This window comes from Xanthomonas sontii (assembly GCF_040529055.1).
GTDB classification, from domain to species: domain Bacteria; phylum Pseudomonadota; class Gammaproteobacteria; order Xanthomonadales; family Xanthomonadaceae; genus Xanthomonas_A; species Xanthomonas_A sontii.
The window spans coordinates 3764513-3876792 of the sequence record NZ_CP132342.1 but is presented as its reverse complement, the minus strand read 5'-3'; the positions used below and the strand labels follow the sequence as shown (position 1 = coordinate 3876792).

Annotated in this window: 99 protein-coding genes and 1 tRNA gene (2 of these 100 running past the window's edge); 59 read left to right on the top strand and 41 right to left on the bottom strand. The window is 69.8% G+C overall.

Annotated features, from left to right (window positions below; translation table 11 throughout):
- On the top strand, positions 1-127 hold the 3' portion of the coding sequence (locus RAB70_RS16330) for a YwqG family protein (RefSeq protein ID WP_148830430.1). It extends 839 nt beyond the left edge of the window; the window shows 127 of its 966 coding nt (coding positions 840-966); the start codon falls outside the window, past its left edge; the stop codon is at positions 125-127.
- Positions 128-154: 27 nt separating this feature from the next.
- Here RAB70_RS16330 and RAB70_RS16325 read toward each other — a convergent pair whose 3' ends face one another.
- Positions 155-1012 (bottom strand): 23S rRNA (adenine(2030)-N(6))-methyltransferase RlmJ, encoded by an 858-nt coding sequence (locus tag RAB70_RS16325; protein ID WP_148830431.1) that lies wholly within the window; start codon positions 1010-1012, stop codon positions 155-157.
- A gap of 241 nt (positions 1013-1253) precedes the next feature.
- Between RAB70_RS16325 and RAB70_RS16320 the strand changes: the two genes are divergently transcribed.
- The 12 genes from RAB70_RS16320 to RAB70_RS16265 all read left to right on the top strand — a co-directional run bounded on the left by RAB70_RS16320 (position 1254) and on the right by RAB70_RS16265 (position 14648).
- Positions 1254-3194 carry a diguanylate cyclase gene (locus tag RAB70_RS16320; protein ID WP_265529648.1) on the top strand — a complete coding sequence of 647 codons (1941 nt, stop codon included), beginning with the start codon at positions 1254-1256 and terminating at the stop codon, positions 3192-3194.
- A 91-nt stretch (positions 3195-3285) separates the two neighbouring features.
- Complete coding sequence (gene creB / locus RAB70_RS16315) at positions 3286-3996, top strand: two-component system response regulator CreB (protein ID WP_170268201.1); 711 nt, start codon at positions 3286-3288, stop codon at positions 3994-3996.
- A gap of 1 nt (position 3997) precedes the next feature.
- A complete protein-coding gene (gene creC, locus RAB70_RS16310; protein WP_148830548.1) occupies positions 3998-5446 on the top strand; it encodes a two-component system sensor histidine kinase CreC in 1449 nt (482 codons plus the stop codon).
- Positions 5447-5672: 226 nt separating this feature from the next.
- Entirely contained in the window at positions 5673-6992 is a 1320-nt protein-coding gene (gene creD / locus RAB70_RS16305) for a cell envelope integrity protein CreD (protein ID WP_150410342.1), read from the top strand.
- A gap of 21 nt (positions 6993-7013) precedes the next feature.
- A complete protein-coding gene (locus tag RAB70_RS16300; RefSeq protein WP_148829023.1) occupies positions 7014-7451 on the top strand; it encodes a hypothetical protein in 438 nt (145 codons plus the stop codon).
- Positions 7452-7754: 303 nt separating this feature from the next.
- Positions 7755-8360: a GNAT family N-acetyltransferase gene (locus RAB70_RS16295; RefSeq protein WP_043095668.1), complete on the top strand. Its 606-nt coding sequence runs from the start codon at positions 7755-7757 to the stop codon at positions 8358-8360.
- A complete protein-coding gene (locus RAB70_RS16290; protein ID WP_148829024.1) occupies positions 8357-9241 on the top strand; it encodes a carbon-nitrogen hydrolase family protein in 885 nt (294 codons plus the stop codon). Before RAB70_RS16295 ends, RAB70_RS16290 begins: the two co-directional genes overlap by 4 nt.
- Positions 9242-9399: 158 nt before the next feature.
- A complete protein-coding gene (gltX, locus tag RAB70_RS16285) occupies positions 9400-10806 on the top strand; it encodes a glutamate--tRNA ligase (RefSeq protein ID WP_043095666.1) in 1407 nt (468 codons plus the stop codon).
- Positions 10807-10822: 16 nt separating this feature from the next.
- The gene (locus tag RAB70_RS16280) at positions 10823-11311 is read left to right on the top strand and encodes a transcriptional repressor (RefSeq protein ID WP_017907264.1); all 489 of its coding nucleotides are present in this window, start codon (positions 10823-10825) and stop codon (positions 11309-11311) included.
- Positions 11312-11602: 291 nt separating this feature from the next.
- Positions 11603-12751, top strand: a complete 1149-nt coding sequence (locus tag RAB70_RS16275; RefSeq protein ID WP_148829025.1) for a winged helix-turn-helix domain-containing protein — start codon at positions 11603-11605, stop codon at positions 12749-12751.
- A gap of 317 nt (positions 12752-13068) precedes the next feature.
- Complete coding sequence (locus RAB70_RS16270) at positions 13069-14043, top strand: XdhC/CoxI family protein (protein ID WP_230979393.1); 975 nt, start codon at positions 13069-13071, stop codon at positions 14041-14043.
- Positions 14043-14648, top strand: a complete 606-nt coding sequence (locus RAB70_RS16265) for a nucleotidyltransferase family protein (protein ID WP_148829027.1) — start codon at positions 14043-14045, stop codon at positions 14646-14648. Before RAB70_RS16270 ends, RAB70_RS16265 begins: the two co-directional genes overlap by 1 nt.
- 267 nt (positions 14649-14915) lie before the next feature.
- Here RAB70_RS16265 and RAB70_RS16260 read toward each other — a convergent pair whose 3' ends face one another.
- From RAB70_RS16260 to RAB70_RS16245, 4 genes are all read right to left on the bottom strand, one after another.
- A complete protein-coding gene (locus RAB70_RS16260; RefSeq protein WP_148829028.1) occupies positions 14916-17111 on the bottom strand; it encodes a xanthine dehydrogenase family protein molybdopterin-binding subunit in 2196 nt (731 codons plus the stop codon).
- 22 nt (positions 17112-17133) lie between these two features.
- Entirely contained in the window at positions 17134-18135 is a 1002-nt protein-coding gene (locus RAB70_RS16255; protein ID WP_148829029.1) for a xanthine dehydrogenase family protein subunit M, read from the bottom strand.
- Positions 18122-18955: a 2Fe-2S iron-sulfur cluster-binding protein gene (locus RAB70_RS16250; RefSeq protein ID WP_148829030.1), complete on the bottom strand. Its 834-nt coding sequence runs from the start codon at positions 18953-18955 to the stop codon at positions 18122-18124. Before RAB70_RS16250 ends, RAB70_RS16255 begins: the two co-directional genes overlap by 14 nt.
- Positions 18956-19296: 341 nt before the next feature.
- Positions 19297-21687, bottom strand: coding sequence for a TonB-dependent siderophore receptor (locus tag RAB70_RS16245; RefSeq protein ID WP_148829031.1), 2391 nt, complete (start codon positions 21685-21687; stop codon positions 19297-19299).
- 453 nt (positions 21688-22140) lie between these two features.
- Between RAB70_RS16245 and RAB70_RS16240 the strand changes: the two genes are divergently transcribed.
- Complete coding sequence (locus RAB70_RS16240) at positions 22141-22473, top strand: multidrug efflux SMR transporter (protein ID WP_148829032.1); 333 nt, start codon at positions 22141-22143, stop codon at positions 22471-22473.
- 57 nt (positions 22474-22530) lie between these two features.
- On the opposite strand, the gene RAB70_RS16235 is transcribed toward RAB70_RS16240, so the two are convergent.
- The gene (locus tag RAB70_RS16235; RefSeq protein WP_148829033.1) at positions 22531-24603 is read right to left on the bottom strand and encodes a TonB-dependent receptor; all 2073 of its coding nucleotides are present in this window, start codon (positions 24601-24603) and stop codon (positions 22531-22533) included.
- A gap of 155 nt (positions 24604-24758) precedes the next feature.
- Here RAB70_RS16235 and RAB70_RS16230 point away from each other — a divergent pair, with 155 nt between their 5' ends.
- Together RAB70_RS16230 and RAB70_RS16225 are read left to right on the top strand one after the other, a co-directional pair.
- A complete protein-coding gene (locus RAB70_RS16230; RefSeq protein WP_017907253.1) occupies positions 24759-25172 on the top strand; it encodes a MerC domain-containing protein in 414 nt (137 codons plus the stop codon).
- A 111-nt stretch (positions 25173-25283) separates the two neighbouring features.
- Positions 25284-25469: a 30S ribosomal protein THX gene (locus RAB70_RS16225; protein WP_017911843.1), complete on the top strand. Its 186-nt coding sequence runs from the start codon at positions 25284-25286 to the stop codon at positions 25467-25469.
- 188 nt (positions 25470-25657) lie between these two features.
- On the opposite strand, the gene RAB70_RS16220 is transcribed toward RAB70_RS16225, so the two are convergent.
- The 4 genes from RAB70_RS16220 to RAB70_RS16205 form a co-directional block, all read right to left on the bottom strand.
- On the bottom strand, positions 25658-27091 hold the full coding sequence (locus RAB70_RS16220; RefSeq protein WP_148829034.1) for a chloride channel protein: 1434 nt from the start codon (positions 27089-27091) through the stop codon (positions 25658-25660).
- A gap of 226 nt (positions 27092-27317) precedes the next feature.
- Entirely contained in the window at positions 27318-28592 is a 1275-nt protein-coding gene (locus RAB70_RS16215) for an ectonucleotide pyrophosphatase/phosphodiesterase (RefSeq protein WP_148829035.1), read from the bottom strand.
- 121 nt (positions 28593-28713) lie between these two features.
- Positions 28714-29241, bottom strand: coding sequence for a methylated-DNA--[protein]-cysteine S-methyltransferase (locus tag RAB70_RS16210; RefSeq protein WP_148829036.1), 528 nt, complete (start codon positions 29239-29241; stop codon positions 28714-28716).
- Complete coding sequence (locus RAB70_RS16205) at positions 29238-30710, bottom strand: DNA-3-methyladenine glycosylase 2 family protein (RefSeq protein ID WP_148829037.1); 1473 nt, start codon at positions 30708-30710, stop codon at positions 29238-29240. The genes RAB70_RS16210 and RAB70_RS16205 overlap by 4 nt, the downstream gene beginning before the upstream one ends.
- A gap of 210 nt (positions 30711-30920) precedes the next feature.
- Here RAB70_RS16205 and RAB70_RS16200 point away from each other — a divergent pair, with 210 nt between their 5' ends.
- From RAB70_RS16200 to ubiM, 5 genes are all read left to right on the top strand, one after another.
- Complete coding sequence (locus tag RAB70_RS16200; protein WP_148829043.1) at positions 30921-31964, top strand: hypothetical protein; 1044 nt, start codon at positions 30921-30923, stop codon at positions 31962-31964.
- Positions 31965-32050: 86 nt separating this feature from the next.
- The gene (locus RAB70_RS16195) at positions 32051-32344 is read left to right on the top strand and encodes a hypothetical protein (protein WP_148829038.1); all 294 of its coding nucleotides are present in this window, start codon (positions 32051-32053) and stop codon (positions 32342-32344) included.
- Positions 32345-32408: 64 nt separating this feature from the next.
- Positions 32409-32996: a DUF4019 domain-containing protein gene (locus RAB70_RS16190; protein ID WP_148830715.1), complete on the top strand. Its 588-nt coding sequence runs from the start codon at positions 32409-32411 to the stop codon at positions 32994-32996.
- A gap of 41 nt (positions 32997-33037) precedes the next feature.
- Entirely contained in the window at positions 33038-33427 is a 390-nt protein-coding gene (locus RAB70_RS16185) for an MAPEG family protein (RefSeq protein WP_026143987.1), read from the top strand.
- Positions 33428-33526: 99 nt separating this feature from the next.
- On the top strand, positions 33527-34714 hold the full coding sequence (gene ubiM / locus RAB70_RS16180) for a 5-demethoxyubiquinol-8 5-hydroxylase UbiM (protein ID WP_148829040.1): 1188 nt from the start codon (positions 33527-33529) through the stop codon (positions 34712-34714).
- Positions 34715-34815: 101 nt separating this feature from the next.
- Here ubiM and RAB70_RS16175 read toward each other — a convergent pair whose 3' ends face one another.
- Positions 34816-35145, bottom strand: a complete 330-nt coding sequence (locus tag RAB70_RS16175) for a hypothetical protein (RefSeq protein WP_017916269.1) — start codon at positions 35143-35145, stop codon at positions 34816-34818.
- A gap of 67 nt (positions 35146-35212) precedes the next feature.
- Positions 35213-35434, bottom strand: coding sequence for an RNA-binding S4 domain-containing protein (locus tag RAB70_RS16170; RefSeq protein WP_017909138.1), 222 nt, complete (start codon positions 35432-35434; stop codon positions 35213-35215).
- Between the two features lie 265 nt (positions 35435-35699).
- On the opposite strand from RAB70_RS16170, the gene RAB70_RS16165 reads away from it, so the two are divergent.
- The 3 genes from RAB70_RS16165 (at position 35700) to RAB70_RS16155 (ending at position 39730) form a co-directional block, all read left to right on the top strand.
- Positions 35700-37658 carry a DEAD/DEAH box helicase gene (locus tag RAB70_RS16165; RefSeq protein ID WP_148829041.1) on the top strand — a complete coding sequence of 653 codons (1959 nt, stop codon included), beginning with the start codon at positions 35700-35702 and terminating at the stop codon, positions 37656-37658.
- Positions 37659-37809: 151 nt separating this feature from the next.
- Positions 37810-38529, top strand: coding sequence for a pseudouridine synthase (locus tag RAB70_RS16160; RefSeq protein ID WP_010343505.1), 720 nt, complete (start codon positions 37810-37812; stop codon positions 38527-38529).
- Positions 38530-38662: 133 nt separating this feature from the next.
- The gene (locus RAB70_RS16155) at positions 38663-39730 is read left to right on the top strand and encodes a sensor domain-containing diguanylate cyclase (RefSeq protein ID WP_148829042.1); all 1068 of its coding nucleotides are present in this window, start codon (positions 38663-38665) and stop codon (positions 39728-39730) included.
- 271 nt (positions 39731-40001) lie between these two features.
- On the opposite strand, the gene RAB70_RS16150 is transcribed toward RAB70_RS16155, so the two are convergent.
- From RAB70_RS16150 to RAB70_RS16140, 3 genes are all read right to left on the bottom strand, one after another.
- The gene (locus RAB70_RS16150; protein WP_148829689.1) at positions 40002-40949 is read right to left on the bottom strand and encodes a DMT family transporter; all 948 of its coding nucleotides are present in this window, start codon (positions 40947-40949) and stop codon (positions 40002-40004) included.
- A 52-nt stretch (positions 40950-41001) separates the two neighbouring features.
- Positions 41002-41976 carry a 2-keto-3-deoxygluconate permease gene (locus tag RAB70_RS16145; protein ID WP_148829690.1) on the bottom strand — a complete coding sequence of 325 codons (975 nt, stop codon included), beginning with the start codon at positions 41974-41976 and terminating at the stop codon, positions 41002-41004.
- A gap of 201 nt (positions 41977-42177) precedes the next feature.
- The gene (locus RAB70_RS16140) at positions 42178-43017 is read right to left on the bottom strand and encodes a DUF72 domain-containing protein (RefSeq protein WP_148829691.1); all 840 of its coding nucleotides are present in this window, start codon (positions 43015-43017) and stop codon (positions 42178-42180) included.
- Between the two features lie 374 nt (positions 43018-43391).
- On the opposite strand from RAB70_RS16140, the gene RAB70_RS16135 reads away from it, so the two are divergent.
- The 6 genes from RAB70_RS16135 (at position 43392) to secF (ending at position 51984) form a co-directional block, all read left to right on the top strand.
- Positions 43392-45005 (top strand): serine hydrolase, encoded by a 1614-nt coding sequence (locus RAB70_RS16135; RefSeq protein WP_148829692.1) that lies wholly within the window; start codon positions 43392-43394, stop codon positions 45003-45005.
- Between the two features lie 167 nt (positions 45006-45172).
- On the top strand, positions 45173-47002 hold the full coding sequence (locus RAB70_RS16130; protein WP_148829693.1) for an ABC transporter ATP-binding protein: 1830 nt from the start codon (positions 45173-45175) through the stop codon (positions 47000-47002).
- A gap of 235 nt (positions 47003-47237) precedes the next feature.
- On the top strand, positions 47238-48383 hold the full coding sequence (gene tgt / locus RAB70_RS16125) for a tRNA guanosine(34) transglycosylase Tgt (RefSeq protein WP_148829694.1): 1146 nt from the start codon (positions 47238-47240) through the stop codon (positions 48381-48383).
- A gap of 316 nt (positions 48384-48699) precedes the next feature.
- Positions 48700-49044: a preprotein translocase subunit YajC gene (yajC, locus tag RAB70_RS16120; protein WP_017910689.1), complete on the top strand. Its 345-nt coding sequence runs from the start codon at positions 48700-48702 to the stop codon at positions 49042-49044.
- A gap of 56 nt (positions 49045-49100) precedes the next feature.
- Positions 49101-50945 (top strand): protein translocase subunit SecD, encoded by a 1845-nt coding sequence (gene secD, locus RAB70_RS16115; protein WP_017914289.1) that lies wholly within the window; start codon positions 49101-49103, stop codon positions 50943-50945.
- A 73-nt stretch (positions 50946-51018) separates the two neighbouring features.
- On the top strand, positions 51019-51984 hold the full coding sequence (secF, locus tag RAB70_RS16110; RefSeq protein WP_017910687.1) for a protein translocase subunit SecF: 966 nt from the start codon (positions 51019-51021) through the stop codon (positions 51982-51984).
- Positions 51985-52220: 236 nt separating this feature from the next.
- On the opposite strand, the gene RAB70_RS16105 is transcribed toward secF, so the two are convergent.
- Both RAB70_RS16105 and RAB70_RS16100 read right to left on the bottom strand, forming a co-directional pair.
- The gene (locus RAB70_RS16105) at positions 52221-54368 is read right to left on the bottom strand and encodes a methyl-accepting chemotaxis protein (protein WP_148829538.1); all 2148 of its coding nucleotides are present in this window, start codon (positions 54366-54368) and stop codon (positions 52221-52223) included.
- A 481-nt stretch (positions 54369-54849) separates the two neighbouring features.
- The gene (locus RAB70_RS16100; RefSeq protein WP_026144017.1) at positions 54850-55677 is read right to left on the bottom strand and encodes an inositol monophosphatase family protein; all 828 of its coding nucleotides are present in this window, start codon (positions 55675-55677) and stop codon (positions 54850-54852) included.
- Between the two features lie 118 nt (positions 55678-55795).
- On the opposite strand from RAB70_RS16100, the gene RAB70_RS16095 reads away from it, so the two are divergent.
- The 3 genes from RAB70_RS16095 (at position 55796) to RAB70_RS16085 (ending at position 59764) form a co-directional block, all read left to right on the top strand.
- The gene (locus RAB70_RS16095; protein ID WP_017914286.1) at positions 55796-56554 is read left to right on the top strand and encodes an RNA methyltransferase; all 759 of its coding nucleotides are present in this window, start codon (positions 55796-55798) and stop codon (positions 56552-56554) included.
- Positions 56555-56732: 178 nt separating this feature from the next.
- Positions 56733-57623, top strand: a complete 891-nt coding sequence (locus tag RAB70_RS16090) for a phosphate/phosphite/phosphonate ABC transporter substrate-binding protein (RefSeq protein WP_148829539.1) — start codon at positions 56733-56735, stop codon at positions 57621-57623.
- On the top strand, positions 57620-59764 hold the full coding sequence (locus tag RAB70_RS16085) for a bifunctional diguanylate cyclase/phosphodiesterase (protein ID WP_148829537.1): 2145 nt from the start codon (positions 57620-57622) through the stop codon (positions 59762-59764). The genes RAB70_RS16090 and RAB70_RS16085 overlap by 4 nt, the downstream gene beginning before the upstream one ends.
- Before the next feature lie 60 nt (positions 59765-59824).
- Here RAB70_RS16085 and epmB read toward each other — a convergent pair whose 3' ends face one another.
- Positions 59825-60862, bottom strand: a complete 1038-nt coding sequence (gene epmB / locus RAB70_RS16080) for an EF-P beta-lysylation protein EpmB (RefSeq protein WP_309252721.1) — start codon at positions 60860-60862, stop codon at positions 59825-59827.
- A 99-nt stretch (positions 60863-60961) separates the two neighbouring features.
- On the opposite strand from epmB, the gene efp reads away from it, so the two are divergent.
- From efp to RAB70_RS16050, 6 genes are all read left to right on the top strand, one after another.
- Complete coding sequence (gene efp, locus RAB70_RS16075) at positions 60962-61528, top strand: elongation factor P (RefSeq protein ID WP_010343528.1); 567 nt, start codon at positions 60962-60964, stop codon at positions 61526-61528.
- A 120-nt stretch (positions 61529-61648) separates the two neighbouring features.
- The gene (locus tag RAB70_RS16070; protein ID WP_148829304.1) at positions 61649-62308 is read left to right on the top strand and encodes a TMEM175 family protein; all 660 of its coding nucleotides are present in this window, start codon (positions 61649-61651) and stop codon (positions 62306-62308) included.
- A gap of 26 nt (positions 62309-62334) precedes the next feature.
- Positions 62335-63669 carry a TRZ/ATZ family hydrolase gene (locus tag RAB70_RS16065; RefSeq protein WP_148829305.1) on the top strand — a complete coding sequence of 445 codons (1335 nt, stop codon included), beginning with the start codon at positions 62335-62337 and terminating at the stop codon, positions 63667-63669.
- Between the two features lie 53 nt (positions 63670-63722).
- Positions 63723-64460, top strand: coding sequence for a bifunctional 2-polyprenyl-6-hydroxyphenol methylase/3-demethylubiquinol 3-O-methyltransferase UbiG (gene ubiG / locus RAB70_RS16060; RefSeq protein WP_017917628.1), 738 nt, complete (start codon positions 63723-63725; stop codon positions 64458-64460).
- On the top strand, positions 64450-65157 hold the full coding sequence (locus RAB70_RS16055) for a phosphoglycolate phosphatase (protein WP_148829306.1): 708 nt from the start codon (positions 64450-64452) through the stop codon (positions 65155-65157). The genes ubiG and RAB70_RS16055 overlap by 11 nt, the downstream gene beginning before the upstream one ends.
- A gap of 182 nt (positions 65158-65339) precedes the next feature.
- Complete coding sequence (locus RAB70_RS16050; protein WP_148829307.1) at positions 65340-66044, top strand: phytoene/squalene synthase family protein; 705 nt, start codon at positions 65340-65342, stop codon at positions 66042-66044.
- Between the two features lie 202 nt (positions 66045-66246).
- Here the strand turns inward: RAB70_RS16050 and RAB70_RS16045 are convergent, their stop codons facing one another.
- Positions 66247-67428, bottom strand: a complete 1182-nt coding sequence (locus RAB70_RS16045) for a putative acyl-CoA thioester hydrolase (protein WP_017917670.1) — start codon at positions 67426-67428, stop codon at positions 66247-66249.
- Positions 67429-67839: 411 nt separating this feature from the next.
- Here RAB70_RS16045 and RAB70_RS16040 point away from each other — a divergent pair, with 411 nt between their 5' ends.
- Both RAB70_RS16040 and RAB70_RS16035 read left to right on the top strand, forming a co-directional pair.
- On the top strand, positions 67840-69525 hold the full coding sequence (locus RAB70_RS16040) for a diguanylate cyclase (protein ID WP_148829308.1): 1686 nt from the start codon (positions 67840-67842) through the stop codon (positions 69523-69525).
- Positions 69522-70478 carry a hypothetical protein gene (locus RAB70_RS16035; protein WP_225851672.1) on the top strand — a complete coding sequence of 319 codons (957 nt, stop codon included), beginning with the start codon at positions 69522-69524 and terminating at the stop codon, positions 70476-70478. Before RAB70_RS16040 ends, RAB70_RS16035 begins: the two co-directional genes overlap by 4 nt.
- Before the next feature lie 182 nt (positions 70479-70660).
- On the opposite strand, the gene RAB70_RS16030 is transcribed toward RAB70_RS16035, so the two are convergent.
- Genes RAB70_RS16030 through yidD form a run of 3 tightly spaced genes read right to left on the bottom strand, consistent with a single transcriptional unit; the run spans position 70661 to position 73130 of the window.
- Positions 70661-71524: a M23 family metallopeptidase gene (locus RAB70_RS16030; RefSeq protein ID WP_148829309.1), complete on the bottom strand. Its 864-nt coding sequence runs from the start codon at positions 71522-71524 to the stop codon at positions 70661-70663.
- Positions 71524-72858, bottom strand: coding sequence for a dihydroorotase (locus tag RAB70_RS16025; protein ID WP_148829310.1), 1335 nt, complete (start codon positions 72856-72858; stop codon positions 71524-71526). The genes RAB70_RS16030 and RAB70_RS16025 overlap by 1 nt, the downstream gene beginning before the upstream one ends.
- Positions 72858-73130, bottom strand: a complete 273-nt coding sequence (gene yidD, locus RAB70_RS16020) for a membrane protein insertion efficiency factor YidD (RefSeq protein ID WP_026144024.1) — start codon at positions 73128-73130, stop codon at positions 72858-72860. Before yidD ends, RAB70_RS16025 begins: the two co-directional genes overlap by 1 nt.
- Before the next feature lie 114 nt (positions 73131-73244).
- Here yidD and dksA point away from each other — a divergent pair, with 114 nt between their 5' ends.
- The gene (gene dksA, locus RAB70_RS16015) at positions 73245-74384 is read left to right on the top strand and encodes an RNA polymerase-binding protein DksA (protein ID WP_148829311.1); all 1140 of its coding nucleotides are present in this window, start codon (positions 73245-73247) and stop codon (positions 74382-74384) included.
- A gap of 250 nt (positions 74385-74634) precedes the next feature.
- Here the strand turns inward: dksA and RAB70_RS16010 are convergent, their stop codons facing one another.
- The 3 genes from RAB70_RS16010 to RAB70_RS16000 all read right to left on the bottom strand — a co-directional run bounded on the left by RAB70_RS16010 (position 74635) and on the right by RAB70_RS16000 (position 75951).
- Entirely contained in the window at positions 74635-75309 is a 675-nt protein-coding gene (locus tag RAB70_RS16010) for an outer membrane protein assembly factor BamE (protein WP_148829312.1), read from the bottom strand.
- A 67-nt stretch (positions 75310-75376) separates the two neighbouring features.
- Positions 75377-75502, bottom strand: coding sequence for a hypothetical protein (locus tag RAB70_RS16005; RefSeq protein WP_255424537.1), 126 nt, complete (start codon positions 75500-75502; stop codon positions 75377-75379).
- A gap of 62 nt (positions 75503-75564) precedes the next feature.
- Positions 75565-75951, bottom strand: coding sequence for a hypothetical protein (locus RAB70_RS16000; protein ID WP_148829314.1), 387 nt, complete (start codon positions 75949-75951; stop codon positions 75565-75567).
- Positions 75952-76504: 553 nt separating this feature from the next.
- Between RAB70_RS16000 and RAB70_RS15995 the strand changes: the two genes are divergently transcribed.
- Complete coding sequence (locus RAB70_RS15995; protein ID WP_225851673.1) at positions 76505-77617, top strand: carboxylesterase; 1113 nt, start codon at positions 76505-76507, stop codon at positions 77615-77617.
- A gap of 123 nt (positions 77618-77740) precedes the next feature.
- On the opposite strand, the gene RAB70_RS15990 is transcribed toward RAB70_RS15995, so the two are convergent.
- From RAB70_RS15990 to cysS, 3 genes are all read right to left on the bottom strand, one after another.
- A complete protein-coding gene (locus RAB70_RS15990; protein ID WP_148829315.1) occupies positions 77741-78988 on the bottom strand; it encodes an MFS transporter in 1248 nt (415 codons plus the stop codon).
- Entirely contained in the window at positions 78985-79425 is a 441-nt protein-coding gene (locus RAB70_RS15985; protein ID WP_017912501.1) for a SufE family protein, read from the bottom strand. Before RAB70_RS15985 ends, RAB70_RS15990 begins: the two co-directional genes overlap by 4 nt.
- Before the next feature lie 209 nt (positions 79426-79634).
- Positions 79635-81050, bottom strand: a complete 1416-nt coding sequence (gene cysS, locus RAB70_RS15980; RefSeq protein WP_170268199.1) for a cysteine--tRNA ligase — start codon at positions 81048-81050, stop codon at positions 79635-79637.
- Between the two features lie 142 nt (positions 81051-81192).
- On the opposite strand from cysS, the gene RAB70_RS15975 reads away from it, so the two are divergent.
- The 13 genes from RAB70_RS15975 (at position 81193) to RAB70_RS15915 (ending at position 95607) form a co-directional block, all read left to right on the top strand.
- On the top strand, positions 81193-81723 hold the full coding sequence (locus RAB70_RS15975; RefSeq protein ID WP_017909780.1) for a hypothetical protein: 531 nt from the start codon (positions 81193-81195) through the stop codon (positions 81721-81723).
- Between the two features lie 299 nt (positions 81724-82022).
- Complete coding sequence (locus RAB70_RS15970; RefSeq protein WP_148828653.1) at positions 82023-83054, top strand: N-acetylornithine carbamoyltransferase; 1032 nt, start codon at positions 82023-82025, stop codon at positions 83052-83054.
- A 58-nt stretch (positions 83055-83112) separates the two neighbouring features.
- Positions 83113-84348 (top strand): argininosuccinate synthase, encoded by a 1236-nt coding sequence (locus RAB70_RS15965; RefSeq protein ID WP_017912497.1) that lies wholly within the window; start codon positions 83113-83115, stop codon positions 84346-84348.
- A gap of 187 nt (positions 84349-84535) precedes the next feature.
- Positions 84536-84988 carry a GNAT family N-acetyltransferase gene (locus RAB70_RS15960; RefSeq protein ID WP_017912496.1) on the top strand — a complete coding sequence of 151 codons (453 nt, stop codon included), beginning with the start codon at positions 84536-84538 and terminating at the stop codon, positions 84986-84988.
- 6 nt (positions 84989-84994) lie between these two features.
- The gene (locus tag RAB70_RS15955) at positions 84995-86092 is read left to right on the top strand and encodes an acetylornithine deacetylase (protein WP_148828652.1); all 1098 of its coding nucleotides are present in this window, start codon (positions 84995-84997) and stop codon (positions 86090-86092) included.
- A 79-nt stretch (positions 86093-86171) separates the two neighbouring features.
- Positions 86172-87488, top strand: coding sequence for an acetylglutamate kinase (locus RAB70_RS15950; protein ID WP_148828651.1), 1317 nt, complete (start codon positions 86172-86174; stop codon positions 87486-87488).
- A 14-nt stretch (positions 87489-87502) separates the two neighbouring features.
- Complete coding sequence (locus RAB70_RS15945) at positions 87503-88132, top strand: GNAT family N-acetyltransferase (RefSeq protein ID WP_148828650.1); 630 nt, start codon at positions 87503-87505, stop codon at positions 88130-88132.
- Entirely contained in the window at positions 88129-89109 is a 981-nt protein-coding gene (argC, locus tag RAB70_RS15940; RefSeq protein WP_148828649.1) for an N-acetyl-gamma-glutamyl-phosphate reductase, read from the top strand. The genes RAB70_RS15945 and argC overlap by 4 nt, the downstream gene beginning before the upstream one ends.
- A gap of 86 nt (positions 89110-89195) precedes the next feature.
- Entirely contained in the window at positions 89196-90494 is a 1299-nt protein-coding gene (argH, locus tag RAB70_RS15935; RefSeq protein ID WP_148828648.1) for an argininosuccinate lyase, read from the top strand.
- A 125-nt stretch (positions 90495-90619) separates the two neighbouring features.
- Entirely contained in the window at positions 90620-90877 is a 258-nt protein-coding gene (locus tag RAB70_RS15930; protein WP_017917302.1) for a YciI family protein, read from the top strand.
- A 4-nt stretch (positions 90878-90881) separates the two neighbouring features.
- The gene (gene proB, locus RAB70_RS15925) at positions 90882-92063 is read left to right on the top strand and encodes a glutamate 5-kinase (RefSeq protein ID WP_148828647.1); all 1182 of its coding nucleotides are present in this window, start codon (positions 90882-90884) and stop codon (positions 92061-92063) included.
- A gap of 145 nt (positions 92064-92208) precedes the next feature.
- The gene (locus RAB70_RS15920) at positions 92209-93456 is read left to right on the top strand and encodes a glutamate-5-semialdehyde dehydrogenase (RefSeq protein ID WP_148828646.1); all 1248 of its coding nucleotides are present in this window, start codon (positions 92209-92211) and stop codon (positions 93454-93456) included.
- Between the two features lie 234 nt (positions 93457-93690).
- Positions 93691-95607: a CocE/NonD family hydrolase gene (locus tag RAB70_RS15915; protein WP_148828645.1), complete on the top strand. Its 1917-nt coding sequence runs from the start codon at positions 93691-93693 to the stop codon at positions 95605-95607.
- 349 nt (positions 95608-95956) lie between these two features.
- Here the strand turns inward: RAB70_RS15915 and RAB70_RS15910 are convergent, their stop codons facing one another.
- The 5 genes from RAB70_RS15910 to RAB70_RS15890 form a co-directional block, all read right to left on the bottom strand.
- On the bottom strand, positions 95957-96286 hold the full coding sequence (locus RAB70_RS15910; RefSeq protein ID WP_249042305.1) for a hypothetical protein: 330 nt from the start codon (positions 96284-96286) through the stop codon (positions 95957-95959).
- 292 nt (positions 96287-96578) lie between these two features.
- Positions 96579-96655 (bottom strand) — tRNA-Pro (locus RAB70_RS15905).
- Positions 96656-96715: 60 nt separating this feature from the next.
- Positions 96716-96847: a cytochrome bd-I oxidase subunit CydX gene (gene cydX / locus RAB70_RS15900; RefSeq protein WP_148828644.1), complete on the bottom strand. Its 132-nt coding sequence runs from the start codon at positions 96845-96847 to the stop codon at positions 96716-96718.
- Positions 96848-96870: 23 nt separating this feature from the next.
- Complete coding sequence (gene cydB / locus RAB70_RS15895; protein ID WP_148828643.1) at positions 96871-98022, bottom strand: cytochrome d ubiquinol oxidase subunit II; 1152 nt, start codon at positions 98020-98022, stop codon at positions 96871-96873.
- A gap of 19 nt (positions 98023-98041) precedes the next feature.
- Positions 98042-99631 carry a cytochrome ubiquinol oxidase subunit I gene (locus RAB70_RS15890; RefSeq protein ID WP_017910523.1) on the bottom strand — a complete coding sequence of 530 codons (1590 nt, stop codon included), beginning with the start codon at positions 99629-99631 and terminating at the stop codon, positions 98042-98044.
- Positions 99632-99903: 272 nt separating this feature from the next.
- On the opposite strand from RAB70_RS15890, the gene cydD reads away from it, so the two are divergent.
- From cydD to RAB70_RS15875, 3 genes are all read left to right on the top strand, one after another.
- Positions 99904-101622 carry a thiol reductant ABC exporter subunit CydD gene (gene cydD / locus RAB70_RS15885; protein ID WP_225851610.1) on the top strand — a complete coding sequence of 573 codons (1719 nt, stop codon included), beginning with the start codon at positions 99904-99906 and terminating at the stop codon, positions 101620-101622.
- Positions 101619-103316, top strand: coding sequence for a thiol reductant ABC exporter subunit CydC (gene cydC / locus RAB70_RS15880; RefSeq protein WP_148828641.1), 1698 nt, complete (start codon positions 101619-101621; stop codon positions 103314-103316). Before cydD ends, cydC begins: the two co-directional genes overlap by 4 nt.
- A 268-nt stretch (positions 103317-103584) precedes the next feature.
- Positions 103585-105456 (top strand): S8 family serine peptidase, encoded by a 1872-nt coding sequence (locus RAB70_RS15875; RefSeq protein ID WP_192578926.1) that lies wholly within the window; start codon positions 103585-103587, stop codon positions 105454-105456.
- A 288-nt stretch (positions 105457-105744) separates the two neighbouring features.
- Here the strand turns inward: RAB70_RS15875 and RAB70_RS15870 are convergent, their stop codons facing one another.
- The 8 genes from RAB70_RS15870 to ccmC form a co-directional block, all read right to left on the bottom strand.
- Positions 105745-106857, bottom strand: a complete 1113-nt coding sequence (locus RAB70_RS15870) for a homoserine O-acetyltransferase (RefSeq protein ID WP_148828639.1) — start codon at positions 106855-106857, stop codon at positions 105745-105747.
- A gap of 313 nt (positions 106858-107170) precedes the next feature.
- On the bottom strand, positions 107171-108202 hold the full coding sequence (locus RAB70_RS15865; protein ID WP_148828638.1) for a cytochrome C biogenesis protein: 1032 nt from the start codon (positions 108200-108202) through the stop codon (positions 107171-107173).
- 4 nt (positions 108203-108206) lie between these two features.
- Complete coding sequence (locus RAB70_RS15860) at positions 108207-108665, bottom strand: cytochrome c-type biogenesis protein (protein WP_148828637.1); 459 nt, start codon at positions 108663-108665, stop codon at positions 108207-108209.
- Positions 108662-109267: a DsbE family thiol:disulfide interchange protein gene (locus RAB70_RS15855; protein ID WP_148828636.1), complete on the bottom strand. Its 606-nt coding sequence runs from the start codon at positions 109265-109267 to the stop codon at positions 108662-108664. The genes RAB70_RS15860 and RAB70_RS15855 overlap by 4 nt, the downstream gene beginning before the upstream one ends.
- Positions 109267-111201 carry a heme lyase CcmF/NrfE family subunit gene (locus RAB70_RS15850; RefSeq protein WP_148828635.1) on the bottom strand — a complete coding sequence of 645 codons (1935 nt, stop codon included), beginning with the start codon at positions 111199-111201 and terminating at the stop codon, positions 109267-109269. The genes RAB70_RS15855 and RAB70_RS15850 overlap by 1 nt, the downstream gene beginning before the upstream one ends.
- A 171-nt stretch (positions 111202-111372) precedes the next feature.
- Positions 111373-111822: a cytochrome c maturation protein CcmE gene (gene ccmE / locus RAB70_RS15845; protein WP_010343775.1), complete on the bottom strand. Its 450-nt coding sequence runs from the start codon at positions 111820-111822 to the stop codon at positions 111373-111375.
- The gene (locus RAB70_RS15840) at positions 111819-111995 is read right to left on the bottom strand and encodes a heme exporter protein CcmD (RefSeq protein WP_010343776.1); all 177 of its coding nucleotides are present in this window, start codon (positions 111993-111995) and stop codon (positions 111819-111821) included. The genes ccmE and RAB70_RS15840 overlap by 4 nt, the downstream gene beginning before the upstream one ends.
- Positions 111992-112280: the 3' end of a heme ABC transporter permease CcmC gene (gene ccmC / locus RAB70_RS15835; protein ID WP_010343777.1), read on the bottom strand. It continues 461 nt past the right edge of the window; 289 of the gene's 750 nt are visible here — the last part of the coding sequence; its start codon lies off the right edge, out of view; its stop codon occupies positions 111992-111994. The genes RAB70_RS15840 and ccmC overlap by 4 nt, the downstream gene beginning before the upstream one ends.

Genomic DNA, 112280 nt, shown 5'->3' with positions numbered 1-112280 from the left:
GCTGCAGTTGGACAGCGACGAGGAGATGATGTGGGGCGACAGCGGCGTCGCCAATTTCTTCATCAATCCGGACGACCTGCGGCGCGGCGATTTCAGCCGCGTCGCCTACAACTGGGATTGCTTCTGAGCGCGCACGTGCGCCGCCCCGCGTACCTCATGCTTCGCGCTTGAGCCACTCCAGGCGCGTGCTGGCACCGGCTTCGCCCAGGTGCGCCTTCAGCGGCGGTAGCGCCTGCGCCAGCGCCTGCTCGAACTGCCAGGGCGGATTGAGCAGCAACATGCCGCTGCCGTTGAGCCGCAGCGGCGAATCGTCCGGGCGCACCTGCAGTTCGGCGACCAGCGCCGAGGCCACCGGCAGGGCCGCGGCCTTGCGGAAGAACGGCTGCAGGCTGCGCCGCTGCTTGATCGGATACCACACCGCGCACACCGCCTGTGGCCAGCGGCTCAGCGTTTCGCGCAGCGCGGCCACGATCAGCGGGTACTCGGCGTCCTGCGCTTCGTAGGGCGGATCGATCAGCACCAGCCCGCGGCCGATCCGGTTGGTCCCGGACTTCGGCGGCAGGAACGCCTTGATCGCCGCATAGCCATCGCCGGCATGCACCTGCACGCGGCGGTCGTGGGCGAACAACGCCCTGAGTTCGGCGGCCTCCTCGGGCTGCAGCTCGCAGGCGGCCAGCCGGTCCTGCGCGCGCAGCGCCTGCGCCACCAGCAGCGGCGAACCAGGGTAGGCGACCAGGGCACCGACCGGATTGTCGGCCTGCACCGCGCGCAGGTAGCGCTCCACCACGTCGGGCAGGGTCGGCTGGCCCATCAACCGCAGCACGCCGGCGGCGGCCTCGCCGGTCTTGCGCGCCTCGTTGGCCGCGAACAGATAGCGGCCGCGCCCGGCGTGGGTATCGAGCACGAAGAACGGGCTGTCCTTGCGCTTGAACGCATCGAGCAGCGCCAGCAGCACGATGTGCTTGAGGACATCGGCATGGTTGCCGGCGTGGAAGGCGTGGCGGTAATTCATCCGCGCAGTGTACGGGGCGCCACGCCGGCCGGCCACGCCTGCCGAGGTGCCGGGCAGGGCGGGTCCGCGGCCGCGGTACACTAGCCGGGCGACCGCTGGCGGCCGCACGGCGCCTGCCGGGCATGAGGCCGGAAGGTGTGGACGATGGGCCTGTGCATCCGGGCGCAGGCGTCGTCGGAGCGTTCGGGTGCGCAGTGCCGATACCGCGTGGGCGGCCGGCGGGTCCACGGTTCGCATGCGCATGTCTTCTCCCCTGTTGCTCGGTGTCCTGGCGTTGGCGCTGCCGTTCGCCGCCTGCGGCGCCTCCCGTGCCGAAGCCGCGCTCCCGGGCGCAGCGCAGGCTGCGGCGTTCGATGCGCTGATCGAGGATGTCGGTGCGCACGGCAAGGACATGGCCGCCGACGAGCAGGCCTACCGCGTCGCGCATGCGCGCCTGCAGGCGCTGCTGCCCGCCGGCGACCCGGTGCGGCGGGCGCGCCTGGACGCCTTCGACTGCCAGCATTTTCCGCAGGGCCCGGCCGCGGCGGTGGAGCAGGCGCGGCGCGGCGAGCGCGGCGCGATCGCGCGCGCCCATGTGCAGGTCCGCCTGGAGTACCTGCTGTGCGAGACCTATGCGCTGTACAACGACGGCCAGCGCCCGGCCTATCTGCGGCCCGCCACCACGATCCTGGCGCTGACCGGTGCGCAGCGGTTCCCGCGCCTGCGCGCGGCGGCCCTGCGCATGCGCGCCTTCGCCGAGCGCGATGCCGGCCACTACGCACAGTCGCTGCGTACCTTGCAGGAACTTCGCCGGCTCGACGAACAGCGCGATGGCGGCTGGGTCGCACTGCTGACCCTGATCGGCATCGCCGACGCCTACCTGGACATGGGCCTGCCGGACCTGTCGCACCAGGTTGTCGCCGAGGTCCTGCAGCGGGCCAGGCAGGGCGATGGCGGCTACATGCAGGCGCTGGCGGTGGAGCGCGAAGGCGCCATCGCCGAGCAACGCGGCGATCTGCCGGCGGCGCTGGCTGCCTATCTGCGCGCAGCGGAACTGCATGGCCGGCATCCGCAGGAAGGCTCGCAGGCGTCGCTGTTGCTGCGCGCGGCCCGGGTCAACGCGTTGCTGGGCAACCTGCCGCAGGCGCGGGCGCAGCGGCAGCAGGCCGAGGCGCAACTGGTCGCGATGGGCGCCACGCGGCTGATGCGCGCGCGCCGCGATTACGTCGATGCGCTGATCGCCGAGCGCAGTGGCGATGCGCGGGCCGCGCTGGCGCTGGCCGAACAGGCCGAGCAGGGCTACCGCGCCAACGGCGACCTGCGCAGCCTCAGCGACGTGCTGGACCTCAAGGCCACCGCCTTGCGCGCGCTGGGCGCCTGGCGGCAGGCACTGGATGCGCGCGAGGCGCAGATGCGCGTGCAGCAGGAACTGGACACGCGCATGCAGCGCGAGCAATCGCAGTTCCTGATCGCCGAATCGGAAAGCCGCGAGCGCGACCTGGCGGCGCTGCAACTGGCGCAGAAGGCGGAAACCCAGCGTAACCGGCTGCAGGCGATGGAGCGCGAGGCGACCCTGCGGCGCGCGTTGCTGGGCGCGGCGCTGCTGTTGCTGGCGGTGCTCGTCGGGGTGTTGTTCCTGACCCTCGGGCGCCTGCGCGGCGCCCGCCGCGAAGTGCGGATCGACAGCCTTACCGGCGTCGCCTCGCGGCGCCAGGTCCTGGGCGAACTGGACACCGCGCTGGCGGCGTTGCCGCGCGGCGGACGCATGCCGCTGTCGGTGCTGGCGCTGGACGTGGACCACTTCAAGCGGATCAACGACGAGCACGGCCATGCGGCGGGCGACCAGGTGCTGCGGCTGGTCGCCACGACCCTGCGGCAGAGCCTGCGCAGGAACGACAGCTTCGGCCGGACCGGCGGCGAGGAATTCCTGGCGCTGCTGCCCGGCGCCGCCTGCGCCGAGGCACGGGAGCTGGCCGGGCTGCTGCGCGAGGTGCTGGAGCGGCAGTCGTTCGACGCGATCGTGCCGGGCCTGCGCCTGACTGTCAGCATCGGCGTCGCCGAGGCCGGCGCCGGCGAGAGCAGCCAGGCGCTGCTGGCGCGCGCCGATGCGGCGCTGTACCGGGCCAAGCACGGCGGCCGCAACCGGGTGGAACTGGCGTCGGCGCCGGGCGCGGCCAACGCGCGCGGCGGCAGCGACAGCTGACGCGCCGCAGGTGCGTGTCGGGTTTCGTGCCGATCCACGAGCGGTGCCGCGGAATGGCCGGACGGACTGCCGCGGCACCCGCGCGACGGCTATGCTGCGCGCCATGTCCACGCCTGCCGCCGCCTGTGTCCTCGTGGTCGAGGACGAATCCGCCATCGCCGATACCGTGCTGTACGCGCTGCGCAGCGAGGGCTACCAGGTGCGCCACTGCCAGCTCGGGCGCGAGGCGCTGGCGCAGTTGCGCGAGGGCGGCATCGACGTGGTGGTGCTGGACGTCGGCCTGCCGGATCTGAGCGGGTTCGAGGTGTGCCGCACGCTGCGCGGTTTCAGCCAGGTGCCGGTGCTGTTCCTGACCGCGCGCAACGAGGAGATCGATCGCGTGCTCGGCCTGGAACTTGGCGCCGACGACTACGTGGCCAAGCCGTTCTCGCCGCGCGAACTGGTCGCGCGGGTGCGGGCGCGGCTGCGGCGCCCCGCGGCGGTCGTCGGCGATGCCGAGGCCGGCTGGCAGCAGCACGGCGATTTCGCCATCGACCGCGACGGCCGCCGCATCCGCTGGCGCGGTGCGGTGCTGGACCTGACCCGCTACGAGTACGCGTTGCTGGCAGCGCTGCTGCGGCGGCCCGGCGCCATCCTCAGTCGCGCGCAACTGATGGACCGCGGCTGGGACAGCAGCGCCGACAGCGCCGACCGCACCGTCGACACCCATATCAAGACCCTGCGCGCCAAGCTGCGCGCGGCCGGCGCCACCGACGATCCGATCCGCACCCACCGCGGCCTCGGCTACGCGCTGGAGGCCTGAGGTGCGGCTGGGGCTGAAGCTGTTCCTGGGCTTCTTCCTGATCGTCGGCGTGGCCGCCTTCTTCGTGATGCGGGTGTTCGTCAACGAGGTCAAGCCGGGCGTGCGCCAGGCGATGGAATCGACCCTGGTGGACGCGGCCAATGTGCTGGCGCAGATGGCCGCGCAGGATCTCAAGGACGGGCGCATCGCCAGCGGCCGTTTCGCCCGCGACCTGGCCGCGGCGCAGCGGCGCGATCCGCGCGCGATGGTCTGGCGCTTTCCCAAGCACAGCGTCGACTACCGCGTCACCCTCACCGATGCGGCGGGCATCGTGGTGTTCGATTCGCGCGGACAGGACATCGGCCGCGACAACTCGCGCTGGAACGACGTGTACCGCACCCTGCGCGGCGAGTACGGCGCCCGCTCCAGCCCCGAGGCCGACGGCGACCCCAACCACACGGTGATGCACGTGGCCGCGCCGGTCTACGATCCGGCCGAGCCGCAGCGGCTGATCGGCGTGCTGACCCTGTCCCAGCCCAACCGCAGCATCGAGCCGTTCATCGTCGCCAGCCAGCGCAGCATCCTGCTGCGCGGCGCCTGGCTGATCGGCATCTCCGCGCTGATCGGGATCCTGATGACCTGGGGCCTGCTGCGCGGCATCGGCCGGCTCAACCGCTATGCGCAGGCGGTCAGTGCCGGTGCGCCGGTGCCGCCGCCGCCGCCGCGCCGCGATGAGATCGGCGATCTCGGCCGTGCGCTGGAGACCATGCGCCGCAAGCTGGAGGGCAAGCAGTACGTCGAGCAGTACGTGCAGTCGCTGACCCACGAGATGAAGAGCCCGCTGGCCGCGATCCGGGGCGCGGCGGAACTGCTGCAGGAGCCGCTGCCGGAACCGGAGCGGCAGCGCTTCGTGCGCAACATCGCCGAGCAGCAGCAGCGCCTCACCGAGACCATCGACAAGCTGCTGGCGCTGGCCGAGGTGGAGCAGCACGGCTGGCTGCAGCGGCGCGAACCGGTGGCGCTGGCGCCGCTGTGCGCGGACCTGGCCGAAGCGCTGGCGCCGCAACTGCAGGCGCGCGGTCTGCAGCTGCAGCTGCAGGTGCAGGCGCCGGATCCGACCCTGGTGGTGTCGGGCGATCCCTACCTGCTGCGTCAGGCGCTGCACAACCTGCTCGACAACGCCATCGCCTTTTCGCCGGAGGGCGCGGTCATCGTGCTGCGTGCCGAACGCGGCGCCGACGCGCGCGTGCTGCTGACGGTGGAGGACGCCGGCCCGGGCGTTCCCGACTACGCGCTGGAGCGGGTGTTCGAGCGCTTCTACTCGCTGGCGCGCCCGGCCACCGGCCAGCGCAGCTCCGGCCTCGGCCTGCCGTTCGTGCGCGAGGTGGCGCGCCTGCACGGCGGCGACGCCAGCCTGCGCAACTGCGACGGCGGCGGCGCGGTGGCCTGCCTGGCGTTGCCGCTGGCCTGAGCCGGATCGATTCGCGCGAGAGCGCGTGAAGCGGGGTGCCGGGGCTGCCGCGTCGGGACTGAAGTCCCTCCCACAGTGGGGGCGCACACCGCGTCGCAAGTACGCCGGCTTTCCATTCCCCATTCCCCATTCCCCATTCCCCGCACTTCACACCCACTTCAAATTCGCCTCAAACCCCGCCCACGCAGCGGCCGCATGCTGGCCCCCTCCCAACCGAGAGGCCGCCATGAAATCCCTGAAGCTGCTGTTGCGATTCGCCACCATCGGCGGATTGATCCTGTTGTTGCTGATCCCGCTGCTGATGATTCGCGGCACCGTGCAGGACCGCCAGCACTACCGCGACGAGGCGGTGGAACGGGTGTCGCAGAGCAAGGCCGGCGAACAGCGCCTGCTCGGCCCGTTGCGGGTGATCCCGTGGACCCAGGAACGCGACGTCGCGGTCCTCGACGCCGACGGCAAGCGGGTGACCAAACGCGAGACCGAGACCGGCTACGTGCTGCAGGCGCCGCGGCGGCTGCAGGTCGAAGGCGAACTGAAGCCCGCGCAGCGCCACATCGGCCTGTTCAAGGTGCAGGTGTACAGCTGGCATGCGCGGCTCAAGGCCGAGTTCGATGATCTCGACTATGCCGCTGTCGATCGCCGCCAGTACGGCACGCCGTATCTGGCGATCGGCCTGCAGGACGTGCGCGGCCTGGTCGGCACGCCGAATCTGCGCGCCGACGGCCGCGCGCTGCCGCTGCAGCCGGGCTCGGAAGGGCTGTCCAACATCTCCAAGGGCGTGCACGCGGTGTTGCCGGCATTGCGCGATACGCAGCAGGGCCGGCTGACCGACCTGCACGACGTGCAGATGGAATTCGTGCTCGACGGCACCCAGGCGCTGTCGATCGTGCCGGTCGGCGACGACAACCAGATCGCGCTGAACTCGCCGTGGCCGCATCCGCTGTTCGGCGGCCGCTTCCTGCCCAACGAGCGCCGCATCACCGCGCAGGGGTTCCAGGCGAGCTGGGCGCTGTCGTCGCTGGCGACCGGCGCGCAGGCGCAGCTGGCCTCCGGCGGACAGGATCTCGACGCCTTGCGCGTGGACCTGGTCGACCCTGTGGACGTGTATACCCAGGCCGAGCGTGCCAGCAAGTACGGTCTGCTGTTCGTGGTGCTGACCTTCGTCGCCTTCGGCCTGTTCGAGCTGATCAAGCGCCTGCCGATCCATCCGCTGCAGTACCTGCTGGTGGGCCTGGCGCTGGCGATCTTCTTCCTGCTGCTGCTCAGCCTGTCCGAGCACATCCCGTTCTGGCAGGCGTATCTGGTCTCGGCGGTGGCCTGCATCGGGCTGCAGTTCTTCTACCTGTCCGGGGTCTTGCGCAGCCGCCTGCGCGCGGCCGGCTTCGCCAGCATGCTCACCGTGCTGTACGGCGCGCTGTACGGCCTGCTGGCCTCGGAAGACAACGCCTTGCTGATGGGGTCGCTGCTGCTGTTCGGCATCCTCGGCGCGATCATGTGGATCACCCGCCGGATCGACTGGTACGAACTCGGCGCGTCGCTGCGCTGAGCCGTCGGGGGAGAACCGGACATGGTCGCGCATCGTCATCGTCATCTGCATCGGCGTCTGCAGGCGCTGCTGCCGCCCGCCCTGGAGACCCATGGCCTGCATCCCGGCAACCTGCCGGGGGCGCTCGCGCGCAGCGCGCAGGCCGCGCTGGTCACCGCCGCCGACCGCGGCGGAGCCCTGTGGCTGCGTTTGAGCGAACGCAGCCGCGCCGCCCTGGCCGGCGACGCGGTGGCGTTCCTGGCCGGCGCGCTGCAGGCGCGTGCGGCCTTGCCGGGCGATGCCGCGCCGTGGCGCTACTGCCCCTGGCGCGCGGTGCGCCGCGATCCTGCCTGGGCGATGGACGTGGAGCGGTGCGGGGACACGCCTGCGCCGGGGTTCGTGACCTGGGAAGCGGAAGGCCGCGCGCGCTTGCTGGTGCTGCCGGCACAGGCCGCGCTGCTGTGCCGCTGGTGGCGCTGAGGCAGGGCAGCCGCATCGATCGCCGCCACGGCGGGCGGATCGGTCGGATGGTCAGCGGCCATTGACGGCAGAAACACCGACGGTGGCTGGACGGATGCCGCCACGGGTCACAGGACGGGCAGGGACGCCCACGCAGGGACGCTGCAAGGGCGCACGCAAGCGCATCGCCCAGGCAGCTAGCGCAAGGAGGCGCTTGCGTCACAGGACGGGCAGGACGCCCGCGCAAGGACGCGGCAAGGAGGCACATGCAAGGGCATCGCCAGGCAGGCAGCGCCAGGGAAACGCTTGCGGTAGAGTGCACGGATGCACTCTCCGCTCTCCATTCAGCGCCTGCGCGGCGCCGGGATCGTGCCGTTCCTGGACGCGGTCGCGCAGCTGCGCATCGTGGTGTTCCGCGACTGGCCGTACCTCTACGACGGCGACCTCGGCTACGAACGCGAGTACCTGGCCGCCTATGCGGCGTCGCCCGACAGCGTGTTCGTGCTGGCGCGCGACGGCGAGCAGGTGGTCGGGGCCTCCACCGGGCTGCCGCTGGTCGACGACACCGAGGCGTTCGCCGCGGCCTTCGCCGGCAGCGGCATCGACCCGGCCGAGGTGTTCTATTTCGGCGAGTCGGTGCTGTTGCCGCAGTACCGCGGGCGCGGCGCCGGCCATGCCTTCTTCGACGAGCGCGAGGCGCATGCGCGCGCGCTCGGTCGCTTCCGCCTGACCGCGTTCTGTTCGGTGGAGCGGGCGCCCGACGACCCGCGGCGGCCGCCGGAGTACCGTGGCAACGACGTGTTCTGGCGCAAGCGCGGCTATCAGCCGCAGGCCGCCTTGCGCATGCACCTGCCGTGGAACGAGGTCGACCGCGGCGAAACGCCGCATACCCTGGGTTTCTGGACCCGCGCGCTGGAGCCTGCCGCATGAAAGTCGCCGTCGCCAAGTATCCGATCGGCGCGCCCGCCGACTTCACCGCCTTCGCCGACAAGCAGGCCGCCTTGCTCGGCGAAGCCGCGCGCGCCGGCGCGCAACTGGCGGTGCTGCCCGAGTACCTGTCGCTGGAACTGGCCGCGACCTTCGGCGCCGAGGTGTCGGCGCGGCTGCCGGCCTCGCTGGCCGCGATCCAGGCACTGCATGCGCAGTACCTGGCCTTGTTCGCCGACCTGGCGCGGCGTCATCGCCTGCACGTGGTCGCCGGCAGCTTCCTGCTCGACGACGGGCAGGGGCGCTACCGCAACCGCGCCTACTGGTTCACCCCCGACGGTGGCCACGGCTGGCAGGACAAGCTGCAACTGACCGGCTTCGAGAAGGCCACCGGCCTGATCGACGGCGGCGAGGCGCTGAAGGTGTTCGAGGCCGAGGGCGTGCGCGCCGGCGTAGCGGTGTGCTACGACAGCGAGTTCCCGCTGCCGGTGCGTGCCCAGTACGAGGCCGGCGCGCGGCTGCTGGTGGTACCCAGTTGCACCGACACCGAGGCCGGCGCCACCCGCGTGCGCGTGGGCTGCCTGGCGCGGGCGCTGGAGAACCGCATCTTCGTGGCCCAGTCGGTGACCGCCGGCGTCGCCGAGTGGAGCCCGGCGCTGGACGTGAACACCGGCGAGGCCACGCTGTACGCGCCGATGGACGCCGGCTTCCCTGCCGACGGCATCGTCGCGCAGACCCATGGCGAGCAGGTCTGGGCGATCGCCGAGCTGGACTTCGCCGCGTTCGAGGCCAGCCGCGCCAGTGCGCAAGTGGCCAACGACCGCGATTGGCGCGGGCAATTGGCACCGGCCTTGGTGCGCGCGGAACTGAGCGGGTTCGCGTAGGGCAGGATTTTGCGCCGTCGGCAGTCCGCCCTGGCGTGGCAGGTCCTGTCCCTGGGCAAAATGCTGCTCGTACCAATCCCGAATCCCCAATCCCGCGCGCCGGCAGGCGCCTGCTCGGCAGGGTAAAATCGCCCGATTCCCGTCGTTTCGAGCGTTCCATGGCCTGCCGCACCCGTTTCGCCCCCAGTCCCACCGGTTACCTGCACATCGGCGGCGCGCGCACCGCGCTGTACTGCTGGCTGGAGGCGCGCCACCGCGGCGGCGAATTCGTGCTGCGGATCGAGGACACCGACCGCGAGCGCAGCACCCAGGCGGCGATCGACGCGATCCTGGAGGCGATGGAGTGGCTGGGCCTGGATTACGACGAAGGCCCGATCTACCAGACCCGGCGCCTGGATCGCTACCGCGAGGTCGCCGAGCAGTTGCTGGCGCAGGGCCAGGCCTACTACGCCTACGAGACCCGCGAGGAACTGGACGCCATGCGCGAAGCGGCGATGGCGCGGCATGAAAAGCCGCGTTACAACGGCGCCGCGCGCGAGCTGAACCTGCCGTACCGCGACGATCCCAACCGGGTGATCCGCTTCAAGAACCCGACCGAGGGCGTGGTGGCGTTCGACGACCTGATCAAGGGCCGCATCGAGATCGCCAACAGCGAACTGGACGACATGGTGATCTTCCGTCCCGACGGCTACCCCACCTACAACTTCGCGGTGGTGGTGGACGACTGGGACATGGGCATCACCGAGGTGATTCGCGGCGACGACCACATCAACAACACCCCGCGGCAGATCAACATCTACCAGGCGCTGGGCGCGCCGGTGCCGAAGTTCGCGCACATGCCGATGATCCTCGACGAGCAGGGCGCCAAGCTGTCCAAGCGCACCGGCGCGGCCGACGTGATGCAGTACAAGGACGCCGGCTACCTGCCGCACGCGCTGATCAACTACCTGGCGCGGCTGGGCTGGTCGCACGGCGACCAGGAGCTGTTCGGGCGCCAGGAGCTGATCGACCTGTTCGACGTCAAGGACGTCAATTCCAAGGCCGCGCGCCTGGACATGGCCAAGCTCGGCTGGGTCAATCAGCACTACCTCAAGAGCGACGACCCGGCGACGATCGCGCCGCAGCTGGAGTTCCAGTTGCGCAAGCTCGGCATCGACCCGGCCGCCGGCCCGGCTGCGGCCGAGGTGGTGGTGGCGCTGCGCGAGCGCGTGCAGACGCTCAAGGAAATGGCCGAGAAGGCCGAGGTCTGGTATCGCCCGCTGACACGCTACGACGACGCGGCGGTGGCCAAGCATTTCAAGCCGGGCGCCGAACTGGCGCTGGGCAAGGCCCGCGAGCTGCTGGCCGCGCTGCCGCAGTGGAGCCTGGATGGCGTCGCCGCCGCGCTGCACGATACCGCCGCCGCCCTGGAGATCGGCATGGGCAAGGTGGCGCAGCCGCTGCGCGTGGCCATCACCGGCACCCAGGTCAGCCCGGACATCTCGCAGACCGTGTACCTGGCCGGTCGCGAGGAGGCCTTGAAACGCATCGACGCCGCGCTCATCAAGATCCCAGCGGGAAGCTGATTCCCGGGAGACCGCCATGTCCAGCAAGAAGACCGCCTGCACCGAGCCGCACCACCACGTCCACGACGCTGCCGACTTCGTCAAGGTGGTGGAGCGGGTGAGCCGCGAGCGCGGTCTGCGCCTGACCCCGATCCGCGCCAACGTGCTGCGGCTGATCGCCGAGGCCGGGCGCCCGGTCAAGGCCTACGACCTGCTGGAATGGGTGCGCGAAGGCAAGGGCGTGGGCGCCGACGCGCCGCCCACGGTGTACCGCGCGCTGGATTTCCTGATGGCCAACGGCTTCGTGCACAAGCTCGAGTCGGTCAACGCCTTCGTCGCCTGCCACCATCCGAGCAGTGCCCAGCATTCGGTGCCGTTCCTGATCTGCGACCGCTGCCACAGCGCGGTGGAGCTGGAGGACCGCGACGTGGTCAGCCAACTGGAGCAGCGCGCCAAGGCCCTGGGCTTCCAGCCGCAGGCACAGACCCTGGAAGTGCACGGGCTGTGCGCGAAGTGCGCGGGCTGAACTCCGTGCCGACATTGCGATACGTTGCAGGCCTGCGGGACATGGCATCCGATTGATCTGAGCCTGGCTGAATAGCTGTCGGCAATGCCTGCTATCACCGCAACGCGGGCACGTCCTGTCCGCCGTGACGTGTGGCGGTAGCGTGCTACACGCGTTCCGGTGCGGCGTTGCCGCGCTGGAAATCGGAGCGACGGCGAAGCGGAGCCCCGCAGCGAGTGCCTGAGAACCGCGTTGCGCGTCCGGGGTTGCTATTCTGATCGGCGCTACCGCATTGCCAGGAAGGTCGTTCCGATGCGCACTCCCGTCGCTTCCGTCCCGCTCGCGCCCGACCGGGCGCGCGCGCTGTGGCTGCATGCGCAGCGCCTGACCACGCCGGCACCGTTCGGCAGCGGCGCCGAGGCCGTGCGGCAGGCCACCGCGCACCTGGGCTATGTGCAGATCGATACCATCCACGTGATCGCGCGCAGCCACCACCACGTGCTGTACACGCGCATTCCCGAGTACCGCGACCGGGATCTGGAACAGGCGCAGTCGCAGGACAGGTCGCTGTTCGAGTACTGGACCCATGCCTTGGCCTACGTGCCGGTCGCCGACTACCGCATGTACGTGGCGCAGATGGCGCGCCGGCGTGCACAGGCCGATGCCAGGGGCACGGTGGATGCGCAGGACTATGCGCGGCTGTTGCGGCGCATCCGCAGCGAGGGGCCGTTGTCGATCCGCGACATCGACGACGAGGTGCTGGTCGAGAAGACCCACCCCTGGGGTAGCCGCAAGCCGTCGCGGGCCGCGTTGCAGTACGGTTTCTTCAGCGGCGACCTGGTGGTCAGCCAGCGCAGCGGCATGCTCAAGACCTACGAATTGGCCACGCGGCATTTCGGCTGGCGGCAGCGGCCGCGTGCGGTCGGCGACGCGCAATATGCGCGTTACCTGCTGCAGCGAGCGTTGCGCGCGCAGAGCATCGTCGGTGTGGAGTCGATCTGCTATGGCGAGACCGCCGCCAAACCGGCGGTGCGAGCGTTGATCGCCGCGGAAGTGGCGCGCAAGCGCCTGATCCCGGTGCATCTGCAGGGCCAGGAAGGCATGGCCCTGTGGGCCGAGCCGGAGCTGCTGGACAGCACGCCGCCGCCGCCGGATCCGACGCGGGCGCAGTTGCTGTCGCCATTCGATCCGCTGGTGATCCAGCGCAAGCGCTTGCAGCAGTTCTTCGGCTACACCCACCGCTTCGAGGCCTACGTGCCGGCGCCGCAGCGGATACTGGGCTACTTCGCACTGCCGGTGCTGGTCGGCGACCGCATCGTCGCCGCGCTCGACCTGAAGATGGACCGTCGCGCTGGCCGTCTGCTGATCCAGCAATGGACCTGGCTGGAACCGCGGCGCCCGGCGCTGCAGGCGACGATCGACGCAGCATTGCAGCGGTTCGAACGCTTCCATCTGCTGTAGCCGGATGCTGCCGCCGCAAGGTATGGCTTGCGGCGGCACAACTCGCGCCAACGGCATCCGCGGCGCAGCGCCGGACTTCTAGATGGTGCCGCGCATCCCCGATCGCATGCATAGGCCGGTTGCTGCCTCCTTGCGCTGCCATCGCCGCGAACGCGACGCCCACACGCGGCGGCCAGGGTCACCTCGCGACCACAGGCTGCCGCTTAGGCTCGGGTTTCCCACGTTGCCTGTGCCGCCGCATGTCCGCTGCCCGACACTGTCTCCATGCTGCAATCGACGCCTGCCGCCGCGACACGCCCGCGGTCCTGGCCGTGGCGATGGCCCGCGAAGGCTCCACCTACGCGCATGCCGGGGCGATGGCCTTGTTCGGCCCCGATGGTGCGCAGCAGGGTTGGCTGAGCGGCGGTTGCCTGGAGCCGGAGATCGCGCGCTGTGCCGCGCAGGCCGCCGTCGCCGGCGTGCCGGTGTGGATGGAGATCGATACGCGCGAGGACGAAGACCTGCTGTCGGGTTCGTCCGCCGGTTGCCGGGGCCGCCTGCACCTGGCCTTGCTGCCGCTGCTCGCCTTGCCGGGCTTCGACGGGCTGGCCCAGGCCTGGCTGCAGGGGCGCGGTGGATTGACCTTGGCGCTGGAGGCCGACGGTCGCATCGCCGCCAGCGTGGCCGAGCAGGCGTTGCGGTGGTGCCTGCCTTGGCACACGCTGTCTGCGGCGCCGCCGCGCGTCGGCGAAGTGCAGGTGCCGCCGCCGCCGAGAGTCAGCGTCTTCGGTGCCGGCCCGGAAACCACCGTGTTGCTGCCGCTGCTGCGTCAATTGGGTTGGATGACGACCCTGGTCGAGCAGCGGCCGCGCTGGTCTGCGTTGGCGGCGCTGGCCGACCGCGCCCTGGCATGCACGCCGACCCGCGCCCTGGCCGACTGTGACGGCAGCGATGCGGCACTGGTGATGCACCACAATTTCGAACTGGATCGTGAAGCGCTGGACGCGCTGGCCAGTAGCGCGATCCCGTTCCTCGGCCTGCTGGGACCGGTGCGGCGGCGCGAGGACCTGTTCCGTTTGCTGAGTCCGACGCAACGCGCGCAGTTGTCGCCGCGCCTGCATTCGCCGATCGGGCTGCGCCTGGGAGGCAATGGCGCAGAAGCGATCGCGCTGAGCATCGCCGCGCAGTTGCAGGCCAGCCGGGCGAAGCCGCCGCGGCTGAGTGCGGTCGCGCAGGCGAGCGACAGGCCGCGGCGATCGCACCGCGATGCGCTGACGGCAGCGCCGCGATTGCTGGCCGAAGGTGCCAGGTGATGGCGCAGGCGCACGCCGCGCTGATCCTGGCCGCGGGCGGCAGCCGCCGCCTCGGCCGTCCCAAGCAGACGCTGACCAGCGACGGCGAGCCGCTGCTGCGCAAGGTCGTGCGCCTGGCGCTGTCCACGGCGCCGGCGCGTTGCGTGGTGGTGCTGGGTGCGCAGGCCGAGGCGCTGCACCCGCTGCTGGAGGGATTGCCGGTGGAATGCGTGCGCAATCCGGACTGGTCTACCGGCATGGGCGGCAGTCTGGACTGCCTGCGTGTGGCGGTAGGCGACGATGCCGCGATCACTCATAGCCTGGTGCTCGGTTGCGACCAGCCGGCGCTGGCAGCGGCGCATCTGCAGGATCTGCTGGCGGCGGCCGCGCGGGCGGCGTCCGGCTGCGCGGTGAGCGCCTACGCCGGCGTGCGCGGCATGCCGGCGGTGGTGGCGCAGCAGCGCTGGCGCACGCTGCCATTGGGCGGCGACCAGGGTTTGCGCGCGCTGTTCGCGACGCTGGCACCGGACAGCCTCGGCTGCATCGTCGCGCCGGCGTTGGCGCTGGACCTGGACACGCCGGAGGATGTGCAGGCGGCGGTGGCGAAAGGGTGGCTGGATCCATAGCGGTCGCCGCAGGGCGCGACGTAGCGATGGTTCCTGCAGGACTTGCTGCGGGATGCGATAGATGCGGCGAAGGCTTCCGTCAGACAACGGGCGACGTCGCATGGCGTCCTACTTTGCTCTTTGCAACGGAATGCCACCTCTGATGACTACGGAAGCGATGTCGCAGGAGCGGCTTCAGCCGCGACAGGCGCCATGGGTGACGTCTGTCGCGGCTGAAGCCGCTCCCACGAGGGATAGGGCGAACGGCGCAGCAAGCGGCGCTCGTGCTCAGCCGATCAACTTGTCCGGGGTGATCGGCAGGTCGCGGATGCGCTTGCCGGTGGCGTGGAATACCGCGTTGGCGATGGCAGCGGGAATGCCGACCATGCCCAGTTCGCCCATGCCCTTGACCCCGAGCGGGTTGACGATGGTGTCGTCCTCTTCGACGAACATGGTCTGGATCTCGTGCACGTCGGCGTTGACCGGCACGTGATAGTCGGCCAGCGAGGCGTTGAGCATGCGCCCGTAGCGATGGTCGATCTCGGTGCCTTCGCTGAGCGCCATGCCGATGCCCATCACCACGCCGCCGATTTCCTGGCTGTGCGAGGTCAGCGGATTCATGATCTTGCCGCAGGCGGTGGCTTCGATGACCCGCGTCACCTGCACCATGCCGGTGTCCGGATCGACCTTGACCTCGATGAACTGCGCGCCGTGCGCGGCGGTGGCGTACTGCTTGCGCTCTGCCGAGGGCTTGGATTCGTGCACCACCTCCAGCTCCTGCAGGCCGTGCTGGCGCATCAGCTTGGCCACGTCCAGGCCAGCCTCGGACTTGCCGGTCGGGCGTAGCTGGCCATCGACCAGTTCTACCGCATCCACGTCCAGCCCGCTGAATGCGGCCTGCCCATCCTGTCTGGCCAGTTCCAGCAGCTTGCCGCGGATCTCGCGCGCCGCGCCGTGGATCGCGCTGCCGACGCTGGCGGTGGTCCACGAGCCGCCCTGCGCCGGCGCCTTCGGCAGGCGCGTGTCGCCCAGTTCGAACTGCACGCGCTTGGCGTCGATGCCCAGATACTCGGCGGCGATCAGGGTCATCACCGTGTAGGTGCCGGGGCCGATATCGGAAGTGGCACTGCCGACCCGAGCGCTGCCGTCGGCCCTCAGTACCACCCGTGCCAGCGCGGGCATCTGCATCGACGCCCAGGTGCCGGTAGCCATGCCCCAGCCGACCAGCAGGCGCCCGTCGCGCATGGAGCGCGGCTCGGGCGTGCGCTTGCTCCAGCCGAAGGTCTCGGCGGCGAGCGCGTAGCATTCGCGCAGCGCCTTGCTCGAGAACGGCTTGCCGCTCTCCGGATCGGTCTCGGCGTAGTTGGCCAGGCGCAGTTCCAGCGGGTCCATCTTCAGCGCATAGGCCAGTTCGTCCATCGCGCACTCGATGCCGAACATCTGGCTGATGGTGCCGGGCGCGCGCATCGCCTGCGGCGTCGGCAGGTCGGTCTCCACCACCTCGAAGCGATCCTCCACGTTGGGGCAGGCGTACAGCGAGCGCGCGTTGCGGAAGAAGGCCTCGTTGAACGCCTCGATGCGCGAGGTGTTGAGCACGTGCCGGTAGCGGATCGCCTGCAGCGTGCCTGCGGCGTCGGCGCCCAGCCCCAGTTCCACGCGGTAATAGGGGCGGTAGCCATGGCCGCTGAACATCTGCCGCCGGGTGTAGACGATCTTCACTGGCAGGCCGACCGCCTTGGACACCGCGCCGAGCAGGAAGGTGTAGTAGTTGGGGCGCAGGCAGGAGCCGAACGCGCCGCCGACGAACAGCGAGACCACGTTGACCTTGTCCACCGGAATGCCGAAGTAGCCGGCCAGCTGTTCGCGGTCTTGGTAGACGTTCTGGCTCTTGTTGACCACGGTCAGGGTGTCGCCGATCCAGTAGCCGATGCCGCCGTGCGGCTCCATCGGGTTGTGGTGCTCGACCGGCATCGTGTACGCGGCCTCCAGCTTCACCGGCGCGGCGGCGAACGCAGCAGCCGGGTTGCCGCGCGGCTTCGGCGAGTCTTCCGGGGTCGGATCGTGCGCCTGATCGAGCAGTGCGTCGAAATCGGTGTGTGCGGTTTCTGTGGCGTAGTCCACCTGGATCAGTCGCGACGCGTGCCGCGCCTGCTCGAAGGTGCTGGCGACCACCACGGCGATCGGTTGCGCATTGAAATGGATGCGGTCGTCGACCAGGGCACGGAACGACAGATCCTCGCCCTTCTTCTTGACCGCGTCGGAGACCGGCTTGATCGCATTGAGATGGGTCAGCACCTTGATCACGCCCGGCGCGGCTTCGGCGGCGCGGGTGTCGATGCGCACGATGTGGCCCTTGGCGATGGTGCTGGTCAGGATGTAGCCGTGGACCAGATGCGGGATCTGGAACTCCGCCGCATAGCGCGCCTTGCCGGTGACCTTGGCGTAGCCGTCGACGCGGCGCATTTCCTTGCCGATGTAGTTCATTGCCGGTTCTCCGGTTGGCCGCTCACGCGGCGTCGCTGCCGCTGGCGCGGTGCAGGGCGCGGATCATCGCGTGCGTGCCCATCGGGATCTTGTAGGCGTTGTGCGCCAGCGGCCGCGCCGCGGCCATCTCGGCCTGCGCGGCGGCGGCGAAAGCGGTCTCGCCGACATGCTGCCCGACCAGCGCACGTTCGGCGGCGCGTGCGCGCCAGGGTTTGTGCGCCACCCCGCCCATGGCGATGCGCGCGTCGCGGATGCGCCCGTCCGGTTCCAGTGTCAGCGCCGCGGCCACCGAGATCAGTGCGAATGCGTAGCTGGCCCGGTCGCGTACCTTCAGATAGTGGCTGTGCGCGGCGAAGCTCTGCGCCGGCAGGGTGATGGACTCGATCAGTTCGCCATGCGCGAGCTGGTTGTCGACATCGGCGCGCGCCTCGGGCAGCAGGTGGAATTCGGGGAACGGGATCTCGCGCTGGGTGCCGGCCGGCGTACGCACCTGCACCGTCGCGTCCAGCGCGGCCAGCGCCACGCACATGTCCGACGGATGCACCGCCACGCAATGCGCGCTGTGGCCGAAGATCGCGTGGGTGCGGTTGAGCCCCTCGCGCGCGCCGCAACCGCTGCCGGGTTCGCGCTTGTTGCAGGGCAGGGCGGTGTCGTAGAAGTAGCCGCAGCGCGTGCGCTGCAGCAGGTTGCCGCCGTTGCTGGCCATGTTGCGCAGTTGCATCGTGGCCCCGGCCAGGATCGCCTGGCTCAGCAACGGATAGCGTTGACGCACCAGCGGATGGTTGGCGGTCTGCGTGTTGTTGGCGAGCGCGCCCAGGCGCAGGCCGCCGTCGGCGGTTTCGGCGATCTCGGCCAGGCCCTTGAGCCGGGTCAGGTCGACGATCTCGTCGGCACCGGTCACCCCTTCCTTCATCAGGTCGAGCAGGTTGGTGCCGCCGCCGAGGAAGCGCGCGTTCGGGTTGGCGGCGACACGGCGCACCGCGTCCTCCGGCGAGGTCGCGCGCTGGTACTTAAACGGCGTCATCGGCCACCTCCTTCGCCATCTTCAGGGCGGTCAGTTCGGACTGGTCGACATAGCGCCAGGTCAGCGGCCGCGGCGCGCCGCCGCTGTGCACGTCCTGGATCGCGGCGACGATCTTCGGGTAGGCGCCGCAGCGGCAGATGTTGCCGCTCATGCGCTCGCGCACCTCGGCGTCGCTGAGTTCGGTGACCGGCCGGCTGACGTCGGCGCTGACGTGGCTGGCATCGCCTCGCTTGATCTCGTTCAACAAGGCCACCGCCGAGCAGATCTGCCCAGGCGTGCAGTAGCCGCACTGGAACCCGTCGTGCTGTACGAACGCGGCCTGCATCGGATGCAGTCGCTCGCCGTCGGCCAGGCCCTCGATGGTGGTGATCTGGGTGTCTTCTGCCTGTGCCGCCAGGGTCAGGCAGGACAGCCGGCGCTCGCCATCGACGATCACCGTGCAGGCACCGCACTGGCCGTGGTCGCAGCCCTTCTTGGTGCCGGTCAGCGCCAGGTGTTCGCGCAGCACGTCCAGCAGCGTGGTCCGTGGATCCAGCTGCAGGGCATGGCGCTGACCGTTGACCTCCAGCACCACGGGCAAGGCGTTCTGCGGCGGCGCGGCCTTGGCGACTGGTGCGGCAAATGCGGCCTCGCTGAAGAGGATCTGTCCGCCCGCGCTGCTCAGGCCGGCGGCCGAGAGCAGGGCGAGGAATTCGCGACGGGAGAGGCCGTTGATGCCGAGCCGGCGCGCGAGCGCGGCTTCGTCCTCGCTCAGCGGGGTGTCGCGCGCGCTGTCGGCGGCGCCGGACGCGTCATCGGTACGGTGGGGCTCATGCTGCATCGGTCTCTCCTGCCTGGGGACCGCTACCGCGCGCGCCGGGGCGCAGCAGGGAGCGAGTCGACCTGGGTAGCAGCGCCATCGCGACGCCGACGTGCGGGCACGCATCGGCACCCGAGCGCGAGCATCGCGGCGGGACCGCGAAGGGACTGCGAAGAGAACGCGAAGGGAGGGTGTCGGGGCAGTGATACGGACGGGTGGCCGTACTGGATCGGGATGCGCGTGCATGCGCTCCTGCAGATGCCATCGCCGCCACGACAGGCGCGCGATTGCGCCTGTCATGGTCGGCGCCACGCGACGCCGGTGCAGCGATGGCGTCGCGTGCGTCTGCGATGCGGCAGGCGCTACCAGCGATACGCCACCGATGCCTGATACTGGCGGCCGGCGATCGGGCGGCCCATGAACACGCCGCCGGTGGCCGCGCCGGGCACGCGGACATTGCCTTCTGTCAGGCCCAGCGTGTCGGTCACGTTGCTGCCGCTGACGGTGAACTCCCAGTGCTCGCCGCTGTGCAGGCTGGCACCGACGTCGAGCATGTCGTAGGACGGCAGGCGCTGGCTGTTGGCCAGGTCGGCGTAGCGTTCGCCGATGTAGGAATAGGTCGCGAACACGCGCAGGTCGCCGAACGGCAGCATCCAGTAGTAGCTCGGGGTCAGCCGGAACTGGCGCTTGGGCTGGCGCATGACCTGGTTGCCGGTGTATTCGCGGTAGTTGCGGTACTTGGCGTCCAGCCACACCCCCGTCCCGGCCAGTTCGAAGCCGCCGAACGGGCGGATCGCGCCTTCCACCTCCAGGCCGTAGGCGCGCGAATCGCCGACCGTGGTGAAGTTGCTGCCGTTGGCCAGGAAGGCCTGGAACGGCGAATTCCTGAAGGTGTTGTAGAACGCGGTGAGGTACAGATCGTAGTTGGTCGCACCCGACTTCAACCCCAGTTCGTATTGCCGGATGTCCTGCACCTTGGTCTGCCCGTCGCGCAGATTGTCGAAGCCGGGAAACTTGACCCCGGAATTGACCCGCGCGAACACGCTGTTGTGCGCGTCGAGCTTGACGTTCAGGCCGGCGGTCCACGACAGCGCGTTGTCGTCCTGGTCGATGTGTCGCGCGCTCGGCAGCGAGATCGAAGTGGCATTGTCGTACAGCGTGGCCGGATTGCCGTCCAGGTCCACCGTGGCGGTGTCGTGCACGGTGCCGGTGACGTGCTGGCGTTCGTAGCGCACGCCCAGGTCCAGGCGCAGGCGCTCGTCCAGTTCCCATTCGTCGGCGACGAACACCACGGCGTTCTCGCCCTCGTAATGCGCGCGCAGCGCCAGGAAGGCGGTGCTGGTGAAGCCGTCGCGCGTCGGCTGGCGGCCGTCGTCCAGGGTCACGTCGATGCGCCGCGCATGGTTCTGCGCGGTCAGCAGCATGGTATTGCCGAGGTACCAGGTGTCGTTGGAGGTGTACCTGGCGTAATAGCTGCCCACGGTCAGCGTATTGCCGGCGAACAGCGCGCGGCTCAGGCGCAGGTCGTTGGTGAAGGAGTTCAGGCGCTTGTCCACCGACCACCAGCCGGCCTCCAGCACTTGTTGGTCCGGATCGACCGCGCCGCCGCCGTTGGTGTAGCGCGCGCTGCCGGTGCTGCCATAGCCGGCGATGAAGTCGCCCAGTCGCTGCGGCGCGTCACCGGTGAACAGCGCATAGGTCGGTGCGGTGCCGCCCATCACGTTGAAACGGTCGGCGACGGTCCAGTCGCCCACCTCCCAGTTCAGTTCGCCGCCGAACACGTCGATGTTGACGCCGCGGCCGTCGCCCAGATCGCGCCGGATGGTCTGGCCGTTGGGGCCGACCGGCAGGGTGACGTTGCGGAAGTCGTCGCTCAGCAGCGTGCCGTGCTGCGCGTCGAGGCCGGGAAAGCTGGACAGGTCGCTGCCGTTGTTGCGCGACAGCAACGGGATCGCGGTGTAGAAGGCGTTGTTGTCGTCGGTATGGCGCGCATAGAACGACAGTTCGCCGCTGTCCCAGCGCTTGCTCAGGGTGGCGCTGAACTGGCCGCCCTTGTCGGCGGGGAACTGCGGATCGCGCACGCCATCGGTCTCGCGGAAGAAGCCGCCGATGCTGTAGTACCAGCCGTTGCCCATCGGCCCGCTGTCGAACAGATCGATGCGGCGCAGGGCATCGCTGCCGCCGGTGAGGCGTACGCTGCCTTCCGGCTCGTCCTGGCCCTTCTTCTGGATGAAGTTGACGGTGATGCCGGCCTGGCCGTTGGAGAAGATCGGGCTGGAACCGCCGCGCAGCACTTCCATGCGTTCGATGGTGTCGTCGGTGCGGAACAGCGTGGAGTTTTCCAGGAACGACAGGGTCGGCGGCGGGAACAGCGGTGCGCCATCGAGCTGGAAGGTGACGAACGGCGCATCGCCTTCCGACGGCATGCCGCGCACGAAGATGTTGGCGCCGGTGCCGCCGCCGCTGGGCTCGGCCCACACGCCCGGCACGATCTTCAGCAGGTCGGCGCTGCTCTGCGGCACCGCCTGCTGGATCTGTTCGGGTGTGGCGGTGGTGATCGAGAAGCTGGCGTCGCGCTTGCGCAGGCCGCTGAAGCGCGCAGTGCCGCTGACGACCACGGTATCCAGGGTGGTGGCATCGGGTTGCGTTGCCGGCGCAGCGGGTGCGTCGGCGGTCTGCGCCAGCGCGGGGGGCGCGAGCAGGGCGGCGGCGATGGACAGGGGCAGCAGATGACGAAGCGGCGCAAGATGCATGAAGAATCTCTCCTTTCTTCATTCGGAACGATCGGCCGGGACACGGCACGCGCGTGCAGCGCGCGGCCGCGTCGCATCGGCCGGTACGGCGCGAAGCAGGGGGCGACGCGCGGCGCCCTTTGTAACGCCATCGGGCGATCGGACCGTTGTGCAGCGCGGTACAGGCCGCGTTTGCGTGACAGGTTGCCCAGGCAGGTCGCCTTGCACCGCAACCTATGGCGTGCGCTGCGCAGGGCGGCGTCGCTTCGGTTGGTCATGCGTGTGGGCATGCGTGGCGTCGCAGGAGGGACGCAGCCGTGCCAGAGACGATCCCGGAACGCCGATCGCGGTCGATTTCCAGAAGGGCACAACGCGCCGCTCCTGCGCAGCGTGCATCCGGGGCAAGGGCCGTCGCCATCGTCGCCACGCGCCGCTTGCTATCGTGGCGCGCTGCGCGTCCAGGAGTGTCCTGCAATGAAGAACTGGCTGTTCCTGCTGGTGGCCATCCTCGCCGAGGTGGTCGCGACCTCGGCGCTGAAGGCCAGCGAGGGCTTCACCCGGCTGTGGCCGACGCTGCTGGCACTGTGCGGCTATGGCATCGCCTTCTATCTGCTGTCGCTGACCCTGCGCAGCGTGCCGGTGGGCGTGGCCTATGCGCTCTGGTCGGGCATCGGCATCGTGTTGATCTCGCTGCTGGCGTGGTGGCGGTTCGGCCAGGCGCTGGACCCGCCGGCGATCGTCGGCATGGCGCTGATCGTCGCCGGCGTGGTGGTGATCAACATGTTCTCGCGCAGCGCGCCGCATTAGCGAAAAAAAAGAGGCCGCCCGAAGGCGGCCTCGTCACGCTGCAGCGAAGCTGCCCGATCAGAAGAACAGACGCACGCCGAACGAGGCGCTGCGGCCGGGCAGCATGACGTCGTCCTTGAGGAACGAGGTATGCACGCGCGCATCCTGATTGGTCAGGTTGTTGCCGTCCAGGAACACTTCCCAGGCGGTGCTGCCGGCATCGACGTGATAGGCCAGATGCGCATCGACCAGGGTGTAGCCGGCGGTCGGGGTCTCGTTGACCGCCACCTTGTCCTGCTTCTGGTAGCGGGTCGCGCCCAGCGCGGCGCGCCAGTTGCTCACGTCCCAGCGCAGCTGCGCGCCGTAGCGCGCCGGCGCGATGCGCGGCAGGTTGCCGCCGTCCTTCAGGCGTGCGCGCACGGTGTCGCCGAACACGCGCAGGTCCCAGGCGCCGCTGTCGTTGTTGGCCAGGTGGAAGGTGGCCTCGCCCTCGAAACCATGGAACACCGCATCGGCCTGGGTCCACTGGCGGATCGGCAGGAAATCGTTGTCCTCCTCGTGGAACCACTGGCCGCCGGTGTCGACGATATAGATGAAGTCGTCGTAGCGGTTGTAGTAGCCGGCCACCTTGGCGTCGACCCAGTCGTTCTTGAAGATCAGGCCCAGTTCGGCCTGGTTGGCCTTCTCGGTCTTCAGGTCGGGGTTGCCGATCTCGTAGGCGAGGGTGGCGATGTGCGGTCCGTTGGCGAACAGTTCTTCTTCGGCCGGGGCGCGCTCGGCGTGGTCGAGGTTGGCGGTCAGACGCCACTGCTCGTTGAAGCGGAAGCCGCCGCTCAGCGACAGGCTCTTCGGGGTGAAGTCGCGGTCCACGCCGGTGTCGGTCTCGTACTTGGTCCTGTCCACGCGCGCGCCGACCTCGGCCTGCACGCGGTCCCAGGTGTTGCGCGCCAGCGCGAACACGCCGATGGCGCGGGTGTCGGTCTTCGGCACGAAGGCTTCTTCGCCGGTGGCCTGGAAGGTCGAGTCGCTGCCCTGCACGCCGACCGCGGTCTGCCAGCCGCCGCCCAGGCCGAAGGAGGCCTCCACGCGGCCTTCGTTGGCGCGCTTGTCGAACTTGGTGCCCACTTCCGCGCCTTCGAACTCGGTATGGGTGTAGGCGGTGTGGCCGAAGCTGTAGCGCAGTGCGCTGCCGTCGCCCCACGGGTCGTTCAGCGCACCCTTGAGCTCGAAACGGTCCTGGTGCAGCTGCAGCGACACGCCGCGCTCGCCGGCGGCCGGATCGCCGGGCTCGCCGGGGTTGCCGTAGTTGTCGCGGAAGCGCGAGATCGACACGCCGACGAAGCCCCAGTCGCCGGCCAGCGAACTGCCGATCGAGCCGACCTTGGACTTGACGAACGAGTTGAGCTGCGGGCCCTGCGGCGTGTCGTAGTCCTTCAGGTTGCGGTACACGCCGTCGGCATGGATCGACAGGCCGCTGCCGTTGCCGGCATCGACGCGGAACATGTCGGTGTTGCCGCTCTTGTCGCCGCCTTCCCAGCGCGCTTCGGCACGACCGTGCACGCCGTCGACCGGGGTCTCGGCGATGCGCCCGTCGACCACGTTGACCACGCCGCCGATGGCGCCGGAGCCGTACAGCAGGGTGGACGGGCCCTTCAGCACTTCGATCTGGTCGGCCAAGAACGGCTCAACGGCAGGCGAATGATCCTGGCTGACCGTGGACACGTCCTGCGAGGACAGGCCGTCGTTGAGCACCGCCACGCGCGGGCCGTCGAGGCCGCGGATGATCGGCCGGCCCACGCCGGGGCCGAAGTTGGAGCTCTGCACGCCCGGCAGGCTGGCCACGGTCTCGCCGATGCTGGCGCCGCGGTTCTCGTCCAGGCGCTCGCCGGCCAGCACGTCCACCGGCTGGCTCAGCGCACCGGCAGCATCGCGCAGCGGGCTGGCGGTGACCACCACCTGGTCCATGTCCTTCACGTGCCGGTCCTGCCTGTGGCCTGCGCCGTGGCGGCTGTCGCTGGCCGGCGGCGTGGCGTCGGTCGCGGTCGTCGCGGTGGTCGGGTCGGCGGCCAGGGCCAGCGACGGGCTCAGCAGGCCAAGCAGGGCCAGGGACAGGGCGGAACGGCGGAGCAGGACGGGACGGGGAGAGGGCATGGGCATTCCATTAGGAGGGACAGTCGGGGGCGACGTGCGCGCTGCCGGCACCGCACAGCGGCGGTGGACGGTCGGGGAAGGGGCGCGGGACGCGCTGGTCGCCGGCGGCCGAATGTTATATTATTCCGTAACACTTTCAACCCGTGCCGACCGTCATGTCCTCATCGTTCGATCTGCGCGCCGCGCTCGACCGCCTCGGCGCCACCGGTTCGCTGCTGTGCGCGGTGCATTGCGCGGTGTTGCCGCTGGCGCTGGCGGTGCTGCCGTCGCTGGGTCTGGCGATGTGGCTGGGCGAGGGCGTGGAGCGCACCCTGGTCCTGTTCGTGACTTGCCTGGGCCTGTTCAGTCTGGTGCTTGGGTATCGCCGGCACCGCGTGTGGCAGGCGCTGGGATTGCTCATCCTCGGCTTGCTGGCCCTATGGGCCGGGCTGCTGGTGCCGGCGCTGCATCATGCGGTGGCGCCGCACGCGGCGATCATGACCTTCGGCGGCACCCTGGTCGGCCTGGCGCACCTGCTCAACCTGCGCTTGAACCACGGCCACGTGCACGACGCAAGCTGCGCCCATTGAGCGCACGTGGTAGGCTTGCCGCCCTTGCGCGAGGGCGCTGACCGCGTTGGCCTCGCCAAACCCCGTGCATCTCGCGGGGGTTTTCGCAAACACATTCAGGAGTCGATGAGCATGGGTAAGGGTGACCGCAAGACCGCCAAGGGCAAGCGCTACAACGCCAGCTACGGCAATTCGCGCTCGCACAGCGTGAGCAAGGTGGCCGTGGGCGCTGCATCGCCGGCCGCGAAGAAGTCGGTGGTCAAGGCGCCGGCGGTGAAGAAGGCCGTGGCCAAGAAGACGGTCGCCAAGGCCGGCTGAGCCAGCCACCGGTTGCGACGAAGAACGCGGCGCTTGCGCCGCGTTTTTTTATGCCTGGCGTCCATGCCTGGCGGTCGCCGTGAGGCGGAGAGAGATGGCCCTGCAGCGAGGAGGGTGGAGCGGGAAGCGCACTCCCCGGTCGTTCGTTCGTCGCTCAGGACACGCGGTCGCTCGGGGCGAGCCGCCGCTCAGTGCGGACGCGGCGCGCTGGGGCCGTCGTCGCGGTCGTCGTGGTCGCTGCCGGCCAGGTCGGCCACCAGCGAGGTCGGCGTTTCCTCTTCCGCGGGCGGCGTGGGCGCCGGCGGTGGCGCCACCAGCAACAGTTCGGCCAGGCCGCGGTAGATCGGCGTGCGGCAGACCAGCGCCGAAGCGCCGCGGGCGATCAGCACCGTCGCCAGGATCGGCAGCAGCATGTCGCTGCTGTCGGTGAGTTCCAGCGAGATCACCGCCGAGGTCAGCGGCGCCTGGGTCACCCCGGTGAGATAGGCGCACATGCCCAGCAGCACGAAGATGCGCGGGTCCACGCCCGGCATCAGCACGGCCAGGTTGTGGCCGAGTCCTGCGCCGACCGCCAGGGCCGGCGAGAACAGGCCGCCGGGGATGCCGGCCACGTAGGACACCAGGTTCGCCAGCAGCTTCATCAGGCCGAATTCATGGCCGACGCTGGCGTGCCCCTGCACCAGGCTGCGCGCCTGCTCGTAGCCGGTGCCGAACGCGCCGGCGCCGAAGATCAGGCCCAGCAGCACCAGCGCCAGACCGCACAGTGCGGCCAGCAGCACCGGCTGGCGCCGGCGCAGCTCGCCCAGCCAGCGCGGCTTGCCGGCGACGGTGAGCAGCACCATGCGCGCGAAGGCGCCGCCGAGCAGGCCGGCGACCACGCCGCACAGCAGGATCGCCAGCCACGCCTTGCCCAGCGGCAGGCCGGCGGTGGCGACCCGGCCGAAGTAGGTGTAGTCGCCGAGCAGGCCCAGCGAAATCACGCCGCCGACGATCACTGCCGTCAGCAAGGTGCCGGAGAAGTGGTGCTCGAAGCGTCCGCTCAGTTCCTCGATGGCGAACACCACGCCGGCCAGCGGCGTGTTGAACGCCGCGGCGATGCCGGCGGCGCCGCCGGCCAGCAGGAAATGGCTGGCCTGGCGCGCATCGCGAAAGCCGAACCAGCGCCCGAACACGTACATCAGGCTGGCGCCGACATGCACGGTGGGGCCTTCGCGGCCGATCGAGGCGCCGCCGAACAGGGCCATGGTGGTCAGCATCAGCTTGCCCGCGGACACGCGCAGCGACAGGTTGGCCTGGCGGAAGCCGTCGTCGGGACGTTCCAGCGCGGCGATCACCTGCGGGATGCCGCTGCCGCGGGTGGGGCGCAGCGCGCCGTTGGTCAGCCAGGCCAGCAGGGCGAACACGCTCGGGGTCAGCAGCAGCGCCCACCACGGCGAATGCGCGGTGATGCGCTGGAACACGTGGAAGGCGGCGTCGCTGGCCTTGGCGAAGACGATGGAGACCAGGGCCACCGCCACCGCGCCGCCCCACAGCACGGCGCGCTGCTTCCAGCTCTCCTGCGAGATCAGCGGGCGCAGACGATGGCGCAGGCGCGGCGGTTGCGCGGAGTCGGGCGAATGCATGCCGCCATTGTCGCACGCGTTGCCATGGGCGGGCGTCGCCGGGGCGCGACCGTTGTCGTGGCGCTCAGGGCGTGTCACCCATTCCCGAGTATGCCGCGCGCCTGCCAGACCCAACCCGAAGGGCCGCGCTTGCGCGCGCCCGTGGTCGCGTCATCGCGCGGGCGTGGACGCTTGCCACAGGCACGCGCAATCGTGGCGCGGCATGCTCGGGGAGTGGTGGCCCGCCTTAGCGCAGCGCCGGCAGCAGCGCCTGCGGATCGCCGTCGTTGGGGGCGGCGGGAATGCCGAGCAGGCGGGTCAGCAGCGGGTAGACGTCGACGTTGTTGATCGGCGCCAGGGTGACGCCCTGGCGGAACGCCGGGCCGCGGGCGACGAACACCGCGCGCATCGACTTCAGTGCCGGGTCGTAGCCGTGGGAGCCGCGCAGACTGCGCGGCTTCTCGGCGATGCGCGCACGCGGCAGCGCATCCCAGCCCTCGTGCATCTGGCACACGATCGGCGGGATGCGCGGATTGCTGCCGTAGTGCCAGCGCGCCGGCAGTTCGCCCTTGCGCCAGCAGTCGTACTGCGGATGCGCGCCGAGCAGGCGCGCCTCGGCCGCGGCCTCCTGGCCCGGGCGCGGAACGATGCCCACCGACTGCCCGTAGCTGATCACCGTGACCTGTTGCGGCGGGACCATCTCCTCGACCGCCAGCACCTGCTTGGGCGGCACCGCGGCCATGCCGTGGTCGGAGACCAGCACCAGGTTGATCCGGTCCAGTTCGCCGCGCTGCGCCAGGCCGTCGAGCAGATGTCCGATCGCCGCATCGATCCTGGCGACGGCCTGCGCGTATTCGCGCGACTCCGGGCCATGCTCGTGGCCGGCTTCGTCCACCTGTTCGAAGTACAGGGTCAGCAGCTGCGGACGCGGCGCGCTGGGATCGTCGAGCCAGCCCAGCACCTGGTCGACCCGCGCGTTCGGCGGCATGTCCGCGTCGAAGGCCTGGCGGCGGCTGGGGCGCACGCCCTGGATGGCCGCCTCGCTGCCCGGCCAGGCCCACGTCGCCGCGTGCAGGCCGGCCTTCTCGACGCCGACCCAGATCGGCTCGCCACCCCACCAGCGGCCATCGCTGACCGCGGCGCGATCGCTGAGCTGGAACGTGCCCAGCAGCGGATCCTGCATGCTGTTGTGGACGATGCCGTGATGGTCCGGGCGCAGGCCGGTGGCGATGGTGTAGTGGTTGGGGAAGGTCAGCGACGGATAGGAGGGCGTCATCCACTGCGCGCGCACGCCGTCGTGGACCATGCGGCTCAGGTTCGGGGTGATGCCGCGATCGAGCATGTCCGCGCGCAGGCCGTCGATCGAGATCAGCAGCACCGGCGTGGGCAGCCTCGCCGGTGCGGCGGTGCTGGGTGCGGCGGCCGCGGCGGCCGCGTGCGGCGACGTGGAGGGGGTGGAGGCGCAGGCACCGAGCAGCAGGGTGGCGCAGACGAGCGTGGAACGCAGGACGGAGGACATCATCGCGGCATCATAAGGCGCGGACGGTGACGTGGCGAAGACAGCGCCTGCGGCGCGCGTGCATCGGTATCCGGGGCGCGCGATGCCGCAGCGCTCGCGGTGTCGCCGCCGCAGGCTGCGACGCTCAGCCGAACAGCGGGGCCATGGTGCCGGTGGCCGCGTCGCCGCCATCGCGTCGCTCCAGCGCCAGCAGCGCGGCCTTGGTCGGCAGGCCGCCACCAAAGCCGGTGAGCGCGCCGTTGGCGCCGATCACCCGGTGGCAGGGCAGCACGATCGGCAGCGGGTTGCGGCCATTGGCGGCGCCGACCGCGCGCACCGCACGCGGCTGGCCCACATGCTGCGCCAGTTGCGCGTAGCTCCAGGTCGCGCCGAACGGGATCTCGGCCAATGCCAGCCACACCCGCTTCTGGAAGTCGGTGCCGTGCGGCGCCAGCGGCAGGTCGAAGTGCTCGCGCTCTCCAGCGAAGTAGGCCAGCAACTGCTCGCGCGCGGCGCGCACCGGAGCCGGATCGTGCACCCAGTCGGCGCGGCCGCGGGCGTCGTAGCGGTTCTCGGGGAACAGGATGTGACGCACGCCATCGCTGCCGACAGCGACGGTGAGCATGCCGATCGGGGTGTCGAAACGGTCGTAGGACAGCGGGGGCGCGGTCATGCGCGGGTCTCCTCGGGAGGGTCGTTGGCCAGGTGCCACAGGTGCAGCACCGCGTAGGCGCGCCAGGGCCGCCAGGCCTGCGCACGCGCCTCGGAGGCGCGCTCGCTCAGGCGTGCGCCCCCTTCGCCGAGCATGCGTTGCAGCACCAGGTCGCCGGCGGGGAAGGCGTCGGGCTGGCCGAGCGCGCGCAGGGCGATGTACTGCGCGGTCCAGGCGCCGATGCCGGGCAAGGTGATGGCGTGGGCGACGAAGTCGTCCAGGCGCTGGCCGGCACGGAACGACAGACGGCCGTCCAGCACCGCCTGCGCCAGCGCACGGATCGTCGCCGCACGCGAGCGCGGCAGGCCGATCGCTTCCAGCGGCGCGTCGCGCAGTGCCTGCGGGGTCGGGAAGGCGCGGTCCAGGCCCGGCGGCTGGCCGGGCCGCGCGGCGCCGTGCCGATCCACCAGGCGCGCGGCCAGGGTCGCTGCGCCGGCCACGCTGACCTGCTGGCCGAGCACCGCGCGCACCGCCACTTCGAAGCCGTCCCAGCCGCCCGGCACGCGCAGCCCGGGGCGCCGCGCGATGGCGCGCGCCAGCAGCGGATCCTCGCCGAGCGTGGCGTGCACCGCGCGCAGGTCGGCATCCAGATCGAACACGCGGCGCACCCGGCGCACGATGTCGGGAATGGCGCGCGGATCGGCCGCGGCGATGTGCAGGCGCAGTTCGTGGCGCTGCGGATCGGCCTCGACACGGATGCGCGTGGAGGCCTCGCAGGGGCCGAGCACGCGTTCGTAGCTGGCCTCGCCGATGCGCTCGATGCCGGGGATCGCGCGCTTGCGCAGGAACGCCAGCATCGCCGGGAAGTCCAGCGGCGGCCGGTAGCCCAGGCGCAGCACCAGATCGCCGCCGGGACTGTCGGTGCGCTGCTTGCGGATCGCCGAGGGGGGCATGCCGCAGCCGTCGAGGAACGCGGCGTTGAAGCGGCGCAGGCTGTTGAAGCCGGCCGCCAGCGCCACCTGGGTGATCGGCAAGGCGGTTTCGGTGAGCAGTTGCTTGGCCAGCAACAGGCGCCGGGTCGCATGCACTGCCGCCGGGGTGGCGCCGAGCTGGGCCACGAACAGGCGCTGCAGTTGGCGCGCGCTGATGCCCAGTTCGGCCGCCAGCGCGACGACGCTGGCGTCCTGCAGCGCGCCCTCGGCGATCAGCGCCAGTGCGCGCCGCACGACTTCTTCGCCCAGGTGCTGCTGCGCCTCCGGCGAGAGTTCGGGGCGGCAGCGCAGGCACGGCCGGTAGCCGGCTGCCGCGGCCGCGGCGGCGCTGGGGTAGTAGCGCACGTTGCTGCGCTTGGGCGGCGGCGCCGGGCACACCGGCCGGCAGTAGATGCCGGTGCTGCGCACGGCGGTGAAGAACACGCCGTCGAAGCGCGCGTCGCGGGACTGGCGGGCGCGGTCGTAGAGGGCGTGGTCGGTGGCGGCGAGGGCAGGCATGGCGCCAGTCTAGTCGGCTCCGGCGCGGCGCACTGGCCGTTTTCGGACAGCAATGCCGCGGCTGTCGCGTGGCCGCGGTGCCCGCGGTTTAGGCGCAGTTGGGGAGGTTCCGCGCGCCGGCACTAGACTAGGTCCACAGGCGCCTGGCGCCTGTCTTTTTCGTCTCGTCCATGGATCCTCCGTTTGGCCGCTCCGTTCAGACTCTGCTGGTTGTCGCTGTGTTGCCTGGGCCTGTTGGCCTGCGGGCAGCAGCCGGCGTCGGCGCCGCGGACCGTCGCCGACAGCCCCTCCGCCGATGGCGAGCACATGGTCTCGATCGGTGCGCCGCCGGCACCGCCGCCGCATGCGGTCGCGCCCAAGCGCGACCCGCAGGCCTGGGACGAGGCCACGCTGGAGAATGGCGAGGCCTTCATCAGCTGCGACACCGACTATGCCGCCGACGCCGGCGACGGCCAGCCGCTGGCCGGGCTGGACCGGCCCGCCGTGGAGGCGGCGCTGGCGCCGTGCCGCGAGCGCGGGCTGATGCGGGTGCGCTATGTCGGCAAGATCAACGCCGGCTTCGCCGAGATGGTGCGGCGCCTGGCCGAGGTGGCCAGGCAGACCGGCATCGGCAAGCGCGTGCTCGACCTCGATTCCAGCGGCGGCCAGGTCGAGGCGGCGATCCGCGCCGGCGATGCGATCGGCGAATCCGGCTGGACCGTGTGGGTGCGCGAAGGCTCGGTCTGCCACAGCGCCTGCGTGTTCGTGCTGGCCGCCGGCGACAACCGGCTGATCTCCGGCAAGGTCGGCATCCACCGGATGATGCGGATCAGTTCCACCGCGACCTCGCGCGCCGAGCTCAATCGCGAGCTGCAGGAGGTCTATGGCAACGTCAAGGACTACCTGGAGCGCAACGGCGTGGCGGTGGCGGTGGCCGATCTGATGATGACCGTGCCCAACCGCAGCCTGCGCCTGCTCAGCAGCGACGAGCTCAAGCAGTACGGGCTCGACGGCACCAACGCGGTGCAGGACGATCTGGAGCGGATCAAGCAGTTGCGCAAGTGCGGCGACGATTTCGTGCGGCGCAAGGATGCGTTCCTGGTCGCCTTCGACCAGGAGTGCAAGACCAAAAAGGACGTGGACCTGGAGAGCCTGACCGCCTGCGGCCAGGCGCTGAAGCAGCGCTTCGGGTTCCCGGACCAGGCCTGTCCGGCGGAAAGCCCGCTCTCGGAGATCGACGTGGCGACGCTGCCGCTGGCCTCGCCCGGCGCCTGAACGGCCGCTGCGGCGCATGCCGCCCATTCACGTGGCGGGCATGGACGCGGGGCTAGCGTCGCCGCATCCCCTCCCGGAGCGCGCGCATGGCCGCCGGAACCCGCTTGATGCTGCGGCTGTACCTGCCCCCGGCGTTGCTGGCGTTGGGCGGTTTCGCGATCGCCGAAGTGCTGCTGCACCTCGCCAACGGCCTGCATGCGCCGTGGCTGGCGCGGACCGGCTCGTTGCTGAGTCTGCTCGCCCTGCTGGCGGCGACCGCCTGGGCGCTGTGGGCGAGTTGGCGCGCCTGGCACCGCCAGCGCTATGCCGCCCCGACGGCGGCCGCGGCCGCGGTAGTGGCGAGCGAGAATACGGTAGTGGCGACCGAGGAGACGCCATAGGGCCGCTGCGCTGGCCCGCGCAGGCCGCGTAGACTGCGGCCCTTGCCACCGCCGCTGCCGAGCGATGTCCTTGTCCATCTCCGTCCCGTTCCGCCTCACGCTCGTCCTGCTGTCCCTCGTCGCTGGCGCAGCCTCCGCGCAGAACGCGCCCCCGGCATCGTCCGCGCCCGCGCCGACGACTGCCCCGCCAGCGGCCCCCGCCGCACCTGCTGCCGCTCCCGCGGCGGCGCCGAAACCGGCGCCGCGCCATGCCGGCCCCGCCGCGCCCGCGCCCGGACCGCTGGCCAAGCAGGACGCACAGATGGCCCAGGCCGGCCTGCGCGCCGCGCAACTGGTCGATGCCGGACGCACCGGCGAGCTTTGGGACGGCGCCTCTGTTGTGGCGAAGAAGGCGGTGACGCGCGCGGTGTTCGTGCGCGAGATCGACGCCGCACGTGCGCGGCTGGGCGCGCTGCTCGGCCGCGGCGTCGCCAGCGTGGCGCGGGTGCAGTACGCCGCCGGCTCGCAGGTGCCGCCGGGCACCTACGTCAACATCAGCTTCCCCAGCCGCTTCGCCAATGCGCCGCAGCCGGTGCGCGAGCTGGTGTCGTTGCGGTTGGACGAGGACAAGACCTGGCGCCTGGTCGGTTATCACGTGGCCATGCCCGATTGAGCGGCATGCTGCGCGCCGTCTTCCTTTCCTCCGAGGCTCCGATGCCCATCGAAATCCGCATGCTGGCCTGGGCGATCCTGCTCGGGATCGCGCAACTGCTGCTCGCCTCCGCCTTCGTCACCGCGCAGCGCGGGCTGAAGTGGAACGCCGGCGCGCGCGATGCGCCGCAACCGCCGCCGGCCGGCGTGGCCGGGCGCCTGGACCGCGCGCTGCGCAACTTCCTGGAAACCTTCCCGTTCTTCGCCGCCGCGGCGGTGGCGGTGGCGGCGCTGGGCAAGGGCGATGCGCACACCGCGCTGTCGGCGCAGATTTACCTGTGGGCGCGTGTGGCGTACGTGCCGCTGTACGCGGCGGGCGTGCCGTACGTGCGCAGCCTTGTGTGGGTGGTGTCGCTGTGGGCGATCCTGCAGCTGGTGTGGGCGCTGTTCTGAGCCCCGCGGGCTGCGACCGATCGTCGCAGCGCTGATCCAGATCAAGGACGCGGTGCGCGGCGGTCGTATCCTGGCCGGGTCCGATCACGGAGTCGCCGCATGCAAGTGGATATCGCCATCGTCGGGGCCGGCCCTGCCGGCCTGTGCTTCGCCCGCTCGCTGGCCGGCAGCGGCCTGTCGCTGGCGCTGATCGAGCCGCAGCCGCGCGCGGCGCTGGCCGAGGCCGCCTTCGACGGCCGCGAAATCGCCCTGACCCACGCCTCGCGAGCATTGCTGGATCAGTTGGACCTGTGGCCGCGGATCGACCCGCAGGCGATCGCGCCGCTGCGCGATGCGCGGGTGATGAACGGTTCCTCGCCGTTCGCGCTGACCTTTGCGGCGGGCGAGGGCGGCCGTGGCGATCTCGGCTGGCTGGTGCCCAATCACCTGATCCGCCGCGCCGCGTTCGCCGCGGTGCAGGACCAGCCCGGTCTGACCTTGCTCGACGGTGTGTCGGTGCAGGCACTGCGTCGCGACGCGCGCCAGGCGCAGTTGCAGCTCTCCGACGGGCGCAGCGTGGCGGCGCGTCTGGTGGTCGCCGCCGACAGCCGCTTCTCCAGTACCCGGCGCATGAGCGGGATCGGCGCGCAGCTGCGCGATTTCGGCCGCACCATGCTGGTGTGTCGGGTGCGCCACGAGCGCCCGCACCATCAGACCGCCTGGGAGTGGTTCGGTTACGGCCGCACCATGGCCCTGCTGCCGCTGCACGGCAACGAGGCCTCGGCAGTGCTGACCCTGCCGCCGGAACGCGCGCAGGCGCTGCTGCAGATGGACGAGGCGGCGTTGGGGGCGGAGATCAGTAGCTGCTTCGAGCATCGCCTGGGCGCGATGACGCCACTGGTGCGGCCGCAGGCGTACCCGTTGGTGGCCGTCTATGCGCAGCGCTTCGTCGCCGAGCGCTATGCCTTGATCGGCGACGCCGCGGTGGGCATGCATCCGGTGACCGCGCATGGGTTCAACTTCGGCCTGCAGAGCCAGGCGCGGCTGGCGCGTGCGCTGCACGACGCGGTCGCGCGCGGCGGCGACATTGCCGCGCCGGCCTTGCTGGCCGGCTACCAGCGCGGGCACCGCCTGGCCACGCGGCCGCTGTACGAAGCGACCAACGCGATTGCCGCGCTGTACACCGACGATCGCCTGCCGGCGCGCGCCCTGCGCAGCGCCGCGCTGCGCGTGGCCGACCGGGTCGCGCCGTTCAAGCGTGCCATCGCGGCGCACCTGACCCAGCGCGTGGCGGCCATGGCGCGCTGAGGCGGCGGTCGTGCCGATGCATGCGTGCGTGTCTATCGGTGCTCGGCGCGGCTTGCTTTCAATTCCGAATCCCGAATCCCGAATCCCGATCTCAGCGGCAGCTAGCTGGCGTCGGCGCGCCGCTGTTCCGCACCGGCGACCAGCGCGTCGAGGGCGCTCTGCAGGTCGCCGCTGCGCTGCGCCGCTTCGATCGGCGCGATGGCCCAGGCGCAGCCGGCGTGGCGCAGGTGCTGGCGCCAGTCGCCGGTCCAGCCCTCCAGTTCGTCCAGCGCCAGGGAGATGGAACCGCCGCGCTCCGCGTGGCCGCCGCGGATGGACTGGCCCAGGCGGAACGGCTGCGCTGCGTCGGGGTCGAGCTGCGCGATGTACACGTCGTGGTGCGGATCTTCCGCAGACGGCGCGATGTTGCGGATGCCTAGCGTGATCAGCATCGTGCGGGGATCCGCGCTGTCCGGCGCCACCGGCCGGCGAGTGGCAGGCCAGGGGCGCCGATGGCGGTCATGCCTTGCCGAGCACCTGCACCTGCACGTCGCCCAGCTGTACCACCTGGCCCGCGCGCACCTTGCAGGCCTTGCGCAGTTCGACCTCGCCATCCACGCGCACCTGGCCTTCGCTGATCACGGCCTTGGCCGCGCCGCCGCTGTCGCACAGGCCGGTCAGTTTCAACAGGTGCTTGAGTTCCACGTAGTCGCTTTCTAGCTGGAGATCGATGGTCTGCATTGGGGGCTTGCTCGGAAATCGGCGCCCATTGTCGGTCATTCGCGGGCAAAACGCCCGCCATGTCGGCGGCTGGGGGCTGTCGCCGCTGCCGCAGCCCGCGGCGCCGCGCCTGCTGGAGGCGGCCGCGGTGGCCGGCGTCCGGCAGTGCGCAGAGGGTCACGCCTGAACGGTGTCGTTCACCTGCTTTCGACATGCGGCCCGGCAGGGCGCACAATAGGGGCTTCTTTGCGCCTGCCGGTTCTCTGCGGCGCCCCCGGAGTCTCCCATGTCCCAAGATACCCCCGCGCCGCTGCTGTTCGCAGATCTCGGCCTCTCCCCTGCTGTGATGAAAGCGGTCGCCGACGTCGGCTACGAGTCGCCGTCGCCGATCCAGGCCGCCACCATCCCGGCGCTGCTGACCGGCCGCGACCTGCTCGGCCAGGCGCAGACCGGCACCGGCAAGACCGCCGCGTTCGCGCTGCCGATCCTGTCGCGGCTGGATTTCGCCCAACGCAAGCCGCAGGCGCTGGTGCTGGCGCCCACCCGCGAACTGGCGATCCAGGTGGCCGAGGCGTTCCATCGCTACGCCGCGGCGATCCCTGGCTTCCAGGTGCTGCCGGTGTACGGCGGCCAGCCCTACGTGCAGCAGCTGTCGGCGCTCAAGCGCGGCGTGCACGTGGTGGTGGGCACCCCGGGGCGGGTCATCGATCACCTGGACCGCGGCACCCTGGACCTGTCCGAGCTGAAGACGCTGGTGCTCGACGAAGCCGACGAGATGCTGCGCATGGGCTTCATCGACGACGTCGAGGCGGTGCTGAAGAAGCTGCCGGACTCGCGCCAGGTGGCGCTGTTCTCGGCGACCATGCCGCCGGCGATCAAGCGCATCGCGCAGACCTATCTGAACGACCCGGCCGAGGTGATCATCGCCTCCAAGACCACCACCTCGGCCAACATCCGCCAGCGTTACTGGGCGGTGAGCGGGCTGCACAAGCTCGACGCGCTGACCCGGATCCTGGAGGTTGAGCCGTTCGACGCGATGATCATCTTCGCCCGCACCAAGGCCGGCACCGACGAGCTGGCGCAGAAGCTGCAGGCACGCGGCCTGGCCGCGGCGGCGATCAACGGCGACATCCAGCAGGCGCAGCGCGAGCGGGTGATCCAGCAGCTCAAGGACGGCAAGCTCGACGTCCTGGTCGCCACCGACGTGGCCGCGCGCGGCCTGGACGTGGAGCGGATCAGCCACGTGCTGAACTACGACATCCCCTACGACACCGAAAGCTACGTGCACCGCATCGGCCGCACCGGCCGGGCCGGGCGCAGCGGCGAAGCGATCCTGTTCGTCAGCCCGCGCGAGCGCGGCATGCTGCGCGCGATCGAGCGCGCCACCCGCCAGCCGATCGAGGAAATGCAGCTGCCCAGCGTCGACGCGGTCAACGACCAGCGCGTGAGCCGCTTCATGGAGAAGATCAGCGAGACCATCGCCGGCGGCGGCATCGACATGTACCGCGACCTGCTGCAGAAGTTCGAGGCCGAGAAGAACGTGCCGATGGTGGAGGTGGCCGCGGCGCTGGCGCGCCTGCTGCAGGGCGAGACGCCGCTGCTGCTGGCCCCGGACCGTCCGCGCCCGCCGCAGGGCGAGCGCTTCGAGCGCCGCGAGCGGCCCGAGCGTGGCGAGCGCCCTGAGCGCCCCCGCTTCGAGCCGAAGTTCGAGCGCGAGCCGCGTGCGCCGCGTCGCGACGACGGCGAGCGCCCGGCGCGTCCGGCCCCGGCCGCGCGTGGCGAGGATTTCGACTACCACCGCGACGTCGGCAGCTTCGAGGCGCCGCGCCGCGACAAGGCGCCGAAAGCGCCGCGCGGCGCGCCGGAAGTGGGCATGGAGACCTACCGCATCGAGGTCGGCCACCAGCATGGGGTCAAGCCGGCCAACATCGTCGGCGCGATCGCCAACGAAGCCGGGCTGGAGAGCAAGTACATCGGCCGCATCGACATCCACGACGACCATTCGGTGCTGGACCTGCCGGCGGACATGCCGCGCGAGTTGCTGACGCACCTGAAGAAGGTCTGGGTGTCCGGCCAGCAACTGCAGATGCGCAAGCTCGACGGCGACGATGCCGGCGGCGCGCCGTTCAAGCCGAAGTTCGCCCGTACCGGCAAGCCCGGCGGCAAGCCCAACGCCGCCGGCCCGCGCCCGGCCGGCCGCTTCGCCGCCGACCGGCCGCCGCGCAAGGGGCCGCCGAAGCGCTGAGAGGCCGGGAATAGGGAGTAGGGAATCGGGAATGGGGGGCGTCCCCGCTGCCGCTCCCTGCCGTCGTTCCCGACGTTAGCCATGGCCCAGCCGGCAGCAGCCCGCTGTTGCCATTCCCCATTCCCAACTCCCCATTCCCAGCTCCCAGCCCATGTCCGTCCGCCTCAACAAGCACATCGCCGAGACCGGTTTTTGCTCGCGCCGGGAGGCCGATCGGCTGATCGCCGCGCGCCGGGTCACCGTCAACGGCCAGCCGGGTGGGGTCGGTTCGGTGGTGGGCGAGGGCGACGAGGTCAAGGTCGACGGGCAGCCGCTGCGCGCGCGCGCCAAGGCCAAGAGCGGGCGCCGCCACGTCTATATCGCGCTGAACAAGCCGGTCGGGGTGACCTGCACCACCGAGAGCGCGGTCAAGGGCAACATCGTCGACTTCGTCGGCCACGAGCAGCGCATCTTCCCGATCGGGCGCCTGGACAAGGAGTCCGAGGGGCTGATCCTGATGACCAGCAACGGCGACATCGTCAACGAGATCCTGCGCGCGGAGAACCGCCATCAGAAGGAATACCTGGTGGCGGTGAACAAGCCGGTCACCGACGAATTCCTGCGCGGCATGGCGCGCGGCGTGCGCGTGCACGACCAGATGACCCTGCCGTGCCGCACCGCGCGGATCGCCAAGTTCGGCTTCCGCATCGTGCTGGAGCAGGGACTCAACCGGCAGATCCGCTTGATGGCCGCGGCGTTCGACTACCGCGTCACCCAGTTGCGCCGCGTGCGCATCGACAACATCAAGCTCGGCGCGCTGAAGCCGGGCCAGTGGCGCAATCTCACCGAACAGGAACTGCGCGGCCTGCTGCCGCAGCGCCAGGAGTGGTAACCACGTCGCAGTGTCGGCGTTCGGCTGACGCCGCGCGGCCCAACCGTACAGGCGGCGCGCCCGCCAGGGCTGGCGTCCGCCGCGGATTTGGCCATACTGCGCAACGCGAACCATCGCCGCCGCCGGGTATTCCGTGATCAAGCCCCGCAAGCCCGACAACGAAGCCGCACGCCTGCAGGCGTTGCACGCATTGCAGATCCTGGACACCGAACCGGAAGCGTCCTACGACGATCTGGTCGGCATCGCCGCCAAGCTGTGCGACACGCCCTCGGCGCTGATCTCGCTGGTCGACGACGAGCGCCAGTGGCTGAAGGCGCAGCGCAACGTCTGCCTGCTGAGTACCGCACGCGACGAGTCGTTCTGCGGCCACACCATCCTGACCCCGGAGCAGGTCATGGTGGTCGCCGACGCCACCGCCGATGCGCGCTTCCAGCACAATCCGCTGGTCACCGAGGGCGGGGTGCGCTTCTACGCCGGCGCGCCGCTGCTGACCCGCGATGGCCTGCCGGTCGGCACGGTGTGCGTGCTCGACAACCGTCCGCGCACCCTGCAGCCGGAACAACTGGCGGCGCTGCAGGCGCTGTCGCGGCAGGTGATGCAGCTGATCGAACTGCGCCGCAGCAGCCATGCGCTGGCGCTGCAGTTGCGCGAACGCGCCTGGTACGAGCAACAGCTGCTGCAGTACCAGGAATCGCTGGAATCGCTCAACGCCGAACTGCTGGAGCAGGCGCGCACCGATCCGCTGACCGGCCTGCTCAACCGCCGCGCCTTCGCCACCGCGTTGATGATCCATGCCGAGGCGGCGCAGCCGGGTTCGGCGCCGCTCAGCGTGGCGATCCTGGATCTGGACTACTTCAAGAGCGTCAACGATCTGCACGGCCACGACAAGGGCGATGAGGCGCTGTTGGCGCTGGCCGACATGCTGCGCGCGCGCCTGCCGCCGGACAGCGTCGTGGCGCGTTACGGCGGCGGCGAGTTCGCGCTGTTGCTGCCCGGCATGGATGCGGCGCAGGCCATGCGCGCCTGCGAGCGACTGCGCCAGGACACCAGTCTGCTGCAGCTCGGTGTGTCGCTCACCGCCAGCATCGGTGTGGCCACGCTGCAGGGCCGCGAGAGCGCCGAGGACCTGCTCAAGCGTGCCGACCAGGGCCTGTACCAGGCCAAGCGTGCAGGCCGCGACTGCGTGTCGCTGGCGGCGTAAGTACGCCACGTCATTCCGGGACGATCCTCAGGTTCCTCCTTGTTCCACGGGAAAAATTCCCCCGCAGGGGTAGGCGCGTCGCCTCGCGAACGCAGATGACGCAGACGCTTTCGCGCCGTACCCTCACCCCAACCCCTCTCCCGGGGGGAGAGGGGCTAGTTCCCGAGCATGCTGCGCCTTTCGCGTTGGGCCTGCGGTCATGCCGCAAATGCGCAGGATGGGGCTAATCCCGAATCCCCAATCCCCAATCCCGGAGTGAGCGCCCCAGCGCTCACTCCACCACGTTCTTCGCCTCGCAGGTGGCCAGCAGCTCCGGGTGCTGCACCGGACGCGTGCGGGTCAGCAGCGGATGCAGGAACACCGCGCCCAGGATCACCGCCACGCCGAGGTAGAACAGCCCGGTGAGCTGGCGCTGCTCGTCCAGCAGCACGATCGCGAACACGATCGCGTAGACCGGTTCCAGGTTGGTGACCAGTTGCACCGCGTAGGCGCTGAGCCGGCGCAATGCGACCAGGGCCAGGGCGAACGGCAGCAGCGTGCACAGCAGCGCCAGCGCCAGCAGCAGCGCGGTGTCGTGCAGGCTGGGCAGCACCAGCAAGGGCCCGCTCAACGCCGGCAGCACGAACGGCAGCAACGGCGCCAGCGCGGTCAGGGTCAGGGTGCCGGCGCCCAGTTCCAGCGCGGTCACGGTCAGCGGATCGGCATGGTCGACCAGGCGCTTGTTGAGCGAGCCGAAGGCCGCCACCAGCAGCGCCGACACCGCGCCGACGGCGACACCGGCGCGCATCCCGTGCGGTACCCCGCCGACCACCAGGGCCACGCCGGGCAGCACCGCCAGGCCGAAGGCCAGTTCGCTGGGGCGGAACGGCCGTTTCGCCACCCAGGGTTCGATCACCGCGGTGAACACCGGCGCCAGCGCGATGCAGGTCGCCGCGACCGAGGCGTTGGCCAGCTTGATCGCGCCGTAGAACGTGAGCCAGTGCAGGCCGACCAGGGCGCCGACGATGGCATAGCCCAGCGCCAGTTTCGGCGTCAGCGCCGCCAGTCCGCGCCACACCCGCGGCAGCAGCGCCAGCGCGGCCACCACCATCAGCATCCGCCACCACACCAGCGGCAGTGCGGGCAGGGTGATCAGCTTGCCGAGAATCGCGGTGATCCCCCACAGCAGGACGCAGAAATGGATTTGCAGCTGGGCTTTGGTGGTGGGGTGCATCGGCATCCGCGTATTGTCGCGCAAAGCGCGTCGCGACGGTCGCGGATCGGCACGCGGGTCAGGCGTCTGGCGCCGGCGGCGACGCGGTCCGCGCCATCCTGCGCGCATAGGCGGCGGTGAGCGGCGGCACCAGCAGCGCCGTCACCACCACCGAGGTCGCCACCAGTGCGGTCGCGGCCGGCGCGGTGGCCCGAAACTGCGGCGCCACCGCCGCCACCAGCGCGGGCGTGGCCACCGCCGCGCCGGCGGTGCTGGAGGCGGCGAGGCCGGCGCTGCCGTTGCCGCCGGCCAGCCAGCGATCGGCGAGCAGCAGCGGGATCCCGGTCGCCACCATCACCAGCAGGCCCAGCGCGACCCCGGCCACGCCGGCATGGGCGACCATGCGCAGGTCCAGGGTATTGCCCAGGGCGAAGGCGAAGAATGGGATCAGGGCCGGCACCGCCCGCGCGAACAGGGCACGCAGCGCCGGGTCCAGATTGCCGAGCGCGAAACCGGCCAGCAGCGGCAGCACAGCGCCGAGCAACAGGCGTGGCTCGAAGCTGGCGACGCCGGCGGTGCCGAGGATCAGCATGGTCACCAGCGGGCCGGATTCCAGCGACATCAGCGCCATCGCGCCGGCCTCGCCGCGACGGCCGTACTGCTGCATGAGCGCGGCGAACAGGCCGGCATTGGTCATGTCCATCGCCGCGACCAGCGCCAGCACCGACATGCCGCTCCAGATGCCGGAGACGATGCCGCCCGGCGGCAGCAGTCGCGCGGCGATCACCGCGGTCAGCCACGCCACCGCGATCTTGGTCAGCACCAGCACGCCGGAGGCGCGCAACACGCGGCCGCCGCTGCGCAGCCGGATCGAGGCGCCCAGGCAGAAGCACCACACCGCCAGGATCGGCACCAGCCCGCCGATCAGGCCCTGGGTGAACGAGCCGAACCAGGCGCCGGCCTGCGGCCACACGGTGTGGCAGAGCGCGCCGAGCAGCAGCGGCGCCAGCATCATGCCGCCGGGAAGACGTTCGAGCGTGTGCTTGATCCGCATCGAGGGACTCCGCGTGTGCAGGCGCGGCCCGCGGCCGCGGCCCGGCGACGGCGCCGGACGGGCGGTGTTGTACCCCAGCGCGGCGACCGCCAGGTGTCGCCGGGTGCGCGCGCTCGGGGTCCGGTTCAGCCGTCTTGCGATCGCGGCGGCGACGGTCGCGCTTGCGCCGTGCCGGGCGTCGCGTACGCGTGGTCGAGGGCGTCACGCCTGTGTGGCGGACCCCAGCATCTTCATCAGGGCCATCGCCGCGGCGGGATTGCGTTCCTTGGCGGCGCTGATGAAGTAGACGAAGACCTCGCGCGGCGTGGTCTTGGCCACGGCCGTATCGGCGTGCGGCAGCGCCTGCGGATCCTCGCCGCGGCGCCAGGCTTGCGCGTGCGCGGCCCAGGTCTGCAATTCCTTCGGCGGGTAGCCATGGGCGACGTCGGCGCGACTGCGCATCAGCCGCGCATAGACGAAGTCGGCGCCCAGGTCGGCGAAGGAGGGGAACTCGGGCGAATCGGTGAACACCGTGGCCACGCCGTGCCGGCGCGTCAGGTGCATCAGTTCCGGTCCGACGCAGGCCGGATCGCGCACTTCCAGCACGTGGCGCAGACGGCGTCCGTCGGTCTTGCGCGGCAGCAGGTCGAGGAACGCGGCCAGGTCGTCCAGGTCCAGGCGATGGCCGTGCTCGAACTGCCACAGCAGCGGGCCGAGGCGGTCGCCGAGGCTGGCGATGCCGCCGACGAAATCCTCGATCTGTGTGCCGGCGCCGGCCAGCCGCCGCAAGGCGGTGATGCGCTTGGGCGCCTTGGCCGAGAACAGGAAGCCCGGCGGCGTCTCGTCGCGCCAGCGCGCATAGGTCTCCGGCTTCTGCGCACCGTAGTAGGTGCCGTTGATCTCGATGCTGGTGACGTGACGGCTGGCGTATTCCAGTTCGCGGCGCTGCACCAGGCCCTGCGGATAGAACATGCCGCCGCGCCATGGTGCGTAGGTCCAGCCGCCGATGCCGATACGGATGCCGTCCGGCGCGGCCGGGGCGGAGTCGAAGAGGTCGTTCATGCGGGCGTGTCCGGCGGCAGGCGGGGAGCGATTGTGCCGCAGCGCGGCGTTGCGGGGTGTGGTCGTGGGCGTCAGTGGCCTGGTGGTGTCGCTGGGCGGTGCGCGGCGTGTGCCTGTGCCGCGTGTTCGTCGCCTGCGCGATGGCGTGCGCCATGCGTGCGTGCAGGGCGGGAATGGCCGCCAACTCCGCTGGCCGCTGCGTGCGAGTTGGACGTTGGCAGTAGCGGCCACCCGCGTCTGGACCGCATCTGGCACTACGCGGCGTCGCAGCGGCGCGCCTTGGTCCGCCGCAAAGGCTCCGGCAGGCTCTACACTCGCCAGGTGCGCGCGCGGTGGCGTGCGGCTTCGGTTTACCTTCTTCAGGAGCGACGCAGTTGAAGAGCATCTCGATGGGCTGCGGCCTGTTGCTGGCGATGAGCGCCACCGTGCAGGCGCAGGCGCCTGTCCCCGCCGCGGCCCCCGCACCGGCCCCGGCCGCATTGCCGCCCGGGCTGCAGGACCTGGACGCGCAGGTGGAGCGCGTGCGCAAGCAGTTCGACGTGCCCGGCATCGCCATCGCCATCGTCAAGGACGGGCAGGTGGTGCTGGAGCGCGGCTATGGCGTGCGCGAACTCGGCAAGCCGGAACCGGTGGACGCGCAGACCCTGTTCGCCATCGCCTCCAATACCAAGGCCTTCACCTCCGCCGCGCTGTCGATCCTGGCCGACGAAGGCAAGCTCAAGCTCGAGGACCGGGTGGTGGACCACCTGCCGTGGTTCCAGATGTCCGACGCCTACGTCACCCGCGAAATGCGCGTGCGCGACCTGCTCAGCCATCGCAGCGGCCTGAGCCTCGGCGCCGGCGACCTGCTGTTCTGGCCGGCCACCAGCTACAGCAACGAGGAAGTGGTGCGGCGCCTGGCGCACGTGCCGCTGAAGGGCGGTTTCCGCGACCGCTACGCCTACGACAACATTCTGTATGCCGTGGCGCAGAAGCTGATCGAGCAGGTGTCCGGGCAGAGCTACGCCGAGTTCGTGCGCCAGCGCATCTTCGTGCCGGTGGGCATGACCGGCGCGCGCATCAACAGCGACCACCTGCAGCCGGGCGATGAAGCCGCGGTCGGCCACGCCAAGTTCGACTTCCGCGAGCTGCGCACGGTGGCCCCACTGACTTGGTCCAACAATTCCGGCGCCGGCGGCATCTACGCCAACGTGCACGACATGGCCAAGTGGATGCAGGTGCAGCTCGACGGCGGGCGCCTGCCGTCGGCCGACGGCCAGGCGCGGCAGTTGTTCAGCGCGCAGCGCCAGCAGGAGATGTGGCAGATGATCACGCCGATCGCGATCTCCGAGCCGAGCGTGCCGGAACTGCTGCCGGCCAGGCCGAACTTTGCCGGCTACGGCGAGGGCTGGAGCCTGAGCGACTACCGCGGCGCCAAGCTGGTCTGGCACACCGGCGGCTGGCCGGGCATGGTCTCGCGGCTGACCCTGGTGCCGGAGCGCAAGCTGGGCGTGATCGTGCTGACCAACCAGGAGGTCGGCGCCGCCTTCAACGCGATCACCTTGCGGGTGCTGGACGCCTACCTGGGCGCGCCGGCGGCCGACTGGACCGCCGCCTACGCCAAGGCCGTGGTCAAGGCCGACGCCAACGCCGACGAGGACTGGGCCAAGCACGTGGCCGCGCGCGACGCCAAGTCCACCCCGTCGCTGCCGCTGTCCGGCTATGCCGGCACCTACCGCGACCCGTGGTACGGCGATGTGGTGGTACGCCAGCAGGGCAAGCGCCTGGAACTGCAGTTCAGCAAGACCGCGCAGCTGGTCGGCACCCTGGAGCACTGGCAGCACGACACCTTCATCGTGCGCTGGCGCGACCGCTCGCTCAACGCCGACGCCTTCCTGAGCTTCGCCCTGACCGCCGACGGCAAGGTGCGCGAGGCGCGCATGCAGGCGATCTCGCCGCTGACCGATTTCAGCTTCGATTTCCAGGACCTGGTGTTGACGCCGGAGTGAGGCCGGGATTGGGGAGTGGGGATTCGGGATTCGTAGGAGCGCGATAGGCGCCATGCGGGCGGGAGGCTGCTCTTGCGAATCCCCAATTCCGAATCCCCAATCCCGGCGTCACGGTCCGTGACGCCCAGTACGCTACCCTGACGCCCCTTTTCAGGCGTGACGTGGCGATGTTCCGCTGGTTCGAGTCCCTGATCGAGGTCTTCCCGAAGATCGAGACGCAGATGCCGCCGCGCGGGGTGGTGCGCTTCTATCTGCATTACCTGCGTCCGCTGTGGCCGCTCTTGTTGGCCACGCTGCTGGCCGGTCTCGCGCTGGCGCTGGTGGAGGTGGCGATGTTCGACTTCCTCGGCCGCATCGTCGACATGGTCGCCGAGCAGCCGGGGCCGGGCTTCTTCCAGCGCCATGCCGGCGAGCTGCTGTGGATGGCGTTCGTCGTGCTGCTGGCGCGGCCGCTGTTCGTGGCCCTGCACAACCTGCTGGTGAACCAGGCCATCGTGCCCGGCCTGAGCAACCGCGCGCGCTGGCTGATGCACAACTACGTGGTGCGGCAGAGCCTGGGCTTCTTCCAGAACGACTTCGCCGGGCGCATCGCCAACCGGGTCATGCAGACCGGCACCTCGCTGCGCGAGTCGGCGGTGCAGATGGTCGATGCGCTCTGGTACATCGTGGTCTACACCGGTAGCGCGCTGTACCTGTTCGCCCAGGCCGATCCCTGGCTGATGGCGCCGCTGCTGGTGTGGGTGCTGGCCTACGTCGCGCTGATGGTCTACTTCGTGCCGCGGATGAAGCAGCGCGCCTGGATCGCCTCGGACGCACGCTCCAAGGCGATGGGCCGCATCGTCGACGGCTATACCAACATCGCCACGCTCAAGCTGTTCTCGCATGCCGGGCGCGAGCAGGCCTACGTGCGCGAGGCGATCGACGAGCTGGCGGTCAAGCACCGCGGGCAGACCCGCATGACCACCGCGATGGACAGCGCCATCGCCATCATCAACGGCTTCCTGATCGCGGTGACCTGCGGGCTGGCGCTGTGGCTGTGGAGCCGCGGACAGATCAGCGTGGGCGCGATCACCCTGGCCACCGGCCTGGTGATCCGCATCCACAACATGTCCGGCTGGATCATGTGGACGGTCAACGGCATCTTCGAGGACATCGGTGCGGTGCAGGACGGCATGGAGACCATCGCGCAGCCGGCACAGGTGCAGGATCGCGCCGACGCGGTGCCGCTGCGCGTGGAGCGCGGCGAGGTCCGCTTCGAGCACATCCACTTCCATTACGGCAAGCGCGGCGGGGTCATCGCCGGGCTCGACCTGCAGGTGTGCGCGGGCGAGAAGATCGGCCTGGTCGGGCCGTCCGGCGCCGGCAAGTCGACCCTGGTCAACGTGCTGCTGCGGCTGTACGACCTGGAGCAGGGCCGCATCCTGATCGACGGGCAGGACATCGCCGGCGTCACCCAGGAGAGCCTGCGTCAGCAGATCGGCCTGGTCACCCAGGACACCTCGCTGCTGCACCGCTCGATCCGCGACAACCTGCTGTACGGCCGCCCAGATGCCAGCGAGGCGCAATTGCGCGCCGCCGTGGCCAAGGCGCGCGCCGACGAGTTCATCGAGCAGTTGCAGGACGGCGAGGGCCAGCGCGGCTACGACGCGCAGGTCGGCGAGCGCGGCGTGAAGCTGTCCGGCGGCCAGCGCCAGCGCATCGCCATCGCCCGCGTGCTGCTCAAGGACGCGCCGATCCTGATCCTGGACGAGGCCACCTCGGCGCTGGATTCGGAAGTGGAGGCGGCGATCCAGGACAGCCTGGACGAACTGATGGCGGGCAAGACGGTGATCGCGATCGCCCACCGGCTCTCCACCATCGCGCGGATGGACCGGCTGGTGGTGATGGACCGCGGCGCCATCGTCGAGACCGGCACCCACGCCGAGTTGGTCGCCCGCGGCGGCCTGTACGCGCGGCTGTGGGCGCGCCAGACCGGTGGTTTCGTCGCGGCGGACTGACGCGGCTCGCCATCCAGGATGGCCGGCGATGGCGCGACATCGGTGCCGTGCCGCCAGGGCAGGGCGGCGCCGGGTACGCGCCGCGGCATGGTCTTGGGCGGGGCCTGCGCTGTGCGTGCCCGACGCGCATCCGACCAGCCGACCGTGGTGTTCCCTGGGCGGCGCACCGCCAGGCGGTTCGGCGCCGACGGCCCGGCAATGCGACAATGCCCGGCTTACCGAGATTCGCCAGACCATGTCCCGATTGCAGTTCCAGCTCCACACCACCGACGGCGCCGCGCGCCGCGGCCGCCTGACCTTCCCGCGCGGGACGGTCGAGACTCCCGCGTTCATGCCGGTGGGCACCTACGGCTCGGTCAAGGGCGTGCTGCCCGAACAGATCAAGGCGCTGGGCGCGCAGATCATCCTCGGCAACACCTTCCACCTGTACCTGCGCCCGGGCCTGGACGTGATCGGCGATCACGGCGGCCTGCACGGCTTCGCCCGCTGGGACGGGCCGATCCTGACCGATTCCGGCGGCTTCCAGGTGTTCTCGCTGGCGCACCGACGCAAGATCAGCGAGCAGGGCGTCACCTTCGCCTCGCCGACCGACGGCGCCAAGGTGTTCCTGGGGCCGGAGGAGAGCATGAAGATCCAGCGGGTGCTCGATTCGGACATCGTGATGATCTTCGACGAGTGCACCCCGTACCCGGCCACCGAGGACGTGGCGCGGCGCTCGATGGAGCTGAGCCTGCGCTGGGCGCAGCGCTCGCGCGACGCACACGATGCGCTGGGCAACGATGCGGCGCTGTTCGGCATCGTCCAGGGCGGCGTGCATGCGGACCTGCGCAGCCGCTCGATCGAGGGGCTGCAGGCGATCGGCTTCGACGGCTACGCGATCGGCGGCCTGGCGGTGGGCGAGCCGGAGCACGAGCGCAATGCCATGCTCGAGCACCTGCATCCGCGCCTGCCCGGCGACCGCCCGCGCTACCTGATGGGCGTGGGACGCCCGGAGGACCTGGTCGAGGGGGTGGCCCGCGGCGTGGACATGTTCGACTGCGTGATGCCGACCCGCAACGCGCGCAACGGCCACTACTTCACCTCGTTCGGCACGGTGCGCATCCGCAACGCCAGGTACGAGCGCGACCTCGATCCGATCGAGCCGGGCTGCGGCTGCCATGCCTGCAGCAGCGGCTACACCCGTGCCTACCTGCGCCACCTGGACCGCTGCAACGAGATGCTGGCGCCGATGCTGGGCACCCTGCACAACCTCTGGTACTACCAGAAGCTGATGGCCGACATGCGCGCGGCGATCGCCGCGGGAACCTTTGCCCGGTTCCGGCGGTCCTTCTATGCGGCGCGCGGGATGGAAGCCACGCCACTCCCGACGGAGCACGGATAAGCCCCTCTCCCCCCGGGAGAGGGGTTGGGGTGAGGGTCCGGGCGCAGCCTCGTGCAGTCCAAGTGACACGAGGGTCCGGGCGCAGCCTCGTGCAGTCGAAAGGATACGAGGCTTCGCCCGTACCCTCATCCGCCGCTGCGCGGCACCTTCCCCCGAGAAGGGGCCGCGGGTCCCGACGGGAGAAGGGAGGCGCGCGGCGGCCGTTCCGGGGGCAAGGGGAAGATCGTGGCATAATCGGCGGCTGCTTGCTGCCGCAAGGCAAACCAGCGGTCCGTGCCCAAGGGCGTCGGGCTGCCCAAACCATAGGACGTACCCGATGAATCCGCTCGATTTCCTGATTCCCGTCGCCCAGGCGCAGACCGCTGGCGGTGCCGCCCCGGCCGGTGGTGGCCTGCAGATGTTCCTGCTGCCCATCATCCTGATCGCGGTGATGTATTTCGTGATGATCCGGCCGCAGATGAAGCGCCAGAAGGAACACAAGTCGATGCTGGACAAGCTCGGCCGCGGCGACGAGGTCATCACTTCCGGCGGCGTGGCCGGCGTGGTCACCGACATCGGCGACAACTTCATCACCATCGAAGTGGCCGACAACGTGCGCATCCGCGTGCAGAAGGGCGCCGTCGGCAATGTCCTGCCGAAGGGCACGCTGAAGTCCGCCTGATCCATTTCTCCTACTGCTAGGCGCGACGCCGGCGTGGCGTCGTGCGGGGTCCCGCAATGCTCGAGTTTCCGCGCTGGAAGTATGTCCTCATCCTGATCGTGCTGGCGTTGAGCGCGTTGTACGCGCTGCCCAACGTGTACCAGAAGGATCCGTCGGTCCAGATCACCGCCAGCCGCGGCGGCAAGATCGACGACGCCCTGCGCGAGCGGGTCCTCGCCGACCTGAAGACGGCCGGGATCACCCCGAAGCTGGTCGACAAGGAAGGCGACAGCCTGATGGTGCGCCTGCCGAACCTGCAGGCGCAGACCCGTGCCAACGACGTGCTGCGCCAGCAGGTGGGCGAGAACTACACGGTGGCGCTGAACCTGGCCTCGACCGTGCCGGACTGGCTGTCGCGCCTGGGCGGCAAGCCGATGGTGCTGGGTCTTGACCTGGTCGGCGGCGTGCACTTCGCCCTGCAGGTCGACCAGAAGGCGGCGCTGGAAAAGCGCCTGGACACCTTCGCCGAGGACATCCGCACCACCTTGCGCGACAACCGCCTGGCCTACCGCTCGGTCGAGCGCCGTCCGGACAACAGCATCCAGGTCAGCCTGGGCGAGGGCGTCGATGCCAGCGCCGCGCGCGCGGCCATCGCCAAGGCGCAGCCGACCCTGAGCTACGCGGTGTCCGGGCAGACCATCGCCGTGACCGTACCCGAGGCCGAGCTGAAGCAGATCGCCGCCGGCGCCATCGAGCAGAACCTGACCACCCTGCGCAACCGCGTCAACCAGCTGGGCGTGGCCGAGCCGATCATCCAGCGCCAGGGCGACGACCGCATCGTGGTCGAGCTGCCGGGCGTGCAGGACACCGCCGAGGCCAAGCGCATGATCGGCGCCACCGCCACGCTGGAATTCCGCGGCGTGGTCGACGGCAACGCCGAGGACGCGGTGCGCAGCGGCAACATCCCGCCCGACGCCAAGGTCTACCGCCTGCGCGACAGCGGCGCCCCGGTGCTGCTGAGCAAGCGCGTGCTGGTGTCCGGCGACCAGATGGTCAACGCCACCGTCAGCACCGACCAGAACGGCATGCCGGCCGTGGCGGTGACGCTCAACAACGCCGCCGGCCAGCGCATGTTCGACTACACCAGCGCCAACACCGGCAAGCTGATGTCGGTGGTCTACATCGAGCGCATCCCCACCGTGACCATGGTCGACGGCAAGGAAGTGCGCAGCGTGCGCGTCAACGAGGAGGCGCTGGCGCCGACCCGCATCGCCGGCGTGTTCGGCAAGAACTTCCAGACCACCGGCCTGGAGAAGACCGAGGCCGAGAACCTGGCCAAGCTGCTGCGTGCCGGTTCGCTGGCCGCGCCGATGGACTTCGTCGAGGAATACGTGATCGGCCCGAGCCTGGGCGCGGAGAACGTCGAGCGCGGCATCACCGCGGTGGTCTACGCGTTCCTGTTCACCCTGGTGTTCTTCAGCGTGTACTACCGCATGTTCGGCCTGATCACCTCGGTCGCGCTGCTGATGAACCTGCTGATCGTGGTCTCGGTGATGTCGCTGTTCGGCGCGACCATGACCCTGCCGGGCTTCGCCGGCCTGGCGCTGTCGGTGGGCTTGTCGGTGGACGCCAACGTGCTGATCAACGAGCGTATCCGCGAAGAACTGCGGCTGGGCGTACCGCCCAAGTCGGCGATCGCGGCCGGTTACGAGAAGGCCGGCGGCACCATCCTCGACGCCAACCTCACCGGCCTGATCGTCGGCGTGGCGCTGTACGCGTTCGGTACCGGCCCGCTGAAGGGCTTCGCGCTGACCATGATCATCGGCATCTTCGCCTCGATGTTCACCGCGATCACCGTGTCGCGCGCGCTGGCGGTGCTGATCTACGGCCGTCGCAAGAAGATCAAGTCCGTGGCCATCTGAGCCACGCACGCCACCTTCCGCACGTCCCCGCGCCGACAGGCGCGGGGTCCAAAAAAACGCAGAGCGGTCTCCAATGAAAATCTTCCCGCTTCACCTGATCCCCAACGACACCAAGATCGACTTCATGCGCTGGCGGCACCCGACCCTGGTGCTGATGCTGGTGCTGGCGCTGGCCTCGTTCGCGGTGATCTTCGCCAAGGGCTTCAACTACGCGCTGGAGTTCACCGGCGGCGCGCTGGTGCAGACCAGCTTCCAGAAGCCGGTCGACGTGGACCAGGTGCGCGAGCAGCTGGCCAAGGCCGGCTTCGAGAACGCGCAGGTGCAGAACGTCGGCAGCGGCAACGAGGTGGTGATCCGCCTGCAGCCGCAGGGCGAGCACAACAACGAGGACATCACCAAGAACCTCGCCGAGCAGGTGCGCAAGGCGGTGAGCACGCCGCAGAACCCGGCCACGGTCAAGCCGGGCGAGTTCGTCGGCCCGCAGGTCGGCAAGGACCTGGCGCTGAACGGTGTCTACGCCACGGTGTTCATGCTGGTCGGCTTCCTGATCTACATTGCCTTCCGTTTCGAGTGGAAGTTCGCGGTGGTGGCCAGCCTGACCGCGCTGTTCGACCTGTTGGTGACGGTGGCCTACGTGTCGGTCACCGGCCGTGAGTTCGACTTGACCGTGCTGGCCGGCCTGCTGTCGGTGATGGGTTTTGCGATCAACGACATCATCGTGGTATTCGACCGCGTGCGCGAGAACTTCCGCAGCCTGCGCGTGGAGCCGATCGAGGTGCTGAACCGCTCGATCAACCAGACCTTGTCGCGTACGGTGATCACCGCGGTGATGTTCTTCCTGTCGGCGCTGGCGCTTTACTTGTACGGCGGCGAGTCGATGGAAGGCCTGGCGCTGACCCACATGATCGGTGCGGTGGTGGTGGTGGTGTCCTCGGTGATCGTGGCGGTGCCGCTGCTGTCGATCGGACCGTTCCAGGTCACCAAGCAGGACCTGCTGCCGAAGTCGAAGGACGTCGAGGCGCTGGCGCGCAGGCCCTGATGGGGCTGGGATTGGGGATTCGGGAGTGGGGATTCGCAAAGGCATGATTTCCTGGGCCTGAAACAGTTCCTCCTGCGAACAAAAAAGCCGCGCGGATGCGCGGCTTTTTCTTTGCGCGGACGCTGGGGCGTCGGGTGGGTGCAGCGCAACGTCGGCCGGGTTGCCGTGCGTGGGATGGGGCCGTCAATGTCGGCCCCATCCCCTCCGTGGCGTGCGTGCCGCGCAAGGCGTCCGCGCTACGCCGCGTTGGCGGTGGCGCGGGCCACCAGTTGCGCCACCATCGGGTAGGTCTCGCTGCGCACCTGGAACTGGCCGACGATCTCCACCAGGTCGCCGGCCTGCTGCTCCATCGCGCGTGCCGCGGCAGTGGCTTCCTCGACCAGGGCGGCGTTCTGTTGGGTGGTCTCGTCCATCTGGGTGACGGTGTGGTTGACCTGCTCGATGCCGGCCGACTGCTCCTGCGAGGCGGCGGCGATCTCGCCCATGATGTCGGTCACGCGCTGCACCGAGGCCACGATGTCCTGCATCGTCGTGCCGGCCTGGGCGACCAGCGCCGAACCTGCGCTCACGCGCTCGACCGAGTCGTCGATCAGCGTCTTGATCTCCTTGGCCGCGCTGGCCGAGCGCTGGGCGAGGGTGCGGACCTCGCTGGCGACCACGGCGAAACCGCGGCCCTGCTCGCCGGCGCGTGCCGCTTCCACCGCGGCATTGAGTGCCAGGATATTGGTCTGGAAGGCGATGCCGTCGATCACGCCGATGATGTCGGCGATCTTCTTCGAGGCCGCCTCGATGCCGTCCATGGTGGTGACGACCTGTCCGACCACCGTGCCGCCCTGCGAGGCCACGGAGGCCGCGCCGGCGGCCAGCTGGTTGGCCTGGCGCGCATGCTCGGCGTTCTGCTTCACCGTGGCGGTCAGCTCCTCCATCGATGCCGCGGTTTCTTCCAGGCTGGCGGCCTGCTGCTCGGTGCGGCGCGACAGGTCGTCGTTGCCGCTGGCGATCTCGCCGGCGGCGGTGTCGATGCTGGCCGCGGCCTGCTGGATGCGGCCGACCATGTCGGTCAGTTGCGCGACGGTGGCGTTGGCGTCGTCGCGCATCCGCGCGAACACGCCGTGGAACTCGCCCTGCATGGTCTGGGTCAGGTCGCCGGCGGCGATCGCGCGCAACAGCTGCGACAGCGCCGCCAGATTGGTCTCGGTGCCCTTCATCATCGTGTTGAGGTTGGCGACCATGCCGCGGAAGGCGTGACGGAAACGCTGATCATTGCCGCGGCGGGAGAAGTCGCCCTGCGCGGCGGCGCGCACCAGCAGGTCGATCTCGTCGTTGATAGCGCCGAGATTGCGCTTCACCTTGGCCATGGTCTCGGTCAGGATCGCCTTCTCGCCCGGGAACTGCTCCAGGTCGCGGCTCAGATCGCCTTCGGCATACTCGCCCATCAGCGCGATCAGCTGCTGCTTGACCGAGATATGGCTGTGCACCAGGGCATTGGTGTCGCGGACCATGCGCCCGTAGTCGCCCGGGAAGCGTGTCTCGTCCATGCGGAAGCTGATCCGGCCGGCGTCATGCTGCTTGGCCATCTCGGTCTGCGCCTGGATCACCGTGCGCAGTTCCTCCTGCATCTGCCGCATGTCGTTGAGCAGCGACGGCGCCTGGGTGCGCAGGCGCACGTCCTGCGACAGGTCGCCGCTGGCGATGCGGCGCACCACGTCGGCTGCGTAGGCGGGCTCGCCGCCGAGTTGGCGCATCAGGCTGTTGCGGACCAGCAGGCCGAGCAGGATGGCGGCGACGATGCCGATCAGCATGCCGCCGAGGCTGGTCCATTCGCCCGACTGCGCGCGCGCCTCGCTCTCGGCCTTGCGCACCTGCAGCAGGGCGCGCTCGGCGTCCTCGTACTGACCGATCGTGTCGCGCAACCCGTCCATCTGCTGCTTGCCGACGCTCCGGAACGCGTCCAGCTGGGCGTCGTCGCTGTCGGCCGCGGTGGTGCGCATGTGCTCCACCGCCTTGCGCTTGGTCGCCATGAACTGCGTGTAGTCCTGCATCAGGGTCTGCAGGCGCGCCTGCTGCGCCGCGTTGTCCGCGGTCAGCTGCTTGGACTCCTGCCACTGTGCGCTGAACTCGCGTTCGCCGAGTTCGAGTGGCGCTAGGTAGGACGGATCGCGGGTCAGGGCGAAGCCGCGCGCGCCGCTCTCGATGTTGAGCAGGCTCACCAGCATGCGGTCGCCGAGGGTGATGACCTTGTAGGTGTGCGCGTCCAGCGCTGCCGCGCTGGTGAACTTGCGGAAGCCGATCAGGCTGGTGATGCCGACCAGCAACAACATGGCGATCACGCCGCAGAAGCCGATTGCCAGGCGCTTGGTGACGGTGAGATGATGGAAGGACACGCGAGATCTCCGGAAGATGCGAGAGAGCGGCGCTATCGGCTCCATTGCCGCAGGGACGGCAATGCAGGAACGGATCAGCGGGGAAGTTCGGGCAAAGACCCGCATCGGTATCGGCCGCGTTTTGTGGATCTTTAGGGCTGCGTTCGCCGATTGCGTCGGGCGCATCGCACATGCCGTTTTGCCTGCACGTAGCGCGTCGTGTGCCGTTTTCTACGCAAGCGCCGATCAAGCAGGAGTGAAGCGCGCAGCGTCCAATGCGTGAGTGCGACGTGACGGCAAAACGGCCCGTGCGTTCTGCGTTCGACGGGATTTCCTGGATGGCGACTCGTCTGCGCGAGGCCAGGCGGATGCTGCGAAAGGACCTGTGCGGAGGTGTGCGCCGGTCCGATCGGCGGATGACGGACATAAAAAAAGCCGCGCGAGTGCGCGGCTTTTCTGTTGTTGCGGTGTCGCTGCGCCGGCGTAGCGCCGGTCGCCTCGCTCAGAACTTCGCGTCGAACTCCCCGGCGAAGCCGGTATTGACGATCAGCTTCTGCAGCGCGTCGCCGACCTTGAGGTTGCCGGCGACCACCTGGAACTGCTGCGGGCCGCGGTCGTCGATGCGGCCGAGGGTGCCGCCCTTGAAATCGGTGACGCGGCCACCGGCCTCGCGCACCAGCAGCACGCCGGCGGCGATGTCCCAGGCCTTCACGCCGGCTTCGAAGTAGGCGTCGCTGCGGCCGCAGGCCACATAGGCCAGATCCAGTGCCGCCGAACCGGTGCGACGGATGTCCTCGGCCTGCACCAGCAGCGCATCCACGCACTTGAGCTGGGGGCTGGTGCGCTTGCGCTCGCGCGGCGCGAAGCCGGTGTGGACCATGGCGCCGTTGAGTTCCTTGCGCTCGCTGACACGGATGCGGCGGTCGTTGAGCACGGCGCCGTTGCCGCGGCTGGCGGTGAACAGTTCGTTGCGGAGCGGGTCGAAGATCACCGCGTCGACCGGCTCGCCGTTCTCGACCAGGGCGATCGACACGCAGTAGTGCGGGAAGCCGCGCAGGTAGTTGCTGGTGCCGTCGAGCGGGTCGATCACCCACATGTAGCGGCCTCCGCCCTGCACGCCGCTTTCCTCGCCCATCACGCCGTAGTCGGGGTAGGCGCGGCGCAGCTCCTTGACGATCACCTTTTCCGCATCGGCATCGACTTCGCTGGCGTAGTCCATGCGGTCCTTCTGCACCACGTTCAGTGCTTCCAGGCGGTTGATGTGGCGCAACAGCACGTTGCCGGCGAGGCGGGCGGCCTTGACCATGACGGTGACGGCGGGTTTTTGCATGGCAAGCGCTCCCGAGAAGGCGGAGGTGGGTCTGGAGGAGGAAAAGAGCAGTCCGGCGCCAAGGCCGGCCGCACAGTTTACCATCTACGCCCCCGTTCGCTTCGCCTGCCGTGCCGCCATGACCGATTCCCTCCGTATCCGCTTCGTCCTGGTCGGGACCCAGCACCCCGGCAACATCGGCGCGGCGGCGCGCGCGATGAAGACCATGGGGCTGTCGCGGCTGGTGCTGGTGGCGCCGGAATGCGAGCTGGAGACCGAGGCCTACCGGCGTTCTGCCGGGGCCGAGGATCTGTTGCAGCAAGCGCCGGTGCTGCCGGCGCTGGCCGACGCAGTGGCCGATTGCCGGTTGGTGCTGGGTTGCACCGCGCGCAGCCGCCGCGTGTCGCTGGAGGAGTTGCTGCCGGCCGATGCCGCGCAGCGCCTGACCGCCACCAGCGCCGAACCGGCGGAGGTGGCGCTGGTGTTCGGGCGCGAGCGCACCGGCCTGACCAACGAGGAACTGCAGTTGTGCCATGCGGCCGTGCACATTCCTTCCGATCCGGCGTTCAGCTCGCTCAATCTGGCCGCGGCGGTGCAGGTGCTGGCCTACGAACTGCGCCTGGCGCAGCTGCGCGGCGCCGCCCCCGCGCCGGCGCCGGCACCGGGGTTCCGCGAGGCACCGGCCAGCCACGCACAGGTGGAAGGGCTGTTCGGGCAGTTGGCCGAGACCCTGGACGATATCGACTTCCACAAGGGCCGCGCCCCGGATTCGGCGATGCGCAAGTTGCGCCGGCTGTTCCTGCGCACCGAGCTGACCGAGCAGGAAGTGCGCCTGCTGCGCGGCGTGCTGTCCGATGCGCAGCGCATGGCGCGACTCGCCGGGCAGGCCGGAAACTGAGGCCGGACAAGGCGCGAAGGCCTCCATCGCGGCGCGCGCGCCGACGCGTGCGCCCAGGGCGGACTGCATGCGCGGCAGGCGCCATTCTGTGACGCTGTCACCGGCATGCGCTTTCGGCTAGGCTTTGCAAGGTCTACTTGGGGATCGTGGTTTGTCCAGTTCGCGTTGGCGGGTGGTCGTGGTGTGGCTGGCGCTGGCGATCTGCTGGCCCGCGTCCGTGCACGCGCGGCCCTCGGTCCTGGTGCTGGGGCGCATCAGCGACAATCCCAAGGCCCATTACGAGCAACTCAAGCCGCTGCTGGACTACGTGGTGCCGCGCATGCGCGAGGTCGGCATCACCTCCGGGCAGATCCTGATGGCCCGCGACAGCCAGCAGATGAGCAGTTACCTGCGTCGCGGCCGGGTCGACTGGGTCACCGAGACCGCTGCCACCGCGATGGCGCTGGAACAGCGCGGTGGCGCCAAGCCGCTGCTGCTGACCGAGCGCAACGGCGTGCGTCAGTACCACACCGTATTCTTCGTGCGCAAGGACGCGCCGGTGCACGACCTGTCGGATCTGCGGGGGCGCACGCTGGCGCTGCAGAGCACGCTGTCCACCAGCGCCTACCTGGTGCCGATGATGACGCTGTTCGAGCGCGGCCTGCATCCGGAGATCCTGCTCTCGACCAAGGACCAGCCCTCGGCGGAAACGGTCGGTTACGTGTTCGCACGCTCGGAACTCAACATCGCCGCTTTCGTGCACAAGCACCTGGTGGATGCCGGGGCGTTCAGCAGTCTCGACTGGGACGACGATCGCCGCATTCCCCCGGCGTTCCGCCGCGACTTCCGGGTGATCTACCGCAGCGAACCGTATCCGCGCGCGGTGGAGATGGTGCGCAGCGATCTGCCCACGGACGTGGAGACGCGCCTGCGCGAGGTGCTGCTGCACGCCGCCGACGATCCGCAGGGGCGCGCGGCGCTGCGCCAGTTCTTCGGGACTTCCGGCTTCTACCCGATCGATCCGGCGTCGCAGAAACGCCTGGATGCCCTGCGCGCCGGCGTGGCGCGGGTGAGGCTGGAAGTGGAATGAAGACCATGCGTTTCGGGTTGCAGGCCAGGTTCCTGCTGGCCATGGGCGTGGCTGCGCTGCTGGTGATGGCGATCCTGGCCCTGCTGCTGGAGCGCCAGGCGGCGATGCAGCGCGAGGTGCGCACGCTCAGCGGCAACGCCATCCACAGCCTGTTCGACAGCAGCATGCGCACCCGCGGCGAATCGCTGGCGCGGCAACTGGCCGATTCGCTGGCCAACCCGGTGTACTACTCCGACCTGGATGCGATCGGCACGCAGGTGCGTGGGGCGCTGGGCTATGTGGCGGTGGCCTACGTGCTGGTCTACGACGCCGACGGGCGGCTGATCCACGACGGCAGCAAGGACCTGGTGGGCTACGGGCAGCGCATGCGCGGGCCGATGGCCGACGCCGCGATCCGCGCCAAAGGCCTGCTGGCGCAGGAGTCGCCGGAGTTCCTCGACGTGTCGATGCCGATCATGATCGGCGACCAGCGCGTGGGCGGGGTGCGGGTAGGCATGTCCTGGACACGCGCGCAGGAGTACGAGCGCAAGGCCGGGCAGAACCTGGACCAGCGCCTGGGCGCACTGGGCAAGCGCCATCTCGGCTGGTTGCTGCTGTTGCTGGCCGCCCTGGGCCTGACCGCGGCGATGGTGGCGGTCTACGTGCAGCGCACGCTGGTGGCGCCGTTGCGCTGGATGGCGGCGACCGCACGCCAGATCGAGGCCGGCAACTATGCGGTGGAGCGCCGCGACAGCGGCCGCCACGACGAGGTCAGCGAACTGTTGCGCGCGTTCGGGCGGATGAGCGAGGCGATCGCCCGGCACGACCGCGACGTGCGCCACATGGCCTACACCGATGCGTTGACCGGGCTGACCAACCGGCTCGCGTTCCGCGAGGCGCTGGACCATCGCATGCTGTCGGCGCGCGCCTCGCAGCGCAGGCTGGCGCTGCTGTTCGCCGACATCGACGATTTCAAGCGGATCAACGACACCCTGGGCCACGAGGCCGGCGACGAGGCGCTGCTGCAGTTCGCGCGGCGCATCCAGCTGGCGGTGGAGCAACTGGGCGGCGACGATGCGCTGCTGGCGCGTTTCGGTGGCGACGAGTTCGTGATCCTGGTGGAGGATGCGCAGGCGGCCAAGGTCGCCACCGCGCTGGCGCAGCGGCTGGTGCAGGAACTGCGCGAGCCGCTGCGGATCCAGGGCCGCGAGGTGTTCATGGGCACCTCGATCGGCATCACTGTCTACCCGGGCGATGCCGAGGACGCCTCGGCGCTGCTGAAGAACGGCGACATCGCCATGTACCAGGCCAAGCTGGCCGGCAAGAACTGCCACCGCTTCTACAGCCGCGCGATGGACTATGCGGTGGAGCGGCGCGTGCACATGGAGCACGAGCTGCGCGGCGCCTGGGAGCGCGACGAACTCAAGCTGGCCTACCAGCCGATCTTCCGCACCCAGGACCGGCGCATGGTCGGCGTCGAGGTGCTGCTGCGCTGGCAGCATCCGGCGATGGGCACGATCTCGCCGACGGTGTTCATCGACGTGGCCGAGCAGAGCGGGCTGATCGAAAGCATCGGCCCCAAGGTGCTGCGCGCGGCCTGCAGCGAGGCCACCCAGTGGCGGCGCGCCGACGGCAGCGCCGACCTGTTCGTCTCGGTCAACGTCTCGCCGCGGCAGTTGCGCAGCGGCGATCTGCCCGAAGTGGTGGCCGAATGCCTGCGCGAGTCCGGGCTGCCGGCGGCGCAATTGCATCTGGAGCTGACCGAGACCGCGGTGATCGGCGACGAGCTGCAGGCGGCGAGCATGCTGGCGCGGCTGCATCGCACCGGCGTCAAGGTCTGGCTGGACGACTTCGGTACCGGCTTCTCCGGCCTGAGCCACCTGCGCCAGGTGCCGGTGGACGGGGTCAAGATCGACAAGAGCTTCGTCGCCGACCTGCAGCGCGATCCGGACGATCTGGCGCTGACCACGGCGATCATCGCCATGGCGCATTCGCTGGACATCACCGTGGTCGCCGAAGGCATCGAGCAGGAGACCCAGTTCGAGCTGCTGCGCGAGCGCGGTTGCGAACTGGGGCAGGGCTTCTGGCTCAGCCGCCCGCTCAGCGCTGACGAATTCCGCCAACTGCTCGCCAACGAGGACGCACCGCCCGCCAGCGCGTGATCGCTGCTGCGGCGTCGTGGCCGGCGTGCGCTGTGCCTGCTGCGGTCCCGGCCAGGCGGGTCAGGGCAGCAACGGGCGCTTGCCGGTATCGCCGGCGATCTCGCGCACCAGCTTCGGCACGAGATAGCCGGACAGGCGCGCGGCCAGCGCCTGGTGCAGGGCCAGTGCGGTGGCATCGTCCACTTCGAAATGGGCCACGCCCTGCACCCGATCCAGTTGATGCAGGTAGTAGGGCAGCACGCCGGCGGCGAAGCTGCGCTCGCTCAGCGCGGCCAGCGCCTCCACGCTGTCGTTGACCCCGCGCAGCAGCACCGCCTGGTTGAGCAGGTGCGCGCCGGCCTCGCGCAGGCGCGCCAGCGCGGCATCCACGCCGGCATCGAATTCGTTGGCGTGGTTGGCGTGGATCACGAACGCCACCGGCCACGGCAGCGTGCGCAGCCAGGCCAGCAACGGCGCATCGACGCGCTCGGGCAGCACCACCGGCAGGCGGCTGTGGATGCGCAGGCGCTTGAGCTGCGGCAGCGCGGCCAGCGCCTCGGTGAGTTCGACCAGCTTCGGCGTGGCCAGCGACAGCGGATCGCCGCCGGACAGGATCACTTCCTCGATGCTGGGGTCGGCGGCGATGGCCGCCACCGCCGTGCGCCAGCCATCGCGCGCGGCGGTCTCGTCGGCATAGGGAAAGTGCCGGCGGAAGCAGTAGCGGCAGTGCACCGCGCAACTGCCGGTGGCCACCAGCAGGGCGCGGCCGCGGTACTTGTGGATCACCCCGTCGGCCTTCTTGGCCGCGGTGTCGCCGACCGCATCGAGGGCGAAGCCGGCCACCACGCGCTGCTCGTCGTCGATCGGCAGCACCTGGCGCAGCAGCGGGTCGTGCGGATCGCCCGCGCGCATGCGTGCGACGAAGCTGCGCGGCACGCGCAGCGCGAACTGCGTCGCAGCCTGTTCGGAGACGCCCAGCGCCTGCGGATCCAGGTCCAGCAGGGCCAGCAGCTCGCGCGGATCGCGCACGGCGTCGCGCCAGGCCTGCTGCCAGCGCGGCGGCGCGGCGGCGGGCAGGGGCGGGGACGGCTGCATCGGGCGGGGGGCTGCGGTTATCATAGGCGGTCATCACACGAGCGCCCGCCGTTGCGGCGGAGCTTCCATTCTATCCGGCCGGCCGCCGAACGCGGCGGGTTTGCCTTACCCGAGGAGTTTCAGATGGCCAGCTACGGCATGAACGACGTCAAGAACGGGATGAAGATCCTGGTCAACAGCGAGCCTGCGATCATCACCGATACCGAATACGTCAAGCCCGGCAAGGGCCAGGCGTTCACCCGCGTCAAGTACCGCTTCATCAAGTCCGGGCGCGTGGTCGAAATGACCATGAAGGCGACCGACAGCGTGGAAGCGGCCGACGTGGTCGACACCGACATGCAGTACCTGTACAGCGACGGCGAATACTGGCACTTCATGCAGCAGGAAACCTTCGAGCAGGTGCAGGCCGACAAGGCCGGCGTCGGCGACGCCGCCAAGTGGATCAAGGGCGAGGAGGATTGCGTGGTGACGCTGTGGAACGGCACGCCGATCCAGGTCACCCCGCCGAACTTCGTCGAACTGAAGATCGTCGAGACCGACCCGGGCGTGCGCGGCGATACCTCCGGCGGCGGCGGCAAGCCGGCGACCCTGGAGACCGGTGCGGTGGTGCGCGTGCCGCTGTTCGTCGGCCAGGAAGAAGTGATTCGCGTCGATACGCGTTCGGGCGAATACGTTTCGCGCGTCAAGTAAGTCGGCATGCCCGCGGCCGCCGCCGGCCGCGGGCAAGCGCTGGCGTGCGGCGGCCAGGCAGCGCCATGCGCCGGATCGCCGTGCGGCGGTGATGGACCACCTCGCTCCCAGGAAACGCCCGTGACGACCAGCCACGCCGACAGCGCCGACAGCAAGTACCCGCACGACCGCGTCGTGTTCTTCAGCGATGCGGTGTTCGCCATCGCCATCACCCTGCTGGCGGTGGAAATCAAGGTGCCTGGACACGCCGAGGTCGCGGCGGCCGGCGGCATCCTCGCCGCCCTGCACCGGATGCTGCCGCTGTTCATCGGTTTCGCGGTCAGCTTCCTGGTCACCGCGCTGTTCTGGAAGTCGCACCTGCAGCTGTGCCGGCACATCCGCCAGTTCGACGACCGGCTGATCTGGCTCAACGTGCTGCAGTTGCTGCTGATCGGCCTGCTGCCGTTCTCCACCGCGCTGTACTCGGACTATTTCGGCAGCCACGAGGCGTTCGCGGTGTACTGCGCGCATCTGGCGGCGATCGGCCTGGCCGGGTACTGGCTGCATGCCTATGCGGTGCGCGAGGAAGGCCTGGCGCAGCGGCTGGGCCCGCTCCAGGCGCAGGCGATGAAGCTGCGCGCGGCGGTCTCGCCGGTGGTGTTCGCGTTATGCATCCCCGTGGGCATGGTGGCACCGTGGCTGGGCCGCTTCGGCTTCCTCGCGGTCTTCCTGCTGCAGTGGGGGGTGATGCGCGTGTACCAGCGCCGCATCCGCCAGGCCCAGGCGGCACCGGCACCGTGACCCCTCCCTTTTCCAGAGTCCCTGCGATGACCTCCATACCCGAATCCTGCGACCTGCTGATCGAAGCCGGCTACGTGGTCCCGATCGAACCGCATGCAGTGGTGCTGGAAGACCACGCGGTGGCGGTGCGCGGCAGCGAGATCGTGGCGGTGCTGCCGACCGCCGAGGCGCGCACGCGCTTCGCCCCCGCGCGCACCGTCTCGCGTCCGGACGCGGCGCTGCTGCCGGGGCTGGTCAACGCGCATACGCACAACCCGATGACCCTGCTGCGCGGCATCGCCGACGACCTGCCGCTGATGGTGTGGCTGCAGCAGCACATCTGGCCGGTGGAGACCGCGGTGATCGGCCCGGAGTTCGTCGCCGACGGCACCGCGCTGGCCATCGCCGAGATGTTGCGCGGCGGTACCACCTGCGCCAACGAGAACTACTTCTTCGCCGACGTGCAGGCCGCGGTGTACAAGCAGCACGGCTTCCGCGCGCGGGTCGGCACGGTGATCATCGATTTCCCGACCGCCTGGGCCAAGACCTCCGACGAGTACTTCGCCCGCGCCTGCGAGGTGCACGACCAGTGGCGCGACGATCCGCTGGTCGGCATCGCCTTCGCCCCGCATGCGCCGTACACGGTCAACGACGCCAACTTCGAGCGGGTGCGGATGCTGTCCGACCAGCTCGAGGTGCCGGTGCACCTGCACACCCACGAGACCGCGCAGGAAATCGCCGACTCGCTGAAGCAGTACGGGCAGCGCCCGCTGGCGCGGCTGGACCGGCTGGGCCTGGTCAACGACCGCCTGATCGCGGTGCACATGACCCAGCTCACCGACGCCGAGATCCACCTGTGCGCCGAGCGCGGGGTCAGCGTTGTGCATTGTCCCGAATCCAACCTCAAGCTCGCCTCCGGCTTCTGCCCGGCCTGCGCGCTGCAGCGGGCGGGCGTGAACCTGGCGATCGGCACCGACGGCTGCGCCAGCAACAACGACCTGGACATGTTCAGCGAGAACCGCACCGCGGCGATCCTGGCCAAGGCGGTGGCCAACGACGCCACCGCGCTGGACGCGGCCAGCACGCTGCGCGCGGCCACCCTGGGCGGCGCGCGTGCGCTGGGCTTCGGCGAGACGATCGGCTCGATCGAGCCGGGCAAGCAGGCCGATCTGATCTGCGTGGATCTGTCTGCGCTGGAGACCCAGCCGCTGCACAACGTGCTGTCGCAACTGGTGTACGCCACCGGCCGGCAGCAGGTCAGCGACGTGTGGATCGCCGGCCAGCCCAAGTTGAGCCAGCGCGTGCTGGTGGACATGGATGTCGATGCGCTGGTCGCCAATGCGCGCGAGTGGCGCGAACGTATCCGCAGCATCCACGCCTGATCCGCTATGTTCGCCGTGCCGCGCCGCGCGCGCGGCCCCAACGAGAGTTCGCCATGACCGCTTCCGCCGCCAACGCCTCCGCCAATTTCGATCAGGCCGAACTGGACAAGTTCGGCGCCCTGGCCACCCGCTGGTGGGATGCCGACGGCCCGCAGAAGCCGCTGCATGCGCTCAATCCTGTGCGTCTGCGCTACGTCGCCGAGCGCCTGCCGCTGCGCGGGGCGACGGTGCTGGACGTGGGGTGCGGCGGCGGCCTGCTCAGCGAGGCGCTGGCCAAGGAGGGCGCGCAGGTCACCGCGATCGACCTGGCACCGGAGCTGATCAAGGTCGCGCGGCTGCACCAGTTCGAATCCGGGGTCGAGGTCGACTACCGTGTGCAGTCGGTCGAGGACCTGGCGGCCGCACAACCGGGCAGCTTCGACGCCATCACCTGCATGGAGATGCTCGAGCACGTGCCCGATCCGGCGGCGATCGTGCGCGCCTGCGCGACCCTGCTCAAGCCGGGCGGACAGCTGTTCCTGTCCACCCTCAACCGCACCCCGGCCGCGTTCGCCCTGGCCATCGTCGGTGCCGAGTACGTGGCGCGGCTGCTGCCAACCGGCACCCACCGCTACCAGGATTTCATCAAGCCGGCGGAACTGGCCGCCTGGTTGCGCCAGGCCGAACTGCAGCTGCGCGACGTCAGCGGCCTGGCTTACGAGCCGTGGCGCAATCGCGCGCGGCTGTCGTCGCGCACCGAGGTCAATTACCTGGCGTGTGCTGCAAAGCCGGGAATCGGGAATGGGGAATAGGGAAGCGCCGCTGCCGCGGCGGGGTTACCCGCGGGTGGTGCTGTTCGATCTGGATGGCACGTTGCTGGACAGTGCGCCGGATCTGCTGGCCGCGGCCAATGCGCTGCTGGCCGAGCACGGGCGTCCTGCGCTCGACCTGGCGCAGTTGCGGCCGGTAGTGTCCAAGGGCTCGCGGGCGATGCTCGGTGTCGCCTTTCCGGATCTGCCCGCCGCGCAGCGCGATGCGCTGATTCCGGCATTCCTGCGCCACTACGAGGCGCTGATCGGCCGCCATTCGCAGCCGTTCGACGGCATCCCGGAACTGCTGCAACGCCTGGAAGAGGCCGGCAGCGTGTGGGGCATCGTTACCAACAAGCCCGAGGCGCTGGCGCGGTTGATCCTGCCGCAGTTGCAGTGGCAGCAGCGCTGCGCGGTGCTGATCGGCGGCGACACGCTGCCCGAGCGCAAGCCGCATCCGCTGCCGCTGCAGGTCGCCGCGCAGCGCCTGAGCGTGGCGCCGCAGGAAGTGGTCTACGTCGGCGACGACGAACGCGACATCTTGGCCGCACGTGCCGCCGGTATGGCGTCGGTGGCGGTGCTGTGGGGTTACCGGCTGGACGAGGACGATCCGCTGGCCTGGCGCGCCGACGCGATGGTCGCCGCGCCGGCCGAGCTGTACGACGCCGCGGCCTGGCCGGTCAGCGCAGCCGCGTCCTGAAACCGGTGCTGTCGCCGCGTTGGCGGCGATGCCGCGACCGCGGTGTCTCCGCCTGCACGCCGACGCCGCTCGGCATCCAACGGTCGCGCACGTACACTGCGCGTTCTGCGCGGCAGCCGCGCTCGTTCTCCCATTGCGCGATGCCGTTGGCGCGCGCGCCTGAATCCGGATCCACCGATCGCATGAGCAGTTCGTCCGCCCTGGATGCCTTTCTCGACAAATGGCGCCGCCGCTGGCCGGAATGGGCCGTGGCCGAGGCCTTCGTGCCGGCGCCGCAGCGCGCCCGCACCGTGGCCTGGTTCGCCCTGCTGCAGGAGTTCGACGACATCCTCAACATCGCCGGCGACCCGCTGCCGGCCGACGCCAAGCTGGCGTGGTGGGGCGAGGAACTGCGCAGTTGGGCCGGGCAGCGTTCGCGGCATCCGCTGGGCCGGGTGCTGGAGCCGGTGGCGGCGCCGTGGACACAACTGGCCGAGGCCTTGCCGAGCCTGCCGCAGTCGCGCGCGGCCGCGGCCGACACCGCGCATGCGCTGGAGCGGCTGGAGCCGTTCGCGCAGGCGGTGGTCGCGGTCGAGCGCGCGTTGTTCGAGGCCTCGGCCGATGGCGCTGCGGTGCCGGTCGCGCTGCAGGTGCTGGCGCAGCGCCTGGTCGAGGGCGGCGCCGCCACCGCGCCGCTGGCGCTGCGCGGCGGCGATGAGGCGCAGCAGCGGCAGCGCTGGGCGCAGGCATTGCTGAAGCCGTGGCCGCGCCGCGTGCGCGGGCCGCGTCCGCGGCGCATCCTGTCGGCGTTGGCGCGTGCGCGGATGGTGCAGCAGGCGGCTGCCATGCCCAGGCCGCCGGGACAGATGGCGACGCTGTGGCGCGCCTGGTGGGCCGGGCTGGGCTAGAGCGACCAACACTCTTCGACGACGTCGGGTTGGCCTGCCAGGCCCAATCAGAAGGGCCGCGGTTGCGCGCGCGCGTCGCGGTGTCATCGCTCAGATCTGGACGGACGTCCACGTCCTCGCGCGTCCTCGCAACAGGTACGCGCAACCGCGACGCGGCATGCGCGGGCAGGACGACACGCCCAACCCGCGCCGCCGCCTGGCTTCAGGGCGCGCTGCCGGCGCCGCTGTTGGCGTACTCGTAGAAACGATTGGCCGAGGTGCTGCAGTTGCTGCTGCAGTACGGACGGCCGATGGTCGAGGCGTTCCACGGCGCGCTCTTGCGGATGTGCCCGCCCAGCGTCGAGTCGCGGATCACCACCTTGCCGTTGGGCGAGGTGCCGTCGACGTAGTTGGACAGGCTGCCCACGCTCTCGTCCCAGGCCCGGCCCAGCCACACCGTGCCGCTGCCCGGATTGCCGACCGCATCGAAGGTGCTGCCGATCGCCAGGAAGCCGTAGCTGCTGCCCGGGCGGGTGCTGGGCGCGAAGATCACCCCGCCGTCGGCGGCGCCGCGGCGCGCGGCGGTGTAGCGGATGGTGCTGCCGGCGAACACCGCCACGCCCGAGCCGAAGATGAAGTCGGTGTCGCCCTCGATGGTGCCGCCCTTGAAATAGGCGCGGATCACCGTGTTGGCGCTGCCGGCGCTGACCAGCAGGGTGTCCTGGTTGCCGGTCAGCACCACGTTCTCCAGCACTGCCTTGTCGCCGCGCAACGCCAGCGCCACCGCCGACTGGTTGCTGCCGCTGTAGGTGCCCTCGACATAGCTGTTGACGATCGCCAGGTTGCGCGCCTGGAACTGCGCCGCGCGCACGGTCACGGTGCCGCTGTCGGAGGTGCCGACGGTGCTGCTGGCGGCGTTGCTGGCGCAGGGGTGGGTGGCGCTGCCGGTGGGTTTCGGGGTGGGGTTGGCGTTGCCGAAACGGATCGTGGTGCTGGCCGGGCTGCCGCCAAGGCCGAACAGCGTGAGCGGCGGCGCCGCCGCGGGCACGCACACCACTTCGGTGTAGGTGCCCGGCGCCACGCTGATGTAGCGGCGCATGCTGCCGCCGGCGGCGACCGCGGCGTCCACCGCGGCCTGCACGGTGCGGTAGCGGGTGCTGCCGTCGGCCGCCACCGCGTAGTCGGCCTGCAGCAGCGCGACTCCGGCGCTCGGATCCCAGTTGTCGGTGACCAGCGCGCCGATCGGTCCGGCCTGGGCCAGGTGGCGGGCGACGGTCTGATTGGCCGCCTCGCTGCTGGTCAGCTGCGGGCGCGACGCTGTGCCGGTCAGGGCCGGGGCATCGGTGACGACCCCGGCCGCCAGGGCGAGGGTGGAGGAAAGCAGCAACCAGCGCGATACGGTCATGGGAAGCCTCCGCTCAAGGATAAGGGCCCGCGGCAACGCTTGGAATGATACCGGTGTCATCCGGTCGCCTGATCCGGCGTCGTCAGCGGACCGGCGATGGTAGGGGCGTTCGCCCGTCGATGCCGGCCGATGTCGCAGCCAGAGCTCGCTTATGTCGCTTCCATCACGATCGCGGATCCGTCGCACGCGCGGCGCGCTGGTTGGTGCGGGTGTGGAGGGCGATTCCCAGTCCAAAACGCGACGGCTGCAGGCGCTCCAGACCCGGTGCCGGCGGACGGTCGCCGCACTGCGGCATGGATCTGCGCGCCGTGTGCCACCCCACTTTCTGGCGTGACGGGGTCGTGAATTTGGATACGAGCGTCGTCGCGGCTTGCGCTACCCTCGACGCCGATCCCACTTGGAAGTCGTCGATTGAAGCGCCTGTGCCGTTGGTGCTGCCTGTTGCTGTGCCTGGGGCTGGTCGGGTCGGCGCTGGGGCAGAAACTGTTGTTGCAACGGCTGGCCGCCGACCCTCCGGCATCGGAGGTGGTGGCGGGGCGTGACGATGCCGCGTTCGCCGATGCCGGCCATGGCGCGACCCTGTACGAGCGCAGCAAGCAGCCCACCTGGTGGCGGATCCGCGCCGACCGCACGATCGGCAGCGAGGGCCAGCCGCAACTGGTGCTGCAGTCGCCGTATCTGACGCGTGTCGAGGCCTGGGTGCCGGGACGCGCCGCGCCAACCCGGCACGCGATCTACGGCGCCGACGCCGATCTGCGCTACTCCACCCGGGCCCTGGTGATCGCCTTGCCGCAGGGGTTGCCGGCCGGCACCTCGATCTGGCTGCGGGTGCATGCGCCGGCGGCGATGCCGATGCCGGTGGGCATCGCGCCGCTGGCCCAGGTGCAGCGCGAGGATCTGCACTACGTCGGCTGGCGCGCCTTCATCCTCGGCTCGACCGCGGTGCTGGCGATCCTGGCGATCGCGTTGTGGGCGCGTCTGCGCGAGTCGATCTACGGCTACTTCACCGCCAACGTGATGTGCGTGCTGCTGTACCTGCTCGGCCTTGGCGGTGAGGCGCGCGCGGTGCCCGGCCTGGCCAGCGTGTTCGCGTCCTCGCCGACGCCGATGCGCATCGTCGCCGCGCTCGGCGGCTTCTTCATCATCACCTTCCAGCGCCGGCAACTGGAGATGCGCCGGCAACTGCCGCGACTGGACCGGGTGCTGCGGCTGTGCGCGCTGTTCCTGCTCGGCATCGCCGTGGCCTGCCTGTTCTCGGACTCGGGGATGCTGAGCCTGCTCGGCAATGTCGGGCTGATCGTCGGTGCGGCGCTGCTGCTGCCGTGTTGTCTGCTGCTGGCCTTGCGCGGGCAGCGCTACGCCTGGCCGCTGCTGGCTTCGTGGACGCCGCTGTGGATGCTGTGCGTGCTGCGCTGCCTGGAACTGACCGGGTGGTTGCGCCTGGACGTGGCCGCGCCGGTGCTGGCGCATGGCATCAGCCTGGCGTTGGCTATCTCCTGTCTGCTGGTGACCTTCGGTCTGGCCGAGCAGATCCTGGAGCTGCGTCGCGACCGCGACCGCGCCAGCCGCATGGCGACCGTGGACGAACTCACCGGCATCCTCACCCGCGCCGCCCTGCAGCAGCGTCTGGCCGAGGCGCTGCAGGACGCCGCGCGCGGCGACCGGCCGCTGGCGCTGGCCTACATCGACATCGACCATTTCAAGCGCATCAACGACATCCACGGCCACGCCGGCGGCGACGCCTGCCTGCGCTGGGTCGCCGCCTGCGCGCGGGCGCGCCTGCGCAGCACCGACACGCTCGGCCGCCAGGGCGGCGACGAGATGTTGCTGCTGATGCCCGGCGCCACCCTGGAGGCCGCGCGGCGCGTGGCCGAGGACATCCGCCAGCACGTCGCCGCGCAGCCGCTGCCGCGCGAAGGCCAGGCGCTGTCATGCACGCTGAGCGTCGGCGTGGCGCAATGGCAGCGCGGCGAGAGCGTGGCGGCGCTGTTGCAGCGGGCCGATGCCGCGCTCTACGCCAGCAAGGCCGCCGGCCGCAACCGCGTCAGTGTGTCCACCCCCAGCCACCACGTCACCCACCAGGAGCTTCAACCATGACTGCGCAGACCGATTTGCCCGCGTTCGCTCCCGATCAGTTGCAGGTCGGCGACATCCTGTTGCAACTGGGCTGCGGCCCGGTCTCCGAACTGATCGCCTGGTGCGGCGACAGCATCTACAGCCATGCCGCCATCGTCGCCGATCAGGGCGATCTGATCGAGGCGGCGGCCAGCGGCGTGCGCCGCTATCCGCTGTCGCAGCGGCTGACCGACACCACCAACTACCTGATCATCGACGCCTACCGGCCGCTCAGCTACGCCTGCGTGGCGCTGGACGATGCCGACCGCGCCAGCGTGCTGGCGAAGGCACAGTTGATGCTGAAAACCCCATATCCGCTGGACAGCCTGGCCACGCTCGGCCTGCTGGTCGCCATCCGCGGCAAGTGGCCGCAGCACTGGCTGGCGCGGATCGTGGTGCGCGAGGCGCTGGACCATCTGGTGCGCGACGACCCCTCGCACATGGTGTGCAGCGAAGTGGTGTACCGCGCGCTGGCCGAATGCGATGTGACGCCGCCGGGCCGGCTGGCGCCGCATATCGTGCTCAGCGGGCCGACCCACATGCCGTTCCCGCACCTGGACTGGAAGGCGCTGTGGCAGGAAGTGTGGCAACTGCTGCATCCGCAGCGGCAGCAGGCCTTGGGCGACATTGCGCAGCGCCTGGCCGCGGTGGAGGGCGCACCGGCCAGCCTGGCCGCCTCGGCGCTGACCACGGTCGCCGACGACGACTTGCTGAGTCGCGCCAACGCGGTCCGCGCCGGACTCCACCTGCCGCCGCTGGCGCCGGTCACCGATCAGGTGGAAGACAACGGCAGTCTGCTGCGGGAAGCCGGCGAAGAAGCGCCGGGAACGCCCTTGCCGAAGCCCAACCCCAAGCTGGTGATGCCGCTGGACCTGGCCAACAGCCCCTCGCACGTGGTGCTGGGGCGCCTGCTCGAGGTGGTCGCGCCGGCATAGCGGAAAGGCTGCGCGCCAGCGCAGTGCAGCGAGGCTGCGCCCGTACCCTCATCCGCCCCTTCGGGGCACCTTCTCCCGAGGGGAGAAGGGAGAGCGCTTGCCCCTCTCCCATTGGGAGAGGGGGCGGGATGAGGGTGCGGCCTCCCGGCCACGCGCGCCAACGCACCTGACCCACCAGCGCTTTACGGCTGCTTTGTCCGCTCCAGCACCAACAGTGGATCGATGCGCACATCGAACCAATTCATCCCCCAATGCAGATGCGGCCCGGTCGCACGACCCGTGGCGCCGACCGCGCCGATCACCTGGCCCTGGGCGATGCGGTCGCCGACTTTGACGTCGATCCGCGACAGGTGCAGGAAGTTGGAGCTGACGCCATAGCCGTGATCCAGCAGCACGGTGCCGCCGGTGAGGTACAGGTCGGGGGCCGCGAAGGTGATCACGCCGGCGGCCGGAGCCTTGACCGGGGTGCCGGTGGGCACGGCGATGTCCATGCCGGAATGCCCGGCGCCGGGCTGGCCGTTGTAGACCCGGGCGTTGCCGAAGCGGCCGCTGATGCGGCCCTGCACCGGCCAGATGAAGGGCGCGGCGAAATCGGTGCGCGGGTCGTCGCGGTCGCGTGCGGCGGTGACCTGGGCCTGTTCGCGCTTGATCCGCTCGGCGATCGCCGGCGGCGGGTTCACCGTCTTCGGCGGCACGCCGTTGACCTGTTCCAGCGGCCAATCGCGCGGCGTCACCGCGATCTCGATCGTCTCGGTCCCGCCATCCGGACGCTGCACGGCGATGCGCAGCGGACCGCGCTCGTCGCGGCCGATGCCGAACACCACGCTGCCGTAGTCGCTGACCCGCAGGGTGCGTCCGGCGTACTGCACGCGGCTGCCCGGCGCGACCTTGCCGATCACCAGCGCGCCCTGCGAGGCGCTGCGCGGGAACACGCTGCGCGCTTCGGCACCGGCCGCGGCCGGCGTCTGCGCGTGCAGCGCCGGGGCGAGCGGTGCGGTCAGCAGGACCAGCGCCAGTGCGGCGCCGGCCACCAGGGCGCCGCGCATCAGCGGTCGAACGCCAGGCGCTGCCCGTTGGGGCTGCCGACCAGGCGGGTCCCGTCCCAGGCCAGCACGCCGTTGACCCAGGTCGCGGCGATCTTGGAGCGGAAGCTGCGGCCTTCGAACGGCGACCAGCCGCACTTGGACAGCACGTCCTCGCGGCGCACGGTGAACGCGGTGTCGTCGATCAGCACCAGGTCGGCGTGGTAGCCCTCGCGTAGGAAGCCGCGTTCGCGCACGTCGAACAGCAGCGCCGGCGCGTGCGCGAACTTGTGCACCACCTGGGCCACGCTGAGCCGGCCCTCGTGGACCAGCTCCAGCGCCGCGACCAGCGCGTACTGCACCAGCGGCAGGCCCGACGGCGCCTGCGCATACGGCTTGCTCTTCTCTTCCCAGGTGTGCGGGGCGTGGTCGGTGGCGAGCACGTCGATCACGTCCTCGGCGATCGCGCGGATCAGCGCCTCGCGGTCGCTGGCGTCCTTGATCGCCGGGTTGCACTTGATCAGGTTGCCGAGCGTGGCGTAGTCGGCGCGGTCGAAGCGCAGGAAATGGATGCAGGTCTCGGCGGTGATGCGCTTGCCCTGGATCGGGCCAGGCGTGAACAGCGCCAGCTCGTCGGCGGTGGAGATGTGCAGCACGTGCAGGCGGGTGCCGTGCTTCTTCGCCAGCGACACCGCCAGCTGCGAGGACTTCAGGCAGGCCTCGCGCGAGCGGATGTCCGGGTGCATGTCCGGGGTCAGCGCCTCGCCATACTTTTCCTTGAACGCGGCCAGGGTCGCGTCGATGGTCGGGGTGTCTTCGCAGTGGGTGATGATCGGCGTCGGCGCGTCGCGGAAGATCGCGTCCAGGGTCTGCGGGTTGTCGACCAGCATGTTGCCGGTGGAGGCGCCCATGAACACCTTGATGCCGGGCGCGGTCTTCGGGTCCAGGGTCTGGATCGCGGCCAGGTTGTCGTTGCTGGCGCCCAGGTAGAAGCCGTAGTTGCCCCAGGCACGGCCACGCGCGGCGTCGTACTTGGCCTGCAGCGCGGCGGCGTCGAGCGTGGGCGGGTTCGTGTTGGGCATGTCCATGAAGCTGGTCAGGCCGCCAGCCACCGCCGCCGCCGATTCGGTGGCGATGTCGCCCTTGTGGGTCAGGCCGGGTTCGCGGAAGTGCACCTGGTCGTCGATCATGCCGGGCAGCAGCCAGCGCCCGGCGGCATCGACCACGGTCTCGCCCTCGCGCGCGGCCAGCTGCGGGGCGATCGCGGCGATGCGGCCGTCGGCGATGCGCAGGTCGCCCTGGGTTTCGCGGCCTTCGTTGACCAGGCGCGCGTTGACGATCAGTGTGGAAGCGGACATCAGTGTTTTCCTTGGCAGCGGCAGGGTGGCGGCGCCGTGGGGTCGGGCACCGGGTCGAACCCGCCAGGATGGAAGGGGTGGCAGCGGCCGACGCGGCGGGCGGCCATCCAGCCGCCGCGCAATGCGCCGAAACGGGCGATGGCGGTCACCGCATACGCCGAGCAACTGGGCACGAAACGACAGCGCGGTCCCAGCAGCGGGCTGATGAAGCGCTGGTACAGGCGCAGCAGGGCGATGAGAGCGCGGGCGATCACATCACCATGATATGCCACTGTGCTGGACTAGGCGGGTCGCTCGGCGTATACGCCGCGTTGTTGCCGCGGGGGGTAGGGTAGGCTATAAAGGCCCGCTTTCCCGGGCCCCGGGAAGACCAAGGAAGAGCGTTCGTGGCTGCTAAAAAAACTGCAAAGAAGGCCGTCCAGGCCGCCAAGAAGCCTGCCAAGCCCGTCGCCAAGAAAGCGACGGTGTCCGCCGCCAGCAAACCGCTGAAGAAAGCCGCGCCTGCGAAGTCGGCAGCCAAGGCCGCGCCGGCCAAGTCGGCCAGCAAGGCCGTGGCCAAGAAGCCGGCGGCCAAGCCGGTCGCTGCGTCGCCGGCCAAGTCCGCTCCTGCCAAGAAGGCCCCGGCCAAGAAGGCGCCTGCCAAGCCGGTCGCACCGGCCAAGGCCGCCGCCAAGCCAGCGCCCGCCGCCAAGCCGGCAGCGAAGGCACCGGCGGCCAAGCCTGGCGCCAAGGTCGCCAAGCCCGCGGCCGCTCCCGCCAAATCCAAACCGGCCACCGCCTCTGCCGCACCTGCGGTGACCACCTCCGTACCGAAGTCGGCGCCCAAGCCGGCTGCGGCCAAGCCTGTCCCGGTCAAGCCCGCCGCGCCTGCCGCAGCACCGGCCTCCAAGCCCGTTGCCGCCAAGTCCGCCGCGCCGTCGACCCCGCCACAAAAGAATCCCGTGTCCGTTTCGAAATCCTCCGCGAAAACCCCCACCAAGTCCGAATCCACCCCGAAGGCGCCGGTCGCCAAGCCCACCGGCAAGGTCGCCGTGGCCGTGACCGCCAAGTCCAACACCCCGGCCAAGCCGGCCAAGTACAAGGTGGTCGAGTACAAGACCGACGAGGCCACCGGCCGCCCGATCCTGCCCAAGGGCTACAAGCCGGCGGCGGACGAGGAGTACATGAGCGCGCTGCAGCAGGAGTACTTCCGCCAGCGCCTGCTCACCTGGCGCGCCGACCTGGTCGAGGAATCCAAGCAGACCATCGAGAACCTGCGCGACGAGGTCCGCGACATCGGCGACGAGGCCGAGCGCGCGACCCGCGAGACCGAGAACTCGCTGGAACTGCGGACCCGCGACCGCTACCGCAAGCTGATCGGCAAGATCGACAGCACCCTCAAGCGTCTGGACGCCGGCGACTACGGCTACTGCGTGGACACGGGCGAGGAAATCGGCCTGGAGCGCCTGGAAGCGCGTCTGACCGCCGAGCGCACCATCGACGCGCAGGAGCGTTGGGAACATCTGCAGAAGCAGCAGGGCGACTGAGTCCGCGCCGCCCCGGCGTGTCAAGGCAAGGCCCCGCTCGCGCGGGGCTTTGCGTTTTCGGCCCCCTCGTCAGGGCGAAGCGCCTGCCGTCTGCTGCCGCGAGTAGCGGTGGTGCCACTCTTGCTGCACGACCGCCCATCGATGCGCGATGCGCAGCCGAGCGCCTGTCCAGCCGCCGCGGCCGTTCGCGGCCGAGTGGGCAGACTTCCGCTGGGAGGCGGGCCTATGCCGGCATGGACGACGGCGCCCTTCAGCGCACGCCGTTGATCAGGCCGCTTTGCGCGTCCTTGCGCAGTTGCACGCCGGGCAGGGCGAAACTGTCCAGGTCCTGCTTGGTGGCTGCAAGGTCCAGCCCGACGATCGCCGACGTCTCCGGATCGACCTCCAGGCCCAGTGGCATCGCGGCGAACTGCACGTAGTCGCGGCTGGCGTTCCATTGCGGCTGCCCGCCGATGGCCTGCAAGACCCGATCGACGGGCGTACCGGTCGGCTGGCCGAGCAACTCGAACGGCAACGGGGCGTCTGGAGTGGCGAAGGCGATCAGATTGGTGACCCGGTCGTTGCGAAAGCGCACCGCCAACTGGCTGTAGCGGAGAGCGGTCGCCGGCCGCGGTTGTTGCGCCAGCAGCGCATTGAGCCCGCGCGGGTACAGATACACCACACTGAGCGTGTCCGCATGTGCCGCATCGCTGCGGGTGATGTCCGGCTGGCCCAGTGCGGCCAGCACCTGTTGTTTGCGCATGCCGAGTGCGACTGGTCCGAGACGCGCGCACGGCGTGGGCAGGGTGGCCGCGCTGCTGGAGCCTGCAAAGGCCTGATGCAGCGCGTGCGTGCAGGCCGCCGCATCGCCGCCGGCGGCATGGGCCTGCGAGTAGGCCATGCACAGCGCGAGCAGGCCGAACAGCGGGAAGAACCGGGATGCCATGAGAAATCTCCGTGACGGATGGTGCGTGGCGAGGATGGGAGCGCTCCCGTCCTCGCCACGGGGGGAGTTAGTTGCCGTGCCAGCCTTCGCGGTGCCCGTAAGCGGTGATGAACGCGTTGCGCTGGTCGCTGCTCAACGATGACCACTGATCGGACGGATTCAGGCCCGAATTGGTGGTGATCGTGGTGATCATCTCTGAGGTCGGATTTTCGCCACTGCGCCTGCACCGACGCCGCAAGCGCCTACGCGGCGGTTCTACATCCGCTGCGTCTTCGGCGCTTCTTCGCTGGAGCACGCCAAGGTCAGGTCCAGGCGACGTACCGTCCAATGCGACGGCGTGTCCATCGTCCCCAGTGCATGGATGTGATAGGCGGGGCAGTCCGCATCTTCCTCTGGGTTGTTCTTGATGTCGCAGTTGCCTTCGATCAGAAAAGCATTGTTCCCTTCGACGCCGGTGCGGGCAAATTTCAATGCGGGGCAGCTACCGAAGAGCCTCGACAGGACGAGGTCGTTCTTCAGCACATACGCGATCGCCTGTTCTCCATCTGCGCGGGAAGAGGCTGGATTCGCCTGCAACGATCCTGGCACGGCAATGGCGAATGCCAACGCCATGCCCATGCCCGGTAACCCAAAGACTTTCATGTGGAGAACTTCAATCGGTGGTTGTCTGCCGGGTCGGCGGCGTCGGTGCCTAGTGCGATGCAAGTCCGCGCCCGAGTCGAAAGTGGTGTTGTCAGTCGTACCGTCCCCCGGCCATGCCTGGCTTCGGGCGTCCACTGCCGCGTCACGGAAAAGCGAATGTTCCATTCGGCTGATTCCATCCGTGTTTCATATGGGGGCCGCGCGTTTCGATGCGCGTCCATTTTTCAGAAGTGTGGTGACACTTAATTCGGAGGAGATAATTTCGGAGGCTTCTTTCGTCTTCCTTTCTGTGTTTGCGGACTTTCCATCTTGTCTGCAGAATGCGTTCTTCCGGTGCTGGATTGTTGGAAAATAATCCATGAAAATCATTCGCTTGTGATCCTAATTTCAGTGCCGTGCGTGGCTTTGGAGAGGCTTTAAATGCGCCTGTCATGACGGTGTCGCATAATGGCGACTGTGGTATATCGCCATGTCGACGCCGACAATCAATGTCACTGCTTGAAAATTATTTCCATTATGTATCCTCGCTCAGTTCGATAACGGAGCGTCGCGCTTGAACGGTCATGCCGACGTGGCCGGATCGGGTGCGCGCAAACCCCGTCGTCGCTGGCGCTGGCCGATCCTGATCGCCCTGTCACTGCTGGCGGTCGTTGCGCTGGGGCCGCGGGTCAGCGTGGCCTTGCCGCAGGTGGCGGCGCCGGCGGTGCCGCAGGATCCGCTGGCGCTGCAGGCCTGGATCGATGCGCGCGAACGTGCCACGCCGGGGCTGCGCCCGGACAACCAGGCGCGGATCGTCTGGGCCGATCCGGCGCATCCCGGGCGACGCGCGTGCGCCATGGTCTATCTGCATGGCTTCACCGCCAGCCAGGGCGAGGGCGCGCCCACCCACGTGCGGCTGGCGCGCAGCTTCGGCTGCAATCTGTATCTGCCGCGCCTGCCCGGGCACGGCCTGGTCGCGGCCGATGCGCTGCGCGGCGTCGATGCCGGCCGCCTGCTCGCGGGTGCGGCCGAGGCGCTGGCGGTGACCCGGGTGCTGGGCGACCGGGTGGTGGTGATCGGCAATTCGATGGGCGGTGCGCTGGCGACGCAGGCGGTGGCGGCGAATCCGCGCCAAGTGCAGGCGCTGGTGCTGTGGTCGCCGCTGGTGCGCGAGTACGGCGATCAGCTGCAGCCGATGTTGTGGCCGTGGGGCGCGCAGTTGCTGGCGTGGACGCACAACGGTGGCGATCCGATCCTGCGCTATCCGGTCGACAGTGCCTACTGGGCCGACGCCACGCACCTGGACGGCTACCGCGCGCTGGCGGCGCTGACCCGCGGCGGCATGCGGCCGGCGACCTATGCGCGCATCCATGTGCCGGTGTTCCTCGGCTACTACTACCGCGACCCGCAGCACCAGGACCGCACGGTGTCGGTGGCGGCGCTGCAGGCGATGTTCAAGCAGTTGGGAACGCCACCGGCCTTGCGCCAGGCAGTGGATTTTCCTGGGGCGGACAATCACGTGCTGGCCTCGCCGATCCGCTCGCACGCCGTGCCGGCGGTGTTCGCCGCCACCTGCCGGTTCCTGGCGGGGCAGGGCGGCCTGGTGCAGCCGGCCGGCGTGCCGGATTGCGCGCATGCCTGGGCCGACGACGAGGCGCAGGCGCGCGCGGTGGCGGCCGCGCGCTGAGCGCGGTCGTTGTGGCGAATGGAAGGATGACTGGCGCGGTGCGCACGCGCCGGCGCCAGGGTGCGTGATGCACGACCGGGCCGGGCTGTCTCGCGTCCGACCCACGCGCGCCGTCAGCCAGGCCTATTGCAGGTCGCGCAGATCCAGGTTGCGCAGCTTGGGCGCTTTCCAGCTGGTGACGCCGACCACGCCCAGGGTCACGCAGCCGCCAAGTACCACGGCGGGCACCAACCCGATCAGCCGCGCCATGACACCGTCGTAGAACGCACCCAGTTCGTTCGACGAGCCGATGAAGATGCCGTTGATCGAGGAGACGCGGCCGCGCATCGCGTCCGGTGTCGCCAGTTGCAGGATGGTCGAACGCACGATCACCGAGACGCCGTCGCACATGCCATAGGCGAGCAGGATCGCCGCCGACAGCCAGAAGTGCCGCGACAACCCGAAGGCGATGGTGCACAGGCCGAAGCCGGCCACCGCCAGCAGCAGCACGCGCCCGGCATTGCGCTGCAGCGGGTGCCGTGCCAGCCACACGCCGACCAGGATCGAGCCCAGCGCCGGCGCGCCGCGCAGGATGCCCAGGCCCTCGGGGCCGTAATGCAGGATGTCGTGGATGAAGGCCGGCAGCATCGACACCGCGCCGCCCAGCAGCACCGAGAACATGTCCAGGGCCATCGCACCGAGCATGATCTGGTTGGAGAACACGAACTGGGCACCTTCGGCGATGCTGCGGAAGATCGGTGCGCGCGGGCCTTCGTGCACCGGCTCGGACACGCGCAGCAGCCACAGCGCCAGCAGCGCCGCGCTGGAGGCGCTGATGGCGGTGCCGTAGGCCAGGCTCTTGCCGCCCCAGCCGACCAGCAGGCCGCCCAGCGCCGGGCCGATCACCATGCCGGCCTGGAACGCGACGCTGCCGACGCTGGCGCCGCGCGCATAGGCATCGCGCGGCAGGACGCGGGCGAACAGCGCGTTGTACACCGGCGACAGAAACGCACGCGCGGCGCCGGTCAGGGCGATCGCCGCGTAGATCGGCCACACGCCCTGCGCCGCCAGCCAGCCGCGGCTCACCGCCAGCAGGACCGCGGCGGTGGCGACCAGGCCGACGCTGGCGAGCATGCCGAGGTAGCGGCGCGGCAGATGATCGACCAGGTAGCCGGCGAACGGGGCGATGCAGAAGAACGGCAGGATCTCGGCCAGCCCGATCAGGCCCAGCGAGGGCGGATCGCGGGTGATCTCGTAGATATGCCAGCCGACCGTGACCGCGACGACCTGGTAGGACAGCATCGCCAGGATGCGGTAGGCCAGCACCAGGGCGAAGCCGGGGTGCGCCAGCAGCGTGCGCAAGGTCTGCGGGGTGGGCAGCGGCGCGCTCATGCCTGCTGGGCGCGTGCGGTGTCCTGGATGAAGGCCAGCAGCGCGGCCAGGCCGTTGCTGCGGGTCGGCGACAGATGCTTGCCCAGGCCGATGGCGGCGACGAAGTCCGGCGCGGTGGCGAGGATGTCCGCGGCGCTGCGCCCGGAATACACCCGCAGCGCCAGGTAGATCAGCCCGGAGACGATTGCCGAGTCGCTGATCGCATGGAACACCAGGCGCTCGGCATTGCCTTCGGGCACGATCCACACCATCGACTGGCAGCCGTGCAGGCGATGCTCCTCGGTCTTCCAGTGCTCGGGGAAGGCGGGCAGCTTGCGGCCCAGGTCGATCAGGTACTGATAGCGCTCGGACCAGTCGCCGAAGAAGCCGAACTCCTCGGCGATGGCGGCCTGGGCATCGGCGGGCGTGGGTTCGAGCGGAAAGTCGGTGTCGGTCATCAGCAATCCAGAATCAAGCGATGTAAAGCCCCTCTCCCTCCGGGAGAGGGGTTGGGGTGAGGGTGCGGGCGTAGCATCGTGAACTGTCGAGGCCATTCGCTCGGCCTCATCTCTCTAGGCTTCGCCCGTACCCTCATCCGCCCCTTCGGGGCACCTTCTCCCGGAGGGAGAAGGGAACAGCCGTGCGCCCTTTTTCTACGAGGGCTCGGTCACCCACGCTTCCAGCGTACGCCCTGCGGCGTGTCCTCCAGGACAATGCCGGCGTCGGCCAGTTCCTGGCGGATGGCGTCGGCGCGGGCGAAGTCGCGGGCCTGCTTGGCGTCGCTGCGGGCGTCGATCAGCGCCTGGATGCGGGCGTCGTCGTCGCTGCCGGCACCCTGGAACCAGACCTGCGGATCCTGCTGCAGCAGGCCCAGGGCCAGGCCGGCGCCGAGCAGGCGGCCCTTGGCCTCGCGCAGCGTGTCCGCACGTTGCGTGGCATCGGCGGGGTCGGGGCCGCCGGCCGGCGCCGCCTCGCGCAGTGCCTGTCGCGCCTGGGTCGCCAGGCTCGACAGCACCGACAGCGCCAGCGGCGTATTGAGGTCGTCGTCGAGGGCTTCTTCGATCTCGGCCGGAATGACGGCTTTGGCGTCGATGGCCTGCAGATCGCGCAGCGTTCCGTACAGGCCATCGAGCCGGGCCACCTGGGCCTGGATCAGGGCGTCGGACCAGTCCAGCGGCTGCCGATAGTGGGCACTGAGCAGTGCGCAGCGCAGCGCTTCGGGCGGGTGCCGCTCGATCAGGTCGTGCACGGTCTCGATGTTGCCCAGCGACTTGCTCATCTTGGCGCCGCTGAAGGTCAGCATGCCGTTGTGCAGCCACACGCGGGCGAAGGTGGCGCCGCCGTGGGCGCATTCGCTCTGCGCGATCTCGTTCTCGTGGTGCGGGAACTGCAGGTCCACGCCGCCGGCATGAATGTCGATGGTCTCGCCCAGGTGCGCGGCGGCCATCGCCGAGCACTCGATGTGCCAGCCGGGGCGGCCGCGGCCCCATGGCGAGTCCCAGCCCGGCAGGTCGTCGCTGGACGGCTTCCACAGCACGAAGTCGCCCGGGTCGCGCTTGTACGGGGCGACCTCGACGCGGGCGCCGGCCAGCATCTCCTCCGGGTCGCGCCGCGACAGCTTGCCGTAATCGGCGAAGCTGGCCACCGCGAACAGCACGTGGCCCTCGGCGGCATAGGCGTGGCCGCCGGCGATCAGCCGTTCGATCATCGCCACGATGTGCGGGATGTGCGCGGTGGCCGCCGGCTCGATGTCCGGCGGGGTCACGCCCAGCGCGGCCATGTCCTGGCGGTAGATGGCCGCGAAGCGGTCGGTGATGGCCGAGATCGGCACGCCCTGCGCCTGCGCGGCGGCGTTGATCTTGTCGTCCACGTCGGTGATGTTGCGGGCGTAGCGTAGTTTGCCGTAGCGGCGCCGCAGCAGCGCCGCCAGCACGTCGAACACCACCGGGCCGCGGGCGTTGCCGATGTGCGCGTAGTTGTAGACGGTGGGGCCGCAGACGTAGAGCGTCGGGCCGGCCACCGGATCGAGCGGTTCGAAGGCGTCGACCCGGCGGGTCAGGTTGTTGTGCAGGCGCAGGCTCATCGGCATCGGCGGTGGGGAAACCGTCCGATTCTACCGGCAGCCGTCGCCAGGCGCGCGCGCGGCGCGCCTGTCGGCTCGCGTTCAGCCCGACGCAAGCCGCCATGCCTACACTCATTGGTCTGCCCTTGCGAAGCTGCTGCCGATGCGCCCGAACCCGTTGTTGCCGCTGGTCGGCATCCTTGCCTGCGCCGCCGCGCCGGCCTGGGCGCAGGACTCCGAGGCGCGCAATCGGGTGGTGGTGATCGAGAACGTCAAGCTGGACTACGCCCAGGTGCTGAACGTGGAGCCGGTCTACCAGACCCTGCGCGCCACCCGCACCGAGCAGCAGTGCGACCCGGCCCCCGCGCCGGCCCCGGCGGCGCCGGCGCCCAAGCCGGCCGAGGACGACAGCCGCTTGAACCGGTTGATGGATTCGGTGAAGGACATCTTCAGCCGCCGCCACGAGGAGCCGGCCCCGGCCGCTGCGCCGGCCACGGCGCCGCAGGGCGGACGCAACTGCCGGATGGTCGAGGTCGGCCGCGAGTTCCGCCGGCCCATCGCCTACGACGTGGACTATGTCTACAAGGGCACCAAGTACCGCTCGCGGCTGCCCGAGGATCCGGGCAACCGCCTGCGTATCCGCGTCTCGGTGGCCCCGTACGTGCCCGACGCGGTGGTGGTGCCGCCGCGCTGAGCGCCGCACGCGCTTGCGCCTGTGGCGTGCGCGTGCGAGGATGCGCGCCGATGAAAGCGAACCTGCCCCAGCACGATCTCAGCGCCGCACGCATGGCCTCGGGCATGACGTCGCGCGCGCGTCGACCGGAATCCCACATTCTCGCTGGGTAACCGGAGCGTCGTGCCGTTCGTTCTGAAAACCCAGCCCGAGGCTGGGTTTTTTCGTTTTCATCGGCCGGAAAAGTTTCACCCGTAAAGAACCTCCCTGTAGAACGCCTCGCGCGTCCCCGCGTCCCCACCGCTGCAAAGGATCGATCGATGTCTCTGAAGCACTTCTTGAACACCCAGGACTGGAGCCGCGCCGAACTGGACGCGCTGCTGACCCAGGCGGCGCTGTTCAAACGCAACCGTCTCGGCAGCGAGCTGAAGGGCAAGTCGATCGCGCTGGTGTTCTTCAACCCGTCCATGCGCACCCGCACCAGCTTCGAGCTGGGCGCGTTCCAGTTGGGCGGCCACGCGGTGGTGCTGCAGCCGGGCAAGGACGCGTGGCCGATCGAGTTCGACCTGGGCACGGTGATGGACGGCGACACCGAAGAGCACATCGCCGAGGTGGCGCGGGTGCTGGGTCGCTATGTGGACCTGATCGGCGTGCGCGCGTTCCCGAAGTTCGTCGACTGGGCCAAGGACCGCGAGGACCTGGTGCTGAAGAGCTTCGCCAAATATTCGCCGGTGCCGGTGATCAACATGGAGACCATCACCCATCCGTGCCAGGAGCTGGCGCATGCGCTGGCGCTGCAGGAGCACTTCGGCACCCGCGACCTGCGCGGCAAGAAGTACGTGCTGACCTGGACCTACCATCCCAAGCCGCTGAACACCGCGGTGGCCAATTCCGCGCTGACCATCGCCACCCGCCTGGGCATGGACGTGACCCTGCTGTGCCCGACCCCGGACTACGTGCTCGACGAGCGCTACATGGGCTGGGCCGCGCAGAACGTGGCCGAGAGCGGCGGTTCGCTGAGCGTCAGCCACGACATCGACAGCGCCTACGCCGGCGCCGACGTGGTCTATGCCAAGAGCTGGGGCGCGCTGCCGTTCTTCGGCAATTGGGGCCCGGAGAAGCCGATCCGCGACCAGTACCAGCACTTCATCGTCGACGAACGCAAGATGGCGCTGACCAACAACGGCGTGTTCTCGCACTGCCTGCCGCTGCGCCGCAACGTCAAGGCCACCGACGCGGTGATGGATTCGCCCAACTGCATCGCCATCGACGAGGCCGAGAACCGCCTGCATGTGCAGAAGGCGATCATGGCGGCGCTTGCGTCGCAAGCGGGAATCGGGAATCGGGAATAGAGAATCGTCGCAGCAGCAGCCTTTGCCCCCACTTTTACGCGTCATCAAGGAAACCGCCATGAGCACCGCTTCTACCATTCCCGATTCCCCACTCCCCACTCCCGGCCTCAAGGACATCGTCCTCGCCTTCTCCGGCGGCCTCGACACCAGCTTCTGCATTCCCTACCTGCAGGCCAAGGGCTATGCGGTGCACACGGTGTTCGCCGACACCGGCGGCGTGGATGCCGAGGAGCGCGATTTCATCGAGAAGCGCGCCGCGGAACTGGGCGCGGCCAGCCACGTCACCGTCGACGGCGGCCCGGCGATCTGGGCCGGCTTCGTCAAGCCGTTCGTGTGGGCGGGCGAGGGCTACCAGGGCCAGTATCCGCTGCTGGTGTCGGACCGCTATCTGATCGTCGATGCCGCGCTCAAGCGCGCCGAGGAGCTGGGCACCAAGACCATCGCCCACGGCTGCACCGGCATGGGCAACGACCAGGTGCGCTTCGACCTGGCGGTCAAGGCGCTGGGCGACTACGAGATCGTCGCGCCGATCCGCGAGATCCAGAAGGAACACACCCAGACCCGCGCCTACGAGCAGAAGTACCTGGAGGAGCGCGGCTTCGGCGTGCGTGCCAAGCAGCAGGCCTACACGATCAACGAGAACCTGCTGGGCCTGACCATGTCCGGCGGCGAGATCGACCGCTGGGAAGCGCCGGGCGAGGGCGCCCGCGGCTGGTGCGCGCCGCGCAGCGCGTGGCCGACCGAGCCGCTGACGGTGAAGCTGAAGTTCGTGCAGGGCGAGGCGGTCGAGCTCGACGGCAAGGCGCTGCCGGGCGAACAGATCCTGGCCAAGCTCAACAAGCTGTTCGCGCCCTACGGCGTGGGCCGTGGCGTGTATACCGGCGACACCGTGATCGGCCTGAAGGGCCGCATCGTGTTCGAGGCGCCGGGCCTGGTGGCGCTGCTGGCCGCGCACCGCGCGCTGGAGGACGCGGTGCTGACCAAGCAGCAGAACCGCTTCAAGCCGGACGTGGCGCGCAAGTGGGTGGAGCTGGTCTACGAAGGCTTCTACCACGACCCGCTGAAGACCGACCTGGAGGCCTTCCTGAAGTCGTCGCAGGCGATGGTCAACGGCGAGGTGACGCTGGAGACCCGCGGCGGCCGCGTCGACGCGGTGGCGGTGAAGTCGCCGCACCTGCTCAACGCCAAGGGCGCGACCTACGCGCAGTCGGCGGACTGGGGCGTGGCCGAGGCAGAGGGCTTCATCAAGCTGTTCGGGATGAGTTCGACGCTGTACGCGCAAGTGAATCGCTGAAGAGCAAAGCCCCTCTCCCCCCGGGAGAGGGGTTGGGGTGAGGGTCCGGGCGAAGCCTCGCACTAGTTGGTTGCGCGAGCTTCGCCAGGATCTTCACCTGCTAGCGCGATTGGCTTCACCAGGCTTCGCTCGTACCCTCATCCGCCCCTGCGGGGCACCTTCTCCCGAGGGGAGAAGGACCTGTCTGATGGACCTCATGCACGCACTGCGCATCAGCACCGACAAGCAGGAACTGGATCTGCCGTTGATCCATCGCTTCCTAAGCGAGCAGGCCTATTGGAGCCTGGGCATCCCGCTGGACACGGTGCAGCGGGCGATCGCCGGTTCGCTGTGCTTCGGCGGCCATCTCGATGGCGTCGGGCAGGTGGCGTTCGCCCGGGTGATCACCGACGGCGCGATTTTCGCCTATCTCGCCGACGTGTTCGTGCTCGACGCCCACCGCGGCCGCGGCTACGGCAAGCAACTGGTGGCGGCGGTGATGGCACACCCGCAGCTGCAAGGCCTGCGTCGCTTCATGCTCGCCACCTCCGATGCGCATGCGCTGTACGCCCAGTATGGGTTCGCCGCGCCGGCGCGGCCGCAGTCGTTGATGGAAATCGCCTATCCCGATCTCTACCGCACCAGCACCACGGCAGCCTGACACACCATGACCGATCTGCTCACCTCCACGCTCGATCACCTGCAGACGCTGGTGTCCTTCGACACCCGCAATCCGCCGCGGGCGATCGGCACCGATGGCATCTTCGACTACCTCCGCACGCAGCTGCCCGGCTTCGCGGTGGAGGTGATCGACCACGGCGCCGGCGCGGTCAGCCTGTACGCGGTACGCGGCACGCCGAAGTACCTGTTCAACGTGCACCTGGACACGGTGCCGGATTCGCCGCACTGGAGCGCCGATCCGCACGTCATGCGGCGCCTGGACGATCGCGTGGTCGGCCTGGGCGTGTGTGACATCAAGGGTGCGGCGGCGGCGCTGCTGGCCGCGGCCAATGCCGGCGACGGCGATGCCGCGTTCCTGTTCTCCAGCGACGAGGAAGCCAACGACCCGCGCTGCATCGCCGCGTTCCTGGCCCGCGGTATTCCCTATGAAGCGGTGCTGGTGGCCGAGCCGACCATGAGCGAGGCGGTGCTGGCGCACCGCGGCATCAGTTCGGTGCTGATGCGCTTCGCCGGCCGCGCCGGGCATGCCTCCGGCAAGCAGGATGCCGCGGCCAGCGCCCTGCATCAGGCAATGCGCTGGGGCGGCCGTGCGCTGGACCACGTGGAGTCGCTGGCGCACGCGCGCTTCGGCGGGCTGACCGGGCTGCGCTTCAACATCGGCCGGGTCGAGGGCGGGATCAAGGCCAACATGATCGCGCCGGCGGCGGAGCTGCGCTTCGGTTTCCGGCCGCTGCCGTCGATGGATGTGGATGCGTTGCTGGCGACCTTCGCCGGCTTCGCCGAGCCGGCCGCGGCGCATTTCGAGGAGACCTTCCGCGGGCCCAGCCTGCCGTCGGGAGACATTGCGCGCGCCGAGGACAAGCGCCTGGCCGCGCGCGACGTCGCCGATGCGCTGGAGCTGCCGATCGGCAACGCGGTGGACTTCTGGACCGAGGCCTCGCTGTTCTCCGCCGGCGGCTACACCGCGCTGGTCTACGGCCCGGGCGACATCGCCCAGGCGCATACCGCCGACGAGTTCGTGACGCTGGAGCAACTGCAGCGCTACGCCGCCTCGGTGCACCGCATCATCAACGGCCCGCGCTGAGCCGCGCGCCTTCCCTCGTCGCCCGGACCGATCCTGCGATCGGCTCCACCCTGGATTCCTTCGGACATCGCCCCACGCCATGCACGCCAACCGCCAAACCCGCCAGACCATCGTGCGCCTGCTCTCGAGCATGGCCAGCGCGAAGGAGATCAGCCAGTACCTCAAGCGCTTCTCGCAACTGGACGCCAAGCGCTTCGCCGTGGTCAAGGTCGGCGGCGCGGTGCTGCGCGACGACCTGGAGGCGCTGACTTCCTCGCTGTCGTTCCTGCAGGAAGTCGGCCTGACCCCGATCGTGCTGCACGGCGCCGGCCCGCAGCTGGACACGGAGCTGTCCGCCGCCGGCATCGAGAAGCAGACCGTCAACGGCCTGCGGGTGACCTCGCCGGAAGCGCTGGCGATCGTGCGCCGGGTGTTCCAGGCCTCCAACCTCAAGCTGGTCGAGGCGCTGCAGCAGAACGGCGCGCGCGCCACCTCGATCACCGGCGGCGTGTTCGAGGCGCAGTACCTGGACCGCGACACCTACGGGCTGGTCGGCGAGGTCACCGCGGTGAATCTGGCGCCGATCGAGGCCAGCCTGCAGGCCGGCTCGATCCCGGTCATCACCAGCCTGGGCGAGACCCCCAGCGGGCAGATCCTCAACATCAACGCCGACTTCGCCGCCAACGAACTGGTGCAGGAACTGCAGCCGTACAAGATCATCTTCCTCACCGGCACCGGCGGCCTGCTCGACGAGAAGGGCACGGTGATCGATTCGATCAACCTGTCCACCGAGTACGACCACCTGATCGCGCAGCCGTGGATCCATGGCGGCATGAAGGTCAAGATCGAGCAGATCAAGGACCTGCTGGACCGGCTGCCGCTGGAGTCGTCGGTGTCGATCACGCGCCCGGCCGACCTGGCCAAGGAACTGTTCACCCACAAGGGCTCGGGCACCCTGGTGCGGCGCGGCGAGAAGGTGCTGCGCGCCACGGCGTGGAGCGAGCTGGACCTGCCGCGGCTGAAGACCCTGATCGAATCCAGTTTCGGCCGCACCCTGGTGCCGGACTATTTCGACACCACCAAGCTGCTGCGCGCCTACGTCAGCGAGAACTATCGCACCGCGGTGATCCTGACCGACGAGGGCGGCTACACCTACCTGGACAAGTTCGCCGTGCTCGACGACGCGCAGGGCGAGGGCCTGGGCCGCGCGGTGTGGAACGTGATGCGCGACGAGACGCCGCAACTGTTCTGGCGTTCGCGCCACAACAACCAGGTCAACATCTTCTACTACGCCGAGTCCGACGGTTGCTTCAAGCAGGAGAAGTGGAAGGTGTTCTGGTACGGCCTGGAGACCTTCGAGCAGATCCAGCACTGCGTGGCGCATTGCGCGACGCGCACGCCGACCCTGCAGGGTTGAGCGGCGCCTTCGTCATGACCATTCCCATCTCCAGCATCGATCCCGTGCTGCCCGAGGCCTGGCGCCACGTGCCCACACTGCGCGGGCGCCACGTCAGCCTGGAGCCGCTGCAGGCGGCGCATGCCGAGGGCCTGCGCGCCGCGCTGCGCGGCAGCGGCCTGGACGCGCTGTGGTACACCAATGTGCCGGCGCCGGAGCGGGTGGACGCCTACGTCGCTGCCGCGCTGGAGGTGCAGGCGCTGGGCCGGGTGCTGCCGTTCGTGGTGCGCGATGCGCAGGGCGAGATCGTCGGCAGCACGCGCTTCTACGGCCTGGATCCGCAGGTGCCGACGCTTTCGATCGGCTACACCTGGTATGCGCCGCGGGTGCAGCGCAGCGGCCTGAACACCGAGACCAAGCTGTTGCTGCTTGGCCACGCCTTCGAATCGCTGGGCTGCCTCAGCGTGGTGTTCGAGACCAGTTGGTTCAACCACGCCTCGCGCACCGCGATCGCGCGGCTGGGGGCCAAGCAGGACGGCGTGCTGCGCAACCACAAGCGCCATGCCGACGGCACCCCGCGCGACACCGTCATCTTCTCCATCATCGATACGGAATGGGCCGGGGTGAAACGCCACCTGCAGTTCCGCCTGGATTCGCACGCATGAACACTCCCATTCATTCCATCGGCATCGTCGGTGCCCGCGGCCACACCGGCGCCGAACTGATCCGCCTGATCGCCGCGCATCCGCAGTTGCGGCTGGCCTTCCTGTCCTCGCGCGAGCTGGACGGGCAGCGCGTCGATGCGCACCATGACGCTTACGAAGGCGAGTTGCGCTACGAGAATCTCGACCCGGACGCGGTGGCGGCCAAGCGCGCCGACGTGGTGGTGCTGGCGCTGCCCAACGGCAAGGCCGCGCCCTATGTGGCGGCGCTGGATGCGGCGGTCGCCGCCGGCGCGCCCGACCCGATCGTGGTCGATCTGTCCGCGGACTACCGCTTCGACCCGGCCTGGTACTACGGCCTGCCGGAACTGACCCGCGCCGGCTATGCCGGGCAGCGCCGCATCAGCAATCCGGGCTGCTACGCCACCGCGATGCAGTTGGCGATCGCGCCGCTGCGCGAGCAGCTCGCCGGGCCGCCGCAGTGCTTCGGCGTATCCGGCTATTCCGGCGCCGGCACCACGCCGTCGGACAAGAACAACCCGGCGCTACTGCACGACAACCTGATGCCCTACGCGCTGACCGACCACATGCACGAGCGCGAGGTGTCCGCGCAGCTCGGCGTGCCGGTGGAATTCATGCCGCACGTGGCGCCGCATTTCCGTGGCATCACCATGACCGTGAACCTGTGGCTGCAGCAACCGCTCAAGCTGGACGCGGTGCAGCAGCTGTATCGCACGCGCTATGCCGGTGAGCCGCTGATCGAGGTGATCGACGAGGCGCCGTGGGTCAGTCGCATCGCCGGCCGCCACGGCGTGCAGCTCGGCGGCTTCACCCTGGCCCCGGGCAACAAGCGCCTGGTGCTGGTGGCGACGCTCGACAACCTGCTCAAGGGCGCCGCGACGCAGGCGATGCAGAACCTCAACCTGGCGCTGGGCGTGGACGAACTGACCTCGATCCCGCGGATGGACACGCCGGCGTAGGGCGCCACCTCAGCACGGCATCCATCACCGCCGCAGCGCGCCGCTTTCCGAATCCCCATTCCCCATTCCCCAATCCCGGCTCTCCAATGACCAATCTGCTCTGGCAAAAACCCGGCGTCGCCGTCGACACGCAGATCCAGGCCTTCCTGGCCGGCGACGACGTGCTCCTGGACCGCGAGTTCTTCCTTCACGACATCGCCGCCAGCGGCGCGCACGCCGAAGGCCTGCAGCGCATCGGCATCCTGTCCGCCGACGAACTGGCCGGGCTGCAGCGCGAGCTGGCGGTGCTGGCCGAAGATTTCCGCAGCGGCGCGTTCGTGCTGGATGCGCGCTTCGAGGACGGGCACTCGGCGATCGAGGCGCGGCTGACCGAACGCCTGGGCGATGCCGGGCGCAAGATCCACACCGGACGCAGCCGCAACGACCAGATCCTGGTGGCCACCCGGCTGTGGCTGAAGGACAGGCTGGCGCGGCTGGCGCAACTGAGCGCGGAGATCGCCAAGGTGGCGCTGGACCGCGCGCAGGCCGAGCGCGACCTGCCGGTGCCCGGCTACACCCACATCCAGCGCGCCGTGGTGTCCTCGGCGGGCATGTGGTGGGCGGGCTGGGCCGAGGCCTTCATCGACGACGCGCTGCGCGCTCGCGACACTCTGCGCCTGGTCGACTGCAATCCGCTGGGCACCGCCGCCGGCTACGGCGTCAACCTGCCGCTGGACCGTGCGCACACCACCGCCGCGCTGGGCTTCGCGCGGCTGCAGGTCAGCCCGATCTACGCGCAACTGTCGCGCGGCAAGTTCGAGATGGCCGCGCTGGAAGCGCTGGGCAGCGCCACCCTGGACCTGCGCCGCCTGGCCTGGGACCTGTCGCTGTTCACCAGCGGCGAATTCGGCTTCGTCGCGTTGCCGGCGCAGTACACCACCGGCAGCTCGATCATGCCCAACAAGCGCAACCCGGACGTGATCGAGCTGATGCGCGCCACCCACGCCAGCGTGGCTGCCGCGCGCACCGAGATCGAACAGTTGTTGTCGCTGCCGTCCGGTTATCACCGCGACCTGCAGAGCAGCAAGGGCGCGATCTTCCACGGCTTCGGCCGCGGCCTGGCCGCGCTGGAATTGCTGCCGGCGTTGCTGGCCAACCTGGAGTGGCGCGAGGACAGGCTGCGCGCGGCGATCGATTCGGGCATGTACGCCACCGACGTGGCGGTGGAAGCCGCAGTGGCCGGTGTGCCGTTCCGCGAGGCCTATCAGGCCGCCGCCGCATCCGCCGACAGCGCAGGGCAGGGGCGTACGCCGGAAGGCAGCCTGGCCGCGCGGGTCTCGCCGGGCGCCGCCGCCGATCTGCGCCTGGACGAGCTGCAGGCGCGCTGGCAGGCGCTGGAGGCTTGATGCCTGTGGGAGGGCTTCAACCGCGACGCCTCGGCGTTATAACGCGTCGGGGCTGAAGCCCCTCCCACAAAAGCGTTCGCTGCGACGCCGAACATGCAAACCGATTGCAGAAGGAACACCGTACGATGAAGCACTACCTGGTCCTGGCGATGCGCAAACCGAGCTTCGACGAGCGCGTGGTCGCTCCGCATCAGGCCTTCCTCGACGACCTGCGCGCACGCGGCCTGCTGGCGCTGACCGGCGGCTTCAGCGACCGCAGCGGCGGCGCCTACCTGCTGCAGGGCGTGGACGACCTGGCGCAGGCGCAGGCGATCGTCGCCGCCGATCCGCTGGCGATCCACGGCAGCTCCGACCTCACCGTCTACGAATGGAACACGCGCTGATCCCATGACCTCGCAGACGCCATCGCCCTTCGTCGAACAACGCCTGCCGCCGTGGCGGCGCGCGGTGCTCAAGGTCGGCAGCAGCTTGCTGGCTGCCGACGGCGGCGGGCTGACCCCGCGCTTCGCGCTGGGCCTGGCGCAGTTCGTCTCGGCCAACCTGGCGGCCGGGCGCGAACTGGTGATCGTGTCCTCCGGCGCGGTCGCCGCGGGCCGCGCCATCGTGCCCAAGGCCGCCGAGGCCGGTGCGGCGCTGGCGGCACGGCAGGCGCTGGCCGCGCTCGGCCAGGCGCAGTTGATCGCGCTGTGGCAGCGCTTCTTCGAGCGGCCGGTGGCGCAGGTGCTGCTGACCCACGACGACCTGCGCAACCGTCGCCGCTACCTCAATGCGCGCGCCACGCTGGGCGAACTGTTGCGGCTGGGCGCGCTACCGGTGGTGAACGAGAACGACACCGTGTCGGTGGACGAACTCAAGCTCGGCGACAATGACAATCTGGCCGCGATCGTCGCCGCCCTGGTCGATGCCGATGCGCTGTTCATCGCCACCGATATCGACGGCTTGTACACCGCCGACCCGCGCCGCGACCCGCAGGCACAACCGCTGCACGAGGTGCAGGAACTGAGCGCGGCGGTGCTGGCCATGGCCGGCGGCAGCGGCAGCGGCGTAGGCACCGGCGGCATGCGCACCAAGCTGGAGGCCGCGGCCAAGGCCGGCGCCGCCGGCATCGAGACCTATCTGTTCAACGGCCGCAGTGCCGAGGTGCTGCGCGGCCTGGCCCAGGACAGCCTGCGCGGCACCCGCATCCATGCCGCACGCACCCGCATCGCCGCGCGCAAGTACTGGCTGCGCCACGTGCCGGTGGAGCCCGGGGCGATCCTGGTCGACGCCGGTGCAGCGACTGCGCTGCTCGACAAGGGCGCCTCGCTGCTGCCGGGCGGCGTGGCCGGCGCCGTGGGCGAGTTCCGCCGCGGCGACATGGTCGAGGTGCGCCTGCGCGACGCGGCCGGCGAGCGCTGCCTGGCGCGCGGCGTCAGCCAGTACGCGGCGGTGGACATCCGCCGCATCGCCGGCCGCCACTCGCGCGACATCGAGGCGATCCTGGGCTACAACTACGGCGAGAACGTGATCCACCGCGACGATCTGGTGGTGGTGCGGGAATCGGGAGTCGGGAATGGGGAATCGGCGTAAGCGCGCCCGCTCTGCGCCGGCCGCGTCTGCGCCGCAAGGCCGGCACCTGCATCGCGCATCGCATTCGCCGCCTCTGATGTCCTCGCGCCGAACGTAGCCTTTTCGAATCCCGAATCCCGAATCCCGAATCCACCGGAGCCGCCCAATGACCTCCATCCGCACCCAGGCCCTGCACTGCCGCGATGCCGCGCAAGCGTTGGCGCAGTTGTCGTCGCCGGCCAAACAGGCGTTGCTGGAGGCGATGGCGGCGGCGCTGGAAGCGGATGCGGAGGCGATCCTCGCCGCCAATGCGCGCGATCTGGAGGCGGCGCGGGCCAAGGACGTCGGCAGCGCGATGCTCGATCGGCTGGCGCTGGACCGCAAGCGCCTGGACGGCATCGCCGCGGCGCTGCGCGAGGTGGCGGGCCTGCCCGACCCGGTGGGGCAGGTCACCCGCGACGACGTGCGACCCAACGGTATCCGCGTGCAGAAGATCCGCGTGCCGCTGGGTGTGGTGGCGATGATCTACGAGGCGCGCCCCAACGTTACCGCCGACGCCGCGGCGCTGTGCATCAAGGCCGGCAACGGGGTGATCCTGCGCGGCGGCTCCGAGGCGATCCACTCCAATACCGCCATCGCCGCATCACTGCGCCGGGCGCTGCGCGCCGCCGGCATCGGCGAGGCCGCGCTGACCCTGGTCGAGGATCTGCGCCGCGAGACCATGCTGGAGCTGCTGCAGCTGAACGACATCGTCGACCTGGCGATCCCGCGCGGCGGCGAGGGCCTAATCCGCTTCGTCGCCGAACATGCGCGGGTGCCGGTGATCAAGCACTACAAGGGCGTGTGCCATCTGTTCGTGGACGCCTCGGCGGATCTGGCGTTGGCGGTGAAGCTGCTGGTCGACGGCAAGACCACGCGGCCGGCCGCCTGCAACTCCCTGGAGACGCTGCTGGTGCACGCCGACGTGGCCCCGCGCTTCCTGCCGCTGGCGGCGCAGGCGTTGCGCGAGCGCGGCGTCGCCCTGCGCGGCGATGCCGCCACACGCGCGCTGCTGCCGGACATCGACCCTGCCAGCGACGACGACTACGCCGCCGAGTATCTGGACCTGATCCTGGCGGTCGCGGTGGTGCCGGACCTGGACGCCGCGATCGCGCATATCCGCCGCTACGGCTCGGATCACACCGAAGTCATCGCCACCGCGGACGCGGCCAACGCGGAGGCCTTCGTGCAGGCGCTGCGCGCGGCGGTGGTGATGGTCAACGCCTCCTCGCGCTTCTCCGACGGCGGCGAACTCGGCCTGGGCGCGGAGATCGGCATCTCCACCACGCGCCTGCACGCCTACGGCCCGATGGGCCTGGAAGCGCTGACCGTGGAGCGCTTCGTGGTGCGCGGCGAAGGCCAGGTGCGGCACTGAGGCGGTGCGATCCTGGTCGGTCGGGCGCCTGAGCTGCCTGGCAAGGGAGTGATCTGCGTCGTGTCGGTGGAGCTGGGGCAGGGCAGCCACCTGAGCTGATTGGCATGGCGTGCCTGCGCGCTCGCGTGCCCGCGGCGCCAACGGCGAGGGCCGGCGACCCAGCCTTTGTCACTTGCCGAGTGAGGCGCCGTCGCCTAGCGTCGCGGATTCGTCTCCTTTCGGGATCCAATGCCCATGCGCCGCCTCGCTCCCTGCCTGCTCGCCGCTGCTGTCGCCCTCGCCACCGCCGGCACCGCGTTCGCCCAGACCGCGCCGATGACCCCGGACATCACCGGCAAGCCCTTCGTCGCGCCGACCGCGGCCAACGACTACATCAAGCGCGAGGTGATGATCCCGATGCGCGACGGGGTCAAGCTGCACACGGTGATCGTGCTGCCCAAGGGCGCGCACGGCGCGCCGATGCTGCTGACCCGCACGCCCTACGACGCCAGCGGCCGTGCCAGCCGGCTGGCCTCGCCGCACATGCGCGATCTGCTGCCGCAGGGCGACGAGGTGTTCGTCGATGGCGGCTACATCCGCGTGTTCCAGGATATCCGTGGCAAATACGGCTCCGAGGGCGACTACGTGGTGACCCGGCCGCTGCGCGGGCCGCTCAACCCGACCAAGGTCGACCATGCCACCGACGCCTGGGACACCATCGACTGGCTGGTCAAGCACGTGCCCGAATCCAACGGCAAGGTCGGCATGATCGGCTCGTCCTACGAGGGCTTCACCGTGGTGATGGCGCTGGCCGATCCGCATCCGGCGCTGAAGGTGGCCGCGCCGGAAAGCCCGATGATCGACGGCTGGATGGGCGACGACTGGCTCAACTACGGCGCCTTCCGCCAGGTCAACCTGGACTACTTCACCGGCCAGATGACCCGGCGCGGCAAGGGCGAGGGCATCCCGCGCCAGGGCTACGACGACTACAGCAATTTCCTGCGCGCCGGTTCGGCCGGCGACTACGCCAAGGCCGCCGGGCTGGAGCAGTTGCCGTGGTGGCGCAAGCTCACCGAGCACCCGGCCTATGACGCGTTCTGGCAGGAGCAGGCGCTGGACAAGGTGATGGCGCGCACCCCGCTGAAGGTGCCGACGATGTGGCTGCAGGGGCTGTGGGACCAGGAAGACATGTGGGGCGCGATCCACAGCTACGAGGCGATGGAGCCGCGCGATACCGGCAACGACAAGAACTACCTGGTGATGGGGCCGTGGCGGCACAGCCAGGTCAACTACGAGGGCGCCTCGCTGGGCGCACTGCAGTTCGACGGCGATACCGCGCTGCAGTTCCGCCGCGACGTGCTCAAGCCGTTCTTCGATCAGTACCTGGTCGACGGCGCGCCCAAGGCCGACACGCCGCCGGTGCTGATCTACGACACCGGCGCCAACCACTGGGACCGCCTGCAGCGCTGGCCGCTGAGCTGCGCGCAGGGCTGCCCGGCGCAGAGCAAGCCGCTGTACCTGGAGGCCGGCGGCCGCGTCTCGTTCGAGGCGCCCAAGGCCGGGCAGGGCGAGTACACCGAATACGTGTCCGACCCGGCCAAGCCGGTGCCGTTCGTGCCGCGCCCGGTGGTGTTCGGCGACCGCGACATGTGGACCACCTGGCTGGTGCACGACCAGCGCTTCGTCGACGGCCGCCCGGACGTGCTGACCTTCGTCAGCGAACCGCTGCAGGCGCCGCTGCGCATCGCCGGCGCGCCGCAGGTGCACCTGCAGGCCTCCACCAGCGGCAGCGACAGCGACTGGGTGGTGAAGCTGATCGACGTGTACCCGGACCAGATGGCGTCCGATCCGAAACTGGGCGGCTACGAATTGCCGGTGTCGCTGGCGATCTTCCGCGGCCGCTACCGCGAAAGTTTCGAGCATCCGGCGCCGCTGACCCCGAACCAGCCGCTGGCCTACCGCTTCGGCCTGCCGACGGCCAACCACACCTTCGAGCGCGGCCACCGGGTGATGGTGCAGGTGCAGTCGAGCCTGTTCCCGCTGTACGACCGCAATCCGCAGACCTACGTGCCCAACATCTACTTCGCCAAGCCCGGCGATTACCAGAAGGCGACGCAGCGGATCTGGCACACGCCGCAGCAGGCCAGTTTCATCAGTTTGCCGGTGTACTGAGCCAGAGAGTGCCGCATCGGCGGCGCGCGACGCCACGCGTCGCGCTGCCGACCGTCCGGGTTCGGTGGGCCGATCGCCATGACAGGGCCGGGCGCTGCTCGGGCGCGCCGGCCGCACGGTGTCGCCTGCGCCTGTCGATGCAATCGTTTACCGGCGCGGTTCGCGAACGCAGCCGATGGAGGGACGCACGCAGTCACGCAGAACCTGGCCATGCCGGTGGCGTTGCCGATCATCCCGGGCATGGTGGCCGAGGTCGACATCCTGACCGGCAAGCGCAGCGTGCTGAACTACCTGCTGCGGCCGCTGTTGAAGGCGCGGTTGCGCTGAGCGCGGCCGTAGTCAGTGCCGATCAGCTGTGCGATTCGACCAGCGAGAGCGTGCAGGTTTCGCCTGGAGCGGATTGCCAATACTCGAAGCGCGAGAGCTTCTTGCCCGAGGTCTGCGCGGCGAGCAGGCTCGCATAGGCGGCCTTGCCGAACTCGTCGCCGAGGTTGAGGTAGACGATGTCGAACTTGCAGGTGGTGGAGAGCGCATCCTTGACGCTGAAGTAGGCAGTCGCGCCGCCCTGTACGCCCTGCACGCCGAGTCGGTCCACCTGCTTGTCGGTTTCGGTCACCGCTGCTGCGGGTGCGCAATACAAAACGATCAACGAGAGGCAGAGTGCCGCTTGCAGTTTCATGGTGTCGTGTCCGTTTGTCTGAGTCGTGAACGTCGAAACGGACATGCCCGCCACCTCGCTTCCGGCACGCTTGGTCGCCAAGGAAGGAGGTGGGGATGAATGCGCCGGTTCCCCGCCACCATTGTGGCGAAAAGCCAGGCCATGGAGTCAAGCCGCCGCGGCCCCGAGAGGACGCGTGCTGGCCGGGGCAGGGGCAGGAGGGGTGTCACCGCACCGCGCGGCCTATCCCGGATTGCAGACACAAAAAAACCCGGAAAACTGTGGTTTTCCAGGCTTCTTGTGACCTTGAAACTGGTCGGGGAGACAGGATTCGAACCTGCGACCTCTACGTCCCGAACGTAGCGCTCTACCAGACTGAGCTACACCCCGAAGGAGCCGCACATGATACGGAGGTCTTCCGCATTCGGCAAGCGCCTTTGCAAAAAAATTTCAGTCCCCCGCAGCGGCCGCGTCCGCGGCGGCATCCGCGGCGTTGCGCTCGCGCGCCTCGAACCACATGCCGTTGAGGATGGCGGCGGTGGAGGCCAGGCCGACACCGAGAATCCAGGCGAAGTACCACATGATCGTTTCTCCTTGCGGGCGCGTCAGTACGCGTTGGGGTTGTCGTCCAGAGAGGCGGAGGTGACCTTGCCCTTGAGCACGCGGTACACCCAGGTGGTGTAGCCGAGGATGATCGGCAGGAACACCACGGTGGCCAGCAGCATGATCCACAGGGTCAGGTGGCTGCTGGAGGCGTCCCACACGGTCAGGCTGGAGCCCGGCTGGCTGGAGGACGGCAGCAGGAACGGGAAGATCGCAAAGCCCACGGTCAGGATGATGCCGGCGATGGCCGCACCGGAGGCGATGAACGCCAGGCCGCCGCGGCGCTTGCGCAACAGCGCCGCGCTGAGCAGCAGGCCGAGCAGGCCGGCGGCCGGGGCCAGGGCCGTCAGCGGCATGGTCTTGTAGTTGTGCATCCAGCCGCCCACCTCGCCGAGCACGGCGGTCTTCAGCAGCGGGTTGGTGGCGCCGTCGGTGACCACCTGCGAGGTGACCGCGTAGCCCGGCAGGCCGGTGGCCACCCACACCCCGGCACCGGCGAACAGCGCGCAGGCCGCCAGGGCGGCGACGCTGCCGTAGCGCGCCGCGCGCTCGGCCACCGGGCCGTCGGTCTTCAGCACCAGCATCGCCGCGCCGTGCGCCACCAGCATGCTCACGCTGAGCAGACCGGCGAGCAGGGCGAACGGCATCAGCAGGCCGAAGAAGCTGCCGGTGTAGAACACCCGCAGGGTGTCGTCGAAGTGGAACGGCACGCCCAGCAGCACGTTGCCCACCGCCACGCCCATGATCAGCGCCGGGATGAAGCCGCCGACGAACAGCGCCCAGTCCCAGCCGTTGCGCCAGCGCTGGCCGGGCAGCTTGCCGCGGAACTTGAACCCGACCGGGCGCAGGATCAGCGCGAACAGGATCACGAACATCGCCAGGTAGAAGCCGGAGAAGCTCACCGCGTACAGCGGCGGGAAGGCGGCGAAGATCGCGCCGCCGCCCAGGATCAACCAGACCTGGTTGCCTTCCCAGACCGGGCCGATGGTGTTGACCACCAGCCGGCGTTCGGCGTCGGTCTTGGCCACGAACGGCAGCAGCGCGCCGACGCCCAGGTCGAATCCGTCCATCACCGCGAAGCCGATCAGCAGGATGCCCAGCAGCAGCCACCAGATCACGCGCAGCGTGGTGTAGTCCAATGCAATGAAATCCATGGTGTGTCTCCTGCCGGGGTCAGAGGTGGCCGGCGGCCGCAGGTGCGGCGATCGGGGTGACGGGACGCGGGGCGGGTTGCAGCAGCGCGGGCAGGTCGTCCGGCCCCTTGCGGATCGCCTTGAGCATCAGCTTGATCTCGATGATCAGCAGCGTGGTGTAGATCGCCACGAAGCCGGCGAGGGTGATCAGGATGTCGTGCAGGGCCAGGCCGGAGGCGGCATAGAAGGTCGGCAGCACGCCTTCCACCGCCCACGGCTGGCGGCCGTACTCGGCCACGAACCAGCCGCACTCGATCGCGATCCACGGCATCGGCAGTGTCCACAGCGCCAGCTTCAGGAACCAGCGCTTGTCCTCGAAATTGTGCTTGCACGAGAACCACAGCGCGGCGGCGAAGAACGCGATCAGGTAGAAGCCCAGGCCGGCCATCACCCGGAACGTCCAGAACAGCGGCAGTACGCGCGGCACCGTGTCCAGTGCGGCCTTGGCGATCTCCTCCGGGGTGGCGTTGAGGATGTCCTCGCGGTAGCGCTTGAGCAGCAGGCCGTGGCCCAGGTCCTGCCAGTGGCGATCGAACACCGCGCGCGCCTCGGCGTCGTTGCGGTTGGCCTTGAGCCGCTGCAGCGCGCCGTAGGCGATCTGCCCGCCGCGCACGCGGTGCTCGGCGCGCTTGACCAGTTCCAGGATGCCCGGCACCGGCGTGTTCAACGAGCGCGTGGCGATCAGGCCCATCAGGTACGGCACCTTGATCGCGTAGTCGTTCTTGCCGGTGGCCTGATTGGGGATGCCGAAGGCGGTGAAGTCGGCCGGCGCCTGCTCCGTCTCCCACATCGCCTCGATCGCGGCCAGCTTCATCTTCTGGTGTTCGTTGGCGGCGTAGCCGCTCTCGTCGCCCAGCACCACCACCGACAGCGAGGAGGCCAGGCCGAACGCGGCGGCCACCGCGAACGAACGCCGGGCGATGTCGCGGTGCTTGCCGCGCAGCAGGTACAGCGCGCTGATCGACATCACGAACACCGCGCCGGTCACGTAGCCGGCGCTGACCGTGTGCACGAACTTGGCCTGCGCCACCGGGTTGAACACCACCGCCATGAAGTCGACCACTTCCATGCGCATGGTGTCCGGGTTGAACACCGCACCGGTCGGGTTCTGCATCCAGCCGTTGGCGATCAGGATCCACACCGCCGACAGGTTGGTGCCCAGCGCCATCAGCCAGGTCACCATCAGGTGCTTGACCGGGGTGAGCTTGCTCCAGCCGAAGAAGAACAGGCCGATGAAGGTCGCCTCCAGGAAGAACGCCATCAGCCCTTCGATCGCCAGCGGCGCGCCGAAGATGTCGCCGACGTAGTGGCTGTAGTAGGACCAGTTCATGCCGAACTGGAACTCCATGACGATGCCGGTGGCCACGCCCATCGCGAAGTTGATGCCGAACAGCACGCCCCAGAACAGGGTCATGCGCCGCCACACGTCCTTGCGGGTCATGACGTACACGCTCTCCATGATCGCGATCATGAAGGACAGGCCCAGGGTGAGCGGGACGAACAGGAAGTGGTACATCGCGGTCATGGCGAACTGCAGCCGCGACAGCTCTACGACAGTGGTGTCGATCATGGCTGTGCTACCTCGTGGAAGATGTGCATCTGGGTGGCCGAGTGGCGGGAGATTGGAGGCGATCTTCCGCCGCTGCGGCGCGTTCGACCTTGATTCAGATCAATGTGCGGAACCGGGGCGCCCGGCATCGTGGCGACCACGGCGGTTCCGGTCCGGAAGCGCCTTCCCGCTAAACTGGCGACTTCGTTCGCCGCGCCGAGCCCGTTTTGACCGATTCCGCCGAGCCGTCCACTGCACTGCCCGCCGATACGCCGCAGCAGCGGCAGCAGCGCATGCGCTGGCTGGAGGCCCTGGCCGTGGCCGCGCGCGGCCGCCAGCGCCTGGCTGCGGCGGCGATCAGCGCGTCCGGCGCGCTGCTGATCGTGCAGGCCGGCGCCATCGCCTGGCTGGTGCAGGCGCTGCTGGTCGAACGCCGTGACCTGGCGCAGGCACTGCCGGCCTTGGGCCTGCTGGCGCTGGTGTTGGTCCTGCGCGCCGGGCTCGGCGTCGCCGCGCAGCGGGCTGCCGGCGATGTCGCCGATGCGGCCAAACTCGAATTGCGTCGGCGCGTGTACCGGCAACTGCTGCAGCGCGGGCCGCTGTGGCTGCGTGGGCAGCGCAACGGCGAACTCGGCGAACTGCTGCTGGCGCATGGCGATGCGCTGGATGGCTACTACGCCGGCTACCGGCCCGCGCGCTGGGAAGTGAGCGTGGTGCCGCTGCTGATCGTGCTGGCGGTGGCGTGGAGCGACTGGGTGGTCGGTCTGATCCTGTTGTTCACCGCGCCGCTGGTGCCGATCTTCATGATGCTGGTGGGCTGGGGCGCCGAGGCCGCCGGTCGCCGTCAGTTGCGCGAACTGGCGCGGATGGGCGGGCACTTCGCCGACCGCCTCAAGGGCCTGGGCCTGTTGCGCCTGTACGGGCGCGGCGACGACGAACTGCGCGGGATCGCCGCTGCCGCCGAGGGCGTGCGCGAGCGCACGCTGAAAGTGCTGCGCATCGCGTTCCTGTCGTCCACCGTGCTGGAGTTCTTCGCCTCGGTCAGCGTGGCGATCGTCGCGCTGTACCTGGGCCTGAGCTACCTCGGCATGATCGCCCTGCACGGCAGCGTGCCGACCCTGGGCACCGGCGTGTTCTGCCTGCTGCTGGCGCCGGAGTTCTATGCGCCGCTGCGGCGCCTGGCCGCGCATTACCACGACCGCGCCAATGCGCTGGCCGCGGCGGCCGAGGTGGAGCGCCTGCTGGAAAGCCTGCCGCAGGCCACGGATGCGCCGGCTGCGCACGCCGAGGGGGCCGTCGTGCCGAACGACGCCGCTGCCGAGGCAATGCCCGTCGCCGCGCCTTCCACAAGCGCGTCGCGCGAGGTACCGCTGCTGCAGGCGCGCGCGCTGCATCTGCGGCCGCTGGGTGCGCGCTGCGACGCGGTGCAGGGCCTGGATGTCGATCTGCATGCCGGACAGCGCCTGGCCCTGGTCGGCCCCAGTGGCAGCGGCAAGAGCACGCTGCTGGAAGCGCTGGCCGGGTGGCTGCCGCCGCGTGCCGGTACCTTGCAGGTGCGCAAGGGACTGCGCATCGGCTACGCCGGGCAGCGGCCGTATCTGTTCCACGGCAGCATCGCCGACAACCTGCGCCTGGCCGATCCGCAGGCCAGCGCTGCGCAACTGCATGCCGCCGCCGAGGCGGCGCAGGTGCTGCGCTTCGCCGCGCGTCTGCCGCAGGGGCTGGACACGCCGATCGGCGAGCGTGGTTTCGGCCTGTCCGGCGGCGAGGCGCGGCGCATCGGCCTGGCGCGACTGTTGCTGCGCGATCCGGAACTGCTGTTGCTGGACGAACCGACCGCGTTCCTGGATGCGGACACCGAGGCGGACCTGCTGCGCACGCTGGCGGAGTTCGCCCGCGGCCGCAGCGTGATCGTCGCCACCCACAGCGAGGCGGCGATGCGCTGGGCCGATACCGTGCTGCGGTTGCCGGCCCGCAACGCCTCCGCCGCGACCCAGGGAGCGCAACCATGAGCGGCACCCGCGACAGCTTGCGCGGCGTGTTCGGCCGCCATCTCGGCCGGCTGCTGCTGACCGCGCTGCTGGTGCTGTGCACGATGCTGGCCGGGGTCGGGCTGCTCGGCCTGTCCGGCGGCTTCCTCACCGCCGCGGCGCTGGCCGGCGCGGTCGGCATGGGCAGCGGCTTCAACTTCTTCTCACCGTCGGCCGGCATTCGCGCACTGACCTTCGCGCGCATCGCCTCGCGCTACGGCGAAAAGCTGGTCGGACACGACGCGACCCTGCGCATCGCCCGCGACCTGCGGGTGTGGTTCTTCCGCCGCGCACTGCCGCTGGCACCGGCACGGCTCGGCGCCAGCCGCACCGGCGAACTGCTGGCACGGCTGATGTCGGACATCGGCGAGGTTGACGGCCTGGTGGTGCGCGCGCTGGCGCCGCTGGCCGCACTGCTCGGCGTCGGCACGATCGGCATTGCCGCGGCAGCGGCGATCCACGGGCCGGCGGCGCTGGTGCTGACCGCGCTGGCGTTGGCGATCGGGCTCGGCGTGCCGTGGGTGGTGGCGCGCGGCGGCGAGGCCCGCGAACGCGCACGCGCGCAGCAGCGCGAAGCCTTGCGCACCCTGGCCTACGAAGGGCTGGAGGGCGCCGCCGACCTGGCCGCGCTCGACGCGCAAGCCGCCTGGATCGCGCGCGTGGATGCCAGCGCACAGGCGCTGCGCAGCGAAGACCGGCGCCAGCGGCAGCGGTTGATCGGCGGCAACGCGCTGCACGCGCTGTGCGCGGCGCTGGGCCTGCTGGCGATGCTGTGGGTGGCGCTGGGTGCGGCGCGTGCCGACGCGATCAGCGCCGAACAGGCCGCCGGCCTGGTGTTCCTGACCGTGGCCCTGCTCGAGGTCTGGGCCGGGGCCGGCCTGGCCTGGCAGGCGCTGCAGTCCGGCCGCGTCGCCGCGCGGCGCCTGCAGGCGATCGCCGGGCAGGCGCCACCGGTGCTAGACCCGGCGCAACCGCGTTCGCTGCCGGCGACCGGCGAGGTGCAGTTCGATGACGTGGTGTTCGCCTGGCCGGGCGAGGCGCGGCGCGTACTCGACGGTGTGTCCCTGCGCATCGCGCCGGGCGAGCGCATCGCCCTCTCCGGCGACAGCGGCAGCGGCAAGACCACCCTGTCGGCGCTGCTGCTGCGGCTGTGGGACCCGCAACAGGGCAGCGTCCGCTTCGCCGGCACGGATTTGCGCGAGGTCGCCGAGGCGCACTGGCATCGCCGCGTCGCCTGGCTGCCGCAGGGCGCGCCGGTGTTCGCCGGCAGCGTGCGCGACAATCTGCGCCTGGGCGATCCATCGGCCGACGATGCGCGCCTGCAGCGGGTACTGGCCGACGTGCGGCTCGACGCCTGGCTGCACGAAGTCGGTGGCCTCGACGCCTGGCTCGGCGAAAACGGCGCCACCATGTCCGCCGGCCAGGCGCGGCGCCTGGCCCTGGCCCGTGCTCTGCTGCGCGAGGCACCGCTGCTGGTGCTGGACGAACCCACCGAAGGCCTGGACGTGGACACCGCGCAGGCGCTGCTGCGCGACCTGGCGCAGGCGCTGGGCCAGCGCAGCCTGCTGCTGATCAGTCACGATGCGCTGCCAGAGGGAGTGGTGCATGTGCGTTATCGGTTGCAGGACGGGCGGCTCGTGCGCAGCGTCGAAGCGTCGGGCGATGACACGGTGTGAGACACGCGCAGCGTGACTGGTCACGCGTGGCGCACGTGTGCCACGAATGGCGGCGACCTCCAAGCACGCACGTCGCAGAACGATGGCAACTGGGACGAGATTCTCTGATGGTATACAACGCGCCGTCAGTGTCGGCCTGTGAGACGTCACCGCTCTAGAATTTCGCGACGGTCGGTGATGCGGAACGAACACCGCGAAGCGGTAGTCAGTTTCTTTCCGGATGACCGGGCGACAGGGGGTTGCCCATCAGAGAAAAGGAGTTTCACTTATGTCTGGAACAATGTTCGCAAAGAAACGTTTGTCTGCCCTAGTACGCTTAGGGGCATTGATAGGACTTTCACTAAGTAGCTCGGTCCACGCACAGGCGCCTACCAACGATCCGCTTTCGGCGCAGCAATGGAATCTTTCCGCGATTCGCGCACCGCAAGCCTGGGCGCTGGCGCCAGCGAATGGCCAGAAGATTCGAATTGCCACGATCGATTCTGGGTATTCCGGACACCCGGATATTACGTGGGCCCAGGATGGAAGCGGTAGAGATTTCTATCGCGGAATAAATGGAGGTAACCCCAATGAAGATGGCGGGTTTGCACATGGAACCCATACGGCCGGAATCATTGGCGCTAAAACACAAAATGGACAAGGTGTCGCCGGTGTCTGCCCACAGTGCGAGATTCTTTCGAGCAGAATCTATCAGGGCGTCAGTGATGCTAACCTGGCTGCAGCGATCAAGGTTGCAGTCCAATCTGGCGCAAGGGTCGTCAATCTAAGTCTGGCGGACCCGACCAGTACTTGTGACGACTACCAGTACACTAATCGTGCCATCTCCCAGGCGCTGGTCGCGGGCGTTTCGATCGTAGCTTCGGCTGGTAACCACAATGCGCCAGGGATAATCTACGACCAAGCAGCTTCCGGCTCGTGGGTCGATGTGGCTCATGTGCGGCCAGCTTCTTGTCCCGGAGTCATCTCTGTCGGGGCGACCGATCAGATGAATCTTGAGGCCCCTTACACCAATGGCGGGGCATCGTTGACGTTGATGGCGCCTGGTGGCGGCGCGACTCGCGATGAAGGGGTTTATGGCGCTGGACTAGGTGATTGTCCCGGGATAGTAAATCCAATTTCGCAGGTCAACGCTGTGACGAGGGTCGGCGTGCTCTCTGCTTGGGCGGTGAAAAACGGCGATGGATTGACGTCGTGTTATCGCTTTCTTTCGGGAACCTCAATGTCGGCGCCACACGTCAGTGGGACGATCGGATTGATGTTATCTGCGAATCCTGCGCTGACGCCCGATCAGATCAAGAACATCCTGAAAAGCACGGCGACGCCGATGGCCTGCGCTGACAACCGGTGTGGTGCGGGCTTGCTAAACGCAGAGGCGGCCGTTAACTGGGCTCGTTCAATGGTAGGAAATGGAAAGATTCCCGGTCCATGCCTGTACAATTTCGGCGATGATTCGCTTCGGCCGACTGCGTGTGTGCTTGACGCGATTGATGAAGGCCCTGATGGCACTGAGTCTGTGATTGCCTATGGTCATCTATGGAAGTTCGATACCCAGGGACAGCATTCGGCAAGGCCAGCGCCGCTGAGTGCCGTGCCGCGTTATGCAGCCGGAAACGGACCATGTACGCAGGAATTTGTGGGCTCTCATTATGCGTGCAAGTTCGAAACTCGCACTGAAGTGGACTACCCGGGTGTGGGCTATCTTGAATCAATTACCGCTTACGGTCGCTACTGGAACTTCGACGCCAACGGCCAGCCGTTTGGTCCGCAGGGTGGAGAACTGAAAGACGTCCCGCGGTATGCGGCTGGCCCTTGCCAAGGAAAGAATCCCTGCGTGTTCGACACGCGCTCGCTGGTCGTGTTCCCGGAGTGGGGCGGTCTGGTCGAGTCGGTCAACGCGTACGGGCAGTACTGGATGTGGGACGCCAACGGCAATCTGCTTGCTTCCGGCCCGTTGCAGAGCGTTGCGCGCTATCAGCAGATCTGCAATTACGGGCCGGCAGGCGAGGCGTGCAAGTTCGACACGCGTGAGCTCAAAAGCAATCGGCATGAGGTGATCACCGCCTATGGCCGTTACTTCGAGTTCAATGGCGAGACGCTGATCCAGAACACGGCGCTGGCGGACATGCCGCGGTTCAACTGATATCACCGTTGCCGGCGTTCTGCTGCAACGATCGGCGAGAGTACGGCAAAGGATCTGCCGTGCTCTCGCTCCTGTCTTTCTAGTTCCGTGTGTCGCCAGCGTTTCAGTCGGTCAGTGCGTACGGCCGTGGTAGCGGTTACGCGCGGGCGATCTAAGAGGTGCGATGTGTTCGGAGGTAGCTCAACTCATCGAACGGGATGCATCTTGAGGTAAGTCCATCTCGACTTGCCGATGGCGGCATCGCCAGGCACCGCATGATGGAGTGGTGCGGCCAGTACGCCGCACCACTCACAGTGCGTCGAGAAACGCCCGCACCGCCGGCCCGAACCGCGCGAAATCGACCAGGAACGCATCGTGGCCCTGCGGCGAATCCAGCCCCAGGAACTGCGCCAGTGCGCCGCCGGCGCGCAGGCCGTCGGCGATCTGTTGCTGCTGCTGCACCGGGAACAGGATGTCGGTGTTGGCGCCGATCGCCAGCGCGCGCTCGATCTGGATCGTGGCGATGCCGGCCAGCACGTCGCCGCCGGCGGGTTCGGCCAGGTCGAACCAGTCCATCGAGCGGCTCAGGTACAGATAGCAGTTCGGGTCGAAACGGCGTACGAAGCGGCGGGCGTGGCCTTCCAGGTAGCTCTCGACCTGGAATTCCAGGCCGAACGGATCGTCGTCGGTCTGGTCGGAATCCAGCCGCACGCGGCCGAAGCGGCCGTCCCATTCCAGCGCCGAGCGATAGGTGATCACGCCGAGCTTGCGCGCCATGCGCATGCCCGACTCGGGATAGGTGGCTTCGTCGTAGTCGCCGCCGTTCCAGTTCGGGTCCAGCCGGATCGCCTCGCGCTGCAGCGAGCGGATCGCGATCGAGAACGGCAGTGCCTGCGCGCTGCCGGAGATGTTGATGTGGCTGCGGGCCAGGCCGGGATGCCGGTGCAGCAGCGCCAGCGCAGTCATGCCGCCCATCGAGTTGCCGATCACGCAGGCCAACTGCGCGATGTTCAGTGCCCGCACCACTTGCGCGGCGGCGTCGGCACCGTCCTCGATCGACAGCTCCGGGAAGCGCAGGCGATACGGCTTGCCGTCGTCCGGATGCGGCGAGGCCGGGCCGGTCGAACCCTTGCAACTGCCCAGCGAGTTCACGCAGATCACGAACCAACGCTGGGTGTCGATCGGCTTGCCGGGGCCGAGCATGCCGTCCCACCAGCCTGGCGTGGGATCGTCGGCATTGGCTGCGGCATGCGCGTCGGGCGAGAGTCCGGTGACGATCAGGACCGCGTTGTCGCGCGCGGCCGACAGCGTGCCCCAGGTTTCGTAGGCGACCCGCGCGCCATGCAGCTGGCCACCACGTTTCATCGGGAACGGCGAGGGCAGGGTGTGGAAGCGGCTGCCGGGCGGGATGAATTCGGTCATGCGCCGATTCTAGCCGCGCGATTGCGCATCCGGCGTATGCGTGGTGCGGGATGGAGCGTGTCGGGCCGCAATGGCGTCCGTGAGTGACGCCGGGCCGGATCTACTGCGCGTCTGATCATTCGCTTCCACCGCGATCCAGTCCGACACGCTGTTGCCTCGTGGGAGCGGCTTCAGCCGCGACAGGACTCCCGGTAGAGCGTGTCGCGGCTGAAGCCGCTCCTGCAACGACGTTTCGCATTCTTGCTGGCGTCTTGGCCTGGTCGCGACCGGACGGTCCCGATCAGGCACGGTCGCTCCCACATGACTGCTTGCGCTACGGCTTGCCGATCTCCAGCTCCACCGGCGCGGTCGCCGGCAGGGTGACCGTCACCGGCGCCGATTCCAGATCGCCCTCCTGGCGCATGGCATTACCGCTGGCCGACAGCCGCGCGATCACCTGCACTTGCTTGAGTTGCGAGAGCTTCTGCGTCGGCATCGGGCTGTCCGCGTCGCTCAGCGTCACCCGCAACGGCAGCGCCTGCAGCGGATGTTTCTGCACCGCCACCGGCATCGGCGGACCGCCCGGCACGCGGGCAATCACGAACACGCTGGCGTCGCCGCGCAGGCGCACGCGGGCGGCGAACGCCGGGTCCAGCGACACTGCCACGGTCAGGCCGGCGGTCGCCGGCGCCTTGTCAGGCTGCGCCGTGGCGCCGGCGGCGGGCAAGGCCGGCAGGCCGGCCGCGCTGCGCGCCGCATCGATCTGCGGCCGCAGCGCCGCGGCCGTGGCCGCATCCACGCGCGGCAACAGCGCTTCCCAGGTGGCCGCGGCGGCGGCGTCCTGGCCGCGCTGGCGCTGGGCGATGCCGAGGAACCAGGCGCCGCGTTCGCTGCCCGGCGCCAATTGCAGGGCGTGCTGCAGCCAGGCCAGCGCCTGGTCGTCGAACTGCCGTTGCGGGTTGGCCATCGCCCGCGCCTCGGCCGCCTCGATCAGCAACGGCGCCTGTTCCGGCGCCAGGCGCACCGCACGCGCGAATGCGGCCGCGGCCTCGGCGTTGTGCCCCAGCGACATCTGGCTACGGCCGAGCAAGGCCCAGCCGTCGGCCCGGTTGGGATCCTTCGCCAGCGCCGCCTGCAGTTGCTTCACGCCGTCCTCGAGCGTGCGTGGTGCCTCGCGGTTCTGCGCCTGCAGCGCGCGTGGAGTACCGACCAGCGCATATAGCGCCGCCGTCGCCACGCCCAGCGCCAGGATCGCCACCGCCAGCACCGCACCGTTGCGGCCGCCGCCGCGCAGCGGCCACAGCACCACCGCGAACACCAGCGCCGCCAGCGCCACCGCCGCGGCCGACATGCCCCAGCTCAGCATCGCCTCACCATTCCTGTTCGTCCTGCAGCGGTAGCGCGGTCGCTGCCGGCGCGCGTCGCCGCACCATCCGGATCAGCACCACGGCGCCGCCGGCCAGCAGCAGCAAGGGGCCGAACCACAGCAGCCAGGTGCGCGCTTCCAGTTGCGGCCGGTACAGCACGAACTCGCCGTAGCGATCGACCAGGAACTGCTTGATCTGCGCATCCGATTTGCCCTGGTGCATCAGCTCCAGCACTTCGCGGCGCAGGTCCATGGCGATCTGCGCGTGCGAGTCGGCCAGCGACTGGTTCTGGCATTGCACGCAGCGCAGTTCCGCGGTCAGCGCATGGAAGCGCGTCTCCTCGGCGGCGGAGCGGTAGGCCAGCGGCGTCGGATCGGACACCGGTTCGGCGCCGGCCAGCGTGGACCACGCCAGCAGCGCCAGCAGGCCCAGCCGCAGCGCAGGCCGGCGGTGCTGGCTCATGGCGTGGCCTTGCCCTGGGCGCGCGTCGGCGGGGCGTCGCGCTCGGCCTGCTCCAGTGCCGGCAGCAGTTCGTCGCGGATGATCGCATCGGTCAGCTGGCCGGCATGCTTCCAGCGCACCACGCCGCGCGCGTCGACCAGGAAGGTCTCCGGCGCCGCGGCCACGCCCCAGTCGATTGCGGTGCGCCCTTCGGGGTCGAACAGCACCGCCAGGAACGGATTGCCCAACTGCTCCAGCCAGCGCAGCGCGTCCTCGCGGGTGTCCTTCCAGTCGTAGCCGATCACCCGCACACGCTTGCTGAGCGCGAAGCGGGTCAGCACCGGGTGTTCCTCGCGGCAGGCCGGGCACCAGCTGCCCCACACGTTGAGCACGTACGGCGCGCCCAGCAACTCGCTGCTGCGCACGCGGATCGAGGCGTCGTGCAGCAGCGGCAGTTCGAACGCCGGCGCCGGCTTGCCGATCAGCGCCGAGGGCAGCGCGTCGCGATCGGCGCTGCCGGAACGCTGCACCGCATACACCATCAACGCCAGCAGGCCGAGGAAGAACAGCGCACCCAGCAGGATGGCGGGCAGCGGCAGGCGACGTGGAGCGGGAGCGGACATCAGGGGGTCTCCGGGGTACGACGGAAGCGCCGGTCGGCGGCGGTGACGAAACCGCCCAGCGCCATCAGCGCCGCGCCAAGCCAGATCCAGCGCACGAAGGGTTTGACGTGCACGCGCATCGCCCAGGCGTTGCCGCCCAGCGGCTCGCCGAGGGCGACGTAGACGTCGCCGAACAGGCCGGGGTGGATGCCGGCTTCGGTCATGTTCTGGCCGCCGCTGGCGTAAAGACGCTTTTCCGGGTGCAGCAGCGCCAGCGGGCGATCGTCGCGCAGCACCTGCACGTGCGCACGTTCGGCCATGTAGTTGGGGCCCTTGCGCTGGTCCAGTCCCTGCAGCTCGAAACGGTAGCGGCCCAGCTCCAGGTGCTGTCCGGGCGCCAGCGCCACTTCGCGCTGTTGCTCCAGGGCCTCGACCAGCAACGCGCCGGCCAGAAAAACGGCGATGCCGGTGTGCGCCAGGGTCATGCCCAGCATCTCGGCGGTGAAGCGGCTGCCCTTGAGCTGGCGCCGGCTCCATACGAAGCGCGCGGTGCCCAGCAGCACCCAGGCCGCGGCGGCGACGCCGGCGGCGGTCTTCCACGCACCCTGCGGCGCCAGGAAGAAGCCGATCGCCCCCGCCAGCAGCGCCAGGCCCGCCCACGGCGCCAGCAGCGCCAGCGGCCGCGACGCCTGTTCGCGCTGCCAGCGGGTCAGCGGGCCGAACGGCAGCAGCGCCACCAGCGGCGCCATCAGCACGATGAACAAGGTGCCGAAGTAGGGCGGCCCCACCGACAGCTTGCCCAAGTCCAGCGCATCGGCCAGCAGCGGATACAGCGTGCCCAGCAGCACCATGGCGCAGGCGCAGGTCAGCAGCAGGTTGTTGGCCAGCAGCAGGGTCTCGCGCGAGGCCGGGGCGAAGCGCTGCCGCGCCTCGTCGGCCGCCGCCGCCACGCGGCCGCCGCGCAGCGCATACAGCAGCAGCGCGCCGCCGCACAGCAGGCTCAGGAACACCAGGATGAACAGGCCGCGGGCGGGGTCGGCGGCAAACGAGTGCACGCTGGTCAGCACGCCCGAGCGCACCAGGAAGGTGCCGAGCAGCGACAGCGAGAATGCGGCGATCGCCAGCAGCAGGGTCCAGGCGCCGAAGCTGCCGCGTTTCTCGGTGACCGCCTGCGAATGCAGCAGCGCCGCGCCGGCCAGCCACGGCATGAAGCTGGCGTTCTCCACCGGGTCCCAGAACCACCAGCCGCCCCAGCCCAGTTCGTAGTATGCCCACCAGCTGCCGAGGGCGATGCCGATGGTCAAAAAACCCCAGGCCACGTTGGTCCACGGCCGCGTCCAGCGCAGCCAGCGCGCATCCACCTGGCCGTCCAGCAGCGCGGCGATGGCGAAGGCGAACGGCACCGCGAAGCCGACATAGCCGGCGTACAGCAGCGGCGGATGGATCACCAGGCCGGGATCCTGCAGCAATGGATTGAGATCGCGCCCTTCCAGCGGCGCCGGCAGCAGCCGCGCGAACGGGTTGGAGGTGAACAGCAGGAATGCCAGGAAGCCGATGCTGACCAGTGCCAGGGTGCCGATCACCCGCGCGACGACGTGCGCCGGCAGACGCCGCGAGTACAGCGCGACCGCGCCGGTCCACAGCGCCAGGATCAGCGTCCACAGCAGCAGCGAGCCCTCGTGCGCGCCCCACACCGCCGAGTAGCGGTACACCAGCGGCAGCAGCGAGTTGGAGTTCTCGGCGACGTAGGCCACCGAGAAGTCCTGGGTCACGAACGCATGGGTGAGGATCGCGAAGGCGCCGGCCACCAAGGCCAGCTGCGCGAACGCCGCCGGCCGCGCCACCGCCATCCAGCGCGCATCGCCGCGCTGCGCGCCGGCCAGCGGCAGCAGCGCCTGCAGCACGGCGGTGAGCAGGGCGAGGATCAGCAGGAGCTGACCGACCTCAGGCAGCATGGTGCTTGCGGAACGCGCGAGCGGGCAGGGCGGGACGCGCAGCGGATTGCGGGATACACGTGGCGCGAGATTGCTCCCCGGGGTTCCGTCGCCGATGCTTGGTGGTGCCAACGATCGGGCCAGCGCTGTTGCTTCGACGATTCCCCATTCCCCAATCCCGGTTCCCGCCCCTCACTGCATCGCCCCCACATCATGCTTGCGATGCGCGCTGCCCATCTTGTCCGCCAGCTCCTTCGGCATGTAGGTCTCGTCGTGCTTGGCCAGCACGTCCTCGGCGACGAACACGCCGTCGTGCATGCTGCCGGTGGCCACCACCGCCTGGCCCTCGCGGAACAGGTCGGGCAGGATCCGGTCGTAGCGCACGGTCAGTTGCGCATCGCCGTCGGTGACCCGGAAGTGCGACTGCAGCGACCCCGGGGCGCGCTGGAACGAGCCCTTCTCGACCATGCCGCCGAGGCGGAAGCGCGCGTGCGCGCCGGTCTTGCCGGCCAGCACTTCGGCCGGGGTGTACAGGTAGGCGGCATTGCGCTGCAGGGCCATCGCCACCAGCGTGGTGGTCAGGCCGGCGGCCAGCACCAGCAGCATCAGCCACAGCAGGCGGCGCTTGCGCTGTGGGTTCATCGGCTCAGCTCCAGCGGCGGCGCCGGTTCGGCCTTGGCCTGGCGCTTGCGTTGTGCGCGCAGCCGTGCCGCCCGCAGCGCGTTGCGCACCTGCAGCCGCGCCAGCACGAAATCGGCGAGCAGTACCCCGGCGAACACCGCGTAGGCACCGACCACATACGGCAGGTAGTTCATCCGCGTGCCTCCGCCAGTTGCGTCACCCAGTCCTTGCCGGCCTCGCGGCGCAGGTTGTCGGCGCGCGCGCGCGCCAGCAGCGAGCCGGCGAACCAGAACTTGGTCGCGGCCACCATCAGCCACAGCGGCGGCAGCATGCTCGGGTCCATGCTGGACTGGCCGAACAGGCGGATGGTCTGGCCCTGGTGCAGCGAGTTCCACCACACCACCGAATAGCGGATCACCGGCAGCAGCACCACGCCGACGATGGCCAGCAGCCCGGCCGCGCGCGCGGCGGTGCGCCGG

What these genes read in the sequence shown, in the direction of transcription:
- RAB70_RS16190 (WP_148830715.1), top strand. Translation starts at nt 32,409, where the DNA reads ATGTCCTTGTCCATCTCCGTCCCGTTCCGCCTCACGCTCGTCCTGCTG.
- RAB70_RS16065 (WP_148829305.1), top strand. Translation starts at nt 62,335, where the DNA reads ATGACCTCCATACCCGAATCCTGCGACCTGCTGATCGAAGCCGGCTAC.
- efp (WP_010343528.1), top strand. Translation starts at nt 60,962, where the DNA reads ATGGCCAGCTACGGCATGAACGACGTCAAGAACGGGATGAAGATCCTG.
- RAB70_RS16225 (WP_017911843.1), top strand. Translation starts at nt 25,284, where the DNA reads ATGGGTAAGGGTGACCGCAAGACCGCCAAGGGCAAGCGCTACAACGCC.
- RAB70_RS16025 (WP_148829310.1), bottom strand. Translation starts at nt 72,858, where the DNA reads ATGTCCGCTTCCACACTGATCGTCAACGCGCGCCTGGTCAACGAAGGC.
- epmB (WP_309252721.1), bottom strand. Translation starts at nt 60,862, where the DNA reads ATGATAACCGCAGCCCCCCGCCCGATGCAGCCGTCCCCGCCCCTGCCC.
- RAB70_RS16300 (WP_148829023.1), top strand. Translation starts at nt 7,014, where the DNA reads ATGGTCGCGCATCGTCATCGTCATCTGCATCGGCGTCTGCAGGCGCTG.
- RAB70_RS16000 (WP_148829314.1), bottom strand. Translation starts at nt 75,951, where the DNA reads ATGAAAGTCTTTGGGTTACCGGGCATGGGCATGGCGTTGGCATTCGCC.
- gltX (WP_043095666.1), top strand. Translation starts at nt 9,400, where the DNA reads ATGGCCTGCCGCACCCGTTTCGCCCCCAGTCCCACCGGTTACCTGCAC.
- cydD (WP_225851610.1), top strand. Translation starts at nt 99,904, where the DNA reads ATGCGCTGGCTGGAGGCCCTGGCCGTGGCCGCGCGCGGCCGCCAGCGC.
- creD (WP_150410342.1), top strand. Translation starts at nt 5,673, where the DNA reads ATGAAATCCCTGAAGCTGCTGTTGCGATTCGCCACCATCGGCGGATTG.
- creB (WP_170268201.1), top strand. Translation starts at nt 3,286, where the DNA reads ATGCTGCGCGCCATGTCCACGCCTGCCGCCGCCTGTGTCCTCGTGGTC.
- RAB70_RS16320 (WP_265529648.1), top strand. Translation starts at nt 1,254, where the DNA reads ATGTCTTCTCCCCTGTTGCTCGGTGTCCTGGCGTTGGCGCTGCCGTTC.
- RAB70_RS16230 (WP_017907253.1), top strand. Translation starts at nt 24,759, where the DNA reads ATGTCCTCATCGTTCGATCTGCGCGCCGCGCTCGACCGCCTCGGCGCC.
- RAB70_RS15930 (WP_017917302.1), top strand. Translation starts at nt 90,620, where the DNA reads ATGAAGCACTACCTGGTCCTGGCGATGCGCAAACCGAGCTTCGACGAG.
- RAB70_RS16045 (WP_017917670.1), bottom strand. Translation starts at nt 67,428, where the DNA reads ATGACCGTATCGCGCTGGTTGCTGCTTTCCTCCACCCTCGCCCTGGCG.
- ubiM (WP_148829040.1), top strand. Translation starts at nt 33,527, where the DNA reads ATGCAAGTGGATATCGCCATCGTCGGGGCCGGCCCTGCCGGCCTGTGC.
- RAB70_RS16050 (WP_148829307.1), top strand. Translation starts at nt 65,340, where the DNA reads ATGAGCAGTTCGTCCGCCCTGGATGCCTTTCTCGACAAATGGCGCCGC.
- RAB70_RS16150 (WP_148829689.1), bottom strand. Translation starts at nt 40,949, where the DNA reads ATGCCGATGCACCCCACCACCAAAGCCCAGCTGCAAATCCATTTCTGC.
- RAB70_RS16145 (WP_148829690.1), bottom strand. Translation starts at nt 41,976, where the DNA reads ATGCGGATCAAGCACACGCTCGAACGTCTTCCCGGCGGCATGATGCTG.
- RAB70_RS16010 (WP_148829312.1), bottom strand. Translation starts at nt 75,309, where the DNA reads ATGGCATCCCGGTTCTTCCCGCTGTTCGGCCTGCTCGCGCTGTGCATG.
- RAB70_RS16055 (WP_148829306.1), top strand. Translation starts at nt 64,450, where the DNA reads ATGGGGAATAGGGAAGCGCCGCTGCCGCGGCGGGGTTACCCGCGGGTG.
- RAB70_RS16235 (WP_148829033.1), bottom strand. Translation starts at nt 24,603, where the DNA reads ATGCCCTCTCCCCGTCCCGTCCTGCTCCGCCGTTCCGCCCTGTCCCTG.
- cysS (WP_170268199.1), bottom strand. Translation starts at nt 81,050, where the DNA reads ATGAGCCTGCGCCTGCACAACAACCTGACCCGCCGGGTCGACGCCTTC.
- RAB70_RS15840 (WP_010343776.1), bottom strand. Translation starts at nt 111,995, where the DNA reads ATGAACTACCTGCCGTATGTGGTCGGTGCCTACGCGGTGTTCGCCGGG.
- RAB70_RS16290 (WP_148829024.1), top strand. Translation starts at nt 8,357, where the DNA reads ATGAAAGTCGCCGTCGCCAAGTATCCGATCGGCGCGCCCGCCGACTTC.
- RAB70_RS15990 (WP_148829315.1), bottom strand. Translation starts at nt 78,988, where the DNA reads ATGAGCGCGCCGCTGCCCACCCCGCAGACCTTGCGCACGCTGCTGGCG.
- RAB70_RS16140 (WP_148829691.1), bottom strand. Translation starts at nt 43,017, where the DNA reads ATGAACGACCTCTTCGACTCCGCCCCGGCCGCGCCGGACGGCATCCGT.
- secF (WP_017910687.1), top strand. Translation starts at nt 51,019, where the DNA reads ATGAAAATCTTCCCGCTTCACCTGATCCCCAACGACACCAAGATCGAC.
- RAB70_RS15975 (WP_017909780.1), top strand. Translation starts at nt 81,193, where the DNA reads ATGCGCCCGAACCCGTTGTTGCCGCTGGTCGGCATCCTTGCCTGCGCC.
- RAB70_RS16220 (WP_148829034.1), bottom strand. Translation starts at nt 27,091, where the DNA reads ATGCATTCGCCCGACTCCGCGCAACCGCCGCGCCTGCGCCATCGTCTG.
- RAB70_RS15950 (WP_148828651.1), top strand. Translation starts at nt 86,172, where the DNA reads ATGCACGCCAACCGCCAAACCCGCCAGACCATCGTGCGCCTGCTCTCG.
- RAB70_RS15875 (WP_192578926.1), top strand. Translation starts at nt 103,585, where the DNA reads ATGTCTGGAACAATGTTCGCAAAGAAACGTTTGTCTGCCCTAGTACGC.
- RAB70_RS16085 (WP_148829537.1), top strand. Translation starts at nt 57,620, where the DNA reads ATGAAGACCATGCGTTTCGGGTTGCAGGCCAGGTTCCTGCTGGCCATG.
- ubiG (WP_017917628.1), top strand. Translation starts at nt 63,723, where the DNA reads ATGACCGCTTCCGCCGCCAACGCCTCCGCCAATTTCGATCAGGCCGAA.
- argC (WP_148828649.1), top strand. Translation starts at nt 88,129, where the DNA reads ATGAACACTCCCATTCATTCCATCGGCATCGTCGGTGCCCGCGGCCAC.
- RAB70_RS16195 (WP_148829038.1), top strand. Translation starts at nt 32,051, where the DNA reads ATGGCCGCCGGAACCCGCTTGATGCTGCGGCTGTACCTGCCCCCGGCG.
- RAB70_RS15920 (WP_148828646.1), top strand. Translation starts at nt 92,209, where the DNA reads ATGACCTCCATCCGCACCCAGGCCCTGCACTGCCGCGATGCCGCGCAA.
- RAB70_RS15955 (WP_148828652.1), top strand. Translation starts at nt 84,995, where the DNA reads ATGACCGATCTGCTCACCTCCACGCTCGATCACCTGCAGACGCTGGTG.
- cydB (WP_148828643.1), bottom strand. Translation starts at nt 98,022, where the DNA reads ATGGATTTCATTGCATTGGACTACACCACGCTGCGCGTGATCTGGTGG.
- RAB70_RS15985 (WP_017912501.1), bottom strand. Translation starts at nt 79,425, where the DNA reads ATGACCGACACCGACTTTCCGCTCGAACCCACGCCCGCCGATGCCCAG.
- RAB70_RS16030 (WP_148829309.1), bottom strand. Translation starts at nt 71,524, where the DNA reads ATGCGCGGCGCCCTGGTGGCCGGCGCCGCACTGGCGCTGGTCCTGCTG.
- RAB70_RS16100 (WP_026144017.1), bottom strand. Translation starts at nt 55,677, where the DNA reads ATGCAAAAACCCGCCGTCACCGTCATGGTCAAGGCCGCCCGCCTCGCC.
- RAB70_RS16245 (WP_148829031.1), bottom strand. Translation starts at nt 21,687, where the DNA reads ATGCATCTTGCGCCGCTTCGTCATCTGCTGCCCCTGTCCATCGCCGCC.
- RAB70_RS16005 (WP_255424537.1), bottom strand. Translation starts at nt 75,502, where the DNA reads ATGATCACCACGATCACCACCAATTCGGGCCTGAATCCGTCCGATCAG.
- RAB70_RS15915 (WP_148828645.1), top strand. Translation starts at nt 93,691, where the DNA reads ATGCGCCGCCTCGCTCCCTGCCTGCTCGCCGCTGCTGTCGCCCTCGCC.
- RAB70_RS16250 (WP_148829030.1), bottom strand. Translation starts at nt 18,955, where the DNA reads ATGCAGCATGAGCCCCACCGTACCGATGACGCGTCCGGCGCCGCCGAC.
- yajC (WP_017910689.1), top strand. Translation starts at nt 48,700, where the DNA reads ATGAATCCGCTCGATTTCCTGATTCCCGTCGCCCAGGCGCAGACCGCT.
- argH (WP_148828648.1), top strand. Translation starts at nt 89,196, where the DNA reads ATGACCAATCTGCTCTGGCAAAAACCCGGCGTCGCCGTCGACACGCAG.
- RAB70_RS15970 (WP_148828653.1), top strand. Translation starts at nt 82,023, where the DNA reads ATGTCTCTGAAGCACTTCTTGAACACCCAGGACTGGAGCCGCGCCGAA.
- cydX (WP_148828644.1), bottom strand. Translation starts at nt 96,847, where the DNA reads ATGTGGTACTTCGCCTGGATTCTCGGTGTCGGCCTGGCCTCCACCGCC.
- RAB70_RS16275 (WP_148829025.1), top strand. Translation starts at nt 11,603, where the DNA reads ATGCGCACTCCCGTCGCTTCCGTCCCGCTCGCGCCCGACCGGGCGCGC.
- RAB70_RS16095 (WP_017914286.1), top strand. Translation starts at nt 55,796, where the DNA reads ATGACCGATTCCCTCCGTATCCGCTTCGTCCTGGTCGGGACCCAGCAC.
- RAB70_RS16185 (WP_026143987.1), top strand. Translation starts at nt 33,038, where the DNA reads ATGCCCATCGAAATCCGCATGCTGGCCTGGGCGATCCTGCTCGGGATC.
- tgt (WP_148829694.1), top strand. Translation starts at nt 47,238, where the DNA reads ATGTCCCGATTGCAGTTCCAGCTCCACACCACCGACGGCGCCGCGCGC.
- RAB70_RS16260 (WP_148829028.1), bottom strand. Translation starts at nt 17,111, where the DNA reads ATGAACTACATCGGCAAGGAAATGCGCCGCGTCGACGGCTACGCCAAG.
- secD (WP_017914289.1), top strand. Translation starts at nt 49,101, where the DNA reads ATGCTCGAGTTTCCGCGCTGGAAGTATGTCCTCATCCTGATCGTGCTG.
- RAB70_RS15960 (WP_017912496.1), top strand. Translation starts at nt 84,536, where the DNA reads ATGGACCTCATGCACGCACTGCGCATCAGCACCGACAAGCAGGAACTG.
- cydC (WP_148828641.1), top strand. Translation starts at nt 101,619, where the DNA reads ATGAGCGGCACCCGCGACAGCTTGCGCGGCGTGTTCGGCCGCCATCTC.
- RAB70_RS15965 (WP_017912497.1), top strand. Translation starts at nt 83,113, where the DNA reads ATGAGCACCGCTTCTACCATTCCCGATTCCCCACTCCCCACTCCCGGC.
- RAB70_RS16215 (WP_148829035.1), bottom strand. Translation starts at nt 28,592, where the DNA reads ATGATGTCCTCCGTCCTGCGTTCCACGCTCGTCTGCGCCACCCTGCTG.
- RAB70_RS15865 (WP_148828638.1), bottom strand. Translation starts at nt 108,202, where the DNA reads ATGCTGAGCTGGGGCATGTCGGCCGCGGCGGTGGCGCTGGCGGCGCTG.
- RAB70_RS15855 (WP_148828636.1), bottom strand. Translation starts at nt 109,267, where the DNA reads ATGTCCGCTCCCGCTCCACGTCGCCTGCCGCTGCCCGCCATCCTGCTG.
- RAB70_RS16240 (WP_148829032.1), top strand. Translation starts at nt 22,141, where the DNA reads ATGAAGAACTGGCTGTTCCTGCTGGTGGCCATCCTCGCCGAGGTGGTC.
- RAB70_RS16210 (WP_148829036.1), bottom strand. Translation starts at nt 29,241, where the DNA reads ATGACCGCGCCCCCGCTGTCCTACGACCGTTTCGACACCCCGATCGGC.
- RAB70_RS16130 (WP_148829693.1), top strand. Translation starts at nt 45,173, where the DNA reads ATGTTCCGCTGGTTCGAGTCCCTGATCGAGGTCTTCCCGAAGATCGAG.
- RAB70_RS16160 (WP_010343505.1), top strand. Translation starts at nt 37,810, where the DNA reads ATGTCCGTCCGCCTCAACAAGCACATCGCCGAGACCGGTTTTTGCTCG.
- RAB70_RS16265 (WP_148829027.1), top strand. Translation starts at nt 14,043, where the DNA reads ATGGCGCAGGCGCACGCCGCGCTGATCCTGGCCGCGGGCGGCAGCCGC.
- proB (WP_148828647.1), top strand. Translation starts at nt 90,882, where the DNA reads ATGACCTCGCAGACGCCATCGCCCTTCGTCGAACAACGCCTGCCGCCG.
- RAB70_RS16325 (WP_148830431.1), bottom strand. Translation starts at nt 1,012, where the DNA reads ATGAATTACCGCCACGCCTTCCACGCCGGCAACCATGCCGATGTCCTC.
- RAB70_RS16165 (WP_148829041.1), top strand. Translation starts at nt 35,700, where the DNA reads ATGTCCCAAGATACCCCCGCGCCGCTGCTGTTCGCAGATCTCGGCCTC.
- ccmE (WP_010343775.1), bottom strand. Translation starts at nt 111,822, where the DNA reads ATGAACCCACAGCGCAAGCGCCGCCTGCTGTGGCTGATGCTGCTGGTG.
- RAB70_RS16255 (WP_148829029.1), bottom strand. Translation starts at nt 18,135, where the DNA reads ATGACGCCGTTTAAGTACCAGCGCGCGACCTCGCCGGAGGACGCGGTG.
- RAB70_RS16280 (WP_017907264.1), top strand. Translation starts at nt 10,823, where the DNA reads ATGTCCAGCAAGAAGACCGCCTGCACCGAGCCGCACCACCACGTCCAC.
- RAB70_RS15890 (WP_017910523.1), bottom strand. Translation starts at nt 99,631, where the DNA reads ATGATCGACACCACTGTCGTAGAGCTGTCGCGGCTGCAGTTCGCCATG.
- RAB70_RS15850 (WP_148828635.1), bottom strand. Translation starts at nt 111,201, where the DNA reads ATGCTGCCTGAGGTCGGTCAGCTCCTGCTGATCCTCGCCCTGCTCACC.
- RAB70_RS16035 (WP_225851672.1), top strand. Translation starts at nt 69,522, where the DNA reads ATGACTGCGCAGACCGATTTGCCCGCGTTCGCTCCCGATCAGTTGCAG.
- RAB70_RS15870 (WP_148828639.1), bottom strand. Translation starts at nt 106,857, where the DNA reads ATGACCGAATTCATCCCGCCCGGCAGCCGCTTCCACACCCTGCCCTCG.
- RAB70_RS16295 (WP_043095668.1), top strand. Translation starts at nt 7,755, where the DNA reads ATGCACTCTCCGCTCTCCATTCAGCGCCTGCGCGGCGCCGGGATCGTG.
- RAB70_RS16170 (WP_017909138.1), bottom strand. Translation starts at nt 35,434, where the DNA reads ATGCAGACCATCGATCTCCAGCTAGAAAGCGACTACGTGGAACTCAAG.
- RAB70_RS16175 (WP_017916269.1), bottom strand. Translation starts at nt 35,145, where the DNA reads ATGCTGATCACGCTAGGCATCCGCAACATCGCGCCGTCTGCGGAAGAT.
- RAB70_RS16205 (WP_148829037.1), bottom strand. Translation starts at nt 30,710, where the DNA reads ATGCCTGCCCTCGCCGCCACCGACCACGCCCTCTACGACCGCGCCCGC.
- RAB70_RS16270 (WP_230979393.1), top strand. Translation starts at nt 13,069, where the DNA reads ATGGCCCGCGAAGGCTCCACCTACGCGCATGCCGGGGCGATGGCCTTG.
- RAB70_RS15910 (WP_249042305.1), bottom strand. Translation starts at nt 96,286, where the DNA reads ATGAAACTGCAAGCGGCACTCTGCCTCTCGTTGATCGTTTTGTATTGC.
- RAB70_RS15945 (WP_148828650.1), top strand. Translation starts at nt 87,503, where the DNA reads ATGACCATTCCCATCTCCAGCATCGATCCCGTGCTGCCCGAGGCCTGG.
- RAB70_RS15860 (WP_148828637.1), bottom strand. Translation starts at nt 108,665, where the DNA reads ATGAGCCAGCACCGCCGGCCTGCGCTGCGGCTGGGCCTGCTGGCGCTG.